Genomic DNA, 115343 nt, shown 5'->3' with positions numbered 1-115343 from the left:
GGGTATTGTTCTAGGCTCTGATGAATAATATTAAACGTTAGCATAATTTAAAGCGGAGCAATGAACCATGTGGAAATAACCCCACCAAAAATTTCCGGAAAGAGCAAAGAACTGCTTGAAGGAGGAGAGTCATAAAATGCCGAGGATGGTTTACATTATGACCAATAGGGAAGCAATGAATGAAGTCATTGCTTTTTACCGGGACACGAAGGGAATACTCACCTTTATGGGTTCCTACCCAACATATGGAAGAGGTACGGGTACAAGGATAGTGACACCTGTAGCACCAAATGATGGCATCGCTCCCCTTTCATCACAAGGCTCACTAACTTTGTCACGTGATGGACGTTTCCTTTTTGCAGTTAATGCAGGCAGCAATAGTATCAGTAGTTTCGTCATAACCGACAGCGGAGCACCCATTCTCGCCGATGTGAAGCCATCGGAAGGTGCTCAGCCAAATAGCATAGATGTGTTCGGTGATATTCTCTATGTTTCCAATGTAGGTAATGCCGCTAACAATTTTGCATCCAATATCACTGGTTTTCGCATAGATAATAACGGACGTCTTACTCATATTCCGTGCTCCAACCATTCTTTTAGTATAATCAATGCTCAGCCAGCCCAGGTTTTATTCACTCCTGATGGTAGTAAAATCGTCGTATCTGAGTTTACTACAAACCGTCTCAGTGTATTCCATATTAATGAAAATGGTACAGTTACAGGACCAATCATTAACGATTCTAATGGTATGAGACCGTTGGGCTCTTGTTTCTTATCCTCAGGACTCCTTTTAGTTACGGAGGTACAATCTAGCGCGCTGTCATCATATTCAGTGAGCGACAACGGGATTCTTAATGTTATCAGTGGCTCAGTGCCGAACGGCCAGAAGACAGCTTGCTGGGTTACAACAACGAGGAATGAACGTTTTGCATATACCACCAATACCCTTAGTGGCACAATATCCACTTACCTTATAGATGGCAGCGGAGCGCTGACAATTGTCGGGCATATTACCAGTACACCAGAAGGCACACCTACTGGCCTGCCAATAGATGCTGGAGTGAGTAAAGATGGATACAATTTTTACACCCTTAACGGTAATCAGGGCACAGTCTCAGTATTTAATATCAAAGATGATGGTAGTCTAGTCAGATTGCAGGTTGCCGCTTCGACCCACTACCCGTATTTTGGATCGCAAGGTTTAGCTGTTCTTTGATACTAATTGGTCCATCAGCTTCTTTTTAATCATGTCCAAGGGATTGTATAGATAGAAAAGATTGAATGATTATTATTAATTACATTCGCTCTAATTGGAATGTTTAAACCCAGATTAGCCTGGTTTCTTAAAGGGTTTGAGAATATAAAAATGTTGAACCGAGTGAACTAGGTGTGTTTTCCTGGGTCTGCTTTAATTTGCCCTTTTTTAAGAACCAGAGCTTTTTAATAGTTTTTTAACCGGTTTCTCCAAAATTAATTTATATTTTAGAAAAATAAACTCTAATTCAGTCTACAAATTCCTTAAATGGTACTCTAAATGACCCTTTAAACGATATCCAATTTATTTCATGAGAGGACGTAACGTGAAGATAAATTTATTGTCGAAACTTCTAAATTTATTCTGCTTGTACTTTCCCTTCACCTGGCATGTGCCTTCATACTTCATAGCTGCCTGCTGGTGCGAATTTACCTTCGAGTAATATGCGCCCCTATCGTAGGTTAGCGAACGCGGTATTCGTCGAAAAACTTTGAAATAATCTCCGTGGATGCACCGGGCATTTCGGGAAGGATGTAGTGGCCGTTCCGGACAGTCGCCGGCTCTACGAAGATGTCCCGAATCCACGGAATGTATTCCAGCATGATCGATCCCTGGGTTGCCGCGACCAGATGCTGATGAATCTGCCCCATATCCCCTACATGCGGACAAATCGGAATGTCGTAAGAAGCGGCCAGTCCCGCTACCTGAAGCCATTCGGTGATACCAGCCACTCGTGTAACATCGACCTGGCAATATTCAATCGCGCCGGAATGAATGTAATCCCGGAAAGCGTATTTGTTATAAACATGTTCGCCAAGCGCTATGGGCACGTTCAACGCGTCCGCCAATTTTTTATGCCCCATGATATCATCCGGATTCAACGGCTCCTCCAACCAAAACAAATCGAACTCCTCGAGCTTTTTGCCCCATGTCATTGCCGTGTTGATATTCCATTGCTGGTTCACGTCGATCATGAAAATGACCTCGTCGCCGATCGCCTTCCGGACCGCCTTGACCCGGTCGTAATCCTCATGCGGATCCGTTTTGCCTACTTTGATCTTGACGCCGGTGAAGCCCTGTTCCACAATGTCTGTAACATCTTTCAGCAACCGTTCCTTTGACCAGTTGAGCCATCCGCCGTTCGTGTTATACGCCTTAATGCCCTTCTCCTTATGGCCGCCCAAATACTGCCACAGCGGTTTATTGGATGCCTTCGCCATAATGTCCCAAAGCGCGATATCGACCGCAGCCAGGGCCATATGGGTTATGCCGGAGCGGCCGATCCAATGCATCTTTCCAAAACGAAGCGAATCCCAGATCGCTTTCACCATAAATGGGTCCTTGCCGATCAATTCGGGCGCATAATACCTTTCGATTGTTTCTACGATCATGTCGTCCCCATGCGCGCAAGTACCCGTATATCCGTAACCGACAAACCCCTCGTCCGTAAAAATCCTCACGCCGGCCAGACCCCAATGTGTTGCCACGTTGATGGCATCAGTAATCGGCGGATTTATTGGAACGTGCAGCACAAACGGTTCAACTTTTGTTATTTTCATTGTCATCTCTCCAATGTAGCGAATTTAATAACCTAGGGAAGCGCCTCCGTCCACGGGAAGCGCCGTTCCGGTAATAAATGCCGATTGACTGCTTGCCAAATACAATACCACCTGCGCCACTTCTTCCGGTTTTGCGGGACGTCCTAACGGATGCATGTCATTTAAAGCCTGAACCGTCATCGCCGGATCGTCTTGCATTTGCGTCCATTCCTGTAACAGAGGCGTCATAACTCCAGCAGGGCATACGCAGTTGACACGGACACCATCGGCCGCATAATCCAAAGCGAGCGATTTGGTCATGGCGATAACCCCGCCTTTGGTTGCGGCATATACGGGATTTTGCCGCTGTCCTACAAGGCCATTTAACGATGCCATGTTCACAATTGTTCCTTGGTTGCGCTTAATGAACGGGATTGCATGTTTGGTGACGAGAAATACGCCTTTCAAATTGACAGCGACGACTTTGTCGAATTCCGCTTCATCAATTTCTTCCAAATGCTTCGGCAAAATTACCGCGGCGTTATTGAGCAAAACGTCTATGCCGCCGTAAGTTTCCAATGTCTTCGCCACCAATAGCTCCACATCTTTCACTTTCGAAACGTCTGTTCGGACAGCGATCGCCCGCGGAGACCTGTTTAGCGATGCATGTTGATTATTAATTTCTTCGGCGACTCGATTCGCTTCCGCTTCATTCCAATCCGCAATAACGACATTTGCTCCCGACTCGGCGAACAAGCGGACGCATTCCTTGCCGATTCCAGAACCACCGCCTGTAACGATTGCTGTATGATTCGCTAATACCACTGATGCTCCTCCTTTCCACAACATGAAATCACTTGAATATTTGCATCTACTATCCGATAGTCTGTCTATAAACAAAGCATATAACGATCCCCGGACTGTGTACGCAGATCATCAAATCAGTCTCGATATCCGTCGAACGACTCGGTCACTAGTTACGGCTTCCGGTAACGAGACACAAGCCTGCTAATCTCATCATAGGCCGCCCGCAGGCTGTTCTTCACAGATAGTTCCCCTGTAATGCCCTTCTGCATGAACTGCCACAACTTCTCCTCCACATCAGGATATTCTTGAAATTTCGGCGGAATGATGACGAAATCCCGCAGAGTTTTTTCCAAGGCGTCCCACCGCTTCATTTCAATCGTGCCGGAGGAGGACGATTGCTTCATGCTCTGAAGAAGCTTAGGGCGGACTGGAATATGTCCATGTTCGGCATCGACCGACTGTACTTCCTCCGAGACGAGAAACCGCAGAAGTTCGGCTGCCGCTTCCTTTTCCTTGCAATCACAGGGAATCCCGAACGAATGACTTCCGCCGTAAACCGCGGTTTTTCCAGTCGGTCCGGCAGGCAACGGAGCCAAATCGAACCTTTCTGCTATTTTAGATTCCGCCCCTGCATATAAGCTGTAATACCCCGGCCAGTCCGTCACCATCGCGCAGTGTCCATCTCGAAAGAAAGACGAAGCCTCATCGTAATGAAAAGATGGTAGTTCTTTCGGTACCAACCCTTCTTCAAACAACTGCCTAAGCAGACTCAAGCCCCATTCGCCGGCATTAGAATCGAAAGCAGGCTGCAACTGTTCATCGAACAGCTCCCCCCCAGCACTAGTCAACAACTCGTAGAAGGTTCCGAATAGGCCCGATTCCCTGCCGGTAAACACGAATCCAAATCGACCGGCTTTGCGAAGCTTCTGGCTAACTTGTACTAATTGCTCCCAGGTAAAGGGATACTGGAGTCCAAGTTCTTCAAACCAATCGCTCCTGTAATATAACAATCGAACATCCACGTTTCGAGGAAACGACATCAGTTGTCCTCCGATCGTTGCCAATTCCCTCAGCATTGGATTCAATTCATCAAGCTCGAATTTGGAAAACAAGGAATCAAGAGGCATCAGAAACGATTGCGACGGAGCATATTTCGTATGCGTAGATACAAGATCATAGCCGACACTGCCAGATTCATGCCTATTTCTCAGGTGTTGGTTCAACTCCGGATGAGAGCCCTTAAATCCGATGTTCACTTTGATTCCAGTCTGTTGCTGAAATTTATCAAGCTCCCGATATAAGGGATCGTACGCCGGACCTCCGATCACAGCGATGGAGAGCATTTTACCCATAATGAATCTTCCTCTTCCTTTTTATGCCTTCAAAACCTTAAGACACTCACCATTCGCAGATTCCATTCAGCGAATGTTAATTCACTTCCGATATAGCCACTTATTGGGCAAAGTCTGTAAATCCGCAGGTGGGTGGAATCTCTCTCCGATCTCTTTGAAGCGATCCAAAACATTGGCATCTAGCAATCCGTGTTGATTAGGCGCACCGTTTAACAAAAAACTACAGTTATGCTTATTCGCATTCACGATTTTATCAAGTGCCCAGTCAGCAGACTTCTGTTCCATCGTCGGATGATATGTTCTCCAGAACCAGGTGTCCGTCAAAATATTGCAACTCGCGCCCGGGCCGGCAAAGAAGTCGGCGATCTCCTGACCGGCGGCATTTTCGTAAAAAACGATGTCAGTACCGTCCAGATCGGATTCTCCACTGATATTCATCAACAAACAATCGGGCTGAAGCTTTTTCACCAATTCGTCGATTTCATTAAACGGAAGATCCGCAAAATAAGGACCTCCCCAAGGGGCGTTCCAACCGTCAATGATCAGGAACGGTAGGTCGCCGTAGCCCGTCAGCAGTTCTTCGATCTGGTTTTTGATAAATTGATTATCTTCCGGGGAGCATTTTTTCCTGCCAATCTGATGATGGAGGTCCAGCATGGAGAAATAAAGTCCGGCCGATATTCCTTCCTGTCTAAAAGCATCGAGATATTCTTTTACGATATCTGTTTTGCAAGGGGAATTTTTTACGCAATGATCGCTGTAACGGGTTGGCCACAGGCTGAAGCCTTCATGATGCTTCGCCGTCAATGCGGCAAACTTCATACCTGCGGATTTAGCGGCTCGTGCCCATTGGCTGCAATCCAACTGGTCTGGATTCCAGTCTTTGGGATCGAATGGGAATCTTCTAGGCTCATCGTTATTCTCATGCGCGAATTCCCAATCTTTGATTTCCGTATCGGCAAACTGGAAGGTAGCGCTATTAAAATGAATGAACATCCCGAATCTTTGATTGACAAACCATTGTTGCCTTTTTACCAATTGTTGATGAGCCATACAAAACATCCTCCAAAAAAGTGAAATGAAATCAGCCATAACGGAATTGCGATGACAGCATGGCTTGCTCAGCAGAGCATCCTGAAAGAGTAAGGTCAGCTATTCGCTCGTCCATACTCTCTCAGGACTGCCTGATCTACTTATTTTAACGACGATAAAAATTCAACCGTCTTCAAATCTGACTGATATGCAGAAGTATCGAACGGCGTAATCATAGCATCTTGCGAAATCTTCAAATATTCGTCCAAACCGAGCTTCTTAAAGCCTTCAATATACTCTTGCCAGTCTTTGTCCACCGATTTGTTGCCAAGGATGAACTGAGCCGTCCACTGTTTCATGTACTGCTCAATGTTCGTCTTGAGTAAAGCGAACTTCTGGTTCTGCTTATCTTCCATATAGACCGCACCAGGGTATACTTGCTTCGGCTGATGACCTGCGTAGTTCTTCATCGTTTCCAAAAGCAGCAGCGATTCCAGACCTTCAGCTGTGAATGGCGAAGCTGCTTTAACAAAGCCATTTCTCCACGTCATGTCCTGGAAGACAGGACCCATTTGGTTCCAGCCTTCGTTCTGCTTCGCACCGGCAGAATAGAACTTATCGGACTGTGTAATAAACAATGCTTGCTCACCGCTCAGACCTTTAACGCCATTCTCTGCTTTCGTCCAGTACTTGCCTTCCGGACCGTAGTTCAGCATTTGCGTGCCTTCCGGCGAATAAATGAAATTAATGAGCTTCATCAGACGAACGATTTTCTCTTCGGTTGCTTTGTTTGTCACAGCGAAGGTGAGTGTTTTGGGGCTGTTACCGCTGAAAGCCGCATATTGCACTCCATTCGGCCCTTTAAGCGGCGGAATCGTAACCCAGTTCTTGTACTTTGGGCTACCCATATCGATGAATGATCCGCTGTAGAGGAACGGAACGATACCGACTTTGCCTTGTGACGCCATTTGATTAACAATATCGCTCTTCTGGCTTAGCGCTTGCTTATCAATCAAGCCTTTCTTATACAAGTTGTTCAGGTAGGAAAGTCCTTGCTTCCAGCCATCAAGCGTAGGTGCATACTGTACTTTACCATCCTGAACGTCAAAGTAATCTGATGCATTATCGTACGTGAATGCATTCATTAAGTAAGGAATTGGATCGTAGCTATCTGAAGATCCTGTGTACGGTGTAATGCCGTTGTCCTTGAACACTTGCAGCACATGCTCGAATTCATCGGTTGTTGTAGGCATTTGCAGATTGTATTTCTCTAGCAGACTCTTGTCGATCCATGCTTTGTTCCACCAAAAACAGTGCCAGCATGTGTTGTAGCTTGGCAAGCCATATATATTGCCATCTGGAGCTGTAATGGCAGACTTCAGACCAGGAGCGCTTTTGATCGCCTTCGCCAAGTTCGGGGCGTATTGGTCAATATATTTGTTGAGTGGAACGATAATGCCCTGCTTCGAGTACTTCAGAATGTCAGATGGCGAGAAGTTCCCGCTCCAGAATACATCTGGATAGTCGCCACTCGAGAGCAGAAGCGATTGCTTCGTCGCTGCATCGCTAGAAGGCGCGATGTTGAACGATATATTCAGCTTATAGTTTTCTTTGACATAGTTAGTGAACCAGTTCATTTTCAAGTCAATAATATCGCTACCTGGTACGGCGAAGAAGGACACGTCGATGACTTTATTTTGATCGACAGCACTTGCATTGCCGGATGCCGAACTATTCGCCGCATTGCTTCCCCCATTATTGCTTTCGTTGTTCGACGAGCATGCCGAAATGACCAATAGTACGCTAATTAGTGCTGCTACGAAAACCATTTTGTTAATGCGAAGCATGTACACCCCTCCTAATTGTCTTTGAAACGACCTACGATTGGGACTGTTCTATTCCTTGATAGCCCCTACCATCACCCCCTTCACGAAATACTTTTGAATAAACGGATAAAGAATGAGAACCGGGATGCTCGAGATGACGATGACTGAGTACTTTAGCAGCGTTTTCATATCTTCAAAGTGTTTCAGCTGCTCTGCGCTTAGCGACATCGAGCTCGTGTTCACATTGTTGTTGACCAAAATCTCTCGAAGTACGAGCTGAAGTGGATACAAGCTTGCGTCATTCAGGAAGATCAGCGCATTAAAATATGAGTTCCAGTTGCCGACCGCCGACCACAGAAACAGCACCGCGATAACCGGCTTCGATAGAAACAGCACGACTCTGATGAGAAATCCGGTATCTGAGCAACCGTCGATTTGTGCCGCTTCATACAAATCGTTCGGAATCGAGGATTGGAAGAACGACTTCGCCACTATAACCGAGAAGATGCTTAACGCACCAGGCAGGATCATCGCCCAAACCGTATTCAGCAAATGCAAATTGCGTATGACCAGATAGTATGGAATGAGTCCGCCACTAAACAACATCGCAAACAACAGCAGCCAGACGAGTATATTTCTGCCAACGAACGTTTTTCTCGAGATTGGATACGCCATCATAATGGTGAGCATGACGCTAAGTGTAGAGCCTGCGCCAGTATATAAAATAGAATTCAGGTATCCTTTCCAAATTTGCTGATATTGGAACACTGCTGCATAGCCGTACAACGTTGGTTCTACTGGCAGGAGCCAGACTTTACCTCCCAAAACAGCGAACGATGAGCTGAATGAGGAGCTGATGATATAAATAATCGGGTAAGCAACGGCTATCGTAATTATGCCGAGCGCAATGTAAATGAACGTAAGGAGTAGTCGGTCTTCCCATGTTTCTCGAATGCGTATTGCTTGGTTCAAGTATGTTCCCCCTTAATCAGAACAAGCTGGAGTCAGAATATTTTTTGGCAAGCAGGTTGGTCGTAAAGATAAGAATGAAGCCAACGATGGAATTGAACAGACCCACCGCAACAGCAAAGCTGTAATTTGTATTCACAAGTCCGATCTTATACACATAAGTAGAAATGACTTCCGAAGCATCCAAATTCAGCATATTTTGCAGCAGGAACACCTTCTCGAATCCAACACTGAGCAGGCCGCCGACGGAAAGAATGAGAAGCACGATAATCGTCGGGCGAATGGCAGGCAAATCGATGTTGATGATCCGCTGCAGTCTTGAAGCGCCATCAATCTTGGAAGCTTCATGCATCTCCGGATTGATGTTCGCAAGCGAGGCTAAATAGATAACAGCGCCGTAGCCCGTTTCCTGCCACACGCCTGACCATACATACAAAGACGGGAATGCCTTCGGTTGACCCAAAATATCATAAGCTTGTTCGATGCCAAATAGGTGAGCGAATTGCCCGTAGATGCCGGTGCTAGGTGAAAGAACGATGTTGATAATGCCGACAAGTACAACGGTAGAGATAAAGTAAGGAGCGTACGTTATCATTTGAACGACTTTCTTGAATCGCTGGCTTGGTACCTCGTTCATAGCGAGGGCAAGAAAGATGGCTGCAGGCGTACCAATGAGTAAGGAGTAAACACTGAGCAGCAATGTATTACGGATTACCGGCCAGAAGAACGGTGAGGTGAAGAACATGTTGAACTGTTTGCCACCTACCCACGGACTGCCCCAAATACCTTTGACGGGACTGAACTCCTTAAAGGCAAGCTGGATACCAAGCATTGGTACATAGTTAAAGGTGATGAGAAAAATCGTCGGAAGTAGAACGATCAAATACAACTGCCAATGTCTTAGCGTTCTTTTCTTCAAACTAGCTAAATCTGGATTTACCATTCCGGAATGTCCTCCCTCTTGTTGTAAGCGCTCTTATTTTGTTTTTTATAATATATCATACACGATTTATCGTGTAAATGACTTTTTGTGACTTGATGTTAGCTGGTTTTGCGTTATTTGATGTTTGCGTTTAGCGATGAATCCGTTCGATGAATTAATTGGAATGTACTCGCTTTATGCATATCCGTACACCAGCGCGCGGCGCGATATTGTTTAATGAGCACTTCCACCGCTCGATTCGTGTGAATCATCGTCAGTGATTCGAAAGCGCAGGCTCTCGCAAATGGTTGTGTTGCAAATAATAAAACTGACAAGTATACCCTACTTTATTGGATAAACTATGCAGCCAATCCAAACAATTTATTGATCCATTCAACAACGGAAATAGCAGGTGATATTTCAACCTGCTGTTTCCTTAGCATATGAAAGGCTTCAATTCCCGCTAATGTTTCTTCGGCTGTCTGGAATGACTTAAATCCCATCATAGGATTTGTTATTTTCTTTATGAACCGATGGTCTTGTTCGACAACGTTGTTAAGGTACTTTGTTTGTCTGATTATGATTTCTTTCGACAGATCTTTCTCATCCTTTAACTGATCTATTGCGGGTGGGTATGCAGGGTTTTTATCCACCGTGATCACACGTGGAGATTGATTGTGTGGCGATGACAACGCCTTCTTGAAAAAGCGTTTCGCCGCATGAATATCACGATTTTCAGACAACATGAAATCTATCGAGCTTCCCTCAGAATCGACTGCCCGGAATAAATACTTCCACTTCCCTTTGACTTTGATGTAAGTTTCATCGACCCTCTATGAATCGTTGGTCGGTTTCAAGTAGGGGCGAATTCGTTTGTCTATTTCAGGTCCGAACTCATGGACCCATCTCATGATCGTAGTATGAGAGATATTCAATCCTCGCTCTTTCATCATTTCTGCGACATCTCTATAACTCAAACAATATTTTATATACCATCTAACGGTTAATAGAATCATACCAGCCTCGTAATGTTTCCATTTGAATACATTATCTTTCGATTCCATACTGATTCGTCCCATCCCATGATTTCATTTTTCTCTATGTTATCACGCTTTGGAATCTTTGCACCACAACCCTTTTGCACATATTCTATTGTATTGGATAGAATTAGATTTTTGGTACACATTAATGATTGAGTAAAAAATTATGTTAACTTTTAGGGAGGATCTAGGATGAAGGGGTACATTTGGCTTCGAATCGCAGGCATTTATTTGATTATCGGCATGCTGTTAGGCATTTACATGGACATCAAGCTGAATTTTCAAATGTCCACCATCCATGCACACATCAATTTGCTCGGTTTTTCGACGCTAGCCATCAGCGGCCTCATCTACTGCGTTTTTCCAAAAGCGGCAAAAAGCCGGCTGGGCGTCGGCCATTTTTGGCTGCATAATATCGGTCTTCCGGTCATGATCATCGGGTTGTACGTGGAAATTAGCGGGTTAGCCAAATTGCCTCTCATCAGGATCGGCGGAAGCATGGCGCTTCTAAGCATAATCTTGTTGGTCATTAACTTGTTTGTAAACGTTAATGAAGCAACAAAAAATGGGAGGTAAAAAATATGAAAAAAATGGGGTTTTGGCTAATTGGTTTTTATTTGCTTCTTGCACTTACGGGATGCGGAACTACAAGGCCTTCACCTGCTACAGAAGAAACGACAACTCCATCCACTGGAGGAGCAACGGTTCCTAACGCTGGCACGACAACCCCTGCTGCTGGCACAGTTGATGCGCAAGCTGTCTTTAACCGAAATTGTATTGCTTGTCATGGTACAGACTTGGCAGGAAGAATGGGGCCGAACACTAACTTACGGAAAATAGGTTCAATCAAAACAAAGGATCAGATTGCAACACAGATTGCGAACGGCGGAAATGGGATGCCGCCTTTTAAAGGCACCCTCAAACCTGAAGAAATTACTGTGTTAACTGACTGGCTCTCGGCTAAAAAGTAAATTAATTTGATTCTAATGCTTTAAGTGGCTTGCTTTTTAAAATTTTATCCACTTCTTCGTAACCAGGCGGGAAGGAATAGTTGTAACGTGCGGGAAGTGCAAAAACATAGGTATCGTTTCGCCCCAATTCGCATGGTCCGATAGGTGCTGCGCCAATGTGAAATACTCCTCGCTGAAGAGCGTCCCATTGACTTAGTGTAAATACCATAATGGGTATATCCTGCCTTGGCGTTTGTGCAGTCCATTGTGGATCTCGAATATAAATCAATGGGCCGGTTGCTACAACTTTTTCACCAGTTTCTCCGTCTATAGCAAGGCCTTCCCATTTACTGTTTATAATCGAATACCCTTTCCACCTTTCGGGTAAAGAAACTGAAAACTGTATTGTGTATTCGTATTTTTTCACTTTTTTCTTTTCTATTGTTGCCGCCGGCATTGTCCAGAACAATCGTAATGTTGAAGTAACGGCAAGCCTGAGGGCTGCCGTTAATTGGTGTTCTTATATCTTAAAGTTTGTTATATTCCTCATCTGAGACTAGCTCCAGCCGTTCCGGTATACCTGCAGTGATTGCAATATGTTCAAACCAGCTATCCTTCGTAGCGCCATGCCAGTGTTTTACACCGTCGTGGGTTACAATAACATCACCTGCTTGTAAGAATTGCGCAGGTTTCCCTTCTTCTTGGTACCAGCCTTCGCCGCCAGTTACTAATAAAAGTTGAAACCCATTTCGATGGATATGCCAGTTATTTCTGCAACCCGGTTCAAAGGTCACGTTCCCAACTCCAACATTAACTTTAGGACCGGTAACCAACGTTTTTAGGTAACTTTGTCCCACGAAATATTTTGCATATGCTTCATTCTTCTCTCCCACGCTCCGCCCGTCCCCTCCATAATCTTGACGTTGTGGACACAAAGCAACATAATGTTTTGTTTCAGTGACAGGCTCCCCTGATGACATAACCGGATAAATTAGTAAAGGTAAACCCGTCAGAAGTGTACTCGTAGGCCAGTTGAAAAAGCGATTGCTGCAATTCAATGCTTCTATTTTTTATCCTTTGAGTCACCTCCAATGGTTGCCTCAGACTACAGTTGTTATCGTGCAGGTTTGACCCGACTGGACTGAGAGCAAAACATACGAGCGAACCAATCCATCAGCACCTATTTCCTGCTGCGGTATGAGATGATCTCCTTGATATACCAAGGCATCATGTTCGTTTGCAAAAGAAGCTTTCCATGTAAGTGATTCTCCGCTTATATTCGTGAATTGCGTTTCTATCAGCCCCCGATGCACGACACTAATGTTGCGATCAAGGATGGGCACATTCTCCACTTTCGCCCAGCTCACCTCATCAGTTAAATTGGAAAAAGTGGATACGAGTCCTTGACCATCGCCCGCAATGCCCATCATGCCCGTAATAATTGCTCCGATGACAGCATAAGACACTTCCGGATATTCTCTCCTGTGAAGTCCAGGATCCATCAGTTCGCTTAGCTCTTTGTAGGCTTGTTCCTTCAAGCCATTTAGATAATAGATGTCGGGCAGATAGGTTTTACCTTCCACGTTCGCTACACCGTTTTTCATCAGATCAGCCAGCGCCAATCTTCGCTGGTTATCATTTTTAATAATACCAAATAAAAGAGGAAGGAAATTACCTTCCGCATAATAATTTTCAAGGTATCTGCGATCCTGCAGAAACGCGCCATAAAACCGTCTGTTGCTTTCGTCCCACCAAGAAGATTCATACAATTCTCTTAGATCATGAGCCTTCCGGAGTAGTCCAATCGCCGTATCTTTATCGCCTCTAAGCTGCAATATGCGGGCATAGGCCGTATACCCTGCAAATTGCGCTGCAATCTGATCTCCGCCGATGGCTGGTTTCAGTCCTACCTCATTATAGGAAGCGATACCCCTGCGGCCGTATTCGGGGCGATGCTCGATAATACCGTCCCCGTCCTTATCCCAGACACGAACGTAATCATCAACAGATCGCCTATAGAAATGGTCAAATACAGGGTGATTTAGATAATCACTGTCGCCCGTCCATAAGTATTGTGCATAGCACACCCTGATCACGTCGAAGTTAGCAGGAAGGTTATACCAGAAGTCATGATCGTTTTTATAATCCACAGGCGTTGGCTTGTCATCTCTATGAATCTCCCAATAAGAACACCAGTCCCGTGATTCAGCTATATTTTCGGCAAACTTGTAAAGCATGTTTTTCGTGTGGGGATGCAGGCCCAGACCCGATGCTCCCACACTTTGGTGAGCAATGTCACGCATACAGAACGATTGCCGCCTTGGCAGCGCCGCTTCGTACCAAAGCCCGACGCGATCCTCGCCATGATGGACATAATAAAGCGCTTGTTTCTTCGCCCATTCAAAACCATCGTTCAAATACGTAACCGAGGAATCAAAAGATAGTGGCGATTCACATTTTGTTTTTTTATTTGTTTTCAGCAGATTCTTCAATCCTTTCCACCCTCTCTATCTATACTTTCAATCCTAACTTTTCTTTAGAGCCCGATAAGATTACGTTGCGACATGAAATATTGGAAAATGAGTGGAGTCAGGAATTAATTCCATTCCACATGTATTAAATTTAGTTTTATTTGACGGATCCTAACGTTAGTCCACCGATAAAATATTTCTGCAGGAATGGATATACGCACAAAATTGGCATCGTTACCAGAATTGTTGTAGCAGCTCGCAACGTCTGAGGAGATAATCCTTGAAACTTGTGCAAAAGCAATTGCTCATCGCGAATTTGCTGAGTTGCTTCCACTTCAAGAAGAAGCCGTTGCAAATAAACCTGCAGCGTATCATATTTTCCATTAAAGTTATAAAGAACGACGTCGAACCAAGAATTCCAGTGTCCGACAGCCGAATAGATGGAAACCGCCGCGAAAACCGGTATAGCTACTGGAATAACGATGCGTGTGTAAATTTTGAGCTCGTTCGCTCCGTCGATTCGGGCCGATTCGAATAAAGCTTCCGGCAAATCAGAAATATATGAATTCATGAGTAGCATAAAGTAGGTGTTTATCAAACTCGGAATCCAATATACCTGAAACGTATTCGTCAAATGTAACTGTTGCATTAGAATATAGGTCGGAATTAATCCGCCGCTAAAATACATCGTTACAAAAAACAAGAGGCGCATGAATTTTCGGCCCGAGAACGTCCGAATGCTAATAATATAGGCAAGTAGCCCGGTCGCAAACAAACATGTACCCGTGCCTACAAACACCCTGAGAACGGACCATCCTAAACCTTTGAGCAGCTTTCCGTTCTGAAACAGCATGTTGTATGCGGTAAGCGAAAATTTCCTTGGAAAAAAGTAGATTCCGCCGCGTGCCGCATCCATACCGTCATTAAAAGAAAGCGCCAAAAGATTTAGAAATGGATAAACCACTATACTAGCTAGCAAAAGCAGCAGAACTACAACTAGAATATCCACCATTCGATTAGGAATGGAAGCACGAAGGTGCTGATCCATCTGAATACCTCCTTTAATTATAAAATAGATGACTGCATATACTTTCTGGACAAACGATTAGCGATGACAACCAAAGTCAAACCGATGAAACTTTTCATTAGACCGACGGCGGTACCGTAAGAATAATTGCCCAACTGTACGCCGAATCGATACACGTAAGTGTCAATAACTTCGTAATGATCACGGGTAAGTGGATTACCGATTAACAATTGCTGTTCGAATCCGGCGTTCAATATATTACCGATAGCCAGAATGAACAGAAGCACTGCGGTCGAACGAATGCCCGGTAGCGTAATATGGCGGATAAGACCGAAACGTCCAAGACCGTCCACTCTGCCGGCTTCATAAAGTTCTTTATCAATGCCCGCAATTGCAGACAAATAAATAATGGCTGAGAAGCCCATATCTTTCCATATATTACTAGAAATTAAAATTGTCCAGAAATATTTCCCATTAGTTAAAAATTCCATCGGCTCTTTAATAAGGCCAATTTTCATCAATATATCATTCAATATCCCGTCGTTCCCGAGAAGCATGAAGAGAATATTCGCCACGACGACCCAGGAAATAAAGTAGGGGACATAGGATAGGGATTGAATTGTCTTCTTGAATGCGCTATTTTTAACTTCGTTGAGCAATAAAGCTAAAATAAGTGGAGCGGGGAAACCAAAAATCAAGTTTAAACCACTGATCGCTAGCGTGTTGCGAAGGATTTGCAAAAAGTCTGGTTCATGAAAGAAACGAACGAAATTATCGAATCCTACCCAATTTCCGAACATGGATTTCCCTGGAATGTATTTCTCGAACGAAATAATCAAACCGTACATCGGAAAATAAGAAAATATCAGCACCCAGATGATCATAGGTATGCATAGCAGCCAAATTTGCCGCTCTCTGCGCATCCGTTTCCATACAGCAACCATAAGCTTACACCTCGTTCCACTAATGTTAGAAAGCAAGAGGGGGACGCGAATTAAAGCGTCCCCACTCTCCTACATTTACTTCAACAATGCAAGATTTTTTTGGTACTCTTGGTTGCGGAAAGCTTCGATGTCTTTCAAACCGAGCTTGTTTGCTTTATCGCGCATGTCGTTAAAGGCATTAACAGCGTCTTGTTCCATTTTGCTCATTACCACTTTGGCGAAACCGGTTTTGATCAAATCTTCAACCTGTTGATTTTTGATCGTCACCGGATTGTCGGCAGCGAACACGATTTTTCTAGCCGTGTTGTCATAAACCGTATCTTTCAGGTTTTTATTCATGAGGGCTTTCCATTTGTCTTCTTGGTTGAAGTTCTGGTCGTACCAAGCCGTACTCTTATTATCGTCTCTCATCAGGCCTTGAGGATGGTCAAGCCAAATTTGGTTGTCGCCGGTAATTTCATCTTCTTTGTCGTATTCGAATTTACCCGACAACATGAGCTGCTTTTGGGAATCGTTGAAAGACCAAGTGCCGTCCGCATTGTGGTTCCAGAGAGAATTCGGCATATTTGGAATGCCCCAACCTAACAAACGGGTACCCATCGGGCTGATTTCGAAATCCAGGAATTTGATAATGTCTTCCGGATTTTTCACTTTATCCGTTAAAACGGTGAAGTTCCAGCCGGTCGTATCTTTAGCTGATAAATACGCTTTATCCGCACCTGGCGCTTTCAATCCGATTTGCACGTAACGTTGGTTCTCGTTTAGGTTCGGAATCGTCGTTTTCCATACTTCGTGGCCGGCGTTCCAAGATTGCCACCAAGGTCCGATGTGACCAAGAATTTGTTGGTCGGAGAACTTTTGCTTCCAGTCGTCGAATTTGTTCAGGAAACTGTCCGGATCCATAAGACCCTCGCGGTAGAAGCGGTTGAAATACTTCGCTGCCTCAAGGCCCTCGGAGGTGTTCAGCCAGTGCGTCAAATTATGATTTGCATCTTCTTTGTAACCATCTTTTAGACCCCAAATGCCTAGTACGTTATTAATCTTAAGTTGATCGTTCCAGGAGATCGCATACGCTTTCTTACCGGATGTGCTTGTTGGATGGTCTTTCACCATTTGTTTAAGCACGTTATAATAATCATCCGGCGTTTCTATTTTTGGAGATCCCATAGCCGTATACCAATCCCAACGGATGTGAGCACTGAAGTCCGGAATCGGCAAGTATCCCCAGCCTCTTGGCAGTCCCCAAAGCTTACCATCCTTATCCAAGTATGATTTGTATGTTACTCCCAGCTCTTTCTTAATGTTAGGGCCGTATTTATCCACCAGCGGAGCCAAATCGATAAGCTTGCCTTGAGCTTTCCATTTGTCCATCGTATCGAGGTCCATTGCCGAGATGACACCTTTATAGTCGTTGGAAGCTAGCATCAAGTTCATCTTTTCCTTTCCATCGACGTCGTACTGTGTTTTCTGAACATCTACGTTAAAGTTTTTAAGCAAATAATCGTGAATGGCCTTAAATTTCTTAGCGACTTTGTCAGGATTGTCTTTGTCAGCGGAATAATAATCGATAGTGATCGTCTTATCCGGGGCCGTCCACCCAAATTCGTTAACTTTTGCCGCAGTCGCCGATGGAGAAGCTTGCTGAGATGTAGATGTAGATACGGCCGGACTGGCCGAGCTAGCATCCGATCCTCCCTTGAAGGAGCATGCTGCCAACATGCTGCCGGTCAAGAGAACAGAACTCATAAGGATGGCCGTACTTTTCAATCGTCTCATGTTTGTTACTCCCTCCTAACGAATTTTCGTCAAAATTTGATGAGAATGCTTACATGTATATCGTAGGAAATTATCCTCTTCTTGAGAATGTACATTTCCTCGCTCAATTGTGTATTTCATCATCGTTGTAAGCGATTTCAAATTGTTGATGGGAAATTATGTTTTTTCGATATTCGCTTGGAGTTACACCGACGATCTTTTTGAACACTTTGGTAAAATGGGGATAGTCAGGGTAGCCCACCCTCTCTCCGACCTCATACGTCTTCAGTTCCTTTCGGACCAGCAACTGCTTTGCCTGCTCCATCCGATATTCAATTAAATATGTCATGAACGATTTCCCTGTCTCCTGTTTGAACAAGTTATAAAAATGTGTCACCGACAGATTCAATTGGTGCAACAATTCGTCCAACTTAAATGCAGGATCGGAGAACCGCGAATGAATGACCTCTATTCCTTTCTTAATGACGGAATATTTCCCCCAATTGCGGCCGTTTCGGACTTGTTCAACCGACGTCAACAGCATCTCGCGAAATTCGCGAAACAGGTCGCCCAGATGCTCTCTCCAAACCAAGTCGAAGACGAGTGCAGTTCCCCGTTCTTCGGCTTGACGTCGCATGACAGCCGTTAAATCTAGAAGAATGTCTTTTCTCAACTCATCCGGAAGTTCATAGCTAACTATGAGATCTAGGACTTCATCAGTCGCTTTCTTTACCCCCGCTGTATCTACTTTCCAAATTTCCTCGAAAAGAACATTCGCATGATTCAAGCAATGACTCATAAGATTGCTTTTTGTTGCAGATGCCTCCAATTTCTCCAAATGCTTGCGATACATTTCCAATAACAACTCTTTCACTGCAGAGGCACGCATCGGCTTAAGAATGTAATCCGCTACTCCAAATCGCAGTGCTTGACGGGCATAATCAAATTCACTATAGCCGGACAATATAATGATTTTCGGATTCCATCCTTTTTCATGCACAGCGCGAATAAACTCCAGACCATCCATGACGGGCATGCTGATGTCCGTAATAATCACATGCGGCTGTTCACGTTCCGCTATCTCGAGCGCTTCTTGACCATCCATGGCTTCTCCGACGATAACGAAAGCTGGATGAGTTTCGGTCAATATTTTACGCATGCTCAGCTTAATCATCTCTTCGTCGTCAACTAACAAAATCCGATAGCTCATTATAGTTCTCCTTCCGCGATTCCGAGCGAATCGGCAATGACAATTGGATGGTCGTTCCCGTTTCATTCGAAACGGAAATGAATAAGCCGTAGGGCTCCCCAAATAACATCCTTATACGCGTATGAACGTTAAACAAACCAATGGAACGTCGGCTCTCATCCTGCCGATTGTCCCTCAGATCCTCCGGACTGCCATGCGAGAAAGCTTTATTGTAAAACTCCATCGTCTCAAGAGACATCCCTTTGCCGGTATCGGTAATTTCCAATATGTAGCGATTGTCGTCCTTGACGCTATCTCGTATGCTAATATACCCTGGCCGTAATTTGTGTTTCTCATAACCATGCTTAAAACAATTTTCGATGATCGGCTGCAATGTCGACCGAACAGCGGGAATACCGGCAGCGACGGTTCGATCTACCTCTATCTCATAAGCTAATGACGAATGCCGCTCCGATTGAATAGCCAGATAAGACTCGATATGTCGGATCTCGTCGGATAAAAATACGGGCCCGTTTGGGCTTTGAACATTATATCGGAACATATCCCCCAATGAGACGATCATGTTGCTGATTTTCTCGTTGCCCTCTATAATCGCATTGGAATTGATAAATTCCAGCGTATTGTACAAGAAGTGCGGATTGATTTGGGCTTGCATCGCATGGAGCAGAGACTCCTTCTTCTTCACCTCAAGCTCTTTCTCGCGAAGTTCTGCAACGTGCACAATTTCGATCAACCGCTTGATTTCCTCGACCATTTTGTTAAACCCCCGGAATAAGCTATCGATTTCTCGCCCCCTGCCAGACGGCGCCCGAATAGTAAAATCGCCCAACTCAGCTCTCTTCATCAGCTTGAGCAGCTTAACGAGGGATTTGGTAAGCGAATAAACAACTCCACTCGCAGCGAGCATCGACAGCAAGAAGAGAAAGACCAGGATTGCGACCGATATCCGACTGACCGTTACGATCTTCTGGTTAAGCTCGGAAAGCAGCACTTCCGAGAAGAGAGTCAAGTCGTTTCTGTCGGAGCGGATAAACACGACCAACTTCTTCCCTTGGGGCGTATTTATCATGAAGGTACCGCTTTGTTTCCGGCCCATTCCCTTCAAATAATCTTCGGGAACCATAGTCGAAGGCGTGTCCGTCTGCGGGTGATAAATGACTTGGTTAGCGGAATCGGCGAGCCAAATGAATCCCGTCTTGCCAACGTGCACGTTCTGGATGATCCGCACCATCTCGTCTCTCTTTAGGTCGACGATAAGCATGCCTTGCTTCAATCCGCTTTGTGGTGGCGAAAATCTCATTGCCATTCCGATGACTTGCGAGCTGGGCGTTGTCTCCAACCCCATGATCGTAAAACGGTCCGAATATTTAATCCGCTTTAAATAAGAGGGGTAGCGTTCCTCCGCCAACATAAAACTAGAGCTCGAAGTGGCTTTGATCCGATCTGAAATAAGAGAGATCCCGTAGATGTCCGAACGATTCAGCATGATTTTAGACAATAATTCTTTTTCGATGCGATACGAAAGCTCATATCGAGTGATCGGATCAATCGGATCGTCATTTAGGTGATTAAGAAAGGTCGCGGTGTCATCGCTTGCGAGAATTGGAAGCATTGTCCGTTCAACCTCAGAGAAATAAGTTTCCAAATGCGCGTTTACTTGATTAATCATTTCAATGCTGGAATCGATGGCGTTGCTTTCAATCGCGTAGTATGTTTTTTCGTACCATATCCACCCAATAACCGGAAGCGGAAAATATAAAAACAGCATCATGATTAGGAGCTTCTTTTGGAGGGATATTTGCTGAAGTTTGAACATCGTGAGCCCCCTCATTCTGAAAGAGAGTGAAATATTTCATAATTAATTGAAACCATTGATCCGTATGGATTTTCAAGTATACAAAAGGGACTACACCACAACTTATATTCTCCAAGTTCCCCTACCGCTTCTCCTTATAAAACTCATGATAAAGCTTCATAAGCGCCCGCTTCTCCATAGCTGCGGCTAATCCCCAGCTCCTTCGCAATCTCCCGCTGCGTCCGCTCCTCGCCGCCCTAGCGTAATACCTTCGTATTTCAAACGATTTTAAAGTCCTTTATATAATGATTTTTAAAAACCACGTTAGGTTCTACTGCATCTTTGATTCTTTCAATTGTGAAATTTTCCATTGGGGACGGTAAATCATTAATATAGAAATATCTGATTTCATCAATTTCTTTACCATCTGGTGTAGCAGTGCCTGACCAACCTGATGCCTTGAAAATAAAAACATAAGCATTACGGTGTTGTAAAAAATACATTCCACTTAAGGAGCATTGAGAAGGGTCAATATCAATGTTGATTTCCTCTTTGGCTTCTCGAATTGCAGTTTCCCAAGCAGATTCCCCATCTTCCTGAACTCCACCTGGGATATGCCATTTCTTTTCACCATATGTTTGATGAACCAATAGCACCCTGCCAAACTCATCAAATAACACGAAGCCTGCGGCATCTTTAGTACGTTCAAATTGACGCTTCTCCATAAAGCACCTCCAAAGATATACAACGATTACTACCTGTTATATTCTACGAGAATAATAAGTAGACTCGCTCTAAATCCAGTAATTGTAACTATTGTCGAATATTTATGATAATGATATTTTAACTCTTGTACCATTTGAGATCCCCACAAAAATGTAGGAAAAGATAAAAAAATCAGAAGATAATTATTAGGGTAAATTACGTACTTAATATAGACAATAGAAATTAAGGTAAAAATTCCAATCCCTAGCAGAATGACCCTAAATTCATCATAAGAAATAGGCTACGCCGTCCAAATCGGACGAGTGCGTTTATCAAGAAATATAGCGGACTTATCGTGTAAAACATATAATCCTTATTTTTGTACAAAAAACCTCCAATTCAACGATAACATTGAATTGAAGGTAGTTATTTCTTAGGCTCATCTTACCTCTTGCTAATCAACCCTCGTAAGGATGATATTGTCGTGAGCCAAAGTAAAGCTCGCGCTTTCAGGGTCCTTACCCACGATCTGGAATGTAAATTGCTTGCTCCCAGCCGTTGTGAAGGTCTTTTCCCCCAAGCCCACAATCGTGTATCCTGTCGTAGCGTCATGCTGATCTATTGGGCTTCCTTGGATCACACCGTCAATAAGCAGTTGTTCCGTTCCACGGTCTGGGTGCTTCTTGACTCTGGCACTGATTGCGTAGGTACCAGCTGTCGGTACATTCACTGTGTACTGTACCCAATCACCTACACCATTCAAATTGGCGAAATTTACGTTTCCGTTGCTTGCAGCACTATCCGCGGAATTCACAAAAGTGGCGCCAGTAGAAACTGCCGTAGTTAAACTCTCATTCTCCAAAATCAATGGCTGTTTCGTCAGTGAAATATAATCCGTTGCCAAGGTGTAGGAAGCGCTGCTTGCATTTTTTCCAGTCACTTGGAATTTGAATTGTTTGTTCCCCGGTGAATCAAAGCTGATATCGCCTAAATCAACAACCACATACGCCTGCGCGCTTTGATATTCATCGATCGGCGCTCCCTGCGCTGCCCCGTCAATGTATAGCTGCGCTATACCCCGACTCGGATGCATCTTGACCTGCGCTCTGACACGATACGTACCAGAAGAAGGTACGTTCACCGTGTACTGAATCCAGTTGCCAACCGCAGTTGCATTTCCATAGCTCAAAGATCCATTGCTGGCAGCCGTGTCTGCCGATGTCGCAGATGTCACGCCAGAAGAAACGGTTGTCGTCAAGTTCTCCGCTTCGTATTTAACGGCTTCAGCGATAGCGGGCGGGAGCAGAATATCTGGTGACTGATACGTTAATCTGATGTAATCCGTTGCTAGTCCATAGCCGCTGCTACTGCTATTTTGACCCGTCACCTGGAATTTAAACATCTTGTTCCCAGCCGTATTGAAGGTGACATTTCCAAGATCCACTTCCACGTACCCCTGTGCACTTCGATACTCATCGATGGGAGAACCCTGTGCAGTTCCATCGATGTACAACTGACCAATGCCTCGGCTTGGATGCTTCTTCACTTGTGTCTTCACGCGATACGTGCCCGGGCTTGGTACATTCACCGTATATTGAATCCAATCCCCTACACCGGTGAAATTGCCATAATTCAATGAGCCATTGCTGGCAGCCGCATCCGTACCGTTCGCTGTCGAGTCACCGGTAGAGACAAGCGTGACAAGACTTTCTGCTTCATATTTGGTGCCGGAGCTAATCGTTACACTGCCTGTTCCACCCGCACCAATACTCACATTGCTGATAATCGTTTTATTAGCGTTACGATCAAATACAATGACTGTCCCTGTAGCATTCGCTGTCCCGTTCACAGTCACCGTCAAGCTTGACGGACCTGCGCTTTGTGTAAAGGAGGTAATCTTCTCATCCGCATAGAGAACTTGCATATTAGATGACGCATTGTCCTCCTGCAGCCAGAAAGCCTTGCCTTTGGACGTATTTTCAGCGAGATTCACAGGAAGACCCGTAGCTATTAATTCCGCACCCGTAAATTTCCCCTTGTACGCATAAGAGCTATTCCCGCTGTCATCCATCGTGATATCCTCGACCAGATACGTTTTGTTGCTATCCAACCAACGCAAATTGAGCGTTACGTCTGTTGCACCACCGGTATTCGCTGCTGTTGCAATAACAAGCGCTTGCGTTTTATCCTCCGTTGTATACATCCAGGCATAAGAGCCAGATGTATCGAAGTCCGGTCCCGCATACAAAGGTCTTGTCGTTTGGTCGGTTAATGCCTTAATTCTTGGACTTTTGCGCCAATCATTGAATTTCCGTAAGGAATTGATCCCTGCTGTCGACCAACTGGTCGGATCGGTATTGAATTTGATGACCCTAGCGAGCATATAGGAATAGTAATCTTCCATTTTTCCTGACGGATTACCACCGTAATACACAGAATTCATTGGCAGGTAGCCAAAACTGTCCATTCCTATCTTCATACTGGTACCCACACCGCCATTGGCAGATATGAAGCCGTTATCCGAAATGTGAAGTAAGCCATTATTACGGTCGCCTTGTGTCGGGTAAATATCGACTTCACTGGTCAGCTTCCCAATGAAATCGGGATGTCTGGATACAAGATCGTTCATGTAGTCTCTGACCAAAACATTTTTACGATATACACTATCATTTGGATGCGACGTAGAAGTCGCTGCTGTATTTGGCCAGAATTCCGTCAAATCAATCATCTGATGGGATAGATGGTATTGCGGAATCATGATATCCTCAACCTGACTGCGTTTAAATTCAATATTTGCAGGATCTGCCAAATCCCTGCCAAGATCATGGTTATCCCCCGTCATGCTGAACCATAACCCGAATTTTAAGCCCTGTGAAGCAATAAAATCGGTTAGAGATGCCAAATTAGTTGTAAAACTGCTTGCTGCCGTCGTCGTATCTCTAGTTGTATTCCAGAGATCATCGACCATGACCATGTCCAATCCAGCTTGTGCCGCTTTAGGTACTACCGTATTACGGAAGAAGGCATCCGAACGGCTCGCGATATAATCCCAATCATTTGTCGTGAACAAGGAGGTCGCATCATGATATTTAAATCTTTTTCTAAAGTGCTCTTCGACCGCCATCTTCCCATCAAGGATATCTCCCTTGAACACGATCATATTAACAGAAATGTATTCAAATTTCTCATTCGGGAAAAGGACTAATTGCAAGGCTTCACTATTCGTGGACAGCTTGACATTGGAGATTCCACTCCAAGCATTAATACTGGCAAAAGGCAGCCTGTTCGGTGCTCCTTCGGTTTTCCAGTTCATTTCAGGCTGCAAGCCCCAGCCATCACCTGTATTGTAGACGGTGATGGCATTGCGACCCGCATTCGGAGCCAATGCTCCCGTCGTGCTGAACCATGCCATATTAGGAACATAGTGCAACGTGTGGGGATCATTCGGCAAGTTAAGCACAAGCAGATCCGAATCGGTAATTGTTTTATTGAAGCCGGCATTGTTTTGGATTGAATTGCTGTATTTGATGCCGGCATTCCCATTGTAGATCTCAAAATTCAAATAAATGGTGACGTTCTGTGGTGTGCTTCGGGTTACCGGAATCGTAAGCAACTCCCCCCAATTCGTCCCAAACTTGGTGATATCGGTGACCGTTGCTGTACCAAGCGTCCATCCGCCGTCATTCGCGTAGAGGTCACTTCCGTCGTATTTATAATAGAATAAATACTGACTTCCAGTGCCCGTCAAATATTCCTTGCCAGCCGCTTTATTGTAGAAGCTCGTCATTTGAATACTACCACTAGCAAAAGAAACAACAGACCTCATGACATCATTTTCAATTGTCCATACATTCCCGCTTCTAGTCACCAACGAATTGGCTGCAAGTGCAGTCGGAATTCCCCCTTGTGAAGCGAAGGGGACACCCGTGAGATATATCGCGAACACAAGTACCAAGCACATGAATGTGCGCAATGATTTACCGTACATCAATTTTTCATTCCTCCCTAGGCATTGGACTTTTGACTACCTATTTACCTTGAAGGGCACGCTGTTGTTTGAAAATATCATAGATATCCTTTGTCAGAATAATCTTATCTCGATCTTTCTCGTAGAAATTCTTATACCAGTCGTCAACTTGTTTCCCGCCTGCTTTTTCCCAAGCAGCAATCGCATCTTGCTTCGCTTGTTCAGGGGTGTAGTTAGCTGTAAGAATTGCTTTCACCCAAATATCGCCTTCACCGACACCGACCTGTTTGGTTGTGTTCGTTAGAATAAGCTGCAGATCCTTCGGCAACTGCGGCATTTGCTCCGCATGCGTCGGCCCTGCTACTGGCAAATCGAAATTGACGAAGGTCGAGTTCAGCTCGAACATCTTCTTCACTTGATTTTGAGCCGCATCATTCGCATCTAGTTTCTCTGTCCCAAAATAACATTTACCTGACAACGTCGGAGATGCCAACATCGCGAAATCGCCTGCACCGTAATTGAATTCGGTTTTCCATTTGTCCATGTCCGTAATTTGCGGACATTTATTCGCTTCTTGTTTGCTGTGCACACCATCAAATCCATAATACATCGTCTTCATAAATTTCTCAGACGAAGCAAAATCAACATATTTCATAACTGCTTCTGGGTCTTTCGTTTGGGCATTGACCACAGCCGTCATTTGAACCGGATTCACGAAAATCGAGTTGAATTGTCCGACTGGTGTTTTCGGATACGGTATGACCGTTATCTCGGCATCAGGTACATTCTTTTTCAAATTCAAGTAGAAATCAGTATAGAAAACGATCGGGACGTTGAACTGTTCCATGTAAATCCCGATTTTGCCATTTAAGAAATCTTGCTTCGCTTTGGATCCATTTTTATCATTCAGATAGTCTTTGTCGACTAAGCCTTCGCTATATAACTTCTTCTTAAACTCCGTCACCGCCATAATATTGTCCCAACCATGGACCAGTTCATTATTTTTGACAATGAAGCCTGGATAAGTCACACCAAACATTTCATCCAAAACAGCTCCTGAATTATACGACATGGCAATACCATACGTATCCTTCTTGCCATTGCCATCTGGATCTTGTTCCGTAAACGCTTTCGCAATCTGATACAGCTCTTCCGTCGTCTTCGGCGCCTGAAGGTTCAATTTCTTTAACCAATCCGTTCGGATGAACAAGCCGCGTTGCGGAATCGTCTCATTGATGCGGCCGAATTGATACAGCTTTCCGTCAGACCCAGTTCCAGCCTTTTTCAAAGACGGATACTTCTGCAGAAGCGCTTTGTATTCAACACTGTATTTCTCAATCATATCGTCAATCGGACGCAGCTGCTTTTGGTCGATCAAGGGATTCTTAATTTGCGGCGCATACTCCAAAATAAGATCCGGTGCTCCTCCGCTGGCGAACAATGTATTAAGCTTCTGCTCGGACTGTGACCGTGGCACAGGAACGAACTTCACATCGATGGGGCCAGCTTCATTAATCCATTTGGTGATTTTATTATTTTCAATGGTTCCTTCACTCGAAGGAATATTACCACGGTCATAAATGGTTGCCGTAATCGCACCACGTTTTGCAGGTTTCTGTGTTTCAGTTGCTTTTGATGTTGATGTTGATGTTGTTTCTTTAGTTTCCTTTGCACAACCTGCCACTAGCGCCGTAACTGCCAATGTAGCCGCCACAGAAAGAACAATTCGTTTTTTGTTGGACATCTTGCTTTCCCCTCTCTTCATAACAAGCTTATCATACATTTCCCTTACCCTACGAGCCCCTTGCTAACCTCTTACGATTTCACGATTTCACAATTTCGCTGGCCTCCGATCCACCTCCCCAATGTCATGTACAAACTACCCCTTCACAGCGCCGAGCATGACACCTTTGACAAAGAATTTCTGTACGAACGGATAGACAACCAGCATGGGAATCATCATGAGCACAATCGCCGCCGCTTTGACCCCTTCAGCAACGAGCTGCACCGTATCTTCCGGCGAACGGAGCTCATTCAGGAGCTGCTGATTTTGCACCATTTGCTGCACAAGAACGGTCATATTGTACTTATCCGTTGAATTGATGTAGAGCAGAACGCTCATGAAGTAATTCCAGTAGGATACGCCATAAAACAACGTCAACGTAGCCAACACTGGCATCGAAAGCGGAAGTACAATTTGCGCCAACAGCCGCCATTCACTGCAGCCATCTATTCTGGCCGCCTCTTCCAGTTCTGCAGGAATCCCCTCGAAATAGGTGCGCATAATGAGCATATTGTAGGTACTCACCAAAGCCGGAAGCCAGAGCGCACCGTAGGAATCGATGAGCCCCAAACCTTTAACCACTAAGAAAGTGGGGATAATGCCACCGTTAAACAACATCGTGAACACCATAGCCAGCGTGAAAAATCGACGTGCATAAAAGGAGTTTTTGGACAGCGGATATGCGGCCAAAATCGTTGTCAGCATACTAAGCACAATGCCAACACTGGTAATAACAACGCTGTTAAAGAACGATTGCACGATCTTGGTCCCTTTAAACACCTCTCGATACGTATCTAACGTGATATCTATGGGCCACATCCCCACTTCACCAGAAGCGATCGCTCTTGCACCGCTAAGTGACATCGCGAATACATGAATTAACGGCAACAAGCAAGATAGCGCTAGAAGCATTAATACCAGATAATTAACCATATTAAAGATTTTCTCGCCACGCGTAGATTTCATACCCCTAACCCCCTACCACAGTCCCTGTTTAAATTTCCGGGCAATCCCATTCGCCGACAGCACCAGAAGAAATGAAACGACGGATTCGAACAATCCCATTGCCGAAGTCAAGCTAAACTGACCCTGCTGCACACCAACCCGGTACACATAGGTACTAATAACCTCCGATACAGAGCTAACAACGTTATTCTGTAGGTTAAACACCGGATCGAATCCGACATCCATGACCTTTCCTATGGCCAAAATAACAAGCAGCACAATGGTCGTCTGTATACCCGGCAGGGTAACATGCCAAATCTGCTTCATCTTACCTGCACCATCCATGGCTGCTGATTCATACAAGCTCGGATCAATGGCACTCAAGGCTGCCAAGTAAATGATGGCGTTGTAGCCCATCTCTTTCCATACACCCGATGCCACAAATATAGCAATCCATGAACCCGGGTTATATAGGAAGGGATACGGCTCACCAAAGTGATTCTCAATCCAATGGTTAATGGCACTCGACTCCATAGAGAATATTGTGAGTACAAGTCCTCCCAATACGACCCAAGACAGAAAATGAGGTAAATAAACAACCGTCTGAACGAACTTTTTGAACCAAAGCCTACGCACTTCATTCAGTAATATGGCGAGGACAATCGGTACAGGGAATCCGAATATGAGACTTAGTAAACTGAGCACTAGCGTATTGCGAATAATATTAAGCGTTTGCGACTGGTGAAATAGTGTAATGAAATTGTCGAGGCCCACCCAAGGGCTGTGCAGCACGCCGTCCGTAAAGTTATAATCCTTAAATGCGATCATCAGCCCGAACATCGGAAGGTATTTAAAAATAAGAAAAAATAGCACTACAGGAATAAACATCACTAACAAAGGCTTATTTTGATGTAACCTTTTCTTATTGATCATCCTAGAATCCATCCACCACACCATCCTGACTCGTTGTTCTTGTACCCTTATTGTAAGAAAATCGGCAAGCTGCAACATCTACGAATGTTGGGGAAATAGAGACGATTTTTAGATCTTTTTTTGTTTTATCACATGACAAAAAGCCCTCATTGTCAGTTTCTGACAATAAGGGCTTCCTGGATATATGTCGGCATTGCTGCCTTATTTCTGATGTGATTTCCGATAATCTTTCGGCGATAAGCCTGTCGTTTGCTTAAATAACTTAGCAAAATAATTCGGCAAATCATACCCGATCATGCCGGATATTTCCGTTATTTTCAAATCCGTATTAGACAACAGCTGCTTCGCTTTCTCCATCCGCAATTCGATTAAACAATCGATGAAGCTCCGCCCTGTTTCCTTTTTGAACAGATGACTGAAGTACGTTGCATTCAAATGAACCTGAGAAGCTACGAGCTGCAAAGGCAGCGCCTCCGCATAATGCTCCTCCATGTACCGAGTCGCCTTCAAAATGGCGTTGCCGTTGTATTTGTCCTGCCATTTCTCATAGCTACCCAAAAAGCGGTCTATCTCCGCCTGCATCCAAACCTCGATCTCATGGATGTTGGCGCACGCTTGCAGCTTGCTCATGCGTTCCGTCAAATAGGAGGACTCCTGCTCCAATTCCAACTGCTTACGTGATGTTTCCTGCAAAGCAAAGCTCAGCGTCAAAGCCTCAATCTGCCGACTTTTAGGCGGCATCCCGCGAACCTCATCCATCCATTGCGACAAGTATTGCTTGAGCAGATCGACTTGCCCCGCTACCATATAGGCCACGAGTTGGGCGCTGATCAAATGCTGACGCGTACTGCTTATCGGTGAATCCGCTGCAGAACGGTCATCTCGCTCTCGCTCGACTTGCTTCGCATCCAATCCAGCTTCATAGAGATCTGCTAAGTGCGTTATATCTGAAACCTCAGCTACGATGTGAGATCTAACAGATAGCCCCAGAAGACGCTGAATCGTCTCGCTTGCTGTTTCACAAACATGTTCCCCTCCCTCAGTCTCTCTCATCAAAAGAACAACTCGTCCATATTCAATGAGCAGCAACTTACCTGTGACCGCATTTTGCTCCATCAATTCACTGATAATGTTCAAGACAGCGAACTGCAACAAGGGCACGTCACTCTTGGCATATTGCTTATGTGCGGGATGATAATCCATGATTTGAAATAGTAGGAGCTTAGAGCCCGTTAGTTGCTGAACTAGTTCCGCAATAACTTCTTGGCGATAAGGGAACCGTAGGAAGATGCCTCTTAACGTGCCTTCCAGTAATAATTGGTGTTCATTCTGCTCTTTGCGTAGCCTCGCCTGCTTCTCGAGCAGGAGGACCTCTACTTTGGCTAATGCCTCAAAGATATCCTGCCCACTGCATGGCTTGATCAGCAAATCCAACGCACCGTATCGCAGCGCCGTTTGGGCATACTGGAAATCTTGATAGCCCGTTATCACGATAAACTCAATCCCTGGGAATCTGCTCTTCATTCGCTTCAGCAACTCTAAGCCGTCCATCAGTGGCATACGTATGTCCGTCATAACAAGATCCGGCTGCAATTGCTCAATCAAGCGCTCCGCCTCTTGTCCGTTCTCTGCTTCTCCGCATACATGCCAATCCGTTCCAGAGCCGCTGATCATTTTGGCAAGCCCTTTGCGAAACAAGGGCTCATCTTCAACCAGAAGGATTCGATTCATCTAATGTCCCTCCTTGGGCAGAATGCTGATCTTCACAGGGTAACGTCAATCGCAGGCGCGTTCCTCGCTCCAAGCTTTCGATTTCTAACTTGTACGGGTCGCCGCCATGTACCAAATATATACGCCTCATCACATTGCGAACACCAATGCTCTCTCTTTCTCGCCCAGGATCATAGATCGATTGATCTTCATTTAAAATGCGAATGGTATCCGGATGAATCCCGCAGCCGTTATCTTCGATTTCGATCTGCATGTCTGCCCCCTGACGGAAAGCTCGAATCGACAATCGCTTGTCGTCCGTTTGGTCACGGAAAGCATGCACAAACACATTTTCCACAAGCGGCTGAAGCAGCAGTCGCTGCATGCGGCAATGTGTTAACGACTCGTGAGCCTCGATATGAACGTGAAGCCCCTCCCCATGTCTTGCTTCCTGAATCGTAATATAATTACGAACTTGGGCCAGTTCATCCTGTAGCGTACTAGGTGTGGATATCGATGCCAGTGAGTATCTTAGCAGCTCCGATAGACTGGTAACCAGTGAGGCCGTTTCGGCATCATCGTACAACAGCATGATTTTCCAATAAATCGAATTCAATGCATTATGCAAAAAATGAGGATTCAGCTGCGCTTGGAGCGCCTTGAGCTCGGCCTCTTTTTCACTCAGTTTACTCACGTACACTTCCTGAATTAAAGCTTGGATATTCGCGACCATCGTATTGAAGCTATCCGCCAAAAAGGCAAACTCATCTTTCGATGTGGTCACAATCTCCACCTGTAAATTCCCCTTGCGTATCTGCTGCATCGCCTTCACGAGCATATGCAGAGGCTTCAGAAGCCTGCCGCTGAAGAACGACACACTTACCGCCATGAGCAGCACACTGACGAGGCCAGAGAGAATGGCAACCTGATACACCCGTTGCCCCTTCTCTTTGATGTCAGCGAGCGATATGCCGCTTACGAGTGTGAATGATCTCGGCTCATATTTGCTTTTCACAAATAGATATTCATTCCCGTGATTCTTCTGAATAAATGTGCCTTCTCGATTCTGCCACTCTGGAATAAAAGCTTCCTTACTATCCGGCTCACGGCTGTAGAGTAATTGATTATATTGATCGTATAAGTAGGCGCCTGTCGTTCGACCTGCCATTAGCGGCTTCATTGGATCTTCAAGGAAAGAATCATCAATAATCATGATCAGCATGCCGTAAGCGGTTTGCTGCTTCGTTGATTTAAGCAATCGTGCAGCGACCAAGCTGTTTTTTTCACCAGATCGCTCCGAAGAATCAGGGATCATTAAACGCTGCCAGACAATTTCCGCCTGGGTGCTTTTGAGCCCGCTTTTCACCTTCGTATAGAAGTCAGGGAACGTAATTTGAAAAGACGGGTTCGCATGACTGAAATAATAATTGTTCCCCTCTAAATCAACGATATATAACGCCTTTATTTGAGAGGTTTCATTTTTCAGGGGAAGCAAAATATCAGCTAAATCCCGCTCGAGCAGATACGTTTTGAATTCCTTGCTCTCTCCAGCAGTAGGTGCTGCTTGCATGTTTTGGACGATTTGCTCGACGAGTGGATGAAAAAAAATAAAATCCGTGATCCGGTACATATCTTGGATTTTCGAGCCGATTTGACTAATCGATTGTTCACTCGTATTCAAATATTGCTTGCTAATCTCGGTCTCAAACAGATTCAAATAAATCCTATATGAAACGTATCCTGTAACCAGGGAGCATACGATGATAATCACAGACAGGGTCGCTATTAATTTCACTTTGAAATGCTGATGAATATATTGGAGAACATGCCGTGGTTTCAAAGGTTACCCTCCTGAGGGTGTACGTGAGAGCTTAATAAGATCGATATCTATTTTGAAAAACACAGTCTGATCAAGTCATCCACGTGGGCTGTTGCTAGACACTCAACTGTGTCTGCTGCACCATAATAAATCTTGACCTCACCATTCTCCTCCAGAATCATTCCGCCAGGAAAGATGACATCGTTGCGGAACCCGCCATCCGTCTCATAGCTAACCTCTGGTGCGAGTAAAGGCTCTGGGCATACACCGATAATTTTGTACGGATTATCCAAATCCAACAGCATAATACCCGCTGAATACCGCTTCTTCCAATATGGCTCCCAGCCGTTTTTGCCCCGAGATGCATCGATATCCACCGCGTGGAACGTAGTCAGCCAACCTTTGGTGGTTTTAACAGGCGGCGCTCCGGGGCCAATCTTGTCATTGGCAAAAGGAACCCTCTCGAGGCCCATTAGCAGTTCCGTATTCCCCCAGTATTTCAAATCAGGAGAATCCGACATCCAGATATCAAAGCTATCCTTGCCACCTTTCCCGTAGACGGGGAAGGGGCGCTCCAGTCGTATGTACTTGCCTCCGATACGTTCAGGAAATAGGACCATATTGCGATTGTCCGGCGCCGATAAGCTGAGAATTTCGAAGTTAGCGAAATCGTCGGTCACAGCGACACCGCCTCTTACACCATGCTTCGTATCGACAGCAAAGCAAAGATAACAGCGCCCGTCAATGACCGTCAGACGCGGGTCATACGTTCTCATAATTTCTTCGTTCTCGATGCCAAAGACCGGCTTATCTTGCACATTCCAATAGACGCCGTCGCTACTGTAGGCAAGCCCGAGATTCGTCGTGCTGATCGGAAGCAGGGTTTCCTGCTCTGTATTTCCGTAATCGTTACGGAACATCATGACATACTGCCCTTGGAATTTCGTAACGCCAGCATTGAAAACAAGAGCAGGTTTATAAGGGACATCGTGAGCTGTCAGAATCGGGTTATTGGAATGTCGCATGATACACGGGCTTGATATTAGTGAGCTGCTACCTAGCATAGATGATTTCCTCCGTACTATATAATATTTCGATAATTTACGCACGCATTTTCATCGGCGGGGACCTGCTGCGCAATTCTCTATGCCAGTGTACACGTTCTAACTAGTTGTAACATTCAATAACTATCGAAAAATGGATACAATATTTAGATGATGCCTGACCCTTTTACTACAACTTATCCGTTACGCTCTACTGCCAGTTAGCTTAGTAATTACTAACCCCAAAATAAAGTTCCCCGCAGCAAGCTGCGGGGAATTAGACCCTTAGAGATTAAAAAAGCCGCTTTCTACGCGACATTTTCAGACATTAACCTATTTATATGCCAAGAGTCCATTTTGACTATATAAGTTTGCCAAGAGTATAAAAATAACAACCGATTTACGGGAATATAAGAATAAAACATCACGGAATTTCCGGATTTATTGACAATCTAGACGATCGAAAATGTTACAAACCCAGCAATCACAAGCCATCTGAGAAACACGGTAAAGTTATGACCATTCACGTTGCAACTTTTTGGGTTAAGTCGCACAAGTTATATATACCAGTCAATATTCAAAATGATACCCCAAAATAAAGAAGAAACGCAGACTATCTACAGATAGCTGCGTATAACCGACTCTATTTCTTTGCTTTGCTTATTAACTCGACGCACAACTTCAAACGATCCATTATCTCTTGCAAGATAATGTTATACCTTTAAGCCCTGCTCTTTCAGCCAAACCTTCAGAGGCACATCGCCGTCTGTGGGCGTATAATATCCGTTGCAGTTTATACCGTCCCCCAGCATCTGGCGCCGAATAGGGTCTGACTTCTCCAAAAGCTCCTCCACCATAGTCATATCGTCCTTTCTGCGGATCCATCGATAGCCGTATCCGTAGAAAAGTACTTTCCGTGTTATATCAGACCAGTTCGTGCTTGCAGCATGCCACAACCGGCGGTCGAAGAAAACGGCTGTCCCCGGTTTCACGCAAACGGGGATGGCACCGATCGGCTGGCCTATACCGTTCTCGGGAAGCTCCATAATATCATGCAGATGACTATTTGGCACAATCCAAAAGTTCCCCCTGCCCGGTACGGAAAGATCCGACAAAAAGTAAGCTACCTTTAGTGAAAGTCTAGGTCGCGGATGAGTTTCTATTTCCATATTGACCCGCCCACTATCCTGATGCCAACTAAACGTCTTCTCGCTTTTTTCCTGACCTGATGGGGGGGTGACGATCATATGAGTATGATACATGTAAATATTCCAGCCTAATAGATCCCATACCTTCGGAAGTACTTTGTCGTAATCGACAAGATCCAGAAAGAGCTGATGATCCTTCACGAAATCGGTATACATCAGCGCTTTGGTTGTATCATGACCTTCATTGATTTTACGTTCCCAAATCCGGTCCACTTCCACCGTTAATGCCTCCACCTGTTCTGAAGAAAGAATATTTTCCAAGACTAGGTATCCCGTCTCATTAAATATATTGCGTTCTTCCTCAGTCAAGCCGTACTACAAGCATGTCTTTTCCATATAAGCCTCCTTTAGATTTTTATTTATAGTAGCTATACGCTTTAGCAAATTCTTTATAAGCCTGTTTGAATTCCGGGAGATTGTTTAACTTATTGACATAGGATTTGTAATCATCCATAGAAATTTGCCCGACAATTGCTTGTGTCATCATAGTTTTCCATTCGTTTGAATATTTCGGCCAAGTCTTAACCCAAGTATCAGAAATCAGCCAAGTGAATATGTTGTACACGCCGACCTTTTCATAGTCTGCCACTTGTTTTCTTTTTTCTTCTAAGTACTCTTTAGGAGCGGCAGTATTATCAACGAATCCCAATTTCACGTAAGCCATTGTCCCTGCCCCGAGACTCATCGTATTGATTTCTTTCAAGGAAAGCTCGGTCGGCACCTTTTGGCCGTTTATGATATTGTAATGAACTCCCTCAATTCCGTTGTAAGCAAAGTCTGTAATTTCCGGAGAAGTTGTTGAGTCAAAATATTTCAGAATTTGCTTTACTTTTGCCTCTGGCACCTTCTTAGAGATGAATATTCCACCGTTAACTCCTGACGATAATTCAACCGAATATCCTCTTGGTCCCTTTAACGGAGGAAGGGCGATAATTTGCGCTTCAGGCTTAATCTTTTTGGCCTGCACTTCATAGTTGTAGTGATACTTGATGCTTCGCATGTAAGTAGCCGCTCTCCCCGTCGAAATCGCTTCCTCCATCTGCGTCCTTTTCATAACCATGAATTCCTTCGGTATGGAACCGTCCTGATAAAGCTGTCTGTACCATTCGATTAAAGAGGTATACTCGTTCGTCAGCTCATGCCAGACAAGACCTCCCTCGTTATCATAATGCGGCGCGAATCCGCCGAAAGCCGCTTCAAACGGCCCAACACCTTCGCCAGTGGATTCATTAATACCAACTAATCCCATCGTGTCTTTTTTACCATTTCCGTCCGGATCTCCATTGACAATCTGTTTAAGGGCATTGCGATATTCATCCAAGGTAGTCGGCACAGGAATTCCAAGCTTATTCAGCCAATCTTTTCGGATATTTACAGCGTTATTAATAAGGGATCTGGAACGCGGCAAACCGTATATTTTGCCATCTACAGAAAGAAATTTAGTCCAGTTCGGAGAGGCACTGTTTTTGAGGTTTGGATACTGGCTCATGTCTCCCAAGAAGGGGGTCAAATCCCAAAACGCTCCGTTCCTAATTGCATTAATCATGTTTATGCTTAGTCCCGGATTCGGATATGCAATGACTTCAGGAAGATCTCCAGACGCGAGAATCAGATCCAACTTCGCCATCACTTCCCCCGAAGGGACCCAATTGGCATCAAGTTTTACATTTAATCGTTTCTGATACTCTTTCCAGTACGCGTTATTCATGTCGGGCATCTCATTATAAAGCCCGCCGAAGATCTGGAGTTGAAGCGGTACTCCAACGTTGGAAGAATCTTTTGTTTTATCATTAGACGGACTGAAACCTTCTTTTGCTACATTGCCATTTGAAGAACAGCCACTTGCAAGAACAACCAACATACAGCAAACGGCCACAGAAAAGCTTGTACTCTTTTGCCACTTCCCTTTTGATAACAAGTCGTTTCCCCCTATCAAAGTTTTAATGTGTGGATGTGCTGCGCTCCCGTAAGAACTTTTGCCTAGATGAATACGCCTAATCTGCATTCACATCCTCCGTTACTCGAATGCAGCGACAAAAGGCGGCTAACGGGCCTCGCAGGCCGAACCGTCAACATCGTAACCGATTATGCATCTGTTTCCATGCACTCTCATTTGCGACATTCGGTTCACCTCATTTGTACGAACTGGTATACTCGTCATCCAGCCGCAGAATGACAACGGGCAACCAGGAGACGTTCCCCTTGACCGTCATTACTTTAAATTCGGAAACCATTCGATTCCTCTTTCCGGTAGAAAACGTATCAATTGTGCCTGGAAGCCCAATGAGCGCCAGTTATGCCATACCCTCAGAGCGTCGAATATTCGAATGTCAGGGTATTGTCATCAGTATCGTCCTCTTCCGTTATACAGCACAACTTTTGTTCATTATAATGAACACCGTTCATATAATTGCTTAAAAAATTCCTCTGCTACCTGTGTATGTCAATAGCAATTTTGCAACTTAAGAATGATATTATCCTTTGACAGAACCCAGCATAACCCCTTTTGCGAAATACTTTTGCAAGAACGGGTAAACCACAAGAATGGGCGCCATCGACAAGATTATGGAAGCCATGCGGATCGTTTCCTGCGGTAGCATCCGATCGTCACCGCCTGCTCCGGATTGACCGACGCCGGTAGAATCCGAATCAATGATAAGCGTTTTGACAAGCACCTGTAGCGTCCACTTCTTAGAGTCCGAGATGTAAATAAGCGCGTTGAAATAGGTGTTCCAATGAGTGACGGCGAAGAACAGTGTGAATGCCGCTATGGCCGGCATCGATAACGGAATGACAATGCGCAGGAACACCCCGATATCGGAACATCCGTCGATCTTACTCGAATCTTCAAGCTCAGGTGGGAGCGACTCCAGAAAGCTTTTAATCACGATCAAGCTCCATGCATTCGTTAGCCCCGTTAAAATCAAGGACCAATAGGAGTTAAGCAGCCCCAGTCCTTTGATTAATAGATAGCTCGGAACGAGCCCCGCATTAAACATCAGTGTAAAAATAACAAGGTACATGATTAAACCGTGTCCGGGCATCGTTTTCTTAGTCAAGGCATAGGCCATAGAGAAGGTTACGATCACGTTAAGGACCGTACCGACAAATGTAACAAAAACGGTGCTTTTCAGCGCGTTGAGAAAGCTGTCGGTAGATAATATATACTTGTAGGAAGCCAGAGACAATTTTTCAGGAACTAAATAAAATTGGAGAGGGATGTAGGTCTGGGGATCCGTAAAGGAAACACTGAATACATAAATGAAAGGAAAGATACAAATTAGCGATATTATGGAAAGAACCGAATAATTTACCCAATCGAACAACGTCATCCGTTTATGAGCAACAAAACTCATATTACATTCCCTCCCTTTAGTAAATGCCTTCGTGGCCTAACTTCTTGACAATGTAATTAGCCGTTAAGACGAATACGAGACCGACTACGCCTTTAAACATCCCCACGGTGACCCCAATGCTGATTTGTCCATTCAAAATGCCGTACGTGTACGAATACGTATCGAACACTTCTGAGACGGACCGAACAAGCGGATTTTGCATCAGCAATAGCTGTTCAAAGCCAACATCGGCAATATGGCCAAGCCTTAAAATCAGCAAAATAATGATGGTCGAGCGAATGGCCGGTAGCGTGATGTGCCAAATTTGACGCCAACGGCTAGCCCCGTCCACAACAGCTGCTTCATAGCGTTGCGGATCTACACCTGCCATTGCAGCAAGAAATATGATGGTCCCCCAGCCCGCTTCCTTCCACATACTTTGTACGGTGATGAGCCCCCAAAAATAATTGGGGTTAGACAGAAACGCCACACTCTCGTGACCGGCACCAGTAATAAGCTTGTTCACGATACCCACATCGGAAGAAAGAACAAAGAAGGTCATACTTGCGACAACGACCCATGATAGGAAGTGAGGCAAATACACAATTGACTGGTTGATGCGCTTAAATGCCTCATGTCTGATTTCATTCAGCATAAGAGCCAGGACGATCGGTACCGGAAACATAAAGATGAGTCCGATCAGGTTGATGCCAAGCGTATTTCGCAGCATGATATAAAAAAAGTTATCCGTGAACAATTTCTCAAAATTCTTTGTTCCAACCCACGTACTGCCCAGAAAGCCATCAAAGGGATTATAGTCCTTGAATGCAAGCAGTAATCCCCACATCGGCACGAATTTAAATAGGATAAAATACACTATACCTGGCAATGCGAGCAAATACATATACTTATACTGCAACATACGGGCCCCAAGGCGGGACCAATAGCCGGTTATTGGTCGATACATTGTTTTGAACTTCGTGTCATCCGTTGCTGCGGGCTCCAGCATAACATGCACCTCTTTTCTATCACTGTCATTTGTCCCATACGTTCTAACACTGTCACTAACCATTTAGTCGTAAAGCAACAAAGCTTATAAAAATTATAAGCTCTTTGATATCAGCATAAACCGCCGCTTACACAACTTCAGAGCGTACCCTACAGTTACAGGTTTTCACGCCCCCTTTTTAGATTACTAAAAGTACCAAGTCAGTATTCTACTATAATATAGAAAACATATAAAAAAAGATTAACCTAATCACATCTTAAAGCGGATCAATTTTCGCGTCAATTAATATATCAAATCCATGTTATATATTGTTTCATTTCACAAAATAAGTGATAATGGATTGTTTTTTACGACAACTTAATGTAATTTTATCTTACATAAAGTCTCCGAAAACACATGTTTTGTTTTTGATGGTAATTGTATACTTGAGCTTGATCACTTTGTTCTGAGATTCCTTCAATAATTTTTGGAATATTCTCCATAACGATTTTAGTCATTGCTGCTGGGCATATGAACGTTAATAATGAAACATTTTGCTTTATAAGAACCTCTTAATCTACAGTTTTTCCCATCATTAAAACGCATAATTCTCACGATAAGTTTCGTTATCCATATGTAAATAACAAACCGGCACTCCATCGGAGTACCGGTCCTTATCCACCTATCCAACCTCACTCAACCGCCTATCCCGAAAATACACAACCCGCTTCGCCTGATGAGCAATTGCCAAATCATGCGTAATCAAAACAATCGTCCTGCCCTGCTCATTCAATCTCTTGAAAATGTTCAAAATCTCCGGCCAGCGTCCTGAGAATCGCAACTCGCTGCTGCTGCCCTCCGGAAAGCTCCGAAGGCAGATGCCGCCTGCGATCCGCTACATCCACCGCTTCCAACGCTTGCATAACAAGCGGCTCCCGTTCACGCTTACTCATGCCCCGATAAATAAGCGGCAGTTCCACATTCTCATATGCATTAAGCCGTGGCAGCAAATTAAAGCTCTGGAAAACGAATCCGATCTTCCGATTCCGAATCTCAGCAAGCTGAGCATCCTTCATCTGATTGATCGCCTTCCCATCCAGCACATACGCCCCATGATCCGCAACGTCCAAGCAGCCTAAGATGTTAATCAGTGTCGACTTCCCTGACCCCGACGGGCCCATAATCGCCACAAACTCGCCATGATCGATTTCCAGGGAAATATCATCCAACGCCCGAATCGTTTCCCCGCCCATCACAAAGTTCTTGCTCACATGCTCCAACTGGATTAAGGTCATACTCTTGGCCTCCATTTTCTGAAACCAAATAAATGAAGTAAGCGACACATACGAACGCGAAATCCCCAGCTCCTTCGCAATCTCCCGCTGCGTCCGCTCCTCCCCAACCGAGCTCCAGCCCGAACCGCCCGACAACGACTTCCTCTCGCGGTCATCCAATATATCCAATATATCCAAGTTCCGATATATCTTGCTCTTCTCTATCTTCAGCTGAACCTTATCCACGACATCGTCGGCCTCCGTACCGAGAATGTCGATGAGCGTAATTTCATTCCCCTCTTTGTAGCGAGCTTCGTGCCTTTGTTCGGCGAGAACGACTCGATCGCTTTGATCAATCCGATCGTTCCAATCGAGATCAAATCTTCTAAATCTTCGCCTGTGTTATCGAATTTTTTGAGATTGTGAATACGAAACAACGTTAAATGTCTTGCTGCCGTGATGGGCCACCGTAATGCATTAATAAATTTACAGGAGAACTGAGTATAAGCAACTGAATTCAAAAGGAGCCTAAATTCAAAATGTTAAGTTCTACAACAACACTTGCTTTCTCAATGTATTCTTCCCCTGGAATCTATGCTGTTTTGCTTGGATCAGGTGTATCTAGGGCTGCTGGGATACCGACTGGATGGGAAATCGTCCTCGATTTGTGCAGGAAGATTGCCCAAGCTGAAAGTGAAGATCCTGGACAACACCCGGACCAGTGGTATCAGCAGAAATATGGCAGCGAGCCAAGGTATGATGAGCTCAAAGAGCAGATAAGCAGGACACCGGATGAGAGACAAGCGCTCCTCAATCAGTATTTCGTTCCAACCGAAGAGGATCAAGCGGAAGGGAAGAAAAAAAACAACTTGCAGAATATCCAAGTGACGTGGAAGTATTGCTTGCTGGCATAATGTCGGTTAGTTATTACAACGATAATGGTGAGCTTAAAGAAAGGGAATATACAGCCTGTCAGAACCATATTTATGATGTCTTGCGTCCATATTTTCAGTCTATTTTACCGACAGAAAATGAATATAGCGAAGCGTTTGATCAATTTGATTTTTTGCTTGGATTAGCTCTCTCTGAATTGAAAAACGGATGTGGCCCCATTGGACGATTTGGCTGGGGTCATGCAAGTCACCAACATATTACTGAGTTTTTCCAAAATGGTAGCAGATTAGGGGAAGATTGGGGTGTTGTTCGAGATCTTTTTAATGGAGATAGAGTAAAATTTGTTAAGGTCTTAACTGGATATGAACAATTTATCAACCAATACGGATGGGGTAGTCCTTATAATATTACACAATTTTTTCAAGAATAGATTGTATAGTAGCCGAGAGTGATATCCATAAATCGATAATATAAAAATGTCCAATAAAATAAAGGAGCCAACAAGGCATTCGACTGGATCGATGACATGTTGGCTTATTTGAATAACTTTTCGTATACATTCTATTTTTTTTAAGAGCGTCTTTCTAACATGACGGCAAGTTCTTTGCGAGTTTTGATCTTAGTCACACAATTAGCTCTTCTTCCGATCACTACTATCAGTTATTCCAGGATTAAACTCATTTTCATGACAACGGAAACAATAATAGCTTGTACCTACTCTATGGGCACCCAATATATCGATGTCATCACCTAAGCAACTTACACATGTCACAAATACCGTAAGCTCCGGGTTCTCCTGCCTCTTGTTTAACGCCTGAATATTTTTTATCATAACTGATTTCAGACTCACTACCACGGGAAGAAGCAGTACTAATTAATTCGTCAAATGGGTGTTCCAAATTTTCTGTACCTCATTTAAAGCCTGTTCTTTCTTTATTTGACCACTTACGTATTTTTGGAGCGCCTTCGCAAACTCTTGGTTCGCGCCGGACGGCCACAAGGTGTGAGCCCAAGGTAGTGTTTGGTTTTTCTCCACGTAGGCGGTCAGATCGGCCGCCAAAGGTCCCAGATCTGACGTCGTCTTCATATCGGTGAATGCTGGAATCAGCTTGAAGGAATCCACAAGATACTTCTGGCCATTTTGATGCAGCCAGATCAGGAAATTCTTGGCCTCATCCAAGTGCTTGGAATTTTTGTTGAGTACATAATAGCCTGGTACTCCGACTGGCATTTTCGTTTCAGCAGCGTTATCGTTGAGCGGGATGGCGAACATTCCCATCTTGATATTCGGGTTGATTTTCATAATGGAATCGATCGTCCATACTCCCTGCTGCATCATGGCCGTTTTGCCGGTCGAGAAGTCGGATACCTGGTTATCGTAGCTCACGCCGACGGACTCCGCTCCTTTGCCGTATTTCATGGTCATGTCCAGAACATCGAAAAAACCGTTCATGTTGGCGATATCGCTAACTTTCATTTGTCCATGGATGAGTTTCTCGGTGGAAACTGCTGGATCTTTCTCCATGGCGAACGGCAGATTAAACAGGTGCTGTCCGAGAATCCACCATTCTTTGTAGCCCTCGGTGAAGGACGGTATGCCCGACGCCTTCAGTTTTTCGTTTAACTGCTTAAACTCCGTCAGCGTTGTCGGTACCTTCTCGATGCCAGCTTTGGCGAAGAGATCTTTATTATAAATGAAACCGTAGCCCTCAATAGCAATCGGGAAGCCAAGCTTCTTGCCGCCGACTGTCATACCCGGTACCGCGACAGGGGATACCTTGCACATCCAGGGCTCACCAGACAGGTCGGCCAGCCTGCCGGACCAAGCGGTAATGTGGGTGAAGGCTTTCCCCATGAAGATGTCCGGTTCATCTTTGGAAGCGAAACGGGCTATGAGAATCGTATCGTAGTCCATGGTTACATGCGTTTCGATGACGACGTTCGGATATTGCTTCATGTAGTCGTCCGCCATCGCCTTCACTTTATCGCTGATTTCCGCTTTGAACTGCAGAAGCTTAAGGGTCACCTTCTCCCTACTGCCTGCTTTAGCCGTGCTATTCGGAGAAACGGCGGCGTTCTTCGGCGCTTCATGTCCCCCTGCACAGCCAACTACAAGGTTCAGAAGCAATAAGGTAGCACTGATCGTGAAAAGCAACTTTTTCATATGTGATTATCACCATAGGATCGGAATGGATTTTATTTTCTATGAATTACGATGCTGCCTCCTGTACTGTAGAGGGGGAACGTTTTGTTGTTTCTTGAATACTTTACCAAAGTAATTTTCGTCGTCATAGCCGATTGAATTCGCGATTTCAGAAACCGACTTGTCCGTAAACCGGAGAAGAGATTTGGCCTTATCCAACCGAATCTCAGTTAAATAAGTCATCACTGTGGTATTGTAAAGCTCCTTGAACTTCTTGGCGATATACTGCGGGCTGAAATGGAATCGTTCTGACAGACTCGATAGAGACAGATCATCTTGAAAATGCTGTTCGATATACTCTCGGATCGCTTCCATGCCGCGGTTCCCAGAGCCTTCTCGCCCTTGTTCCTCCATGAGTGCCCACCAATGACGGATAAGGATCCTTTCCCATTCGTTCAAATCGCTGATCCACAGCGGCATCCAAAGATCGGACGCCTCCTTGTCGGAATGGTGAAGCCGGATGGCCCGCTCTAAGAGGAGATTGGCCTCGATCGTATATGCTTGCAAATCTTTCAGTCGAAGTTCGCCTCTTGACCGGAGGCTTTGAACAAAGGAACGGATAATCTCGGCCGCATAAGTCTTGTTGCCGTTATCAAGCGCGGTTTGGAGCAGAAACTGCTGATCCGTCAACCGTGGAAGCTGTACTGAGGTAGGTTGCCTTTGGGAAGCCTTCAATATGTCGGATTTCAACAACGCGGAACGAGCTTCTGTAATGGCAAGGGGCATTCCCTCGATATCGGTCTCTGTTTGGCTTAACCCGACCAACGTTTCAAGGCCCAATGTCTCCAGCCATGCTTTGGCCATCTTCTCTATGCTCTTGCGGTGTTCCACGGCGGTTTGTAAATCTCCGGACAAGGACGCAAGCAGAATCCACTGATAGTCGTCAAGCCTGCATAAGTAGTGAGCCCCATCGCTACTTAGCGTTTCATGAGTAATATTATTGATGGCAAAAATGAATAGCTCCCCATCGCCCCGAAAACGCCGGCACACGAGATCCAAACGGTTACATGGTAAGATGAGCGCAATCCAGAATCGTTCCGCAGGAAGCCCGATCTTATACTGCAGTCCGCGTAACCCCACATGAAATGCGGATTCTCCCTTAAAATAAGCAGACAGCTTTTGCTCATCAACCAAAGCATCGGCCCGTTGGATTCGGTAGGCGGTTTCCCGTCCTTCCACTAGGTTCACTTCCCGGTCTTTCCAAGCCTTTACCGCCTGCTCAAGAACTTGTTCAAGATTCCTTTTGGAAAAGGGTTTGAGCAAATAATCAAGCCCGTTCGCCCGAATCACCGCCCGCGTATATTGATAATCGTCATACCCGCTGACTACAATGACCTGTGTATCCCAGCCTTCCTCCCGAAGCAGCCGCAAGAGCTCTGTACCATCCATCCCGGGCATGCTCATGTCACAGAACATGACCGCTGGCTTATGAATCCGTATTAACTCAAGAGCTTGTCGTCCGTCCTCCGCCTGTAGACGCACAGTTATTCCGAACTTGTTCCAATCGATGGCTAAATCAATTCCTTCTCGAACATGCTCTTCATCATCCACAATTAAAACTTTCAAGTCAGATCTCCTCCTTCATCGTCAGTTTTAATCGGAATACGCAGTGTAATGACTGTGATCTCATAAGGGCTGCTGGTGATGTCCCATTTGAAATCCGTTCCGTAATATAAATTTAAACGATACAGCACATTGAGGAGACCGATTCCTCCTTCGTCCGATCCATGAAACTGGCGGTTCTCGTAACTCTTTTGAATCCACGCCAGTATCTCCGGCTCGACACCTTTACCGTTATCCATAACCCGAATATAAAGGCTTCGGTCGAGCTCAATGCTGATGTGCAGCGTTCCCGTTCCCCGACCCTTTTCTATGCCGTGGATGATGCTGTTTTCCACCAATGGCTGCAGGATCATCTTCGGCACACGGATATACAGAGCCTCACCCGGGCAGGAAAGGGTGTAAGAGAGTTTGTGTTTGAATCTACCCGTTTGAAGGGACAAATAATGCTCGATATGCTCAATTTCGTTTTTCAGGGGTACGATTTCCGACTTCAAATCCATGCTGTATCTCATGATTGCACCAAGTTCGGCGATTTTGTCAGATATCTCGTCGGCGCGGTGACGTAGGGCCATGGTTCCAATTGATTGCAGGGTATTGAATAAAAAATGTGGATTGATTTGCGCCTGCAGCATCTTGAGACGTGCAGTCGAAAGCTCCAGCCTGCTCCGATATTCACGGTTAATCAAGTCGTCCAGTTTGCCAACCATGGTTTGGAAACGCTGTTCCAATACACCGATTTCGTCTAAACGCCCGGAAGTTTGACTCACGCGGAAGTTCCCGTTCTCCAACTGCACGATGCTTTGCAACAATCTCTTGATCGGAAAGATGGTCCGATAGGATAAGATGGAGGCGAATATGATAACAAAAAAGAGGGCGATAAACTGAAAAACCACCATAAAGTTCAATGTACGGTTAGCGGCCTCGTTTATGGATAAAGAGGGCACAAATTTCACAAGAGTCAACGGCAAATCCTGATACCGGTCCTTTACGTATACGAACACTCCTTTCCGTCCGTCAAGTTTCCCATGGACGTAACCGCGGCCATCCCAATGTTCCGGTTCCGACTCCGGTCCGTCAAACTCCACGGCTAGTTCCGGGCGGGATACATACAGCAGATTGAATTGCTTTTGAATATGTAGAAACACCGCTTCACCCGCCTCGGTATCGGACAACGGGCGAATTAATTTCGAGATTTCAGATGGTTCCACAAAAAGGGAAACGAGTCCGAGAACGTCAGTACTCGGATAATCAACAAGAGGTTTATGCAAGGCCAACATTCGTTCTTTCCCAAGCATCAATACTTCATACTCTCGGGTTACATCCCAATCCTTTCCCTCTTGCTTGGGAATTCCCGGAAGCGGCTTTTGTAGCGAAATCTCCAACAACGCTGAATGCGATTTCATATATATTTGGCCGCTTGCAGTGCAAACGTAACGGACCGCTTTTAATTCGGAATAGTTGTTATATAAGGTAGAAATTTGATGAGTAATATAAAGCATTTGGTAAGGAGCCGTTTCCGGGGCCCGCAAATAACTCATAAGCGTTTGGTCGTAATAAAACGCATTCGAAAGTCGGTTAAGGTTCTCCAAGTAGCGTTTTATATTGTCCATACCGATATCCATTGTATTCTGATTGAGCGCGATGACATGACCTTCAACCGAATCCGAGGTGGTTTTGTATGAGATCAGATTCGAGAGTATAAAAGGAATAACTACAGCAATCAGCATGCCGACCAATAATTTGGCAAACAAACTCTTTTTTAATTTTTTAAAAACATCCGCGCCCCTCTCCAGGTGTTGTAACTCACTGAAATTTAATAACAAGACAAAAGATGTACCTCCTAAGTGTTCACCAAGAAAGTCTGTTTTCCTTCTAAGAATTAATAGAAATGAGGTTCACCGGAAGCTGCGACAAGAAAAATAGTGCATAAAGAATCCGTATTTATACGAGTTTTTTATGCACTCATCTATGTGTTGTAACCAGGGACATTCAGTTCCACGATTAGCCTTTTACTGCTCCTGACGTCAAACCTGAAATGATCCTTCTTTGAAATATGAGTACCATCACGATCAACGGCACCGTAACGATGACCGAGGCCGCAGAAAGATCCCCCCACGGAAGGTCGTGTTCCCCCGGAAACATAGCAATACCGACAGGAACCGTTCTCATAATGTCTTTGGACATGAACGAAAACGCAAACAAAAACTCGTTCCATGCACCGATAAAGACGAGAATTGCGGTTGTGAATACACCGGGAGCGGCTAAAGGAACGATAATCCTCCAAAACGCACCGAGACGAGAGGTACCGTCGATTCGAGCAGATTCCTCCAGTTCGGATGGGATATCTTTAAAGAAACTCGCCAGTATCCAGATGGTTAGCGGCAATCCATGCGTAGTATAAGGAAGTATCAAACCTTCGAATGTGTTGAGCAACCTGAAATCCCTTAACAAAATATAAAGCGGGCTAAGAATAGATATGGCTGGAAACATGGATACCGTCAACACAAGCATCAAGATGAAGTTTTTTCCTTTGAAATGAAGCCGCGCTACCGCATACGCACAAAGGGAACCGATTACGATGCTATACAGCGTGGTGGCTGTCGCCACAATCAAACTGTTTTCTAAATAAATGGTAAACGGGTGTTTAGTAAAGGTAGCGATATAACTACCGAAATAGATAGGTGAAGGAAACCAATCCGGCGGCATCTTATAAATCTGCTCCGGCGGTTTGAACGATGTGATGATTTGCCAGAAAAACGGAAACATGACTACGAGTACAAAAATCCAAACGGCAGCATAGAACAATGTAGTTTTAGTACGTTCAATAACCAATGGTCTTCCCCCTACATCTTTTTATCCATCTTGACTCCGAGAAATTTGATGTAAAAGAAGCTGATCAACAGCACACATAGAAACGTGATCACCGACAAGGCAGACCCTTTGCCAAAATCCAGATAACGCATAAGCGTGGTCTGCGCGTACATCGATAGTGTCTCCGTAGAGTTGGCGGGTCCTCCACCTGTCATGACAAACACAATGTCGAATACGCGGAATGCATCAAGAGTCCTGAACAACAGAGCCACAAGTACGGCCGGCTTGACCAACGGTATCGTAATTTTCACAAGTTGTTGAAAACGGGTTGCGCCGTCCACTTTGGCCGATTCGTAAATATCCGCCGGGATCACCTGCAATCCCGCTAATATCAATAAAGCCATAAAAGGCGTTGTTTTCCATACGTCCGTCACTATAATGGCCCAAAGAGCAGTTTCCTTGCTGCCAAGCCACGCAATGTAATGGTTGAGAATGCCGGCTTTCACAAAGAGATCGTTGATAACCCCCAACTGGTCATTAAACATAAATTTCCACATTAAGGCCGATACAACGGTTGGAATCGCCCACGGGACCAGAACGGACGCCCTGACGATTCCCCGACCGCGAAAGTTTCTGTTAATCAAAATAGCTATGGCAAATCCGAAAATCAATTCCATCAAAACCGAGAAAAATGTAAAGTAAAACGTGTTCCAAAGAGAAGCCCAAAATCTTGTATCGGTACTCAAAGTAACGTAATGCTGTAATCCGATAAACGGCTTTCCCAAATTTGGCATATTCAGTATTATTTCATGTAAACTGAGCCAAACGGTGCTCAAAATAGGATACAACGCAAACAAGCTAATGGTCATAATAGCGGGTGCCACCAGAGCGTAAGCCAATAATGACTCTTGCCTCTGACTGTTGAAAAACCGCTTTTTCTTCTTTAAAACAGTCGATTCCTCCATTGCGAGTGAAGCTTGAGCCTTCATGTCAAATACCTCCTACCGTAAAGCCGTTTGTTTTTTAATCCATTTTTAGTAGAAGGCGGCCCTGGGAAGGGGACCGCCCCAGTTACGAGTGCTATTTTTTGTACTTCGCCAATAAGTCGGAAATGTCTTTCTGCATATTTTTTATGGATTGCTCCGCCGGTTGGCCGCCTGTAATCGCTTTATGAGTTTGAATTTGAATCACGTCGGAAATTTGCGGATAAATCGGCGAAACTGGACGCGGTTTGGCGTTGATGAACACATCGTAAAGAGACTCGAAGTGCGGATTGGCCTTCAGCACATCGGCGTTTTTGAACGAATCTTTCCGAATCGGAATGCGTCCGCCGTTAATAGCCAAGAAATTTTGGGCTTCGTCCGAAGTCAGGTACTTCACTAATTTCACCGCAGCATCTTTCTTTTCTTTCGAAATATTGACGTTGATACCAAGGTTCCAGCCACCTAACGTCGCAGCCGGATTTTTCCCCGATGGCCCTACCGGCATTGGAACGACTCCGACCTTCCCTTTGACCTTGGAACCCTCATCTTGCGATTTTGCCCAAGCGTACGGCCAGTTTCTCATGAAAACGGCCTTGCCTTCCGTAAAGACGGTGCGTGCATCTTCTTCTATGTAAGTCGCGATTCCTTTAGGCACGAGATCGGATTGCGTCATGTTGGCAAAAAATTTCAATGCCTCCACGTTATTGGGCGAATCAATGACCGCTTTATTGTCCGCACCAAGAACGTCACCGCCATTCCCCCAGAAGTATTCCAAGATATTGCACACAAGCCCCTCGTACTGGTTGGCCTGATAGACGAACCCATACTCCGTTCCGCCTTTGCCTTTCAGCGATTTGGCAAGATTGTTCAGCTCATCGAACGTTTTCGGAGGTTTCAAACCGGCTTCGTCAAGAATATCTTTTCTGTAAAAGAGCATTCCCGCATCGGTATAGTATGGAATCCCGTAAATTTTTCCGTTCAGGGTGTTGCCTTGAACCGGACCCGGAAGGTATTTATCAAGTTCTTCCTTCGAAAAATACCCGTTCAGCGGCTCCAACCATTCGGAAGCCCCGAATTCTGGAGGCCAAATAATGTCGATGTTCATGACGTCGATGCTTGTATCCTTCGAAGAGAGTTTGGTCACGTAATCGTTGTGCTGAGCATCCGATTTTTGGGGCATCTCCATGATGTTGATTTTGATCCCCGGATTTTTCTCCTCGAACATTTTCACCAGCTTTGCATTAACCCCGGAGGCATCTTTACCGAACGACCAGGTCAGCGAAACTTCTTTTTGTTGCTGTGTCGGTTTGCCCGGATCATTGGTTTTGGCGCTGGGAACGGGCGTTACATCTGCTCTGGAACAAGCAGCCAATGATGTGGAAAACATGGATACAGCGAGAACAATTGAAAATGGTTTCAGTACTCTTTTCATATTTGACCTCCTGATTCATTTTTCATAGAATAAAACCTATGCGTTTAACAAATTGCTGGTTTTACTACTTCAGATAAACATCACCCCCTTATTAAATCCACTCCATTGAAAGCCTTTTCAAAAAAAACATACTGCTTGTCCTAGACCTTTACATGAAGTTTCCGGTTCACTTTTGGGGCGTCGTGTAATTAGCATCTTCTTCATTCCCGATCCCCTAAAATAAGTAATGCGCTTTCATGGTTCTATTGTATAGGTTTATAATTGAAACTTGCAGGTAATATAATCGCCTAAAGGAGGAATATTTAACCGAAATATACACAACCACGGCATCGGGCCGTTCCAAAGCTGGTAGCAACATTTGTAAAAAATTAAGCTTATGTCTGCTTATTTCAGACATAAGCTTATTCTTCTTGTTTTGACTTCATTGATTGTACTGCATATGGGAAAAGGTACGATGAGCAACACCGAGTTTCATAAAAATGTGTCTGCTTTATTGACTGAAGTACAACTTGCGTAACTTATTATTTAATGAGCAAAAACCGACTTATAAAAATATCCTTGCCCGTCAAACGTTATTTCCGTCGGTTCATCAACTAACTCAATATGAGTCAATTGCATTACTTCTGGCAACAGCACTTCTGAAACATAGAGGTATTCCAATTGAAGTGTATTAGGGATACGGATAATTCTCGCTTGGTTGGAAGCTACTCCCCAAGTTGCCCTTAAAGCAGCGGATAAAGCTTCTTTGTCGCTCTCCATAACAATCGGGATCATCGCACGATGAAGAAAAGTGCTCGTCACTACATTTTCGTTCATGATATGAAAATCGATTTTGTTAAAAAGTCGCGTGGTGGTTAGATCGGCAAGTCCGATCCCCAGCGCATTACCATGGGATTCCTCACTTAAATCGCTAGCTATTACGTATTTAATCCTCGGGCCTTTCGGTTCTTCGGTACCCAAAATTCGGATTCTTCCGATAATATTGGTATCCATTCCAGTACCACTGTAATTTTTCCCGATTTCATCCACAATCAGAACGTCAAGATCATCTACGGGAAGCTTTGGCATCAAAGAAGCCGAAACCTCAAGAAGTTCTCTTTCCCTGTAAGGGATGTTTTCGGTAGGTATTGCTTCAATGATTGCTGTTTGTTCAAAAGCGTTTTCCACGATAGCAACCCCACAAAGGATATTCACATTCTTCAGTACGACCCTTGCTACCTCAGGCATGATATCCCGAATCCCGTGAACTCCATAAGTATGGATAAGCAAGGCTTGCTTATGTTTACCCATCCCGATTGCCGCCATCTTCATCAAGCCACTCTCAATGCCGATCGGTGATTTAAAATCGGTATGCACCTTTACACGTCCTACCAATAGGACGGCATCTGCTTCCAGTGCGTTTTTATCTACATAAACAGGCATTCCCTGAGGCGTTTCCCCTATCTGACTAACTTCCATCGAAGAAACAATAGAAGCTTCACAAAACTTTTCAGTGATTCCCAAGCTGTGAAGCACGTCAATCTGTCCCTCTGCGGTTGCGCCCCCATGGCTACCCATGGTTGGAATAATAAAGGGGTCTGCCCCCCATTTCTTCAATGCTCGAACAACAGAGCGTATGATCAATGGAATATTGGCGATCCCCCGGCTTCCTGCAGTAATCGCGATTCTCATACCGGGAGTAATCCGTTCCTGTATCCCTAAAAGCATTAATTGCTCGAACACTTTTTTTTCAACATCCTCTACAACGGGACCCATAAATTTTTGTCTGACTTTTATTAACTTAGGAAATATCATTGTTACCTATCCTCCATGATCATTGTTATGTTTGCAATAGAATAAAATTAAACTGTAAAGACAGTATCCTAGGAGGATACCGTCTTTACAGGAAGATCTGACGCGTCATTTTTTGAGTTTGAAGCGATTTCTTGTTTCTTTAAGCGCAATCCGATGATGAAAGTAAACAGCGCAGCCATAACTAGTGATGATGCCAGGAAATAGAAACCTGCATGAAAACTGCCAGTGGAATCTTTCAAAACGCCAACCACTTTCGGACCGTAATACCCTCCTAAGTTTCCAATGGCATTCTGCAATCCAAGAGCAGCACCAACAATTCCAGCTGGCACAACTGCCGTCGGAATGGTCCACAACGGACCGTATGGTGCATAGACCCCTATAGCAGTAATCGAAAGAAGGATCATTTGTAGATACGGATCGCTTACAAATTGTCCTATTACCATGCTTACTGCCGCGATTAGCAAAGGGACGATAACGTGCTGCGTCCGGTTCATGCGACGATCCGACCAGAACGAATTCACAATCATGCCTACCAATGCAAAGGTAAACGGTATAGCTGTCAACCAACCCATTGTGCCTGGATCTTTTGTAAAGGTTTTCACGACGCTGGGTACCCAGAGCGTGTACCCGTAAAAACCAGTCATCCAGAAAAAGTACATCATCACTAGACCCCAAACGGTCTTATTTTTAAATGCAGCTCCGTATCCTTTAGATTTAACGCCTTTCTTTTGTTCTTCTATTAATTGAGTTTCTAAGTTCTTGCGCTCGGTTTCATCCATCCATTTAGCATCAGACGGCTTATCTTTGACCACAAACCACCATACAAAAGCCCAGATTAATGGAGGAATACCTTCAATTACAAGGACTGCATGCCAGCTGTAGTGGGCCAGCAGCACCCCCGATAACGGGGCCATCAACATGGCGGATACCGGAAGGCAAGCCATCCAGAAGGCATTCGCACGGGCTCTTTCCTTTAGCGTAAACCAGGAAGCCAGCATGACGAGAACGGCTGGCCAAACACCGCCTTCTGCAATACCAAGTATAAAACGGGCTAATTTCAGCTGCTGTTCGGTTTGCACAAAACCGCATGCGATCGCAGCAAGCCCCCATAAAATCATCAAGATGAAAATGACCTTACGCGCCGACCATTTGCTTGCCAATAACCCTCCTGGAATTTGAAGTAGCATATAACCAAAGAAGAAAATCCCGGCAATTTCTCCGGCGGCAGACGAAGATAAACTTAAATCCTTTTGAATGTACGGAAGTAATATACCCACATTAATACGATCCATATAAGCAAGCATATACATGATGAACGCAACCGGAATTATTCTAAGCCACTTTGAAGCACTCATAAATCAGTCACTCCTCTTATGATTTCAATTTTATTTCTGTAGTTTTATTGTTTCGTTTTTTTGATTTTTTTCTGTAACTGTTTTGTATGGAAAAAAAGTTCTAATAACTTGTTCAGCGCTTTGCGCCAGTAACTCCGGTGCTCTTTCTATCGCTTCTTGTAACGACATGGGGGCATTTATAATGCTATGAATACTTTGAATTCCATATTCATAGAGTACTTCTATTCCTCTCCCGATAGATCCACAAAGAACAAAAGTGGGGATTCCAAGCTTTTGAGCCTCTTGCGCGACTCCCATAGGTGTTTTCCCCGATGCAGTTTGGAAATCAATTTGTCCTTCCCCAGTAAAGACTACATCGGCTCCTTGCAAATGATCACGCAGCCTTGTATATTCAATGACGACATCAATCCCCCGTTTCATAGTTACTGGGAAGAACGCTTGGAACGCTCCACATGTTCCTCCTGCCGCACCCGCACCCGGCATGTCATGAAGTTGAATCCCCGTCTTAGCTTGAACCAGATCGGCCCAATGATGCATTTTTTTATCTAATATATCAATCATTTGTGGTGTTGCTCCTTTTTGAGGGCCAAAAACATGGGATGCGCCATTTGGACCAATTAAAGGATTTTGAACATCTGAAGCGATTAAAAAGATGGAATCGGCAATTCTTTTATCCCAATTGTTGTTATCAATGACAACGATTCGATCTAGTTCTCCTCCACCGAAACCAACTAATTCTCCCGAGGAATCATACAGCCGCATTCCAAGCGCTTGTAACATCCCAATTCCGCCATCATTTGTAGCGCTTCCACCAATTGCTAAAATAAAATTTCGATATCCATCATCCAGCGCTTTTTTGATGAGCTGCCCCGTTCCATATGTTGTTGTGACCATAGGATTTTTTAGATCTTGTGGAACTAAGCATAAGCCTGATGCACTAGCCATCTCAATGACACATGTTTTCCCATCGCCAAGCAAGCCATATTCAGCATCAATAGGGTTACTTAATGGGCCTTTTACTGTCACATTGACTTTCTTTCCTCCTGTCGTAGCTACGAGGCTATCCATTGTTCCTTCTCCCCCGTCTGCGATCGGTACCAAAACGGTTTCTGCATGAGGAATGTATTTTTTTATTCCTTTCTCTATGGAAAGTGCCGCCACCATGGCTGAGACGCTTCCTTTAAATGAATCCGGTGCGATTACAATTTTAATCACAACCACCGCCTTACTTTTTATTAAAAAGAAGATTTTAAGTTGTTCATCATGACCTCAATGGACTGAATACTTAATGTAATCGAACAAAGAGCTTGTAATTGTTCATTATAGATCTCTTTTCCCTCTTTAACCTTTTAGTAATAGCATTAAATATTTTATTAAACTCGTCAAGAATATTTCAGCGATATATCGCAGAAGCCACTTGTTTCGATCCAGCCGTAACGTTCAAAGGGACCTACTTCTTCAGGATCTCCGCTTATACCTAAAACACCGATCCGTTCTCCTTTGTATTCAATAGGTACATTATATCCTGCACGAACGCCTTCCATTTGCGATTACGGTTCATCATGTTTACATTTTGACCTGTTTCACCGGAAAGTATTTCGACAATTTGTCTTGCAATTTCTTCTGTTAGTACGTTTTTCTTTTGCTCATTCTTCATCTCATCATTTGTCCCCTACATAAGATATCAGCCTTCATTTCAAGAAATCGCTTTCAATCAACTTACAACTTATTATACATAGTGCATCATTATATATCTTCGTGTACAATAAATAAAAAATATTGTTTATATCCGAATTTTTATATGCAAAATAACCAACTTTATCTATGTTGTGAAAAAAGGAAGATAAGGATATGTTAACCCGTGAAATTGCTGAAGCTATAGTTAAAGAAACAATGACCCGTTTGAATCGAAATATTAATATCATGGACGATTCAGGAACCATTATTGCTTCCGGTGACTCTTCTCGAATCAAACAAGTACATGAAGGTGCCCTTGAAGTTATTAGAGAAGGCAAACCATTAATCATAACTAATAAGAATAAAAATCAATGGATAGGGAGTCTCCCCGGAATCAATCTGCCGATTGAATTCCAAAATAAAATCGTTGGTGTCATTGGCATAACAGGAGAGTCAAAAGAAGTTGAAGAATTTGGCGACCTTGTGAAGATGTTGACAGAATTGATGATTAAACAATCTTACCTTGCTTCACAATCGGAGTGGCAGCAACGGACAAAAGAGTTGATTATTGAAGAGTTAATTAAATCTGATCCTAAATTTGCAATTATCGATCAACGGCTGAATTTGCTTCATATCCAACTTCATCCTCCTTTTAGCGTATCTATCATTGAGATAAAGGAAAGAATGATTCAAAATCAAGTACTCGTAAAAAAAATAGAAGATATGATTAGTGAAGGCCAGTATCTTGTTGGCTTTCTTAATGTAAATAGACTGTTTATTCTCATATCCGGCCTTTCTGAAAATAAAACAAAAAAGAAAATAATATTCGTGAATGAAACGCTTCAAAGAATGGGAATCCAGTTTAAAATCGGATATGCTGCACAAGTTCATGAACAAAAAAACATCTCCATTGCCTACCAGGAATCAGATCTTGCTCTTTTAATTGGAGATGATGAGCAGCAGCTTATTCCCTACTCCGATATCGAAACCAAAGCGCTCGTCTTTCAATTGGATGAAGCCTTAAAACAAAGATATTTAAAGCGAATCTTCCCAAAAGCATCCGTTAAAGTTATACAGACATTGCAAACCTTTTTTGAATGTAATTTAAACATAACGGAAACTGCCAAAGCGTTATTTATTCATCGAAATACGCTTATCTATCGCTTAAAGAAAATTAAAGAAGAATCAGGATATGATCCACAAATTTTTAAAGATGCAGTTCCTTTACAGTTAGCGATTTGGATGAATCAAAAAGCGGAAAAAAAGCCATCAGTCCAAATCCAAAATAACTTTGATGATTTAAAGTAAATGAGGAGGATATAGATGAAAATTAAAGTACTGGCCATTGTCCCTTATCCGGGTTTGAAAGATTTATTAAAAGATATTGCCAAAGAAGATGTTAGGTTTGAGATAGATATTGAAATAGCAGATCTCCAAAATGCACTACCTATTATCAAAGGTGCAAAAGGACAGCCCTACGACATCATCATTAGCCGAGGAGGAACCGCATCTTTTATCCGAGAACATGTCTCCACCCCAGTAGTTGATGTCCCTGTTTCAGGTTATGATATTTTGCGGGTCCTTACATTGGTTAAACATTCCAATAGCAAGTTTGCTATCATTGGATTCCCCAATATATGCCAAGGTGCGGAGGTAGTATCAAGTCTCCTTGATATGGAAATCCCAATCTATACAATTAATAAAAAAACCGATGTAAAGGTTGCTCTGCAAGAGGCCTTCAACATCGGTGTAAATATGATCCTCGGTGATGTTGTAACGGTACGTATCGCTGAGGAGTTGGGGTATAACGGTATCCTGATTACATCAGGACGGGAATCGGTAAAGGAAGCGCTATCTGAAGCAAAACGCAGCTTTGATATCGTATTGAAAGCTAAGGAGAATGAAAGATTTTATAAGCATATCTTAGAAAATCATCGAACAGGCGTGCTAGCGGCAGACAGCCGAGGTGTTATCCGATATGCAAACCATGCTGCCTCCGAGTTACTGGGCTACGATAAAATGGATATGAAAGGAATGAATCTTATCGGTATTGCCCCGGAATGGGAACGTTATTTAGAAGAAGCTGCAAAGAATGATGTCTTTCCTTTACGAAAAAAGATTAAATCGTCCCAAGACCGACAAATGAATATCGATATTGTTGTTCCTACAAATACACAAGCCCCCGGCTATCTGATCTATATGTATCCCGTAGAGGGAAATGCGGAAAAAAATACATATTCTGCCTTCGAGGTAACGGAGCGTATTGCTAGTTTTGCACAAATCATTGGATCCAGTCACATAATCCAGCAGACAACCACTCGCGCAAAAATGTTAGCTCAATCCGACAAACCGATTTGGATATCGGGAGAACGAGGCAGCGGCAAGCATTTGTTTACTCAAGCGATTCATTCTGCCAGTGAACGTAAACGTAAGGGGTTATATGTCCTTCCTTGCGACAGTTTATCGGTAACAGAACTAGAGTCTATCTTATTTGGCAACTCTTTCGAACTTGGACTGTTGAATCTTGAATCTGTCGGAACGATTTATCTCAAACAAATTCAGCATGTTAGCTCATCCTTTCAGCAAAAGTTGATTACGGCTATACAGGCAAAAGCCTGCGCTAGAATTATTATTTCTTCCATGATCCCGATAAAAAATTTGTTAAAAATAGGACAAATAAATAAAGAATTTGCCGAATTGTTCGTTAAATCCAATTTACAGTTGCCACCCCTTAGGGATAGGTTGGAGGATATTAAAGAGATAACCCGTGTACAAATTGCAGCTTATAATTCCCAATATGGTAAGCAAATTGTCGCAATTCGTCCAGAAGTATTGGAGGATCTCATGCAACGGCAATGGCCAGGCAATATAAATCAGTTAAAATATGTCGTAAAAGCGATGCTAATGTCTACGAACGATCATTATATTGGCGTCAAAGAAGCTGAAGAAGGATGGCGGAAAGTTAAAAGCATCATACAAATAGAGTCCTCAGCTCCCCACCCCGCTCTTTTGAACTTATCGGGTAACTGGGAGGATATCGAACAAAGAGTATTATCGAAAATTCTTCAAGAAGAGGGCATGAACCAATCCAAGGCTGCTAAAAGATTAGGTATTACTCGATCGACGTTATGGAGAAAAATTAAAAAAATGAATTAAAATTAAACAATTTTTCAATTGTTATTCTGAATTCACTCTTCTATAATAAGTTTTATAAGCGGTTTCACAATAATTGTTTGATATTAAAACACTTATTTTGAATAACGCAAATATTACTTATGAGGGTCATTATGAAAATCAAGGAAACTATTGAACGTATTCCCGGGGGGATGATGATTGTACCGCTGATCGTGGGGGCTATTATAAACACATTATTCCCAAATGCAGGGAAAACATTTGGATCGTTTACAGGAGCACTAATGACAGGTTCCCTACCGATTTTGGCTGTCTTTTACGTATGTATGGGGGCGACGATCAATTTTAAGGCTCCTTATATTCTGAAAAAGGGAGGTGCATTGCTCTCCACCAAAGTTGGTATCGCTATGATACGAACGGCGGATTGTATATGGCTCTGATGGGTCAGTTTGGAAAAAAAGAAGATGTCGGAGCGTACTCAATTATGAGTTTGGAATCGGGTCCATTCTTGACCATGATTACTTTAGGTGTGGTAACAGCTATTCTTGTGCCTATCTAACAGCATGGTGGGCAAAGAGAATCGGCTTTTAAAATCATTTTGTATAGTTTGACTAATAATCCATCCCGGAACTAACTTCCGGGACATTTGTACGCCACACAGTAACACAGATTGGTAGGAGGAATTAAAATATGCGAGAAATCGCCATTATTGCAGATGACTTGACAGGTGCATCCGATTCTGGAGTACAATTTGCAAGAAAAAGCCTTGAAACACGTGTTATCTTTGATCTAAAGCATTTTGCTATCGATTCCAAGGATATTGATGCTGCAGTCATCGATACAGACAGCCGTTCGGTTTCTAGAGATGAGGCTTATGCAAGAGTGAAAAAGGTCTCTGCCGAAGTAAATCGGATTGGTTTTAAGCATGTCTATAAAAAACTGGATTCTACACTACGAGGTAATTTAGGGGCAGAGATAGATGCCGTAATGGATGAAATTGTTGTGGATTTTGCAGTTGTGGCTCCAGCCTTTCCGAAAATAGGTAGGATGACATATAATGGCATTCATTCTCTGAATGGAGTGCCGATGGATCAAACAGAACATGCCCGTGATCCCAAAACCCCTGTAAAGGAGTCGAATTTAGTCAAACTTTTCTCCTCACAATCGACAAGAAAAGTTGGCCTTATTTCATTAGAAACTCTTCATGCTGGGAAAGAAATGGTATATGGCCAAATAAAAGCTTTGCTTCATGACAATTGTAAGATTATTGTATTCGACGCCCTTACGGAGGAAGATATGCAGCAGATCGCTGAATGGATGGCCGTCAGCGGTTACCAAATCCTATGGGTTGGATCGGCAGGACTTGCGGATTACCTTCCTAAAGCTTTATCTTTACCCATTAGCGATAGTGCATCATTCACTTTACCTATCTCTAGTAAATCCGTGCTCTTAGTTGCGGGCAGCATTTCGCAAGTGACTCGTAATCAGGTTGCCGCTTACAATTCGGACCCTCGTGTAACAGCAGTGGAGTTGGATACAGTCCTAGTTGTGACTTCTGATGTTGAAAGAATGCAAGAGATTGATCGATGCCGTTCTAAACTGCTCGCTGCATTGTCTGCTGGTTCGGATGTTTCACTTTATGCCAGTTCCTCCCCTGAGCATGTCAAAGCATCCAAAGAAGCAGGGGCTCTCAGAGGCTTTGATAACACGAAAGTATCCAATCTGATTGCTAATACCCTAGGCGTAATAGCTTCCAAAATCATTGAAGAAGTGGCGCTGCAAGGAGTGATTCTGACTGGTGGGGATACATCTAAGGCTGTATGTAAACATTTGGGTGTATCCGGAGTCCAACTAATCAAAGAGATTGAACCTGGTATACCGTTAGGCATACTTCTTGGTAAAAAGCCGCTATGGGTTGTAACGAAGGCAGGAGCTTTCGGACAAGAGAACAGCTTAACTCACGTACAAAAGGTTTTGAAAGGGGAACAATCCAATGAATAGACCAATTATAGGCATTACAATGGGAGACGCAGCAGGTGTAGGCCCAGAAATCATTATGAAGTCGTTACATGATGCTGACGTTTATGCATCATGTAGACCTTTTGTTATTGGAGATTCAAAAATCCTGGAAAGAGCAGGTCGTATCGTTCAAACCGAGCTCCAGATTCGCAACATTCAATCCGTATCGGAAGCCCAATTTCAACAAGGTACTGTGGATTGCCTGGATTTGGATTTGCTTCCGAACAATCTACCGTTAGGACAAATATCCGCCGAGGCTGGTCATGCTTCCTTTAGTTTTTTGAAAAAAGCGATTGAGCTTGCCAATGCTGGCGAAATTGATGCAATCTGTACAGCTCCATTAAACAAAGAAGCCCTTCACAAAGGTGGACATTTGTACCCAGGGCATACCGAGATTTTGGCTGATTTGACCGGCACGAAGGATTTTTCGATGATGCTGTCATCTCCAAAGTTAAAGGTGATTCACGTAACAACACACGTAGGCATTATTGATGCGGTAAAGATGATCAATCCGGACCGTGTTTATAAAGTCATTCGTATGGCGCATGACACATTGCAAAAGGCCGGCTACGCTACTCCGAAAATTGCTGTGTGCGGCATTAATCCACATGCGGGAGAGAACGGTCTTTTTGGCTATGGAGAAGAGGCGGAAAAAATTGTTCCTGGGGTGAAAATTGCGCAGGATGAAGGCATCGAGGTAGTTGGTCCTCTACCAGCCGATACACTTTTTTTCCGTGCAACACGCGGCGATTTTGATATCGTAGTGGCAATGTATCATGATCAAGGACACGGACCTATCAAAGTACTTGGGCTAGAGGCAGGTGTCAATATTACAGTAGGGCTGCCGATCATTCGAACGAGCGTGGATCACGGAACAGCATTTGATATTGCTGGCAAAGGGATTGCGGATGAGCAGAGCATGAAGGAAGCTATTCGCCAAGCAGTGGAGCTCGCGCCGAAACGTGAAGAGTAATAAGCATTGACAATTCGAATTAGATAATATCACAAAATATTTGATTGCCTAACGAAAAACAAAGTAACTGCGGTCAATTTGGACAGCAGTTACTTTGTTTTACCATATGCTTAAAGGTTTTGCTCTACAATCAAAAGCTAACCATCAGCCAATCCGACTTTATATATGAAATACTCAACATTTATATAAAATCGTTAATGAGTGTTTGTGTACTTACCGCCCCGCAGGATTCTTTAACAGATAACGAAGTCAACCCAATCCTAGATCGGCCAATTCACTTTATTCTTTCCACGCTTGCAGATGATTATCGCTGGCCAGTTCGGCCGCGCTGGCGTTGGATTCAGCCAAGCGTGTTTGCAGGCTCCGTTTTTGTTGTTCCATAATTCATAAGAATATAAAGACCTCCACGGCGGAAAAGCCGATTTGTTGCAGAAATCGTTAGAAAAAAATATTTGCCCAATCGTATAATACTACTCACCTTTCAAGAATTTTGGCTGATCGCAGTATGGCAACCTCGACGTAGCCCGATCCCGAGCGATGAATCCGAGAACAACTGCTCGTAGATTGCTTCCTGGCTTCAAATTGGCCATACTCATTTGGACAATCATACAATCCCTTCCAAAGCGTTTTCCATATACTATCGTATATTCGATCTGGAGGTGTAGTTATGCTTCAACTAAATGGAATTGTCGGTGGGACGGCGCCGATTAAGTTAAGTCCCGGAAAAAGTGTTGATGTGCAAACCATTGTGATTGACGTGCCTAACGGGAAAAAGCTCGTGTTGAAAAGTTTGAATTTCCTGCTGTCCAACGATGCATTCACCTTCAAGGTGGAGGCATTGCCTTCGACAGGAACGTTCATTGTCCGCGGCGGTTCCGGCGATTTGCAGCCGAACAAAGTACTTTTCAACAACCGAACCGGAGACGAAGTCCGGATCTTTCTAAACATTTCCGTTATCAACAGAGCGCGAAACACCCGCACGCTAGACCGCAACTCCTGTTGGCTGCTGAAGCTTGCGCGCGTTTGAAGACATTCGAATTCAAGCGTGAATGATCCGTTTTCGGGCGGGGCCTAAATTCAATATCGTTGCAAGGCTACTGAGATAAGGTCCTAATGGAAATGAGGCAGGCAATTGTCATTTTTGCCTACCTCATTACATTTTTTATTCAGTATCCTGCATAAAAAGTTGATTCTATTGAATTATGAAACAAATTGTCTAACGATTTTTGAAACAATTCTAATTAATTCTGGAATTTCACAAAAAATGTGATATTCCAGTATTAATTAGAAAACGGAGCCCGCAAACCCGCGGTACTCCGTTTTTGTTGTTTCAGAATTCGTTGGAATATAAAGTACACAGCAGCGAGAATGATTGATTTGTTGCAGAATTCACTAGAAAAAATATTTTCGCTCTTCAACCACGCATGCATAAATATTCATTGCAAATTTTTGATCAGTAAAAGCTTATCTTACTGCAAATCAACAGTTCAGCATCAGTACTGGTTCTCTTTATTTTGTTGGTTATTATTACTATGACTTTTGCAATATAATACGCAGCGCAATTCGCAATATATTAATCGAAAAAACAAACAAGCAAACGCCGCGGCGTTTGCTTGTTTGTTTTGGGGTAACGGTAGTAGTGCGGAATAGTTTTGCTACCATAATAGGAACATATTAACACAGCTTAGACGCCTGGTTCTCCTTCAAAGCCTCATCTGAGGTCTCCTGTCTACGGGAATTTTCATTTGTATCCATAACTTTTAACAACAAAGAAAAACCCAGGCCTCATCCAACGATAGCCTGGGATTCTCTTTAATCTTTTTAAAATTAGGATAAAGTCCGCTTATCCTCTACCATACGGCTACTTGACCGTCGGTGCGAGGCTCCGTTCCTCCGATCAACACGCCATTTTCATCATCTCTCCATATGATTTGGCCTCAAATGTATATTTATACACAAAAATGAAAACCTTCTGTATTAACAATATTTGTAGTACTAACAGCAAAACAAAACACCGCGGTAACTTATTAATAAATAAGTTTACCGCGGTGTTTTGTTTTGTATTCAAACTCTAATCTATTATTTTTAAATCTAGCTAAACTAGTATGTAAACTGAAGAATAGGTTATGCCTCTTATTTTAATAGATTGTATAATTCTTAACAGAGGGTAAAAATTGATAATAATGACTTATCAATAATCGTTACTTGGAGCTGTTTCAAAACTTATATTTAAACCAACTATGACTCACGTAGCAATATCTAATACACACCTTATATTTGGTAGTTGTGAATTTCCATTATAGGAATCTATTAAAAAAACCTCAGTTAAAATATTTTGTTTTATACCCATCTGATCCCACTCCTAACAAATTATAAATTATAATTTTATTATGATCAGAATTTAATAATTTTATACATATGTAACTGCATAATTTGTTACAAAGTGCATATCTCAGATGATTAGTCACTAACCTCTTATGCTTTTTCTACTAATGTAATATATTTCCTAAAGTGTGATATTTCTTTAAACTCAATGACATTAGACGATTCTATAATAAATTCATGCACAAATGAAGCCTCTGGCCGCTAGTTCTTCTACTTAGGATATATCAACAACAACCACGTTAAACAACTCATCCATTCCAAATATGCTTAGAAAATGCTCGACTAGGACAGTTGGCCTCGCCTCTAAGAGAGAGATTGTCCCATAATCGAAGACGACCTTTTTCTCCTGATATTCCTTCCATACCTTCAATTGATCTTGAATACACATATCAGCCCACCAAACGGTGTCATTAATTTTCATTTTTTTATTTGGGCTGAAACGGACAAACTTCTCTTCCCGAATCATATTATTACTAGTTAAGGTAGTAAGTTGATCCCCTCTTAGTTTTTCATTACAAATAGAACATGCATGCACCAAAATTCCTAGATCATAAAACATCTCCTTAAGTGCATCCTTGTCCCAACCGTATTCTGAGGAGGTTTCAAAATCTTTAGGACATTTACATTGGGTAATTAGGGATATGGGCAGGACGGACAGCATATAAAAATACGCCGTGTCCATCCAACTTATGGCGCCGCTCGAAACTCAGGCAAAAAGAAGCCGCCCCCTATCATTTCCATGATCTTGGGGACGGCCTTCTTTACATTACTTTAGATTTTGTGAAGCAGATTGAATCTCTTTGAATGCCCAATGGCTGGCAGGTACGTCTGCCCATGTAGGGCTTGTAGCCGTAGTAGTCAGCGTACGACCTAGATAGTGGTTAATCATCGTTACTGCTTCTGCGCGAGTCAAAGAATTGGAAGGTTTGAATATTCCATCCTCGTAGCCGTTGACAATTCCTGCCGCAGCCATAATCACCTGTATGACATTTCTACATGGTGAGATATCCGGATAGCCCCAGCTCCGAAGTTCATCGCTCCCATCACCCAGACAAAAATCGTTCCAATCCCGTTCCGAATACCGAGGAGCATACGAGCCGGGGTTACTCATAATGACGGCCCCTTCCAACTTAGCACTTCCCTCCAAGATAACCACAGTATTTTCAGTCCAAAATAGGGCCAATCTTGCACAGCACCGGGGGTTCATTTCTTTTCTTGTATCATTCAGCCTTCCGGGGACTAGAACTGGAATTAGTCGGGTTTGCCCTTTATCGAAAATATCATCCAAACTGGATAGATTGGCATGCCACTGGGCGACAACCTGGTCAATCGCACAGCCCTCCGCGACCTGATATTTGATTTCTCCTAACTCCTCATTCCAATAAGCTTTAACCGTCTTTTCATCAAATCGATCAACAGCGAATTATATCGCAAGTCCACATGCTGCATGTAGTACTCACCATTGAATAGATGCTCATCCACCCACCGCTTGCCCGATTGAAATATACCGAGGTGAAGCCGCCTAGTTGTACATGGACATGTTGTGGTTACTCCGATTATATCATAGTGCCAGAATAATCGGGGACTTTGTGGGGGTTTACTGATCACAAACCCGCTTGTGAATTTGGGGTTGGCATACCCGAGAGATGCCATTTTTTCTAAATCTTTCGGCAACGCAATTAATTCTGCGAAAACAGGATCTACACTAATACTTATCATACTGCCTGTCGAACGCTCTCGTTTCGTATCTTCTGCCGATTGTTGAGCAAGCAGTCCTTCTGTTACTTGTCGGATTTTATGAAGCATGGACGGATCGAGTACATCTGGGATAATACAATACCCTTGTGTTAGTAATTGTTCACGTTGTTCCTTCAAAATAATTGCTGTCATGATTCCTCTTCCTCCCCTAGATTGTCTTTCACTTGCTAGAGCAAGTATACGAACATATCCAAGGTAAGTCAGTTTACTTTTTCATGAATTTATTCACATTTTTACTCATTTGCTTCCGTGCTTTTCAGAGAAATAATCTTACGGTACTGTTGGGGATAGTAGCCCGTATGCCGATTGAAAAAATTGCAAAAAGCTTGCGTGGAGCCAAATTGCAATTTATCTGCTATTGATGTAATGGTGCCCTCATTTTGTCGTAATTCATGCTTGGCCTTATCAAGTCGAATAAGCGTCCTGTACTCACCCATATTCACACCCATCGCGGATTTAAACAACCGATCAAGGTGAGATCGGCTTACATTCACTTGTTTGGCCAGATCAGTAACACTTTGTTCGTTGAAATCACCTGAATGTATCACTGTTAGCACTTGTTTAATTATGGGGTGTATTCCTTCCTGGTCAGAAGCGCTACTCTTTGCTTGGCTTTCATACAAACGCAGCACGTTCACCAATAGCTCCATTAAACGGATTCTGACCATTACTAACGTATAGGATAAATCCAATTCCATTTCATTGATCATCTGCTCGCAGGCTGTTTTGAAAATTCTGTTGAAATCAGTAACTACACGTATTGCTATCTGTATTTCCGTTTTTCCAAACTCAATGAAGGACTACAAAAGCGTCTTTTCATATTACAATTTTAAAACTACCTAATCACCTGTAATTACGTTGAAATCCAAGTATTACATTTAACTCAAAATAACAACTTACATAGGAAAAAGCCCGTAGCAACAAGGCTCGGGCCAACGTCATTTATATTCCAATTCAACGACATTTCATCTTCCAATCACCGACATTTCAAGTTACAACTCACAAAAAATGTTGATTTATGACTTAAAATGATCCGTTATGTCATATACGACATACAGTTGAAATGCTAATGAATAATTTTCTTCAGCCTCTTCACCTACATAAAATGATAAAAGGGCTGACACATGGCAACCCTTTTATGGCATATGTCTAATCGGCTTGAGAAGCGTTTTCGCTCGATTTAAAGCTATTGTGTTTCTTTTAAAAATTGGCTCTGTTAAAGTTCATTGTTGATTTTTCACCCAAAGAAAAAGCCACTCAATGAGTGGCTTAAAGTGTTATGTTCATTAAACTAACGTTACCCGTTTGTTGAACAACATATCCACTTAAAAATTAATTAGGAAATCATCAATAATTTTTGCAACTTCAATCTTTCCATTAACTAATAATTCAGGAAGCTCGTTGTTAGCATTCCTGTTCCAAGATAAACAAAGAATTGGTTTTCTCCCATAATTAATGCAAGTAACGTTCTCAGTTTATAAATGCGTAGTATCGTTATATTATGTAGCAAAAGATCCAGTTATAAATGAAAGCTTTCTTTTAAATTTCAATTTGCTCATCAACCAATTGACCCTGACGTATGTACGTTACTAAATCCTTTACTTGTTTTATAGCAAGCTTCTTGACTTCTATATTATCCCACCAATGATCTCGATCAATCATTTTTAACTTTACTGGACTGATCGCATACTCTATCCAATTTGGCATATATGTTCGTAAAGTCAGTAAACATCTGCGAAGATGTCCTTCATGACTAACAACAAGAATCCTTTTTAGTTTATGAAGTCCCAGTTTCCGCTCTAACACAAAAAGCGAAGCAATAACATTTTCCTTTGTATGATATGATTCGGTTTCGATGAGAATTGCGGATTCTGGCACTCCCAGTTCCATAGCTCGTTCTTTTGCACGAACAGCCTCGATAAAGTCGTGTTTCCCCCACGCATTTCCCCCAGAAAAAAGGATATAAGGAGCTTTGCCCGCTTTATATAAATTAATTGCTTTATCCACTCGCTCTTGTAAAAACTCTTGTAAATCGTTACAAAAAACAAAGACGCAGTCTGCTGTTGCTTCCTCGTCTTCTTCCCAATGAATTCCAAGTACGATTTCAATTTGCTCAGGCGTTAACTTATCGGGCTCTATAGTTGATATTAACTTTGTTTCTTTAGCTGCCGACAATTATTTCGCCTCCTCGTATATTTTTTCAATTCTTCTGCCCGTTACTTTAACGAGGCTGCCAATTCATTTGAACAAACGTTATCCGTTAGCGGAATATACTATGCTAAACTTCAAACACAAAAGATTGGATTTTCTCAACATTTATATCTTTAGGTATAACAGTATCCAAAATTAATTCTCCCTCAAAAAACTCTGGGCCCAGATCCTTATAGTGTTCTTTCAGCTCTGATAAATTAGTTATTATTTGGTTAGGTAATGGATTGATGCTTCGTTTAGCAAGTCGTTTTGACCAGGTTGTCTCATCACCGCAGACACAATGTATTGTTTTTAATTCCCCACCTCTTTCTGTAATCCACCTTTCCAATTTCTTTACATCCTCATTATTATTTAGTCCGTAATCGAGTATAATGATGGCATTTGAATTGATTACGTTCTCTAAGAAGCGATAAAGAAATTCGAAGCAAATCTTGTTTCTTGAGCCGTGCTCTGGAACGAAACCAGCAACAGAATCATAAATATCATCCTTATGCAACACGGGTACATTGAGTCTCTTAGCTAGTTCGTTGGATAATGTCGATTTACCAGTGCCAGCTCTTCCTCTAAATAAAATGATTTTAGGCATATAATCCCTCCATAGTTTGCAATCTTCTGCTAAGGTTCAGGCAACTCAGAGGTAATAAAAAGTTCCAATGAACGCTAGCTTAGAGCGAACATCTCTTCTCTAGCTTCGATAAGCCACGGGTGTACTAATTTTAGCTTATCCCTCTGTTCCCATACATGATTTAAGTAAATAAGTACGGCTCCATTCAAATCTAATAACTCAATTTTTTCTCTCATTTTTTCTTGGTATGGATGATCTCCAGGGAGATTCCATGAAATCTTATCAGAAACAAATAAAACCTTGTCCAATAGACTTGATCTTGCTTTTAAGGTTGTATGGCATTCAATAGCATTTAGTACAATATCATTCGTGCATCCAAATATCTTTTTTGCCATGTCTTTAGAAAGTTTCTGATGAATAATCCGATGATAGCTGTACTCTTCCTCCAATATATCAATACCTGAACTCTCAGCTATACTCATCATGCTGTTTTTAGGAATCACGTTACTTATATCATGAAGAAAAGCCGCTTGGGATGCGAGATCGTTATCTAAGTTGAACATATTTGCTATTCGAACTGCTTCATCAGCTACAGAAATAGTATGTTGGTATGTATCATACTCATTAAGATTAACAAGAAATCGTTCAATATCTTTCTTAATCTCTCCTGTAAAAGATATGCCTTCGGTGTACCTTTCATATAATATGCTCATTCAAGTCCCCCCAAGTTCTTAATCATATGATTATTTTAGTTATCTTCAAAAAGACTCCAGAAAGTGGAAAAAAGTTGAAACTGATTATAACTAAACTGCCCGTTAGCGCAACAGGCTACCGAGTTTAATCTGCGATAGCCTGTTGCGGTATTTTATATATAGTGATTATGAGGCTTGCTTCGACTTTTGCTTCTTTGCTTCATTTTTTTGAAAGCGTACCATCTGGGCGGAACCTAGCCATGAAGAATACGTCAACATACTGTCCACAACTACGGAAAGCAGCAATCTTCTTTCCCTCCACTACAAAACCGAGCCGTTCATACTATGCATGTGCTCGTGGGTTGGTCTCCAGTACCTCAAGCTCTACTCGTTCGAGGAAGAGCCAATTATCAGCCAATTCCAAAGCCTTTGAAATCAGAGCGGTTCCGATTCCTTTGCCATGATATTCACTGTCCACTCCAACATACAATTCACCAACATGCGATTTCCGTCCCGCTCTGCTTTGAGTACCCAACTACTATGCCATCCAAATCCGCAACGAAATGATGATCATTGGGTCCTAAATTTTTGAGCATTAAATCAATTTGTTCGATTCTAAGACTAGGAAGCCATACCATGTACGGGAGAACGGAATCCTGTGTGCTAATGTGATGAATTGATTTGGCATCGTTTGCCTCAACAGAACGAACTACAAGTCCCAATACTACACCTCCAAAATACTTTTTGGTTTTCTACTCTTTCGAGAGCAAATCTCTAGTTTCCTTTTTATGTAATTAATAATGTTTAAATAATAACGTTTTACTCCCCGTTCAATGAAAATCGATAAAAGGAGCTGCTTCGAAGCAGCCCCTCCACTATAGGTTTGCAATAGGTAAGCATTTGAAGTTATCTTCAGCTTTTCCCCTGCTCCACACGGAGCGTGCCAGTTTCCTGGCACTCCGCGTTCCATCTAACTAAATGTACTTGATCATAAGTTCCTCGTTACTCGTTGATTCGGGATATGTTAAACTGGGCCTAGAGCATATTTTTCACGGTATTGGTTGATCTTGCTCATCATCAATTCCGTTAGACCTAGTCTATTCTTGAGTACGCCAATCGTCTCGTTTTGTGTTAGGTGAATAAGTTGTTGGACTTCTTTATGGAGAATACGCAAATTATTAAATTTGTCGGTTCCTCCTAAGTGCAACGGGATATAGTGGTGGCAATAAACATCGGATGCGAAGAGATACATCTCATTGAATTCTTTTTCTAATACCCGAATTTCAGTGTTTTTAAATAAATCCAGATTTGTATCGTTTTCATCCAACATGCCCTCGCCGCTCAAGGAAATGCTTACTTTAATGGTTTCTCCGATTATCGTCGATTCAACACGACGCCGTAGATGATGAAGGTCAATGGTAACAAGACCGCCACCTTTACTTAAATATTCCGTCATCATCTGTTTCTCAAGATACCCAGCCGCCCACAGAGCTGCAATCGCTTCCTCTTCTTGCAAAAAACCAAACAGACTGTACAGACTTGTTAAATAACGCGATTTCACGGGTGGGTCTGATGAATTCCTTTGCTTCCGAATTTTGAATATCCTTGGTAACTGTTTTGGAGCTGGAAGGATCCGTATATAACCTGCAAAATGGGTCTCATTCCATCTGTTGAATGACCTCCTTGAACTAAGCATCGTGGTCATTCTGTAGAAATGAAGGAAAAAATATTGGAGTGTCATAGACGATTAAAAGGAATCAATGGTTATTTACGGGTTCGTGTATGGCTGCAAAGAACCTATGATCTGAACGTAAACCATAAGCGGGTGTATCGCTTGATGAAGGCGCTGGGGATCCGTTCAACTATAGGCGTAAGAAACCTTATTTCGGGTCCAAAGAAGCCATGGTGGTGTCAGACAACGTATTGAATCGTGAGTTTAATGCTTCCAGTCCAAACCAAAAGTGGGTTACGGATATTACCTTCTTACCCTACAATCAAAAAAACCTTTATTTATCCGCCGTGCTCGACATCTATAACAATGAAGTTATTGCCTATCGTATTGGTAACCGTAATGATCTTAACCTTGTGCTAGAAACCGTTCAGGAGGCCACCTACAAACGCAAAGTAAAGAAAACCCTGCTTCATAGCGATCAAGGATTTCAGTACACTCACAAAGCTTACAATCGCTTTCTGAAACAAAGGAAAATGGTCGTGAGTATGTCTCGTAGAGGGAACTGTTGGGATAATGTTTGCATAGAAAGCTTTTTCGGCCATCTCAAAACCGAGTGCTTTCATCTCCACACCTTTGAATCCGAGGAACAACTTATTCAAGTAATTGAAGAATACATACATTTCTATAACCATGAACGTTTTCAGAAGAAATTAAAAAACCTCAGTCCTGTAGAATTTCGGACCAAGGCTGCTTAATGACGGGTTCTTATTTAATGTCTACTTGACAGGGGGAACTTCATAATCGCAAGGCGGTTATTTTCAAGTTCTGTAAAATGAAAGCATTTCTCCTAAATTAATGTAATAGGACGTCCAATTAAGGATGTAAAGAAACAACAGGCTCTACAAATTGTAGGAGTTCACCATTCGGTCCATTAAAAAATATCGTTTTCGCCCCATCAAATGCGTTGTTGGGTTCAACGGAATGAAAAACAATTCCTTTACCTCTATAATATTGAATTGCTTCTTGAATATTGTCCACTGTAAAAGCGAGATGGTTTACAATGCCTTTGTCTGCATAATCACCCTGTGGAATAATATCGAGAATGAGTTCGATTTCAAATCCAGGATGATTATCAAGCTTAAGAAAAGCCATTTCTCTTCTTGAATTTTTTCCGGTTTTCCTTAGCGTAAATCCAAACATGTCCGAGTAATACTGTATTGACTTTTCAATATTTTTAACTATGATAGCAACATGTTCAACCTTTTTTATCATAAAGAGACTCCCGCCTTTATAAGCTTTTTACCATTCCGCCATCGATCAACATAGAACTGCCGGTAATATAGGATGAAGCACTCGAAGCTAAGAACGCAACCACTTTTCCAAATTCTTCAACCTTGCCGTATCGACCCAAAGGTATGGTCTTTTCTGAATCTTCTCTGACTTGTTCAATTGAGACTCCTAACTGCTTTGCTTTAATGGCGTCTAATTCGTGAATCCGATCCGTTGCGACTCTTCCCGGTGATACAGTATTGACAAGAATATTAAATGGAGCAAGCTCTATCGATAATGTTTTCGCCAATCCTACAATGCCGGTTCTAAAGGTGTTCGATAACAAAAGTCCGGGTATCGGCTGCTTTACCGAAGAGGATGCAAGATTAATTATTCTACCGCTTTTTTGCTCTTTCATATACGGTACGACTTCTCGAATAAATCGCACATAGCTGAGAAGGTTTAAATCAAACGCGTTATACCAGTCTTCATCCGTCAGTTTGTCTATACTTCCCGTTGGAGGCCCCCCAGCGTTATTTATTAGGATATCAATTGTACCGAATTTATTGACGGTAGTTTGGATAGCTTGTTTAATATTTTCGCTTTTTGAAATATCACAAACCACATAATCTATTTTTCCCGCCGCAATTTCCTGAATTTCTTGCTTTACTTTTTGCAGCTCGGCTTCATTTCGACCAGAGAGCATCACATTAGTACCTTCACGTGCGAGCTCTATCGCGCAAGCTTTGCCCAAACCTTTACTTGAGGCAGCAACAAAAGCGCATTTACCATTTAACCCCATATCCATTTGCATTTACCTCCATTTAAGTATTAATTATAATATCAAACTGAGATTCACTCCGTCTGTGTGGCTTGCTCTAGATTTTGGAGCAGCTCTTCAATATCTGGCATTTGAGTCACGGCTCTTTCAACAGCTGATAGGGTTGCATGGAAGCAGTGTTCGTATACAAGCTGTCCATCACTAGCATCGGGATGAATCCAAATTGAGGCAATAATCACCAGATTTTCGACCTCATACTTAGGGATGAACCCCGCCTTCACCGCATGTAAAATTCCTTGAGCAATTCCGGCTTGACCAGATCCCCATGAAATAATGCCATGTTGTTCATTCCTAATTTCTGCTTTGTTTACGAATAAAGTAAATGGTTTTACGGGAAAGTTAGGTCTCTTAACGATAAAGAATGGAATATATCCCGCTCTTGGAGCAGATAATGACGAAAGAACAGCTTGTTCCACACTGCTCCCTTTCCGGCCAATGACTAGATTTATATGTGCTGCGTTGACGCCTTCTCCCGATTTCGCTTCAGCATAGAGGTTGTTTTCAAATACATTCAATATACTTTACCTTCCCTTCACACGCTGCAATTCCATAATTGCTGTCAAATCCTGAGAGGCTGTATGAATAAGTCGTTCCGGCAAAATGGAGTACGCTGCTGGCGTAGCTATCAGATATCCATCGTAATTAACCTCATGCAAGGTGCGAATGACCGCAGGCCAGTCGACATCACCGTTAAATAACGGAACGACCCCATAATCATTTTTAGTACTTCTCCGAATATCCTTAACATGCACGGAAGCCAGCCGTTTTTCAAGCAGACGAATCCATTGATCGGGAAAACCGGCAATCCTTGCGTTCCCTATATCCAGATAGGCTTTTATGGAGGGGTGATTCATTTCATCCAGGAATCTAACAAATTCAAGTGGACTTAGTAAAAATTTATTCCATACATTCTCTATCCCGATTGTAATGCCGGCAGAAAGCGCACTTGGAACTAGCCGAATCAATGTTTCTTGTGAGACAGCATAAGCTTGGTCATAAGGGACGTCGGCCGAAACATGGCCCGGAACTACTAGTATTGTCTTAGCGCCAAGTTGGCTTGCCATTTCAATCATGCGCAATACAATTTCTTCGCCTTGCTTACGAATATTTTTGTCCGCTGAGGTTAAGGAATACTGATTATGCAAGACCGTTGAAAGTGAGGGCAATTCAATTCCATAATCTGCAGCATGCGCAGCCAATTCCTTGACCATCGCAGGAGAACTATGGAGGTTGATAGGACCGTCACTTTCATATATATTAAATTCAATTCCGTTAAATTTCATTTTACTCGCGTTTTCTATGATTTCTTTGCCGGTCCAAACATGTCGAAACGGCCAGTCGCCAATTCCCTTCAACATGGACATCTTATCACCGTCCTTGTGCTTCTCACTCACTCGTGAACTCTTTATGGTGTTCTAACCACCAATTCGCAATATCAATCCTTCTCATAAAAATGACCCCAGGCTTGTTCAAGGCATGCTCCATAAAATCTCGCAAGGCGGCGGCACGCGCAGGTTGACCCATAATTCTGGCATGAAGCCCAATGGACATCATTTTCGGATGCGTTTCGCCCTCTTCATACAACAAATCCAATCCAGCCATGCAGGTGTTTACGAAATCGTCCGGCTGGCTAAAGCCCTGGGCGATGATAAAACGAGTGTCATTATACGTCTTGGTATACGGTAAGATCAGTTGCTGCTTTCCGTTTACATCGACAAAATATGGTAAGTCGTCGTTATACGCATCCGAATCATAGACAAACCCGCCATCCTCTACAAGCAATTCACGCGTATGCACGCTCGGACCGTATCGGCTATTCCAGCCCACCGGACGCTGCCCAGTCATTTGTTCAATATCCGCAACGGCACGTCTAATTTCTTCCTTTTCCTCCTCGCGGGACATAAGCCAAAGCTCCGACCATCTCCAGCCATGCGCCATCGTTTCATGCCCCGCTTCAACAATCCAACTCGCCACTTCGGGATTACGCTTCAGGGCAACGGCACAAGCAGAAACCGTGATTTTAATTCCGTATCGATCGAACAATCTTGCCAGTCTCCAAACCCCGGCACGACTTCCATATTCATATACGGATTCAGCCGCAAGATCTCGATATCGAGGGTCCATAGCGGGATAATCGTATTCTGTAAAGCCTTCCTGCCGGTTATCGCCCGATGGTAACGAAAACTCGGATCCTTCCTCATAGTTAAGAACAAGATTGATCACAACTTTGGCGCCATCAGGCCATTTTACCTTAGGTACGCTACGTCCGTATCCGATAAAATTGCGGTTTCCTCCCGGAAGCTCCATATCCTTGAAATCCATAAACATTCACTCCTATTGCACCATTATTTCATCATTGTTCTAATCGCATCTTGATTGGCAGCGCGAAGTGATTTTAATAAATAACCGCCTTTTAACGCTTGTGGCTCCGTTCGAACGACAAAAGCATGAGAGTCAGTTTCTTCAATTTTTTGTGCAATTTGTCCTGCCCATCTTCTGCGTACGACTGAAACGATAAGTATTTTTGCGCTATCATTCCCTTTTGCTTCGCATACCGTAACGCCTACACCAGCATTTCTGAGAATTTCCGGGATTTTTGATTCGGGAGAAGCGATAATTTGAAACATAATATAACCGATTGCAAGCTTCTCCTCCATCCAACTTCCGGAAAGAGATCCAACTGCATAGCCCAATCCGAATGCAAGAATTCGGATTGGACTGTCTAAATGAGATACGACCATACCTAAAGCTAGCACATTGAGCATTTGCTCAAAAAAACTGGCGAATGCAGCAAACATGCGGTTTCCTTTCACTAGAATAATCCATCTACAAGTCATCACAGTGACAAATAGCGCTTCAGCGAAAAATATACCTGCGATCTCAAGACTCATCGGAAAATCAATTCCTTTCCAGAACGATCATTTAATTAAGCCTTTTTTCTTGAGAAAGTCTTTCGCAACTTGAACTTCGGATATCTTCTTATCATCTACTTGGTAATTCATATCTTGCATATCCTGGTCAGTAATTTGTCCCCCCAAAGTATTGAGAACCTCTTCAAGCTTCGGATATTTTTTTAGCGTATCCATTCTTACAATCGGCGCGGCATTATATGGCGGGAAAAATGATTGATCGTCCTTGAGGATGGACATATCATTTGACTTCAGCTGACCATCGGTTGCAAAAGCATTCGTAACTTGAATTTGATTCGATTGAACTGCTTTATAACGGAGACCGCTATCCAGAGATACCACATTCTTGAAGCTGAAACCGTATTTTTTTTGAAGCCCTTTCCAACCATCCGGTTCTCGATTCATGAATTCAGGGTCTATGCCCAGAACCAATTGATTAGAAACCTTTACAAGATCCGAATACGATTTTAATTGCATTTTTTGAGTCAGGTTAGTAGGAACAGCAAGAGTAAAGGTGTTGTTAAAGCCAAGCGGCTTCGTTAACTTCAAGTTCATTTCTTTTTGAATCCTATCGTTTACAAGCGGATATACCTTCTGTGGATCGGTAACGGGATCTTTTATTTTCAAGTAGCTGCTGTACACGGTTCCGTCATACTCGGCATATAGATCGATATCTCCATTCGTTATAGCCTTAAGCGTAATATCAGTAGCGCCCAAATTTTGTTTTCTTACTACTTTGATATCAGTGTTCGACTCGACTATTTGAGCGACCAACTCGCCAAGAATAATACTTTCCGTAAAATTCTTCGATCCTACGACAATTTGTTTACTGCCGCTGCCATTCCCACAACCTGTAAGCATGCCTACCAAAGCCAAAGAAGCCATAATTACCGTAAACTTTTTCACTTCTTCATTCCTCCTGTTTGTGTGTTATTTATTTAATGATTTTTAAACCTTTTGAAGTGAACCTTACTTCAAACCATTGAATAAGCTTCTGAACGACATAGGCAAGCAATGCCGCAAGTAAAGCACCGATAATGACCATTTGATTATTCATCCGATTAATGCCTGTAAATATCTCATATCCCAATCCTCCAGCGCCAACCAAAGACATAATCGTTGTCGTTCCTATGGATACTACGGCAGCTATTCGTATGCCAACAAACAAAATGGATAACGACATAGGGATTTCGATCTTCCAAAAAATTTGATTCTGCGACATGCCCATTCCCTTTGCCGCCTCAATAATGCTTGGTTCAATAGCATTCAATCCCGTATAAGTGGACTGAATGATGGGGAGAAGCGTATAAAAATATAAAGCGGTAATGGCCGTTCCTTTTCCTAAACCCAAAAAAATCATCAAAAACCCTACCAAAGCAAGAACAGGAATCGTTTGAAACGCATTTGCAATCCATAGAACAGTACCAGTTAGCCAACGTTTTCTAGCGATCAACACCCCTAAAGGAATTCCAGTTAAGATGCCAATAAGCACTGCAGCTAAAGCCATAAAAAGGTGCTCAATGGTAAGCTGAATTAATCGGTCGAAATTGTATTCCATATATTGAAAAATATGGATCATCGAAATGCCGACCTCCTTTTCCCAGAAAAAGTCATTCTTTTTTCAAACGAGCCCAGTATTCCATCGGTCAATAAGGCTAATAGCGTAACAGGAACCGCCCCAGCAATAATATGACCATTCGATAAAGTGGCAAAACCCGCCATAATCAGGTCCCCAAGTCCTCCGGCACCAATATAAGCCCCAAGGGTAGCCCATCCGATGATCATGACAGAAGACATCCTGATTCCATTCATAATAATGGGAACACTCATAGGAATCTCCACTTTGATCAATATCTGTATGGTTGTCATTCCCATCGCTTTAGCTGCTTCAACGGTTGAAGGATTTACTTGGCGAATCGCAGTATAAGTGCTTCTCATTATGGGCAGTAAGGCGTATAGGAACAAAGCGACTACAGTCGGAAGAGTGCCAATGCCTAATATCGGTATCATAAAAGCCAGTAATGCTAAGCTAGGAATGGTTTGCAGCATACTTACTGCATTCATGATGGTCTCCGCTCCCCATTTGCACCTTGTTAAAAAGATGCCACTCGGAACAGCGAAGCATATAGCAATAAACTCAGAGATAAACGAAAGATAGATATGCTGAAAAGACTTCACTGCAATCTCTACTTGAACTTCATGCCTCATCAATACATCCAATATGTCATGAAACATTCATTTCACCACCCGAAGAATTGTTTGACTGTTCTCCAAAATTGAAATATTCAGATAATTTATCTCGAGTTAAATAACCTACTTTCACTTGCTCTTCATTTATGACGTAAAGCTTGTCTACTCTTTTGAAAAACATGATCTGGAGCGCTTTTTCTATTGAAGTGCCCAAAGATACAACAGGAAGTGGCAAGTGAATCTCTTCTCCTAAAGGTTCCATACAGGCATCGACTAATGTTGCATCCAGAATCTTATTTTTGAAGCTTCTCATAAATTCTTTAACAAACTCGTTTGCAGGATGATGAACGAATTCATAAGGAGTTCCTAATTGTAAGATCCGGCCTTCTTTCATTAGCACAATGCGATCGGCCAATTTAACGGCTTCATCCATATCGTGGGTAACAAAGACAATCGTTTTGTTTAGTTGTTTTTGGAGTCGCTTCAATTCGTCCTGCAAAGATTCCCTAGTAATAGGATCAAGTGCTCCAAACGGTTCATCCATGAGCACTAGCTCTTGCTGAGCAGCCAAGGCTCTTAGAACGCCAACCCGCTGTTGCTGCCCGCCGGAAAGCTCCATCGGATACCTTTTGCTAAAGTTCTTAGGGTCCAAGCCTACAAGCGTTAGTAGCTCCTCCGCTCTTTCTTTCCACCGTTCAGGGGGCCATCCCAATAATTTAGGTACAACACCGATATTCTCGGCAATGGTCATATGCGGAAACAAGCCGATTTGCTGAACCACGTATCCGATTCCACGTCTCAGCATTACTGGGTCTTGTTCCATAATATTTTTGTTGTTAATGAAAATTTGTCCAGACGTAGGGTCCTGTAATCGATTGATCATCTTGAGAGTACTCGTTTTCCCGCAACCGCTCGGCCCGATCAAACAAATAAACTCCCCTTGTTTAATATGCAAATTAATATCGATTACCGCATTACCGCCATTGGCATAAGTTTTACACACATTCTCGAAACGAATCATGGGTTCACGTCCTTTGTTAGCAAAGATTGCATATCTTTTGCAATAATTTGTCGGCTGATGAATTTCCCGCTACCAGGCTTTCCAACAAAAGTACCCTCATGAAATATAGTTTGACCGCGAACCATAACTTGCACTGCAATTCCAGTCACCTCTATACCTTCAAAGATACTGTAATCTACATTCATGTGATGAGATCCCGCAGATATAGTCCGCTTCAAATTTGGATTCCAAATCACAAGATCAGCGTCGCTTCCTTCTGCGATTACCCCTTTATTCGGAAACAGGCCGAAAGTTTTAGCTGCGTTTGTTGAGGTTAGATGAACAAATTGATTTAGGTTCAACTTCCCCTGAACTACTCCAAAATGATAGAGCAACGACATTCTATCCTCGATGGAGGGTCCGCCATTCGGTATTTTGGTAAAATCATCTTTCCCAATATCCTTCTGTCCCACAAAATTATAGGAACTATGATCGGATCCAATCGTTTGAATATCACCATTTTTGATACTTTCCCACAAGTAAGACTGATGCCATGTCTTGCGTGGAGGCGGTGACCACACATATTTAGCCGCTTCAAAATCGGGTTGCAGCAAATAATCCTGATCGATAAATAAATATTGCGGACAAGTTTCTGCCACGACTAACTGTCCACGCGCATGCGCGTTTTGTATTTCAAGCATGGACTGTTTACAAGTTACATGAGGAATGTAGATTGGCGTTTCGGTTATTTGAGCAAGTCGAATGATTCTTCCGGTAGCTTCACCTTCCAGCTCTGGAGGACGGGTTAATGCGTGATAAATGGGGGCAGTGTTTCCGGCAGCGATTGCTTGCTCAATTAACACCTCGATGACATCTCCATTTTCACAGTGAACTAAAGCAATACCATCCAATTCACGGATACGCTGAAGAATTTGAAATAATTCTCTATCACTAAGCTGGAGCGAGTCTTTATAGGCCATAAACAACTTAAAGCTTGGAAGACCATGTTGCACGGCAACTTCCATTTCCTGCAATCTGGATTCTCCAGCGTCTCTAATGACAAGATGAAAACTATAATCGACAACAGATTTATGTTGCGCACGAGCCTTCCAATCGTCTACCGCCTCCATAAGAGGCTGATCTTTCTCTGGTCTGCAGAAATCGATAATTGTCGTGGTTCCTCCCGCAGCTGCCGCAATTGTCCCTGACAACCAATCATCCGCAGTAACCAATCCCTCCCATCTTGAATCCAGATGAGTATGCGGGTCGATCCCGCCAGGAAAAATAACATGACCCACAGCATTAATTACATTCCATTCCTCCTGAGGCTCAATATGTTTATCTAATTTGATGATCTTCTCCCCTTGAATCAATACGTCTAGCGGAACAGCTTCTATATCAGTTACTACTAATCCGCCGTATATCAGCGTTGTGTCTCCACCAGTTAGCATTTTGATCTCTCCTTCATCAACTAAATAACAAACTTTCTCCTAAATAAACATTTATTAGTGACATCATTGTTTCTTTGTTTGAACGAATATGCTTCTCGATCAGTTGCTCTGCCTGAACCGTATTTCTTTGAAGAATCGAATCCAGAATTTCCACATGATCATTCACAATGTTTCGCGCCCAATCTTTGTTGTTATAATCAATTCTTCGAATAATATGGATTTTCTCATTGATTTTCTTAATAGACGAATGCAACTCATTATTATCACTAGCAAAAGCGATCTCTTCGTGAAATTCCTCATCATCAGCAATCAACTGCAGTCCTACCGTATCTTCCCATGCTCTTGGTTTTTCATTCCATTTCTTATGAAGCTTTTTAATAACGCTTTGATCTTTATTAGAAGTCACTAAGCTTATAGCCATTTTTTCAAGTGTAATCAGCAACTCATACAGATCTTCCAATTCTTTGGGGCGAATCCCTCTCACATAATAGCCTTGATTAGGAACCATTACTATCCAACCTTCTTGCGTTAATTTCATTAATGCTTCTCTAACTGGCGTTCTGCTACATCCAAACTCCTGCGATAACTTTATTTCAGTTAATCTCTGATAAGGGAGCAGCTTTAAATGTACAATCCAGTGCTTCAGAGTTTCGAATATACGTACCTTCTGTTGGTCATTCGGCATTTGTTTCACCTCTATTTTGGAGTTAACCTTCTTCTTCCCCCTGTGCAGTGATGAGAAAAATCCCTTTCAATGGGCTACCACCACTACTCATTAAAAAATACATTATTGTATACAATTTTGTTCATTTTTATTATGTGAAATATACTTAACACTCCAGAAACTCTTAATCGTTTCTTCAGAGATCCTTCCTATGGTTAAAAGCATACATCATTGTATACAATGATATTATCATTTATAATTTATGTCAATATATATTACATTGAAATAAAAAAAGCTTTATTATCTAACTATATCCCCTGCTTTATGGAAAAAATCCTAATTTCATTGACGTTTAATGTCATTATACGTGACATATTGTCAAAAATATACTAGTTAACAACCAGAGCTTATACTTCAGCCCCCAATTGAAATCCAATTGTTCTGAGAAAATAAAGTTTTAGACTGACAAGTCAGCATATAAGGAAAATTCTGGTTGTGGTGCAAGAATTGGAAAAGATAGCAATTTCCCAATAAATTATTAACTATGCCATAAACCAAATATTTTACTAAGCCATTCAACTGCAGAGAGGACAGATAAATTATTTCCATCCTGCCTTTCCTAATCATATGCATGACCTCGATTCCCTTTAACGTCTGTTCTTCAGTTAGAAATGATTTGAAACCAAGCATCATTGGAGCTTAATTCATCTCTTTATTTTCAAGCCTGATATTCCCCCGTTCTCCGACGTGGCAGCCGTTTTAGCTTCCCTGGAACAATGGCAAAAGAACGGCTCTGTTCGAATCAAAAGCGAAAGAGCAATTATCTGTTTTTCAAAGGATTTCTCGAAGTAGAACCCCAACCTAACTAAAACAGGGCTTGGATATATTCACAAAATATTTTCTAGATCGCGACTGGGCCTGCGCCATTAATTGGGCTTTTCATCTAGGGCAATAGCACATGAATCCGAATAGGGTTATGGTGCAAGTCTCTAATACATGATAATATGATTGAAATGAATTCATGGGATGAAGCAAATTACGTTGGAAACAGAATTAGATTTATTTAAATGGAAGCAGTATCAATCGGAGGTTATCTTGCTAACAGTACGATGGTATTTGAAATATAGCCTAAGTTATCGAGATCTAGTGGAAATGATGGAAGAACGAGGACTTGCTATGGCTCATACCGTTGGCTGTCCGCCACATAACCTCATCTTGTATATCAGACTGTTTACCGAATCGCGCGCGAAATTTACTCTTTAGTACAGCAAGTGGGGTTCTGGTGCAAGGAATTAAAAAAGTTCGCAGTTACCCGACAAAGTATAGTTTGTCTATGCCACTAAATCAAATATCTTATTTAGCCATTCAACAGCAGTGAGGACAGTCGAATTATCATCGGCCTGCCCTTTCCTTATCATATGTAAAGCCTCAATTCCCTTTAGCGTCTGATCCGCTGTAAGAAACGATTTGAAACCAAGCATTGGTTTTGTGATTTTCTTTATGAACCGGTGATCTTGCTCCACAATGTTGTTTAGATACTTTGTCTGTCTAATCAAGGTTTCTTTTGGTAAGGATTTCTCATTTATTAATTCTTGTATTGCTGGTGGATATGCTGGATTTTTATCCAAGGTGATTACACGTGGGATTTGAGTATGTGGAGAGGTCAAAGCCTTTGTAAAGAAGCGCTTAGCTGCCGGCATATCCCGATTTTCAGATAACATGAAATCAATGGTTTTCCCCATAGAATCAACGGCTCTGTATAAATACTTCCACTGACCTTTAACTTTGATGTAGGTTTCGTCAGTCCTCCACGAGTCGTTTGTAGGTTTCAAAAAGGGGCGGATTCGTTTGTCGATTTCAGGTCCAAATTCATGGACCCATCTCATGATCGTCGTATGGGATATCCTTAATCCTCGATCACTCATCATTTCAACTATATCTCGATAGCTTAAACTATATTTCAAATACCATCTCACCGTAAGTAAAATGATTGCCGATTCATATTGCTTCCATTTAAATAAATCCAATTTCGTTTGTGAAATCAGCTTTGTTAATATAGGTTGTATCATGAAAAAAAATACATCATAAAAAAGTAAGAAAGGTTTACCTCACCTTAAATTTTTTGGCTTCTACATTAAACGTGGTGATCATTACTTTATTATTCCTTGGGTGGAAATTCGGCTTTTAATTCCTTAAGAGATTCGCATTTAGGTATCTCAAACATAAGTTTAGCTGGAACGAATGTTAGTAGGCTTAGTTGAACTAATCTCCGATAGTTGAAAAAGGCTGCCAACTGGGGCTTACCCCCATCAAGTAGACAATAAAATAAGTCGGATTATGCAACGGCCGTTTCGCGGTACTCAACCGTGGGACGGTTATTTAGTTTTTCTGAAATCTGTTATGGTTAAAACTTTATGTATTCTTCAATCGCTATGTAAAGCGATTCAGCTGTTTTGGGGAGAGTAAGATAGATTTGATTTTTTCTGTCTTCAGATGTGAAGATCGTGAATCTGATTGAAGTGTGCTACCTTTTGCAGATACGTTGCTCCCTTCGGAATCTGATCGGCTTTCAACAGCGCTGCTTTCGTTTGATTCAGCGCATTTTCCACCGACTCCTGAACTTGGAGCAGCACTAGAGTCAGCTATCCGATTTTCTCCATGTCTCTGTACATCTGCATTTTTTTCCTCAGATTCAATTTTGCCATAAGACCGTACAGATTGAGCATCAGGGTCAGCTGTTTCAATAATACTCTTATTGATTCATTTCATGATTCATCTGGTATACCTCTTCTTATTTCTTACCAACTCTTTTAGGTAAGTCATACCTTTTTTGTCGATGCTTTCTGTCCCATTTATAACTCCAATAATGATAAAGGAAAAACCTAACATCTGCAATACAGTCACAACCTCCCCTAAAAACAAATAATTACCAAGCAATGCAAAAAAGGGACTCAGATTAATAAAAATAGCTGTTTGGGCCGCTCCCAGCCGTTGAATTGCGTTATTGTAAAACATGTGGCCTAGACCAGATGCAAAAACCGCTGAGGTAAGGAAAATACTCCATACCTCAAATGTCCCCTTAGAAAAGCTGTTAAATCCATGGGGTTCTATGATCAAGCTGATGCCTAATAATATTAACGATCCAACGATCAGCATCCAGCCAGTCAGAACCCTAGGATCTAGGGTAGTAGCCGCTTTTTTAATAAAAATAAAGCTAACAGCTTGGGACAACACAGATAGAAAAATGTAAAAATCGCCTATTGAGATAGCTGCCGTATCTAGAGAACCGTTAAGAACAATAAAAACAACCCCGATAAAGCCGCAAATAATTCCCACGACGCGATAGCTGGTGAAGCGATCACCTAAAATAAGCACAGCTAATATCGCAGTGAGCAGCGGAGAAAGTCCCAAGATCAGCCCGGTATTAGAAGCCGAAGTTTTCGTTAATCCTACAGCTAAGAATAGTTGGTGTCCAACTACGTTAAACAGAGCGGCAACGCAGATCAATCGAACTTCTTTCCAGGTCATACTGCGGAGTAGTTTCATAAACTTTAGAACAAGAAGTACCACAACTCCAGCTATAAATATACGAAATGCAGTCATAGTGATAGGCTGAAAAAAACTCACTAATATTTTTGTGGCAACGACATTAAAGCCCCAGCACATGACGACTGCAATCAATCCGATATAGATGAATAGTTTAGACATGCTGTTTACACCCTTTCACATGGAAAGGGAAGCAACCCGACCATCCTGCAAAAACCAAGGACTGTGGTTGCTTCCCATTTAAGCAGAAGACTTTACTTTATCATCATAGCTTCCATTGCCCGATCATAGGGCTCGGAACACGAGCAACTCTTTTTTTCGATTATGTTCGATAATGTTGCAGTCATCAGGTTTTTGATCGTTTCTTGTTTACTTTCTCCTACAGCTTTGTGCGCTTTCAAAGAAGGATTAACATCTGTAATACCAGCTGCCATATTGGTCGTCAATGTTACAACGCTATAGCACATTCCCAATTCTCTTGCCAGCGTTGCTTCTGTAGCTGTTGTCATCCCTACTACATCCATCCCCCAATTAGCAAATAGTTGGATCTCAGCTTTCGTTTCATACCGAGGTCCTTCAAAACAAATCAGTGTTGTATGTTCCCGCAGCGGCTCACCGATTAATCGGGCGGCTTCCTTAAATGATGCACTCAACTCGGGACAAAACGGATGGGTCATTTCAACGGAATATTTGCCATAAGATTGATCACGAGTCGTATAATCGACAAACTGATTCAGCAAACTCAAACTCCCAACCGCAATTTCCTTATTAATTGCTCCGACTGCAGAAACAGTAATCACACGGGCAACACCCAACATGTGAAGTGCCATCATATTTGCTTTGTAATTCACATAAGGTGCTAGTATACTATGCCCTATTCCATGGCGAGGCAAAAAGAATATCTCCTTATCTTCGTGCTTCCCAATAAAAACCACGGCATCACCGTATTCCGTTGTAATGGTTTGTTCTTTCATATCCGAAAATAAATCCTGAAAACCTGTCCCGCCAATAATTCCGATCTTCATCCTAATCCCTCTCCTGTCCTATGATGATTTATGCGTGTACAGCCAATTCTTTAGCTTTGGTGACGATAATAAACTGTTTTTCCTGATGAAAACTGACCATCGGCACAATGGTCGATCCATTCTCTTTAGCACAAGTGATTATATCTTCCGGACATTGAATTCTCCGCATAGTCTCGCCACTTCCAGAATGGTTAAAGGCATCAATCGTATCGGAGTAGACCGATAACATATGAGAAGCAATCTTAGCGGAATCCATGAAGACAGGCTCTATACCTCGAGCTTTAGCCAGGTTTTGCCCGTATTTAACCAGTATCCCGGCACAATACGCGTCATCCAATGCAGCAATTTGTGTGTTGTCTCTCCCGGCGCAAACAACCATAATACTCGTGTTCAACTCGTCAGCCATATCGAGCGCTTTCTCCATGACAGCTTGGGCGTTATTCATGCATCCAATCAAAATATGCTTTACTCCAAGCTCATGAAGGGTCTGTACGGCGACAGTCCCGTTCGTTGTTCTCAATACAACCCGCTTCCGGTTTACATCCATTTTCTCCAACGATTTCAGAGAAGGACTAAAATGCGCCCCTTCTGCCACATTTCCTGAGTATTCCTCCGCACAAATTAACGTCCCATCATGCCAATAATCAGGATTATTATTCATGAACTGTTTTTCATCACTGGTCAAAATAATTTGTGGACATCCTTTCTCCAGCAAGTTAACCATCGTCGTACTTGCACGGATAACGTCAATAACTATACAGACTGCTGCAGAATTCGGCTTAACTTCTTTAGGCATAAATGCCACTTCAAATCTGATTTCTTTCACTCACACGACTCCTTTTCTCCACAACTAAATCTGTTTATTTCCCCGAACCCGCCGCCATGCCGGAAATGAATTGCCGTTGGAAGAGCAAATAAACGATAATGCTCGGAACCATACTAATTAACGTCCCACCGAAAACAAGTCCGTAATTCGTTGAATTCTCTACATTCAATGAATGCAATCCTAACGCAACCGTAAACTTGGAATTGTCGATAAGCAGCACCAGCGGAAGCAAGAAGTCGTTCCAGATCTGCATAAAAGTAAAAACCATTAAAGCAACAATCCCGGGTTTCGCCATTGGGAGCATGACGCAGAAAAAAGTTGTCCATTCCTCAGCCCCATCGATAAGCGCCGCTTCTCGCATTTCCGGAGGAACGTCTTTAAACGTATTGCGAATCAAAAATACGGAGAAAGGCACCGCCAATCCAGCTGAAACCAAAGTAACTCCAGTTAATGTATTGATCAACCCGATTGATTTTAATTGGTAAAATAGTGGGATGATGATCGCCTGCACCGGTATGGCCATACCAAATAAAAATAAGTAAAACATCCACTTGCTGCCTCTAAACGGAATTTGCGCCAGTACGTAACCGGCAGGACAGGCAACGAGAAGTACAATCAGCATCCCTAATACCGTAATGACTGTACTGTTCATAAAATACATTTTAAAATTTCCTAGAACCCACGCACTCGCCATGTTATCGAAATTCCATGATTTCGGCAGTGAAAAGGGACTCCCGAATATTTCCGTATTCGTCTTGAAGCTGCCAAGGATGACCCAAAAAATAGGCGCAATAACAATAAGAAGCGCAATAATCAGCAAAATCCAAAGCAGTTCTTGCAAATAACGGCTCTGTTGCTGCATGCTCAATTGCTCCTTTCGCGCATAGCGTTGAATAAGATTGTTAATACAACAACAATGACAGCAAGAATAACACTTCCCGCCGCTGCGAAACTTACCTTGAACATTGCGAACCCAGCTTTATAGACGTAAGTGGCGACCAACTCACTTTTATAGAACGGTCCTCCTTGCGTCATAATCCAAATAAGTGCAAAGCTTTTGAACCCATAAACGATAACCATAGTAGTGACAATGTTTATCGTGTTTTTCAAGGAGGGAACCGTAATATACCAAAACTTGCGGATCGGTCCGGCACCATCCATATCTGCAGCCTCGTACATGGAATAATCGATACTTTGCAATCCAGACAGATATATGATCATGTAAATACCATAAAAGGCCCAAGCTCCCGCAATAATAATTGCCGGCAGGACCGCCCACGGGTGGCCCAACCAGTTTATAGCGAGTCCATTCAATCCGATTGACTTTAATATGACATTGATTGGCCCGATCATTGGATCATAAATTTTCCCCCACAGAACGCTAACGACGGGGAGAGACAGCACGGCAGGTAAATAAAACCCGGTCCGGAAGAACAACCTCCCTCTCTTCACCTTGCTGATCATCACGGCTAGAAGAAGAACGGGAATGACCAATAGAACTAAATCCAAAACCAACCATACTATGTTATGCTTCAGTGATAGAATGAAAACTTTGTCATTTAAAATATCGATATAATTGTTCAACCCGACAAAGTTCATAATCGGTGCACTCCCGTTCCAATCAAAGAAGCTGAGTCTAACGGCTTCGAACATCGGATAGAGCATAAATACACCATAGAGCAATACTGCCGGTGATAAGAAGGAGATGATCGTGATCCATTTCCTAATATTGCTTGTCAATCTTATCCTTTTGTTGATCTGGTTATATTTGATTACCGCCTCCACGGTTTGAGGAGGCCCATGCAATGAGTCCATCTTCTTTCCACCTCGGTTTAGGGTTGATTCATGATGTCCTTACTTCAGTTTGAAGCCCTCAGCCCGGTCTTTTTTGTTACCTGCTTCAATATTGTTCATTGCTTCTTGAGGTGATATGAGCCCGCCAATTACACCTTGCAGATTTTGCAAATAAGCTTCCTTGGTGGAATTCCCTATAAATACAGTCGGATTATAAGCGGGATTATAAGCGGAACCATCGCTTATATTTTTCACAGCCTCGGCTAATATAGATCCTGCAGGTTTCAAAGTGAAGGCAGTTTTAGTAGCAGGTATTAAGTAAAAGGACGGGTCTTTATAAGCAATTTCGGTGAAATCCGTTAATATGAAATTGATCCATTTTTCTACTAGATCCACATTTTTCGTATTTTTAGGTACGACCCATGAATATCCGAGTCCACCCGTGGGATTTGTCTTCTGTCCCTCGATAAAAGAAGGGAACGTCATATGTCCGATTGAATCTTCTAGTTTCATGCTGGCAATGTCTGTGATCGTAGGTGTACCGCTTGCATACATCGCTGCCTTTTTGTCCAGAAACTGTGCTTTAGCGTCCGGAAAAGTTAGGGATACTGCTTCTTTGACGATAAATCCTTTATTGACCCAATCATTTAACGTTTCTGTAGCCTTTACCATTTCCGGATCGTTCCATTTACCTTTGCCATAGAGCACTTCTTCAACTTTTTTTCTGCCAGCGACTGCATCAAGGATGTTCCCATACAACCAGCCACCGCCATTGCCACCGCGTGTACCAAGTGCAATCGGCTGAATACCTGCATCTTTCAATTTTTGCATCGCTGTAACTAACTCATCCTTCGTGGCAGGTACCTTAACCCCCGCCTTCGCAAACAAATCTTTATTGTAAAATACTCCGATGGCATCTAGCCCATGCGGAACCTCGTATATTTTCCCAGAAAGAGTTGCCATAGAATACGCAAAAGGCGTTAGTTTCTCCTTCCAGTTATTTTTGGTATACAGCTCCTCCAACGGCATAATCAAATTCCCTTGGGATAACACACTCACCCGTGCAGGTCCTGCATAAATTAATATCGCATCAGGAGGAGTGACACCGGAGTTCAGCATCGTTGTCAATTTTCCGGACTCTACCGCCACGTCGCCTGTTTTCAACTCAACCTTAATCCCCTGATTTTTATCTTCAAAAGCTTTGACTATTTTCTCCCATAGTTTTTTCTCTACATCGTTGGGAAAAGGAGCAACCATGATTGTAAGGGTTTTTGGTTCACGGCTTTCTTCAACTTTTCCCGATCCAACGGTCGAACCTCCAGCACCTTCTTTTGGGCTCGACGGGGACGAACAACCCGCAACAATTAACACTAGAGCCAAAACTAAAACAATAAACAAGTTAACTTTTCTCATACGAACCCTCCCTATTAGATAAAATTTAATATTTTAATTAATTACAAGGTTATTATAATCACCAACAACAAACAACGGGACAAATGAAGGAAAAAGGTGGTCAAACAGTTGTATGTTATATTTTCTAACATACAATAGTTAAGTTTTTACAATATTTCGACATTATACAAACAACTTTCGTTGATAGTAGGAATATCCTTGTTAGATACCGAATTAATTATTATAATACTTGTATGGATTAGCAAAAATACATTACATGATGTGTATATATTATTTTACATTAACATTTGCATATATAAGTGATTGGCATCATGGTCTGCCCGCCAAAGGAGTCCGATAGCAATGAATTTCACTCATAAACTATTTTTCAAACTTCTTGTGTTTTTAATTTTAATATCCATCCTTCCTCTGCTTCTCGCAGGTTGGTTAAGCTACAATCATTCCAGCAAAACATTAAATAACGAAATCGATAAAGAGGCCGCCAATGTTCTGGAAGAAAAGCTAACAACATTGAATTTATTAATGAATGACTTGCAGCGTATGGCAGAAATCCTAGCAAAAAATAACATTGTCTCCACATTTCTTAATAATCAAGATGGCAAAGATAAATATTATCAATTATTTACACAATTAGACCCGTTTCTGGACAGTTTGCAGCCCATCCGTCCGGAGACCATTGGAATTACGTTAATCAGTGATAAGCAATTGATTTATTTTTACGGGTATTCGTTCCATCCTGACAAGGACCCTTTCCTTGCTAATAGCTGGATGCCTGATTTATCCCAGATCGGCAATGCACCTTATATCACATCTCTCCATGCTCGCCCCTATGACCAAAGAAACTCTGATCAGCAAGTATTTTCGTTCGTACAGCAAATTTGGAGCCAGACATTTAGCTCACAAGGCGTTCTTGTTGTCGACTTTCCAGTCGAAGTATTGGAACAATGGTTCGGCGGAAAAACAGCTCAAAGCGCCTCCGGAACTTTTATCATTGACCCAAAGGGTAATATCCTATATCCGCAAATGCCTTCCGCGCTTTCTCGAGAGTACGTAAAAATTCATAACCAACAAGTGAATTCGATCACACTACCGAATGGGGATCATTACCGGGTGTTCCGAAAGACAGTTACACAGATCGGATGGACGATCGTTTCATATTTCCCTGAAAAAGATCTCTATGCCGCCATCTACAATTACCGTGATGTTATTATTACAATTCTAGGGATTAGCGTACTCTTCTGTTTGCTTGCTTCACTGTATATTTCGCACCGTACAGCACGTCCGATCACAAAACTTGCGGAACTAATGAAAAAAGTCGAGGGTGGCGATCTAAACCAACGTTTTCCCATCAATCAGAGAGACGAAATCGGGCAGCTCGGGATCAGTTTCAACCAGATGATTCAGCGGATTCAAGAGTTAATTGAAGATGTTTACATCGAACAGCGGGAGAAAAGATCGGCTGAAATTACCGCTTTACAGGCACAAATCAATCCGCATTTCCTATACAACGCGTTAGAATCCATTAACTCGCTCGCAAGAAGAAACAAACAGCACCAAATCAGCAAACAAATCGCGCTCCTAGGTAAGCTGTTCCGCTTTAGCATTTCGACATTTACAGAAATTGTTCCATTGAAACAAGAAATCGCTTATGTTAAACACTACTTGCTCATTCATCAATTAAGAATGCAAGGAACTGAAGAATTCCATTACCATATTCAGATTCCTTACCCTCATCACGAGCTGTATACAATTAAGTGGATCTTACAACCGATTGTTGAAAATGCCATTATTCACGGCTTGGAACCGCAAAGAAACGGGACCATACTCATAAAAGGAGAAGTGCATGGAGAAGACTTGATGATTTCGGTTAAAGATAATGGGGCAGGCATAGCTAAAAACACTCTTGAGAAAATCCTTTTTCAATTGGAAAATAACGCAGAGACGTTAACCAAATACGAGAAAAAAGTCGGCTTATATAACGTCCAATCTCGGATCCGCCTGCACTTCGGAAGCAAGTACGGCATAACGATAGACAGTTCGCCTGGAGAAGGAACTACAGTAAGTTTATTACTACCACGGAGGATAACCACCGATGAAAAATATGTTAATCGTCGATGATGAATGGCTAATTGCCAGCACTTTAAGTGAAATGGATGAATGGGCAGAAAAATCAATCCACGTAATCGGTATTGCATCAAACGGCAAAGAAGCGCTCGATTGGATCGAACGCCACCCCATAGATATAATAATCACTGATATTCAAATGCCCGATATGGACGGTCTAGAACTTCTTCAAATGATTTATGCCCGCAGACCCGATATTTCTGTCATCATTATTAGCGGGTACGAGGAATTCCAGTATGCCCATACCGCCATGAAATACAAAGCAAAGGGCTATGTACTAAAGCCAATTGACACCGACGAACTACTCCATATTATTGACGAAATCTTGCTTGAAACAACCAACAAAACGGGAATCGTTGACTTAGCGAAGCCCTTCAAACAAGTACCTGAACCATTTGAATCCACAGATCGACCTAAAACCTATCATGAAACTTTGGTCATTCGAGCGATGGACTATATTAAACAGCATTTAGATCAGCCTATTACTTTAAATGAGGTGTCCAACCAGTTTTACTTGACCGCACATTATTTCGGGCAAATTTTCAAAACCGTGCTTGGTGAAAATTTCAACTCCTATTTAACAAGACTGAGGATGGAAAAAGCCTGTGAGCTGCTGAAAAGTCCAGAACTGAGAAATTACGATATATGCAACCACATCGGTTTTAGTGATGTAAAATATTTTTCAAAGCTATTCTACCGCTGCTATAAAATAACACCAAAGGAATACAGAGAACGCAGCCTTAAAGAGAGGACCGAAGCATTTGTTATAAAGAAGTAACTATATGGTATATTCCTGTCCTTCCTTTCTTGATATACTATTTTATTAATAGAATAAGTACTGAGTCGGTCGATTCCTACTAAAGCTCAGGAATCTGATCGCTTTTTAATCTATATGTTGCTGTTAAAAGCTGCGTTAAGCTGAAACAAAACTCGATTCTGTTTACTTTATACATCTACCAAATTTTCTTATTTTTATTGGTTAATTACTCAACTTTCGCACCTAATAAATCAGTCTAATCGCTTGCTACTGTAAGAGTACAGAAGAAAAGTTTCCACACTTGACAGAAAAACACCCTTCTTGTTCGGTATCATGGAAGTGTCGAGCAACCATGCAAACAAAGAAAGGTGTTGTAATTCATATGTTACACCAAAAATCCTTGTCTGAAAAGGCAAAAAGTCGCTTTTCCATCTTGTTTTCAACCTTACAAATTGGTCAACTCTTACGAAAAGCCGGTATTATCAAGTCGTTTGGTCCTTCCAGTTTTGCTGTGTTCCAGATCCTGTTCTCTCTAGTTTTTGAAGGCCGAAACTGGTTCCGTCTCCTGGAGAGCGAGCGTGGTACGTCGCTACCTGGAAAAGACGTTATTTATCGTTTTCTAAATCAAGGCACTTTCGCTTGGCGGAAGTTTCTCCATAGCTTTGCTTTAAAAATCATCCAGCATTTTGAATCGCTCATTGCTTCTTCACGTTCACGTGTTTTCATTATCGACGATTCAGTCTTAAACCGTAATCGTAGTAAAAAAGCCGAACTACTAGCTCGTGTATTCGACCATACGACTGGCCGGTTCACCAAGGGTTTTACCATGCTAACGCTCGGTTGGTCAGATGGATTTAGCTTTGCTCCGATTGACTTTGTCATGCTCTCGTCAGCTAAACTGGTGAATCGGATTTGCGAAATGAAGGAAAATCTGTACAAGCGCAGCCATGGGTATAAGCGTCGGCTGGAGGCTCTTAACCGCAAACCAGATGCCGTTGTAGACTTGTTACAGCGAGCACTGTCTACCGGATTTACAGCTGACTTTGTGCTGATGGACAGTTGGTTTACTCAAGCACCGTTACTTCGTCAGCTGGGTGCAATGGGACTTCCGGTTATTGGTATGATCAAAGAGATGAAACAGCGCTACCGCTTGAATGGCAAGTTGATGACCTTGAAAGAACTGTACGCCACTCTTCCAAAGAACAAGAGTAACGAAATCTTAGGTTCTGTCATCGCCGAGACATCTTGTGGGTTACCCGTTAAGTTAGTTTTTGTTCAAAACCGTAACAAACGCCGGGAATGGCTGGCGATTCTCAGTACCGACCTAACGGTAATTGCAGACGAGGTCGTTCGAGTCTACGGGATGCGTTGGAGCATCGAGACCTTTTTCAAATTTACCAAGAGCTATCTTAAGCTGGGCACTGAGTTTCAGGGCCGCTCTTTTGACATGCTCATTTGCCATACGACTGTGGTATTCAGCCGTTATTTAGTCATGGAGTTTGAGCGTCGCCAAGAGAACGATGCCAAGTCGCTGGGCGGTCTTTTCTTCCTTTTTGCTGATGAGGTAAGGGACTTGGATTACCAAACCGCGTTGCAGCAACTGATGACATTGTTCCTGCAAATGGCCGGAGCCAAGACAAAACAGGAGAAGTCCAATGTATTTTGTCAGCTCCGCGAGTGGATCGTCGGTTTACCTTGCTACATCAAGGGTTTGTTCATAGATTTAAGCTGCGAAAGTTGAGTTAATTAATTCCATTAGCAACACGCGGAGTTGTGGTGCAAAGTTCTAAAATACATGATAAAGAAGTGGATTTGTTGTTTTAAAAAAGAGCAAACCGCTTCGACAGTCTGCTCCATGCTATTTCTTTCGCACTTGATCGTTTAATATAACATGCTTATTCTTTAATTCCTCACCTCTTCGCCTTATAAAACTCATGATAAAGCTTCATTAGTGCCCTTTTCTCAATCCTCGACACATACGAACGCGAAATCCCCCAACTCCTTCGCAATCTCCCTCTGCGTCCGCTCTTCGCCACCAAGCTCCAAACCAAAACGGCCAACTACGACCTCTTTTTCCCGCTCATCCAATATATCAAATTCTTATAGATTTTGCTCTTCTCACTCTTGAGCTGGACCTTATCCACGACATCGTCGGCCTCCGTACCTATCGTTCCTCGTTAGCTCAATCGTGTGTGGAATCAGTCACATCTCGATTAAAGGATACTTTAATTAAGGGAGAAGCGAACGACAACTTGAATGAACAAAAATAGGAGCTGCCGCGAGTGTAGAACATAATCATCAAATAGTTATAAGGGCGTGGGGATGGACAGCGAAGTTACAAAAGCATATTGGATTTACTCCAGCTTACATGATTCGGAAGTAGTTCACGGAAAACATCCTTACGTATTCCTTCCGACTCCCCCAGAAGGAACGATAGAGTCAATATTATCTTATCAAACCACTCGCCTTTTCTTTTTTAGAAAGTCTTTATGGGAGGTGTTGCATGGATAACCGTTATCGACCGATTATTGATGTAGTTGTGCAAAGGTTTTTATCCCATCTTGGCTCCCGACTGATCTCGGTATATATAAAGGGGTCGGTTGCGCGAGGAGACGCTGTTTGGGGCGTTTCAGATTTAGACTTAGTGCTTGCATTTGATACCCCTACTCATAAGGATACTTTATTAAAACGTTTAACATGGATGACCATAAAGATATGTATGACTGTCCTCTGTTAAGATTGAAGAATTGACCGCTTTACCATTCGTTCAGTCACAGCGTTAGTTGAAAAAGGTATTACGCTAACGGGCAGGATTACGTAGTGAGGATATCGATCAATGTAATCTCATTGCCCTCTTTGTCCGCGCAAAAAAGAGCTTGTCTCTCGCGGGTTCCTCCATCAAAATATTTGATCAGTTCGTTTATATCAGTCAAAACACGGGGGTTGGAATACAAATCAATGTACTCGATAATGTCATCAAAATTAAATCAAGCCTCAAATTTTTACCATCAATCACTGGAATTAGTATCAGATGATTGAGGAACGGTCCGATCCATACCAGGTGGGGATGCTCTGGTTTCTCGTTCTGCGCTAGTTTAATCTTCTCTTCAGAATCTTACCATCAAAATTAAAAACAGCAGGTGTACCTTTTACTTTTGGAGTCCACCCCTGATCGAGCGCGTGACAAATAAAAATTTCTAAAATCTGAATGCCATCTTGATAAAAAGGTCGGGTCTAAGTCTTGCTTCTGCTTCAATTCATATGGGTAATAGATATACTCCATCCATACGTTATCGGAAATTAAATGTATCAAATATCCTAATTAGTAATCATCCTTTACATCTGATAAGTATGTATCAATGTATCTTTGATAGTTTACCTGCCTAGTTCTCTTGTCTACATCTCCTTCGAAATAATGAGTAATAACTTTCCTTTCAAACGAGAAAGCAGCATCAGGAGCAATTGAACCAATTAAAAAATCTCTCTTGTTTTTTACATCAAGGCTAGAAGCGACCATCTCACCAATTATTAAATGCATTAACCGAGAACCCATAAAATCCCTCCTTATACCACATTTTACCACGCAATTTAAGTTATAACTATCCTGCCCGTTAGCTTAACGCCCATATCCAGTCTAATACTTTATTTTCACAGTCTAATACTTTATTTTTCAGTCTAAAACTTTATTTTCCTCGAACAATAAGAGGAATGTGCGCCGTACAGCAGCCCTAACGCTCTGCCCAGATTGAACGGAAAAGTTTTAAAGCCAGTTACTCTTCTTCCATTTCAAACCACTTTGGTCGTTTGACAGCGATTTTCTTATTCTCCCTTTGCAATTGTTTCGCAATGGTATACCCAATCAGATAAGTAGCGGCAGACGTGTTGCCGTCAACCGTGTAGGGAATGAGGGAAGCGTCGGCCACGATTAAGTTTTTCACCCCGTGCACGTTGCCGCGGAGATCGACAACCCCACCTTTTCTCAAAGGTGCCATGCGAAGAGCACTTTGCTGATGATGATTATGACCGAAGTTTTGCTTGATAAAATCTTCCAGTTGGGAGTCATCCTCAATAATTCTCGGCATCGGCGATATGAGACGATAAGACGGATCGATGGATGCCAGTTCTGCCGCTATATTTTTGACATAAATTTTGTAGATGTTTTTTTACAGCTTCCATATCTTCCGGATTGTCCAGGAATCCTTCATTCCCAAGTACAATTTTAAGCGGATCGTTGAGCCGCGGCTTTTGGGCCGTAGGGTAAATCAACACTAATGTTAACGTATCGTCGGAACCAATGCCCAGCATTTGCACCGCTCGCCGCTCGGGATCCGCCCCTGTAGGGTCATGTAAATATGCGCCTCCGGTGTAAAGGGCATTCCCAGAATTTCCATCCTTGTTTGATTGCCTCTTTTATGATGGTGTTTACTTAAGTTTTTTAGCCAATCTCCCCTTCAACTGACCTCGAATTCCGAGAGACTATTAATATTTCATTTCATGCCTAGTCTATTCATTCATTCATCAATTTCCCATTCTTCTCCATGTCGAGTTTCACAATTCGTAAATAAGCAAATAGCATCCTGTAGTTGTCCAGTGCAAAAATCTCTGATTCTGAATTAATTATAGGAGAACAATCATATTTTTCTAGGAGGCATTCTTATGGGTAGATGGACAGCTAGGCTCAAATTTTTCAATTTCAAAGAGTTGAATCATGGCGTGGGTCTTTCACTTCCTCCAACCACACCAATCCCTTTGGCATTGAACACGCCGGTTCAGCTTGCTTCAATCGTTTTAAAAGGTATAAATAAAAATGATAGAGAATTGCTCGAAGCCACAGTGGGCCACTCTCTCATTATTGGGACAAATCTCGGCGGAAACATCGCCGCAGGTACCAATTTTAATTACACGATTTTGTTTAGTATTACAAGAGACAACTCCCCGGTATATGCTACCAGTGACACTTACACATTTACGACAGGTACTGTAATTACTACTCCTGTTGTCACACCTTTTATTTTACCCGGCGGTGTTACGACGTCTATGATTCACACGGAAACTGGAATTAGCGGCAAACATACGTATGCGCTCTTTGCTACGTTAACTGCTGTTACAACTGCCGGCGTAGCGGCTCCTGCTGCAACATTGCCAACCGGCGTAGTGCCCAATATTATTGGTCCTATCAATCTTTCAGGCTTTGTCATCGATGAAAACGAACACCATGATTAGGTTACGGAAATGGCCGCAACCCGTGCTCCGTAAAAGAAAGAGGGAAACAGAATGAAAAAAAAACATGGTTGCGGATCGCCGGATTGCAGATGGGTCGAAAATCCGAATAACCCGGTTTACATGCCGCAGACACCTGCTTATTATCAAACGGTTCGCTTCGATGCGAAGAAATTCAAGCCCTTCGGACCGTCCGCCTATTATTTAATGTGGTACGATGATTTTAGTGATTTTGAGAATGGCGGCGGAATTGCTCTTGCTGCTTCTGGCAACGGGATTAAATGGAAGTTTGTCAGCGATCTATTCGGGCTGGCTCCGGCAGCCCGCCATTCAAGAGTGCTGTTTGACCGTCATGGCTTCGGCATCAACGTCCCTTACCGAATCTGGTATTGGGATTCCATGTTCTTATCGACAGCTCCGAACTCCCCCATTTTACCGATGTTGAGAACGGCAAAGTCCATGGACGGCATCAACTGGTTTGATGATCAAACTTTAATGCAGGACACAACGAGCCCCGATACGTTCTTAATGAACTCTCCATCCTTGCCTGGACCCAACAACTATTCGCAATGTTATGGTCCGGCCGATGTATTGTTTTTTCCGGAAAATCAGGCTGTACTGGATGTCGTCAGTCCATTCAATAACCGATATGTCATGTACTACAACGTAAGTGACGGCTTCAACGAAGAATTAGCGCTGGCGGTATCTGCGGACGGCATATTTTGGAGGAGAGAAGGACCGCTTCCTGTCCTGGTCAGAGGTGGACCGGGCGCATGGGATGAGCACAAATCGACAGAAGGCGCAGTGATTCTGCGGCTTGCTCCCGATAAATTTAAGATGTGGTACAGCGGCGGGATTGATCATAGCAACGAGGGGATCGGCTGCGCTTTTTCAACGGACGGGTTATTTTGGACCAAATTCCCCAATAACCCGGTATTCAGTATTTACGACGGCGTCGTATGGAGGGGAGGGCGCTCGCATAACCCTTGGGTCTTATTTGACCGTAAAAAATTCAGCGGTCATGGCGATTCCGTATGCTTCAAAATGTGGTTGACGGGGGGGCCATTTTTTTCGGATTACAATTTTGGCTTTGGCGATCATCCGGATATCGGATATGCAACAAACTTAGCTGATCATTGCAAATGCTGCGAGAGCGACTAAATCCTCCGCATAAAAGGAAACACGAAAAGACTGTTTACCATCTCACAGGCTAAAACTACGGCAGTCGGCTCCGAACTGCTAACGAACTCGGGAAACGATACAGTGTCGGCGGGAAATTTTGGTCAGATGCAGGCGATATCATCGAAAAAGTTGAAGATATCCATAAGTCCAGTAGCTTTTAGAGAGGACTTGTGCCCAAAACATGTGTACAGTCTTAATTAGAAGGGAACTGAGCATCCACAGCATGACAGGCAACAGAACACGTTAAAGATGACTCCAAAAGAAAGTCCGCTTGCCAAATCGCTATATAGCATTAAGAGTAAGGCAGCAACGGTAATTAGCCCGTGACCGACAATGGAAACGCATCAAGGCAGCCGCTGTTTATTGAACTAACGTTCTCCGTTAGTTTAATCAATTACTGTAGTTGAATGAAATGCAACATACAGGGGCTCTCTGTAAAAAACTTACTTGAACCATGATGTGTAGAAATATGTACCAATCCAATGAGTTTGTACTTGAAAGGAGCTTTGTACGCAGCTCCTTTTCTGTTTTAAAATGGTTTTCTATAAACCTTGATGATACGTGTACCGTTTCGGATAAGCCTTTGCGCCTGCGCTAGGTTGATCCGGACTAAGACGGAAATGTCGCTCGTCGCGTTTTCCACGTCGAATACCTTGAAAATCCGTCCGTTGGCAAACAATACGCCTTTCAACTCGACTTTCGTTGTGCTAGTAGGTTTCGGATCTACTTTTGCAAATGTCGTACGCTTTACACCTGCACGAAGGAGTGCTGCTGCTTGTTGTGCGGTCGTCCGCACTCCAAATACTGGATCAATTTCAACTCCGGTTGTTATCGCCTCCACCTCAACAATCATAAAAAAACGATCGCCGATCTTAGCTATGCTATTTGCTCCGATATTTATCGGTTGCGCCATGTTTCATCACCCCCTCGCACTACAATATGAGGGGATGCAACCGGGGGGCATGATATAATCGTCTATTTATCCGTTCATACCGATAAATGTGCAAAATGCTCGTATTTGATTTACTCCATTCTTCTGCCCGTTACTTGAACTAGAGTAAAGGGCTGAATATTCAGCCCCTCCTCATCAAACCGTACATGAAGTTTTCCCTCATACGGCTTTCCGATGTTCTTCAATCATGAGCATGCGGATTACAACAATGTTTTAAGCCCCATTTGTCTGGCAATATATTTAACTTCTTGAAATGAACCCATCCATCTATTTCTTTGTCTTTTCTTAGCATACCAACGGGTTAACCTTTGCAGTATGTACCAGTCCAACTTCGCTAATTTCCTATGGCTGTAGGTCGTGTGGTAGTAATTTCTCCATCCTTGAATTTTAGGATTGAGCCATCCTACCTGTTCCTCAAAAGAGCGTGAACGTGAACTCGGTGGTGCAAGTCTTTCTTTAACCACTTCTCGTATGCGTTCTTCTGCCTTTTTCGTTAACCACTGTTGCGTTGTGACATACACGTTGCCTCGGGATGTTTCTGCTTTTGTTTTCTGATGGTGTATGCCTAGAAAGTCGAATCCTTCGTCTCCTATCCACAAGCCTACTATGCGTGTTTTGGTGGGGTGTAAGGTGAGTTCTAAACGCTCCATAATCGTAACGATGAGTTTGTACGCATGGTCCGCTTCTTTCTTCGTCTTGCAAACTACAACCATATCGTCTGCGTACCGTGTCAACTCACCTACTCCTTTTCCATGTTTCTCCCACATTTGGTCGAAGTAGTTGAGGTAGATATTCGCCAATAACGGCGAGATGACGCCACCTTGTGGTATGCCTAAGTCTGAGCGTCTTACCGATCCCTCTTCCATAACTCCCGCTTGTAACCACTTCCTAATTAACTTCAATATCCGCCTGTCATTGATGCGCATTTGCACCAGTTTCATTAGCTTGTCTTGGTTAATGTTGTCGAAGTAGCCTTGGATATCGACGTCGACTACCCAATTCCCTTTACGGTTGCAGGCTTTACGGATTCGGTCTAGTGCTCTTTTGCACCACGTTTCGGGCGAAATCCGAAGGATGTTTCATGAAAATCCGCTTCAAAGATGGGTTCAATCATTAGTTTTGTTGCCATTTGTACGACTCGGTCTCGAACCGTCGGTATTCCGAGCGGTCTTTGTTTTCCATCCTTTTTAGGAATGTATTGACGTCTCACTGGATCAGGATGGTAGGTGCCTTCTTGTAGTTCACGCTGACATTCCTTGATGAACGAAATCTCCCCGTGCTTTTCGATGTCTGCAAGAGTAACGGCATCAATACCAGCCGCACCTTTGTTAGCACGCACTCTTTTCCATGCTTCGCATAGAACGTCCCATCTGTGAACCTTGTCGTACAAGGCGTGGAACTTACGTTTCTTGTTTTCCTCGGCTGCATGACCTAGCTTTTCTTGGAGTTGTTGAACTTTTTCCTTTGGTGTCGTTAGCCGATTGGCATTCACTCACTCGTACCTCCTTAAAAAGCATAAACAAAGCAGGGCTCCTTCCCTCCCGAAGGTTATGTTGTCCTTCGGTTCTTTGGTACTATGAGCCCCTCGGACTCCCTTCCTACAGACGGCTCACTTCGCTTTTCGAGCTTATAGAGTGTCTCTTTACGGTTTCTAAAAAAAAATCCGTGCAGGGGAGGGTCTCCCCAGTTCACTGCATTATCTTTCATACCATGCCGATCCCTTTACACCGGAGGATTCTTCACTGCTGTTCCAAGATCTACGCAGCTTCCTTGGCCTTCGTCTATGTTCACGAGACTCAGCTTCCTCTTGCCCCTCTTGCGAGGCCTCTTTGACGATGCGGCAGGATTCACTTGATGTTACGGCCTGGTATGTCGCTCGCCCTGCCTCTGACAAGTACTTTTGTCGATGCGCTTTTACGCACAGATTTCGCCATACGCAAGCATCCTAGCTACAAGGGTGGCTTGGTCCCTCCCGTGGTTGGACTTGCACCAACTAGATAATGCGTGCCTCTGGGCACGCTGAACAAAAAGAGGAGCTACCTCGAGGTAAGCTCCTACATTATCGTTCAGCGTTAGCGGAATCTCTTAACAATTACAAATCTGAATTAATGAAGCAGTTAAACTACCGTGTAAATTTGTACTGAAGGAGATGCAAGTAATATGCAAGGTCTCGTATTTTGCTTTTGGGCTTCAGTTATTAGGAAATTAAACATTGCTGAACCGAAGCCTCTACCTCTGAATTCTGGTTTTGTTGCAATATCATAGATGCCGACGCTATCCTAGGTGATAATCATAGAACCAGTTGATACAACTTCATTTTGACAAGCTCCGATATAGTTTCTTTGTTGCAGTAATACAAGAGGTGGACGCTTAAAAGGGCTGCGTGTAGTGCACTAAACATTAAATTTACCTTGATACGTCACCACCCCACCTGCACAATGTGCAGGATTTTTTTATTTAGGGTGCCTCTTTTAAAAACAATTACAGCGATTCTGTAAAATAATTAAATGTTTTTTTGAAGCCATTCTGAACTTTTACGACATTAGTCCAGTCCTTTTACTTTGTATTTAGAAAACAAGAAAGTAGGTCACAAAATTGGATTATCAGATATTTCAGTTCATCAATCATATGGCACTAACATATCCGTTTTTAAATCCTATCATGCGTTTCTTGGCGCAAGACGCTGAATACCTGTTTTACCTTGGCGTTTTTGTATATTGGTTCACAAGGACCCAAAACAATCGGCAGATGGTTGCTGAAGCCATTTTATCGGTTTGCGCAGCACTTGGTGTTGGTGGTATCATCTCACATTTCTTTTATAGAGACAGACCATTTGTTCATCATTCGGTCATTCAATTAATACAGCATCCAGCAAATGCGTCATTTCCAAGTGATCATGCAACAGGCGCTTTTGTTATTGCAACAGCTTTTTGGATGTTCCGAAAAAAGGATGGTATCGCTTGGTTAATGCTCGCTGCTTTAATAGCTTTGTCGCGTATTTGGACTGGCGTGCATTATCCACTTGACGTGATAGCAGGCGCAATGATTGGTATGACAAGTGCAATATTAATTCATCGATTATTCATCAAGTCTGAAATCACTCAAAAATGTTTAGAAGCTTGCATCGGCGTATATGAAAAAGTCGAACAAAAGCTATGGGTTACCATACTTCGGTTTATAAAATACAAAAACAAAGAGGGAGATGTAAAATGAAAAAAATAATTGAAGGCTCAATGCAAAGGGCGATTTTGGTTTTTGTGTGTATGTTGCTTATTTTAGCGTGGGGAGGCATTTCAGCTTTTCAAATGCAGCGCGATTATCTGCCGGGTATTAATAATACGACGCTACTTGTTTCGGTACGAGCATCCTCTTACCAAGCGGATCAAGTCAAACAAAATGTAACACCTAAACTTGAAGATGCCATTCGATCGTCTGATGGTTTAATGGATGTTGAAACAAATTCATATGACGGCGGGCTTTTAATGAATTTGTACTATCCGATGGATTTTAATATGAAACAAGCAGAGAGCGAAATTAAACAAGCTCTAACAAGTGCCGCTTTACCGTCTGATGTTGGGGCACCGGTTGTGACTCGTGTTACAACAAGTTCATTTCCGATTTTGAGCTACAGCTTAACAGCAAACAATACTAATATAGAAGACGCTGCACTTCGTTCAACGGTTGAAGCCGATATTGCTAAGCAACTGAAATCCGTTCCAGGTGTTGCAGATGTGCGTGTTACTGGCGCAGCGAACAACGGATACGTATTAAATGTTAGAATGCAAGATTTAACAAAGAGCGGATTAACAATGGATGATCTAAATCAATCATTAGCTACCGCGCTGCCGAATTGGTCTACGGGAAAAGTATCTAACAACAAAGATTCATTTCCATTAACAGTGAATGGTTGGAACTTAACTGACCAAGAATTAGGCAATATTTTGATTAAAAACAAACAAGGCATAAGCGTCCCACTCTCAAATGTGGCTGATCTTTCTCACTCACTGACAGACGTTAAAACCGTATCACGTACAAACGGAAAGGCAAGCATCCTCTTGGATGTATTAAAAACGCCTTCAGCAAACATTACTGACGTAGCTAAACACGTAAAAGAACGCGTTACGCAAATTTCGCCCATTAAGAATGGCGATCTTTCTTTAACAACTATGCTCGACCGCGAACATGAATTAAATGCTTCTCTTTTGGGACTTGTTCGTGAAGGGCTCTTAGGTTGTGTCTTCTCGATGCTGTGCGTTTTCTTCTTTTTCCGCAATGTGCGTTCAACGCTTCTAATTGCTGTTTCGCTGCCGATTTCGCTACTTGCTACGACTGCTGTTTTGAAATCGATGGGGATAACCCTTAACATCTTGACCGTATCAGGTCTCATTGTTGCGATGGGTAGAATTGTAGATGATTCCATTGTAGTTCTTGACAATATGTATCGAAGATATCAGGAAAATAAGGACCAATCTACCTTACATGTCCTTTCGACTGCTGTAAAAGAAATGCTACCTGCAATTTTTGCCTCAACAGCAACAACGATCGCTGTTTATATACCTATTGCTATGGTTGGCGGTGTCATCAGCGCATCTTACTCCGGCTTTGCATGGTCTGTTGTGATTGCGCTAATTGTATCTTTCTTTGTCGCCATGCTTGTCGTTCCAACTTTTGCTTTTATGGGCTGGAGAAATGACACGTCGAAAGCCGTGACACTTGAACCGATGATGAAACCGATTCTGCGTTTTGCGTTTAGTCATAAAAAATGGATTACTTCGATTTCACTACTTATTTTCATCGTTGCTGCGATATTTGCAAGCACGCTTCCTGTAAGCCTGCTGCCTACGGCAAATTCGGGAGATATAGCGATTCAAATTGAGCTTCCGAAAGGCAGCGCGCTTCCTGAGGTTGATGGAGAAGTACAAAAGGTCGAAAACGTACTGAAATCAAATCCGAATGTTGCCTCCTTTTCTGCAAATTTCGGTTCGACCATGACACCACAAGCAGACGATGTATTTGATGCTGGAGGTGGTTTTATTCAGCAGCCAAATATAGCGAACATGTCTGTTGCATTAAAGGATAAAAATAAAGTAGATTCTGTAATTTCCGACTTACAAAGATCGTTGCCTGCATTAAATCAAAAAGTGGTATATACCGTATCAAATCAAAGTATTGCTGGCGATGATAAGCAGATGAAAATCATGCTTTCTGGAGCAGATCAAAAAACACTTGACGACGCGGCGCAGCTCGTCAGAAAAAAGTTGGTTGAAGTACAAGGTCTTAGCGTGCAAGGCGCAACCGATTTAACAAATGGAACGCCTAAATATGCAATCACACTTGATCGGGCTAAGATAGAGCAAGCTGGAGTCAAAGTTGAAGATATTAAAAAAGTAATCGGGCAGTATATGACAGGCGGGAAAGACTTTGATATTCAGGCAGATCATAAGCTAATTCCAGTTGATATGTATATCACTCGGGTATCAAAAGAAAACGCAACTTCAACCGATGTGCTTGCTGCTCTTGCTGCTGAAACGGTAAGTGGAATAGATGGACAAAAAATTAGGATCGACCAATTGGCTACTATCGCGCCTAGCAAGGCTCCATCATCTATTCAGGAACGCGATGGTCAGCCTTACTCTACTGTTACCGTACAAATCACTTCAAAGGATATCAGCAAAGTTTCAAGCGATGTGGACCAGAAATTTAAAAACATCGCTCTACCAAGTGGAGTAACGTATTCCATGGGTGGTATTACACAGCAGGTTAAACAAATGATTATGGATATGTCCATTGCCGTTGCTTTCTCCATCTTGCTAGTCTTGCTTATCACCAGTGCAGTCTTCAAAGGCTGGAGAGCTCCGATGGCGGTACTCTTAAGCATCCCGCTTGCCTTAAGTGGTGTTGTGCTTGCTCTTATGCTCTTTGGTGGAGAATGGAACTTAGCCGCGTTAATCGGCGTCTTGATGCTTACCGGTATTGTCGTCACCAACGGCATTGTATTGATTGATAAAATCGAGAGAAACCGTAAAGAAGGTCTTGCTTTCAAAGATGCGATTATGCAAGGTAGTCTGTCTCGTGTAAGACCTATCTTCATGACCGCTGGGACCACCATTTTAACGCTTTTGCCACTGGCATTAACGCATAGTTCAGATACGGTTATTTCACAGACACTCGGTATTGTGGTGATTGGCGGTATGATTACGTCGACTTTAAACAGTTTCCTTGTCATTCCGACGTTTTACGAGTGGCTGGTAAAGAAAAGCACCAAATCTTAATCCAAATACCCTTGAGCTTCTAGCTCAAGGGTATTTTTTATCTAGGGAAAGTAAAAAATAACTAGGTATGATCTGAACTTTTTTAAACAATAATAAGTCTTTTTTAGTTATTATGTTTTCATGGAGGTAAAAGTGGCACATTTTATGCAAAATTTAATCGATCAATACGGGTATTATGTCTTAGGTATTTCCCTAATGCTTGAACTTTTAGCTTTGCCTTTACCGGGTGAAGTTCTCATGACATATGCAGGACTTATGGTGTTTCAAGGGCATTTAAATTGGATTCTAAGCATTCTGACGGCGGGAGTTGGGGCTTCTATCGGGATGACGATTTCCTATTGGATTGGGTACCAATTAGGAATGCCGTTTTTTAAAAAACATGGTTCGAAATTTCATTTCGGACCGGATAAGTTAAAGAACACATCGCTATGGTTTGAGCGCTATGGAAATAAACTCTTAATTATTGCATTTTTTATTCCTGGTGTTCGACATTTCACGGGGTATTTCTCGGGAGTTACACGTATGCCCTTTCGAACGTATATAGTTTATGCTTATACGGGAGCGTTTATTTGGACAGGCACGTTTATATCTCTCGGTAAAATCCTCGGTCCCAAATGGGATCAGTTCCATCATACAATCACGAAATATTTGCTCATAGCTGGAATCATTGCAGCAGTGGCTTTCATTGTGGTGTATGTGTTTCGAAAGTACAGAAATCAGCTATACGATGGAACCGTACTTGGGCTGAACAAAGGGGTCAAAAATTTTCATTCCTTGGGTAAAGTTAAATTTCTGGTTCTCATGTCATTTGGAGCGTTTCTCACGCTTTTCATTTTAATGGCGGGCTTGATTCAAGACTTTTTAGCGAATGAATTTGCTGATTTTGATGCGCTCACATCGTATATCGTTCACGCCATATTCGATGAAAACTGGGATGCATGGATGAATCGTTTTGCGTATTTGGCATCGTTTCAGGTACTCCTAACGATTGCTGCCCTATCGCATATTTGGATTCTTATAAAAGGAAAAGACCGCATGCTTGAAGCTGGATTTTTATTGTTTGTCTTAATAGGTGGCGAGATTTGGGATGAGGGATTGCGGCGACTATTCCATCGTACAGGACCTAAAAGCCTCTTAGACACATTTCCAAGCGAACAGACATTAATTACAATCATTTTCTTAGGTTTTGCCGCGTACCAAATGGTTCGACATGTGAACGCTACGTGGGCTCGATCTGGCGCTTTTTTACTCGTCCTTGCTGTTTCATTTTTCGTTGGCGTTAGCCGTATTTATTTCGACATTCAATATCCAAGTGATGTGGTTGCGGGATACGTGTTTGGCGGGGTTTGGCTGAGTCTCAATATTTTATTACTAGAAATTTATCGGTTTATACGAAACAACAAGGCGAACTTTTCGACTTAATCTGAAGTCTTTTTATTTTAGGTATTGCGGGGGGGAAGAGTATGTGTGGATCAAGAACTATATGAGCTCATTAGTAAGGCGAAAAATGGAGACAAAGAAGCGTTCGCTTTACTTGTAAAACGTTATAAAGATACCGTTTTTCGTTATTCCTATGGGATGCTCGCAGATCGTATGGAAGCGGAGGATGTTTCGCAGGAAGCATTTATTAAAGCCTTTTATTCACTTGCCAAGTTAGATAATATTTATGCCTTTACTTCATGGTTAAAACGAATCGTATCCAATTTATGCTATGACCGAATTCAAAAACAAAAGAAAACGAATTCCGTATCCGGTGAATTCATTGAAACACGGATTTCAAGTAGCGATATGGAACGAACAGATCTCCATATGACGATAGAAGAAGCGATGGACAAATTAAGTCCTGAACACAGAGAAGCCATTGTCCTAAGAGAAGTTGAAGGTTATTCGTATGATGAGATTGCGGAGTTGTTAAACATTCCGCTCGGAACTGTAAAATCACGTATTAGTGCAGCCCGACTGTTGTTGCGTAAAGAAATGATTCGTGAAATGGAGGATTAAGATGTCAAACCATATTGAGGATCAGTTATCTGCTTATATGGATAACGAGTTGTCTGAGACTGAACGACAACAAGTCGAAGAACATTTGAATACATGTACGGAATGCAGTGAGTTGCTCAAAGATTTATCGGAAATTAGAAATCAAGTTTTTAACGTCTTTCATTCGGTTGAAGCACCAGAAGGATTTGAAGATAAAGTGATCCACACAATTGGCTTGAATGTTTCTAAAGGGAGCAAATGGCTGTTGGTTCCTCTTATAAGTGCATTGTGTTTTATTACGCTTACTTTCGTTCTAGCGGGTTCATTCCTATTTAAATTGGGTTCGATTATGCTTAGAGTTATTTATAATTTAATAAATGTATTCGGAAATATCTTAGGCTCGAACACATATATAGTTGTTGGTTCGGTCGTGTTTTCGATCCTTCTCATCATTGCCTCGAGTATTTCAATAAAACATCTAATTAAAACAGAGGAGTTTAGGAGGGCAAATTGGTGAAAAAGAAAAGCTTCATTTTCATAGCGTTAGTATTTTGCGCTCTTATGTTTACGATACCGACTAATGCTATGGCAAAAGGGATTTTTGAACATCAAGATACGGTTGTGCCTGCAAATCAGGTGGTTGATGATGTAGTGGTGGTCGGTGCAGATACGACCATTTGGGGAACCGTGAATGATTCTGTTATTATTTTTAACGGAAACTTAAATTTAAAAGCATCTGCAAAGGTAAACGGTTTTGTTTTAGTTGTAGGTGGAAAGATACAGCAAGAGCAAGGAGCGTTAATTTCGGATGAAATTATCAATCTATCCTTTGATAAGGCTACTCAAAATAGTTTGTTAATTGGCGGAGGACTTGTCATCGGATCCTGGTTGTTGCAATTAACGGTTAGTATCATTTTGATTTTACTACCTGTCTTAACCATTTTGATGCTCAAGCAGCATATACAACCATTTGTAGTTCATGCTCGGCAGTCACCTGGTCGCTTATTGTATATTGGTTTTTTCAGCAGTCTCATCCTCATCGCACTTAATGTGCTTCTACTTGTTACGATCATCGGAATCCCAGTTGCAATTTTAATACTCGTTTTAACTTTGTTGACTTTCGTAATTGGGCTGGCTGCATTAAGCATGTTAGTTGGTGAAAGAATTCAAGGAACGTTTGGGCGTTCTAACTGGGTTATTTCATTAACAGGTTCGATTTTATTGGTTTCACTCATGAACATTCCACTTGTCGGGGTAATACTTTTTTTAGGCATATTACTTTTTTCTATAGGTATCATGACTTTGTGGATGTTGGAAAAAACAAAAAGAAAACCATCCACTAAGTTATAAAAAAGTAATTACTGATATTGGGAAACTCAACTATAATATTAGGGGCAAACCGTTACCGCATTTATCCAATATAGAGGTGAACAAATGGAACCATTGTCTCAACCTAAAAAAAGAAATCTTTTCGCTATGAGCCCGGTCATTATTGTACTTGGGCTTGTTAGTTTATTTACCGATCTTTCTAGTAATATGATTGTGCCCATCTTACCTTTGTATCTCACTTCCGTATTACACGTACAGGTTGGATCCATCGGCATTATCGAAGGAATCGCTGAAAGCACGGCAAGTATTTTAAAATTATTCTCAGGTTGGATTACAGACCGCGTTGGCAAGTATAAACTTTTGATGCTAATTGGTTACGGGCTGTCTAATTTGACAAAACCCTTCTTTGCATTAAGCGCATCATGGAACCAGGTTTTAATGATTCGCTTTTCAGACCGCTTGGGTAAAGGAATACGAACATCTCCGAGAGATGCATTGATCGCCGATTCCACTACAAAAGAAGAACGGGGAAAAGCATTTGGGTTTCGTCGAGCTATGGATACTCTAGGAGCAGCATTAGGACCGTTAGTTGCTTTTGGAGTGCTTGCTATGTTTACAAACAACTACCTTCTCGTATTTTGGCTATCTGTTATTCCTGGGCTTATAGCAGTTGCTCTTATCGTTTTTTTCTTAAAGGAAAAAACGTATAATGCTACCGAGAAACAATCAAAACTTCCCCAAATTGGTTTTAAAAATTTAAATCGGCGGTTTATGTGGTTTTCCTTGATTTCAACGCTATTTACGGTCGGTAATTTTTCCGATGCATTTCTAGTTTTACGGGCACAAGACGCGGGGATGTATCCCGCCCTAATTCCACTAGCTTTTTTCGCTTTTAATATAAGCTGTAGTATCCTTTCCATGCCTATAGGTATTTTGTCTGATCGCATAGGTCGCCGCCCTGTACTTATTTCTGGATTTTTCATTTTTGCAGCCGTTTACTTTGGTTTTGGTATGGCTAAAAGCGTTGCATGGATCTGGGTATTATTCTTTTTATATGGGTTCTACTACGCATTTACCGATGGTATACAAAAGGCTTATATTGCCGATATCGTTCCCGAAGGACAAAGAGGAACTGCTATGGGTACATATAACGCTTTGACGGGGTTAGCGGCATTGCCTGCAAGTATCATAGCGGGCTTTTTATGGCAATCGTTTGGTCCCATGGTTGCTTTTAGTTCCAGCAGCATCATTGCGATATTGGCAGCGATATTGATGATTATTTTTCGAATTTAAGGAGGCTTTTAAATATAAACAATTTTCTCACGTCCGTTACTGGAGCTAGGTGAAATGATGTAAAATGACACTTAAACGGTGCAGGTGCTTTGGCAGCCCGCTTGTTTTATTTAAGAAAAGAAATCTGTTTGGGCTTTGACAGTAATCAAATGGGTGGTGTTTGTCGAAGCAGCCACCCTCTTTGTTACGGATCCGCCAGTAATTGTTAGTGCGGCGGTATGCAATTATGCTTCAGATGCAGAGTCTCAAACGGATTATTCCATTGTGATGATTTCAAAAAGAGAAGCCTCCTAACAAGGCTTCTCTTTTACTATTCAATAAATTATTCGGCAGTATCTTCTTTTGAACTATAGTTTGCCGTTAGTTTAACGAAGGATGAGACCGATAGTCATTTAATTCATTTTTGCACCATGCGAAAGTGTAAACAACACTGCTTGCTCTGTATCCATTCGTAACCCCTTGAGTGTGAGGGATTTGAAATCCACACCATCCATTTTAGCTCCCCTTACATCGGCTCCCTGTAATTTCGCTCTAGCTAGCATTGTTCTCGTAAGATCACAATTTCTTAAGTCAGCTTTTTCTAAATTTGCTTCGGTTAAGTCAGATTCATAAAATTTAATTCCTCGCAAATCTTGCTTAACCAGTCTGGCATTTCTCAAATTCGTATAAGACCAATCCCCTTGGAATATGGTGATTCCATCCATATTGGCACTGGAAAAATCTGAACCCGTCATTTTGCAGTTTTCAAACTTCGAAACAAATAGATTGGCTTCGGCAAAGTTACAATTCTCAAACGCAGATTCTTTATGAACGGAGCTATTTAACGAGGCACCCCGAAAATTACATTCAACGAAACGACAGTTCCTCGTTGTAATCTCCTCTAACGATCCGTTAGCAAATGTGCAACGATGAAAAGTGCAACTTATTAGCTCGCCATACCTCAAATCTTGATTACAAAAGTCTATTCCTTCATAATTTTGATTGATATGCTCAAACATGATACTCCTCCTTTTCCAATAGTTGATATATCAACTATTGGGTGTACGCAAATCATTTTCTCATATTATCTCGCATCTTAATTAGAAGCCTGCGTAATTCATTCATTTCTTCAAGTGAAAAACCTGTTTCAAGTACATCAATAGTTCCTGAAATACAAGGTATTACATTTGTAGCTAAGCTCTTACCTTTATCTGTTAATGATACTTTAAAGTAACGACGATCATAACTATTAGTAATTCTGTGCATTATACCTTTGGTTTCAAGACTCACTATCATCCGAGTGATGCTTGATTTATCTTTTCTTAAAGCGAAAGCAATCTCACCTTGAGACAACCCATCCCGTTCATTGAGCAAAACAATTATAAAAGCTTGTTCAGGCGTAATATCATACGGAGCTAAACTTTTAGTCATGTGCATAGCTATATCTAATTTGGCATCATGAATTAAGACAGCAATATTATCGAGTAAATCCATTTTGTAATCACATCCCATGAAAGAATATACCAAAGTAGTTGATAAGTCAACTAAAACAGTGGTTATTTCCATATATGTAGTGTGAATTATTGAGCATAACTGCCCGTTAGTTCAACAGGCTACTGACCTGTCATCAACCTACACAGATTAATTTGCTGAGAAGTGTAAAGGTTAACAAATCACTTCTTGTTAATCCAATTCACGCTATGGCAATATGACTTTGTTCTTGTCCAAAAAATCAGCTAAGAATATAAGTTCTTGTCTGTATTTACGGTAATAGTTATATGTTCTTGTTGTACAATAGTTCGGCAAAAGATATAAGTTCATAGCACAAATATTAATTGTTTATTCCTTGTGAGACGTCCCTAAATAGTATTTAAAGTGGTTTTTTAACACTCTTTAAATGGTGAAATATTACTACTTGAACTCCACCATGGTAAAGGATATAAGTTCTTGTCCAGTATCGGTAAATGATGTAAGTTCTTGTCTTGCGAAAAAGACAAGAACTTACATCCTTAAAATAATAAAACCGCGCTGCGCGCGGATCTCTATAGATATATGTTCTTGTCCTCTTACATTATTTTAGTCCGATGGAGAATACTTTATTTGAGAAGGGTTAAAACTAAGCATGTTGTTAAAATTTGCTTAGTTTCGGAGACGTGAATTTCATGGCGAAAGAAGGAATTATAGAAGCTTCTGTATGGATCATTATGATAATTGCCCTACTAGTATTCGTTCCAAAAAAAAAAATGCGCGAAGCTTCGGCTGTGTATCTCTTTAAGTTGTTTCTTACCTGGGGCTTGGGACTTTTTGTCGTGCAGATGAAATGGATTGAATATCCTGATCGATTCATTTTCCCATACGCTCATAAGTCAAATTTTACGTTTGAATTTTTTGTCTACCCATCAATTTGTGTATTGTTCATGCTTTATTATCCTGAGAAAAAAAGATACATAACCCAATTAGGTTATTTTGCAGCATATTGTTCGATCATGACCTTGTTGGAGGTATTAATAGAGCACTATACCCAATTGATTCACTATATAAAATGGACTTGGTATTGGACTTGGATAAGCCTCTTCCTAACTTTCTCTTTATCCCGCATATATTACATTTGGTTCTTTAGAATTAAAAGTAAAACATGAATCATCTTTATTAGGATTTGTATAATCAGATCTAAAACGAGAGGCTCAAGATCTCCTGCAGCCGCTCGTTTTTTTACGTTTTGCTGTGTTTTTGCTTGAAAGCCCCAATCTGGTACTACGTTATAACTGCCCGTTAGTTCAGCAAAAGAAAAAGAAGTTGCCGCGCAGCATGTTCCAGACCGCTTGCCCTATTTTGATACACTTCATTGCATTATCCATAAAGGTAACTTCGAAAAAGCACTTTTCGTATTAATCATTGCTAATGAGGGCAGTATTACTCTATACAAGGAGGAAAACCACAATGTTAGGTTTACAGCACCTTCCGCTACCCGTTTTAAGTATTATTTTGATTATCGTCGGTACCTATTTTTTATACTACTTAATATTCCGTACTGAACCTCGTAATCGAATCGCCCTATCTGCTTTTGTAATAACTCCATATATTTTCGCTATTGCACCATCTCTAAACTTAGCTAAAGTTACCGAACTCCTCTTACTTAAAATTGGAATTGCTATTTTTGTTTTTCTTTTCATTTTTGGCACATACATTTCCTACAAGATGGCTTCCGATGAGCGAAAAGAAAAAGCTTTAATACCCCTCATTTCTATTATTACTACTTCATTTCCTTTCTCTTATCCACTGCCCTTTAGCTGAGAAGGCTGCCGTTCAAGTCGGCAGCCTTCTCCTGATTTCTATTGAGGTATCGTTCCTTAAGCTTAATAGGACCAATTTAAATTCCCATATTCAACTTTCTTCGCTTGATACATTTTGTCTTTATATTCATAAGCAATCACAATCGCACCGATGAAGACTCCAGGTGATATTTGTCCAGGAATAGAAACCAATAATTGATCGTCGATAACACCAAATTTAACAATATTACCGAAGAAAACATCAGAGAATAGGTTTTCTTGTTTAATATGATATTTCTCAATCTGTTCTATCGTTTTCGTGTCTCCAATGATTATTTCTGCTACATTAGCTGTCAATCTTGTTTTTACGTTCTTTAATATTATTGCTATTGGGTTGTCCACCAAAACTTCTTCGTAAACTCCATCAATGGTAGTCTCAGTTGATTGAAACACATGTACCTCTGTATTCAAGACACCTGTGCCATAGTCTTTTGTTAAAATGATAATGAGTTCCTTCTTACCATCATGATTTATGTCGTTGTAAAATAACCTTGGGGCATATGTGGGGTTATCTACGTTTTTCCAATCGTGAACGGATCGAGTGACTCCATTTATTTGTAATTCAAAGTTATCAAGATAACCTTCTCTTTTCGTTGCATAAAGAGTAGCTTTTGCTTCCGATAAAGTGGCAACAGCGTGTTGTTTCGACTCAGTCTTATTCGATATAGGTGTTACGGCAAATGCAACAGAAACAATTGAAATAAGCATAACAAATGTAGCGGTGAGTACGATGAACCATCTTTTCATCTAAGCAAATAACCCTCTTTCCAAGTTCTCCCGTATATTGTCTTACCTAGTTTGTCATCCGTGTTGTTCCGCTATACTGCCCGTTACTTGAATGAACAAAAATAGGAGCTGCGGCGAGCTGCTCCTTCACTATCGTTTTTCGTTAGTTCAGTAATTTCAGAAAATTATTTCCCTAGATAAATCAAATCATTGTAAAATGAATCCCATTCACCAGTCACATACTTAGCTTTTATTGCCTTCTCTAAACTTACAGGTGACCTTGACACAAGTGCCCTCAGATTTTCAACCTCTGTATCAGTTACAACTTCCTTAAGAATACTTCCTTGATGGTTCACTATCCTAAAACCATCTTTAGTTCGCTCTTTATATTTTGGAAAAATGATATTTTCGGGAATAGGTACATTCCCTATCACTTCCCAGATACCATCCTCAATTCTGGAATTAACCGTTTGTATAAAAAAGACAATTTTTTTTGACACAATTTCTACCAATGGTGGATGTTCTACACAAATAATATCATAGGCTA

Annotated in this window: 107 protein-coding genes and 9 pseudogenes; 32 read left to right on the top strand and 84 right to left on the bottom strand. The window is 42.4% G+C overall.

The genetic code is table 11. The features are described 5' to 3' along the window. The first annotated feature begins 136 nt into the window (after positions 1–136). Entirely contained in the window at positions 137–1216 is a 1080-nt protein-coding gene (locus tag BLT91_RS19360; RefSeq protein WP_090823896.1) for a lactonase family protein, read from the top strand. Positions 1217–1716: 500 nt separating this feature from the next. Here the strand turns inward: BLT91_RS19360 and BLT91_RS19355 are convergent, their stop codons facing one another. The 9 genes and pseudogenes from BLT91_RS19355 to BLT91_RS19320 form a co-directional block, all read right to left on the bottom strand. Further along, positions 1717–2814, bottom strand: a complete 1098-nt coding sequence (locus tag BLT91_RS19355) for a mandelate racemase/muconate lactonizing enzyme family protein (RefSeq protein ID WP_090823893.1) — start codon at positions 2812–2814, stop codon at positions 1717–1719. Positions 2815–2838: 24 nt separating this feature from the next. Continuing rightward, positions 2839–3618 (bottom strand): SDR family NAD(P)-dependent oxidoreductase, encoded by a 780-nt coding sequence (locus tag BLT91_RS19350; protein WP_090823891.1) that lies wholly within the window; start codon positions 3616–3618, stop codon positions 2839–2841. 152 nt (positions 3619–3770) lie between these two features. Beyond that, positions 3771–4952, bottom strand: a complete 1182-nt coding sequence (locus BLT91_RS19345; RefSeq protein ID WP_090823889.1) for an ABC transporter substrate-binding protein — start codon at positions 4950–4952, stop codon at positions 3771–3773. Between the two features lie 81 nt (positions 4953–5033). Then, positions 5034–6005, bottom strand: a complete 972-nt coding sequence (locus BLT91_RS19340) for an alpha-L-fucosidase (protein WP_090823885.1) — start codon at positions 6003–6005, stop codon at positions 5034–5036. A 140-nt stretch (positions 6006–6145) separates the two neighbouring features. After that, positions 6146–7831: a type 2 periplasmic-binding domain-containing protein gene (locus BLT91_RS19335; RefSeq protein WP_090823883.1), complete on the bottom strand. Its 1686-nt coding sequence runs from the start codon at positions 7829–7831 to the stop codon at positions 6146–6148. A 48-nt stretch (positions 7832–7879) separates the two neighbouring features. Beyond that, the gene (locus BLT91_RS19330) at positions 7880–8782 is read right to left on the bottom strand and encodes a carbohydrate ABC transporter permease (protein WP_090823881.1); all 903 of its coding nucleotides are present in this window, start codon (positions 8780–8782) and stop codon (positions 7880–7882) included. Between the two features lie 16 nt (positions 8783–8798). After that, positions 8799–9722 (bottom strand): ABC transporter permease, encoded by a 924-nt coding sequence (locus BLT91_RS19325; protein WP_090823879.1) that lies wholly within the window; start codon positions 9720–9722, stop codon positions 8799–8801. A 113-nt stretch (positions 9723–9835) separates the two neighbouring features. Next, positions 9836–10036: a hypothetical protein gene (locus tag BLT91_RS30815; protein ID WP_141225036.1), complete on the bottom strand. Its 201-nt coding sequence runs from the start codon at positions 10034–10036 to the stop codon at positions 9836–9838. Positions 10037–10060: 24 nt separating this feature from the next. Continuing rightward, a pseudogene (locus BLT91_RS19320) lies at positions 10061–10765 on the bottom strand (IS6 family transposase). Positions 10766–10933: 168 nt separating this feature from the next. Here BLT91_RS19320 and BLT91_RS19315 point away from each other — a divergent pair. Both BLT91_RS19315 and BLT91_RS19310 read left to right on the top strand, forming a co-directional pair. Continuing rightward, entirely contained in the window at positions 10934–11317 is a 384-nt protein-coding gene (locus BLT91_RS19315) for a hypothetical protein (protein WP_090823877.1), read from the top strand. Positions 11318–11322: 5 nt separating this feature from the next. After that, positions 11323–11712: a c-type cytochrome gene (locus tag BLT91_RS19310; RefSeq protein WP_090823875.1), complete on the top strand. Its 390-nt coding sequence runs from the start codon at positions 11323–11325 to the stop codon at positions 11710–11712. Between the two features lies 1 nt (position 11713). Here the strand turns inward: BLT91_RS19310 and BLT91_RS19305 are convergent, their stop codons facing one another. The 19 genes and pseudogenes from BLT91_RS19305 to BLT91_RS19220 all read right to left on the bottom strand — a co-directional run bounded on the left by BLT91_RS19305 (position 11714) and on the right by BLT91_RS19220 (position 36924). Next, positions 11714–12148, bottom strand: coding sequence for a hypothetical protein (locus BLT91_RS19305; protein WP_217635251.1), 435 nt, complete (start codon positions 12146–12148; stop codon positions 11714–11716). A gap of 70 nt (positions 12149–12218) precedes the next feature. Beyond that, a complete protein-coding gene (locus BLT91_RS19300; RefSeq protein ID WP_217635250.1) occupies positions 12219–12584 on the bottom strand; it encodes a cupin domain-containing protein in 366 nt (121 codons plus the stop codon). 207 nt (positions 12585–12791) lie between these two features. Continuing rightward, positions 12792–14183: a hypothetical protein gene (locus tag BLT91_RS19295; RefSeq protein ID WP_090823873.1), complete on the bottom strand. Its 1392-nt coding sequence runs from the start codon at positions 14181–14183 to the stop codon at positions 12792–12794. 136 nt (positions 14184–14319) lie between these two features. Beyond that, the gene (locus BLT91_RS19290) at positions 14320–15210 is read right to left on the bottom strand and encodes a carbohydrate ABC transporter permease (RefSeq protein WP_090823872.1); all 891 of its coding nucleotides are present in this window, start codon (positions 15208–15210) and stop codon (positions 14320–14322) included. 17 nt (positions 15211–15227) lie between these two features. Next, positions 15228–16133, bottom strand: coding sequence for an ABC transporter permease (locus BLT91_RS19285; RefSeq protein ID WP_254777026.1), 906 nt, complete (start codon positions 16131–16133; stop codon positions 15228–15230). A 75-nt stretch (positions 16134–16208) separates the two neighbouring features. Beyond that, the gene (locus BLT91_RS19280) at positions 16209–17909 is read right to left on the bottom strand and encodes a type 2 periplasmic-binding domain-containing protein (protein ID WP_090823870.1); all 1701 of its coding nucleotides are present in this window, start codon (positions 17907–17909) and stop codon (positions 16209–16211) included. Between the two features lie 103 nt (positions 17910–18012). Then, a complete protein-coding gene (locus BLT91_RS19275; RefSeq protein WP_175532401.1) occupies positions 18013–19098 on the bottom strand; it encodes a response regulator transcription factor in 1086 nt (361 codons plus the stop codon). Further along, complete coding sequence (locus BLT91_RS19270; RefSeq protein ID WP_175532400.1) at positions 19073–20914, bottom strand: cache domain-containing sensor histidine kinase; 1842 nt, start codon at positions 20912–20914, stop codon at positions 19073–19075. The genes BLT91_RS19275 and BLT91_RS19270 overlap by 26 nt, the downstream gene beginning before the upstream one ends. 121 nt (positions 20915–21035) lie before the next feature. Beyond that, positions 21036–21150, bottom strand: a pseudogene (locus tag BLT91_RS32990) (sigma factor-like helix-turn-helix DNA-binding protein); the annotation flags it as partial. Between the two features lie 21 nt (positions 21151–21171). Continuing rightward, on the bottom strand, positions 21172–21618 hold the full coding sequence (locus BLT91_RS19265; protein ID WP_090823864.1) for an NUDIX domain-containing protein: 447 nt from the start codon (positions 21616–21618) through the stop codon (positions 21172–21174). Positions 21619–22052: 434 nt separating this feature from the next. Then, positions 22053–25586 carry a GH36 C-terminal domain-containing protein gene (locus BLT91_RS19260; RefSeq protein WP_090823862.1) on the bottom strand — a complete coding sequence of 1178 codons (3534 nt, stop codon included), beginning with the start codon at positions 25584–25586 and terminating at the stop codon, positions 22053–22055. 40 nt (positions 25587–25626) lie between these two features. Continuing rightward, positions 25627–27309, bottom strand: a complete 1683-nt coding sequence (locus BLT91_RS19255; protein WP_090823935.1) for an extracellular solute-binding protein — start codon at positions 27307–27309, stop codon at positions 25627–25629. Between the two features lie 135 nt (positions 27310–27444). Continuing rightward, the gene (locus BLT91_RS19250) at positions 27445–28314 is read right to left on the bottom strand and encodes a carbohydrate ABC transporter permease (protein WP_090823860.1); all 870 of its coding nucleotides are present in this window, start codon (positions 28312–28314) and stop codon (positions 27445–27447) included. Positions 28315–28326: 12 nt separating this feature from the next. After that, complete coding sequence (locus BLT91_RS19245) at positions 28327–29238, bottom strand: ABC transporter permease (protein WP_254777025.1); 912 nt, start codon at positions 29236–29238, stop codon at positions 28327–28329. 189 nt (positions 29239–29427) lie between these two features. Next, complete coding sequence (locus BLT91_RS19240; protein ID WP_090823858.1) at positions 29428–30957, bottom strand: response regulator transcription factor; 1530 nt, start codon at positions 30955–30957, stop codon at positions 29428–29430. Further along, a complete protein-coding gene (locus BLT91_RS19235) occupies positions 30935–32776 on the bottom strand; it encodes a sensor histidine kinase (RefSeq protein ID WP_090823855.1) in 1842 nt (613 codons plus the stop codon). The genes BLT91_RS19240 and BLT91_RS19235 overlap by 23 nt, the downstream gene beginning before the upstream one ends. A gap of 47 nt (positions 32777–32823) precedes the next feature. Then, positions 32824–33819 carry a glycoside hydrolase family 130 protein gene (locus BLT91_RS19230; protein ID WP_090823853.1) on the bottom strand — a complete coding sequence of 332 codons (996 nt, stop codon included), beginning with the start codon at positions 33817–33819 and terminating at the stop codon, positions 32824–32826. A 692-nt stretch (positions 33820–34511) separates the two neighbouring features. Next, a complete protein-coding gene (locus BLT91_RS19225; protein ID WP_217635249.1) occupies positions 34512–35315 on the bottom strand; it encodes a phytanoyl-CoA dioxygenase family protein in 804 nt (267 codons plus the stop codon). A 46-nt stretch (positions 35316–35361) separates the two neighbouring features. Then, on the bottom strand, positions 35362–36924 hold the full coding sequence (locus BLT91_RS19220; RefSeq protein ID WP_175532399.1) for an extracellular solute-binding protein: 1563 nt from the start codon (positions 36922–36924) through the stop codon (positions 35362–35364). Positions 36925–37031: 107 nt separating this feature from the next. Between BLT91_RS19220 and BLT91_RS31765 the strand changes: the two genes are divergently transcribed. After that, positions 37032–37424, top strand: coding sequence for a hypothetical protein (locus BLT91_RS31765; protein ID WP_175532398.1), 393 nt, complete (start codon positions 37032–37034; stop codon positions 37422–37424). 56 nt (positions 37425–37480) lie between these two features. Here the strand turns inward: BLT91_RS31765 and BLT91_RS19215 are convergent, their stop codons facing one another. The 4 genes and pseudogenes from BLT91_RS19215 to BLT91_RS19200 all read right to left on the bottom strand — a co-directional run. Further along, entirely contained in the window at positions 37481–38362 is an 882-nt protein-coding gene (locus BLT91_RS19215; protein WP_090823849.1) for a carbohydrate ABC transporter permease, read from the bottom strand. A gap of 16 nt (positions 38363–38378) precedes the next feature. Further along, positions 38379–39350 carry an ABC transporter permease gene (locus BLT91_RS19210; RefSeq protein WP_254777023.1) on the bottom strand — a complete coding sequence of 324 codons (972 nt, stop codon included), beginning with the start codon at positions 39348–39350 and terminating at the stop codon, positions 38379–38381. A 661-nt stretch (positions 39351–40011) separates the two neighbouring features. Next, positions 40012–40624 (bottom strand): annotated as a pseudogene (locus BLT91_RS19205) (ABC transporter ATP-binding protein). 42 nt (positions 40625–40666) lie between these two features. Continuing rightward, positions 40667–41028, bottom strand: a pseudogene (locus BLT91_RS19200) (sigma factor); the annotation flags it as partial. A gap of 114 nt (positions 41029–41142) precedes the next feature. Here BLT91_RS19200 and BLT91_RS19195 point away from each other — a divergent pair. Continuing rightward, a complete protein-coding gene (locus tag BLT91_RS19195) occupies positions 41143–41517 on the top strand; it encodes a hypothetical protein (protein ID WP_090823847.1) in 375 nt (124 codons plus the stop codon). Beyond that, the gene (locus BLT91_RS19190) at positions 41493–41927 is read left to right on the top strand and encodes a hypothetical protein (protein ID WP_141225034.1); all 435 of its coding nucleotides are present in this window, start codon (positions 41493–41495) and stop codon (positions 41925–41927) included. The genes BLT91_RS19195 and BLT91_RS19190 overlap by 25 nt, the downstream gene beginning before the upstream one ends. 444 nt (positions 41928–42371) lie before the next feature. Here BLT91_RS19190 and BLT91_RS19185 read toward each other — a convergent pair whose 3' ends face one another. The 6 genes from BLT91_RS19185 to BLT91_RS19160 form a co-directional block, all read right to left on the bottom strand. Continuing rightward, positions 42372–43661, bottom strand: coding sequence for an ABC transporter substrate-binding protein (locus BLT91_RS19185; protein ID WP_090823843.1), 1290 nt, complete (start codon positions 43659–43661; stop codon positions 42372–42374). Positions 43662–43700: 39 nt separating this feature from the next. Further along, positions 43701–45266 (bottom strand): response regulator, encoded by a 1566-nt coding sequence (locus BLT91_RS19180; RefSeq protein WP_090823840.1) that lies wholly within the window; start codon positions 45264–45266, stop codon positions 43701–43703. Further along, a complete protein-coding gene (locus tag BLT91_RS19175) occupies positions 45263–47014 on the bottom strand; it encodes a sensor histidine kinase (protein ID WP_175532397.1) in 1752 nt (583 codons plus the stop codon). Before BLT91_RS19175 ends, BLT91_RS19180 begins: the two co-directional genes overlap by 4 nt. Before the next feature lie 250 nt (positions 47015–47264). Then, positions 47265–48029: a carbohydrate ABC transporter permease gene (locus tag BLT91_RS19170; RefSeq protein ID WP_090823929.1), complete on the bottom strand. Its 765-nt coding sequence runs from the start codon at positions 48027–48029 to the stop codon at positions 47265–47267. Between the two features lie 77 nt (positions 48030–48106). Next, on the bottom strand, positions 48107–49063 hold the full coding sequence (locus BLT91_RS19165) for a carbohydrate ABC transporter permease (protein WP_217635248.1): 957 nt from the start codon (positions 49061–49063) through the stop codon (positions 48107–48109). Positions 49064–49154: 91 nt separating this feature from the next. Continuing rightward, on the bottom strand, positions 49155–50489 hold the full coding sequence (locus BLT91_RS19160; RefSeq protein ID WP_090823835.1) for an ABC transporter substrate-binding protein: 1335 nt from the start codon (positions 50487–50489) through the stop codon (positions 49155–49157). Positions 50490–50865: 376 nt separating this feature from the next. Here BLT91_RS19160 and BLT91_RS32345 point away from each other — a divergent pair, with 376 nt between their 5' ends. Continuing rightward, positions 50866–51006 (top strand): hypothetical protein, encoded by a 141-nt coding sequence (locus BLT91_RS32345; RefSeq protein WP_217635247.1) that lies wholly within the window; start codon positions 50866–50868, stop codon positions 51004–51006. Positions 51007–51014: 8 nt separating this feature from the next. On the opposite strand, the gene BLT91_RS19155 is transcribed toward BLT91_RS32345, so the two are convergent. The 5 genes from BLT91_RS19155 to BLT91_RS31760 all read right to left on the bottom strand — a co-directional run bounded on the left by BLT91_RS19155 (position 51015) and on the right by BLT91_RS31760 (position 55295). Further along, positions 51015–52283, bottom strand: coding sequence for a nickel pincer cofactor-dependent isomerase, group 22 (locus BLT91_RS19155; RefSeq protein WP_090823833.1), 1269 nt, complete (start codon positions 52281–52283; stop codon positions 51015–51017). A gap of 68 nt (positions 52284–52351) precedes the next feature. After that, entirely contained in the window at positions 52352–53638 is a 1287-nt protein-coding gene (locus BLT91_RS19150) for an MFS transporter (protein WP_090823831.1), read from the bottom strand. 30 nt (positions 53639–53668) lie between these two features. Further along, entirely contained in the window at positions 53669–54850 is a 1182-nt protein-coding gene (locus tag BLT91_RS19145; protein WP_090823925.1) for a glycerate kinase, read from the bottom strand. Between the two features lie 170 nt (positions 54851–55020). Further along, positions 55021–55182, bottom strand: a complete 162-nt coding sequence (locus tag BLT91_RS19140; protein WP_090823829.1) for a sugar diacid recognition domain-containing protein — start codon at positions 55180–55182, stop codon at positions 55021–55023. Then, positions 55116–55295: a hypothetical protein gene (locus tag BLT91_RS31760; RefSeq protein ID WP_175532388.1), complete on the bottom strand. Its 180-nt coding sequence runs from the start codon at positions 55293–55295 to the stop codon at positions 55116–55118. The genes BLT91_RS19140 and BLT91_RS31760 overlap by 67 nt, the downstream gene beginning before the upstream one ends. 194 nt (positions 55296–55489) lie before the next feature. Here BLT91_RS31760 and BLT91_RS19135 point away from each other — a divergent pair, with 194 nt between their 5' ends. The 6 genes and pseudogenes from BLT91_RS19135 to BLT91_RS19110 all read left to right on the top strand — a co-directional run bounded on the left by BLT91_RS19135 (position 55490) and on the right by BLT91_RS19110 (position 62466). Beyond that, positions 55490–56623 (top strand): CdaR family transcriptional regulator, encoded by a 1134-nt coding sequence (locus tag BLT91_RS19135; RefSeq protein ID WP_090823827.1) that lies wholly within the window; start codon positions 55490–55492, stop codon positions 56621–56623. Between the two features lie 15 nt (positions 56624–56638). Further along, positions 56639–58471 (top strand): sigma-54-dependent Fis family transcriptional regulator, encoded by a 1833-nt coding sequence (locus tag BLT91_RS19130; protein WP_090823825.1) that lies wholly within the window; start codon positions 56639–56641, stop codon positions 58469–58471. Between the two features lie 131 nt (positions 58472–58602). After that, positions 58603–58979, top strand: a pseudogene (locus BLT91_RS19125) (2-keto-3-deoxygluconate permease); the annotation flags it as partial. 158 nt (positions 58980–59137) lie between these two features. Further along, a complete protein-coding gene (locus tag BLT91_RS19120; RefSeq protein ID WP_090823823.1) occupies positions 59138–60448 on the top strand; it encodes a four-carbon acid sugar kinase family protein in 1311 nt (436 codons plus the stop codon). After that, positions 60441–61439 carry a 4-hydroxythreonine-4-phosphate dehydrogenase PdxA gene (gene pdxA, locus BLT91_RS19115; RefSeq protein WP_090823821.1) on the top strand — a complete coding sequence of 333 codons (999 nt, stop codon included), beginning with the start codon at positions 60441–60443 and terminating at the stop codon, positions 61437–61439. Before BLT91_RS19120 ends, pdxA begins: the two co-directional genes overlap by 8 nt. Positions 61440–62106: 667 nt before the next feature. Beyond that, a complete protein-coding gene (locus BLT91_RS19110; RefSeq protein WP_090823819.1) occupies positions 62107–62466 on the top strand; it encodes a hypothetical protein in 360 nt (119 codons plus the stop codon). Between the two features lie 1572 nt (positions 62467–64038). Here BLT91_RS19110 and BLT91_RS31755 read toward each other — a convergent pair. From BLT91_RS31755 to BLT91_RS19060, 9 genes and pseudogenes are all read right to left on the bottom strand, one after another. Further along, complete coding sequence (locus BLT91_RS31755) at positions 64039–64245, bottom strand: hypothetical protein (RefSeq protein ID WP_175532396.1); 207 nt, start codon at positions 64243–64245, stop codon at positions 64039–64041. A gap of 345 nt (positions 64246–64590) precedes the next feature. Beyond that, a complete protein-coding gene (locus tag BLT91_RS19100; RefSeq protein ID WP_175532395.1) occupies positions 64591–64935 on the bottom strand; it encodes an S-layer homology domain-containing protein in 345 nt (114 codons plus the stop codon). Positions 64936–65189: 254 nt separating this feature from the next. Next, the gene (locus BLT91_RS19095; protein WP_090823813.1) at positions 65190–65714 is read right to left on the bottom strand and encodes a phytanoyl-CoA dioxygenase family protein; all 525 of its coding nucleotides are present in this window, start codon (positions 65712–65714) and stop codon (positions 65190–65192) included. A 101-nt stretch (positions 65715–65815) separates the two neighbouring features. Beyond that, the gene (locus BLT91_RS19090; protein WP_090823811.1) at positions 65816–66292 is read right to left on the bottom strand and encodes a helix-turn-helix transcriptional regulator; all 477 of its coding nucleotides are present in this window, start codon (positions 66290–66292) and stop codon (positions 65816–65818) included. An 829-nt stretch (positions 66293–67121) separates the two neighbouring features. Next, positions 67122–67757 (bottom strand): YdcF family protein, encoded by a 636-nt coding sequence (locus BLT91_RS19085; RefSeq protein ID WP_090823810.1) that lies wholly within the window; start codon positions 67755–67757, stop codon positions 67122–67124. Between the two features lie 103 nt (positions 67758–67860). Then, positions 67861–68379: a P-loop nucleotide/nucleoside kinase family protein gene (locus tag BLT91_RS19080; protein WP_090823807.1), complete on the bottom strand. Its 519-nt coding sequence runs from the start codon at positions 68377–68379 to the stop codon at positions 67861–67863. Between the two features lie 74 nt (positions 68380–68453). Next, the gene (gene yqeK, locus BLT91_RS19075) at positions 68454–69071 is read right to left on the bottom strand and encodes a bis(5'-nucleosyl)-tetraphosphatase (symmetrical) YqeK (RefSeq protein ID WP_090823805.1); all 618 of its coding nucleotides are present in this window, start codon (positions 69069–69071) and stop codon (positions 68454–68456) included. Between the two features lie 199 nt (positions 69072–69270). Beyond that, a pseudogene (locus BLT91_RS19070) lies at positions 69271–69772 on the bottom strand (GNAT family N-acetyltransferase). 302 nt (positions 69773–70074) lie between these two features. Beyond that, positions 70075–70611 (bottom strand): Ger(x)C family spore germination C-terminal domain-containing protein, encoded by a 537-nt coding sequence (locus BLT91_RS19060; RefSeq protein WP_090823801.1) that lies wholly within the window; start codon positions 70609–70611, stop codon positions 70075–70077. Positions 70612–70764: 153 nt separating this feature from the next. Here BLT91_RS19060 and BLT91_RS33950 point away from each other — a divergent pair, with 153 nt between their 5' ends. Both BLT91_RS33950 and BLT91_RS19050 read left to right on the top strand, forming a co-directional pair. Further along, the gene (locus BLT91_RS33950) at positions 70765–70977 is read left to right on the top strand and encodes a helix-turn-helix domain-containing protein (protein ID WP_090823799.1); all 213 of its coding nucleotides are present in this window, start codon (positions 70765–70767) and stop codon (positions 70975–70977) included. Further along, positions 70929–71477 (top strand): annotated as a pseudogene (locus tag BLT91_RS19050) (IS3 family transposase); the annotation flags it as partial. The gene BLT91_RS33950 and the pseudogene BLT91_RS19050, both read left to right, overlap by 49 nt. Before the next feature lie 118 nt (positions 71478–71595). Here BLT91_RS19050 and BLT91_RS19045 read toward each other — a convergent pair. From BLT91_RS19045 to BLT91_RS18990, 12 genes are read right to left on the bottom strand one after another with little or no spacing between them, the layout of a single operon-like run. Then, the gene (locus BLT91_RS19045) at positions 71596–71994 is read right to left on the bottom strand and encodes a VOC family protein (RefSeq protein ID WP_090823795.1); all 399 of its coding nucleotides are present in this window, start codon (positions 71992–71994) and stop codon (positions 71596–71598) included. A 16-nt stretch (positions 71995–72010) separates the two neighbouring features. Beyond that, complete coding sequence (locus BLT91_RS19040; protein WP_090823793.1) at positions 72011–72799, bottom strand: SDR family oxidoreductase; 789 nt, start codon at positions 72797–72799, stop codon at positions 72011–72013. A gap of 47 nt (positions 72800–72846) precedes the next feature. Further along, positions 72847–73347, bottom strand: coding sequence for a formaldehyde-activating enzyme (gene fae, locus BLT91_RS19035; RefSeq protein WP_175532394.1), 501 nt, complete (start codon positions 73345–73347; stop codon positions 72847–72849). A gap of 6 nt (positions 73348–73353) precedes the next feature. Then, positions 73354–74226 carry a sugar phosphate isomerase/epimerase family protein gene (locus BLT91_RS19030; protein WP_090823789.1) on the bottom strand — a complete coding sequence of 291 codons (873 nt, stop codon included), beginning with the start codon at positions 74224–74226 and terminating at the stop codon, positions 73354–73356. Next, on the bottom strand, positions 74219–75154 hold the full coding sequence (locus BLT91_RS19025; RefSeq protein WP_217635246.1) for a polysaccharide deacetylase family protein: 936 nt from the start codon (positions 75152–75154) through the stop codon (positions 74219–74221). Before BLT91_RS19025 ends, BLT91_RS19030 begins: the two co-directional genes overlap by 8 nt. 23 nt (positions 75155–75177) lie before the next feature. Further along, positions 75178–75723 carry a DUF2179 domain-containing protein gene (locus BLT91_RS19020; protein ID WP_090823785.1) on the bottom strand — a complete coding sequence of 182 codons (546 nt, stop codon included), beginning with the start codon at positions 75721–75723 and terminating at the stop codon, positions 75178–75180. A gap of 27 nt (positions 75724–75750) precedes the next feature. Next, on the bottom strand, positions 75751–76647 hold the full coding sequence (locus tag BLT91_RS19015) for an ABC transporter substrate-binding protein (protein ID WP_217635245.1): 897 nt from the start codon (positions 76645–76647) through the stop codon (positions 75751–75753). A gap of 28 nt (positions 76648–76675) precedes the next feature. Next, positions 76676–77320 carry an ABC transporter permease gene (locus tag BLT91_RS19010; RefSeq protein ID WP_090823783.1) on the bottom strand — a complete coding sequence of 215 codons (645 nt, stop codon included), beginning with the start codon at positions 77318–77320 and terminating at the stop codon, positions 76676–76678. After that, entirely contained in the window at positions 77317–77976 is a 660-nt protein-coding gene (locus BLT91_RS19005) for an ABC transporter permease (protein ID WP_254777021.1), read from the bottom strand. The genes BLT91_RS19010 and BLT91_RS19005 overlap by 4 nt, the downstream gene beginning before the upstream one ends. Beyond that, positions 77966–78952: an ABC transporter ATP-binding protein gene (locus tag BLT91_RS19000; RefSeq protein WP_090823781.1), complete on the bottom strand. Its 987-nt coding sequence runs from the start codon at positions 78950–78952 to the stop codon at positions 77966–77968. The genes BLT91_RS19005 and BLT91_RS19000 overlap by 11 nt, the downstream gene beginning before the upstream one ends. Next, a complete protein-coding gene (gene hydA, locus BLT91_RS18995; RefSeq protein WP_090823779.1) occupies positions 78949–80382 on the bottom strand; it encodes a dihydropyrimidinase in 1434 nt (477 codons plus the stop codon). Before hydA ends, BLT91_RS19000 begins: the two co-directional genes overlap by 4 nt. Positions 80383–80398: 16 nt before the next feature. Further along, positions 80399–81067, bottom strand: a complete 669-nt coding sequence (locus tag BLT91_RS18990) for a GntR family transcriptional regulator (RefSeq protein ID WP_090823776.1) — start codon at positions 81065–81067, stop codon at positions 80399–80401. Between the two features lie 1020 nt (positions 81068–82087). On the opposite strand from BLT91_RS18990, the pseudogene BLT91_RS18980 reads away from it, so the two are divergent. After that, a pseudogene (locus tag BLT91_RS18980) lies at positions 82088–82234 on the top strand (IS6 family transposase); the annotation flags it as partial. Between the two features lie 143 nt (positions 82235–82377). Here the strand turns inward: BLT91_RS18980 and BLT91_RS18975 are convergent. The 8 genes from BLT91_RS18975 to BLT91_RS18945 all read right to left on the bottom strand — a co-directional run bounded on the left by BLT91_RS18975 (position 82378) and on the right by BLT91_RS18945 (position 89650). Further along, complete coding sequence (locus BLT91_RS18975; RefSeq protein WP_090823771.1) at positions 82378–83115, bottom strand: IS6 family transposase; 738 nt, start codon at positions 83113–83115, stop codon at positions 82378–82380. 420 nt (positions 83116–83535) lie between these two features. After that, a complete protein-coding gene (locus BLT91_RS31750) occupies positions 83536–83679 on the bottom strand; it encodes a hypothetical protein (RefSeq protein WP_175532392.1) in 144 nt (47 codons plus the stop codon). 139 nt (positions 83680–83818) lie between these two features. After that, positions 83819–84754: a DMT family transporter gene (locus tag BLT91_RS18970; protein ID WP_090823769.1), complete on the bottom strand. Its 936-nt coding sequence runs from the start codon at positions 84752–84754 to the stop codon at positions 83819–83821. 92 nt (positions 84755–84846) lie between these two features. Further along, positions 84847–85617, bottom strand: coding sequence for an MTAP family purine nucleoside phosphorylase (locus tag BLT91_RS18965; RefSeq protein ID WP_090823767.1), 771 nt, complete (start codon positions 85615–85617; stop codon positions 84847–84849). 28 nt (positions 85618–85645) lie between these two features. After that, entirely contained in the window at positions 85646–86443 is a 798-nt protein-coding gene (locus BLT91_RS18960; RefSeq protein WP_090823765.1) for a 2-phosphosulfolactate phosphatase, read from the bottom strand. Between the two features lie 34 nt (positions 86444–86477). Next, positions 86478–87305: a carbohydrate ABC transporter permease gene (locus BLT91_RS18955; RefSeq protein ID WP_090823764.1), complete on the bottom strand. Its 828-nt coding sequence runs from the start codon at positions 87303–87305 to the stop codon at positions 86478–86480. Positions 87306–87307: 2 nt separating this feature from the next. Then, positions 87308–88258 (bottom strand): carbohydrate ABC transporter permease, encoded by a 951-nt coding sequence (locus BLT91_RS18950; RefSeq protein WP_090823761.1) that lies wholly within the window; start codon positions 88256–88258, stop codon positions 87308–87310. Positions 88259–88297: 39 nt separating this feature from the next. Further along, positions 88298–89650: an ABC transporter substrate-binding protein gene (locus tag BLT91_RS18945; RefSeq protein WP_090823759.1), complete on the bottom strand. Its 1353-nt coding sequence runs from the start codon at positions 89648–89650 to the stop codon at positions 88298–88300. A gap of 342 nt (positions 89651–89992) precedes the next feature. Here BLT91_RS18945 and BLT91_RS18940 point away from each other — a divergent pair, with 342 nt between their 5' ends. The 3 genes from BLT91_RS18940 to BLT91_RS18930 all read left to right on the top strand — a co-directional run bounded on the left by BLT91_RS18940 (position 89993) and on the right by BLT91_RS18930 (position 94272). Then, complete coding sequence (locus tag BLT91_RS18940) at positions 89993–91768, top strand: cache domain-containing sensor histidine kinase (protein WP_090823757.1); 1776 nt, start codon at positions 89993–89995, stop codon at positions 91766–91768. After that, a complete protein-coding gene (locus BLT91_RS18935) occupies positions 91743–92552 on the top strand; it encodes a response regulator transcription factor (protein ID WP_090823755.1) in 810 nt (269 codons plus the stop codon). Before BLT91_RS18940 ends, BLT91_RS18935 begins: the two co-directional genes overlap by 26 nt. 361 nt (positions 92553–92913) lie before the next feature. Next, on the top strand, positions 92914–94272 hold the full coding sequence (locus BLT91_RS18930; protein WP_090823919.1) for an IS4 family transposase: 1359 nt from the start codon (positions 92914–92916) through the stop codon (positions 94270–94272). Between the two features lie 169 nt (positions 94273–94441). Here the strand turns inward: BLT91_RS18930 and BLT91_RS18925 are convergent. Next, positions 94442–94699: pseudogene (locus BLT91_RS18925) on the bottom strand (sigma-70 family RNA polymerase sigma factor); the annotation flags it as partial. 335 nt (positions 94700–95034) lie between these two features. Between BLT91_RS18925 and BLT91_RS18920 the strand changes: the two are divergent. Then, a complete protein-coding gene (locus BLT91_RS18920; protein WP_090823753.1) occupies positions 95035–95268 on the top strand; it encodes a nucleotidyltransferase domain-containing protein in 234 nt (77 codons plus the stop codon). 585 nt (positions 95269–95853) lie between these two features. Here the strand turns inward: BLT91_RS18920 and BLT91_RS18915 are convergent. The 3 genes from BLT91_RS18915 to BLT91_RS33940 all read right to left on the bottom strand — a co-directional run bounded on the left by BLT91_RS18915 (position 95854) and on the right by BLT91_RS33940 (position 96836). Beyond that, positions 95854–96084, bottom strand: a complete 231-nt coding sequence (locus BLT91_RS18915; RefSeq protein ID WP_090823751.1) for a hypothetical protein — start codon at positions 96082–96084, stop codon at positions 95854–95856. 217 nt (positions 96085–96301) lie between these two features. Continuing rightward, a complete protein-coding gene (locus tag BLT91_RS33945) occupies positions 96302–96613 on the bottom strand; it encodes a GMC family oxidoreductase (RefSeq protein ID WP_368086829.1) in 312 nt (103 codons plus the stop codon). After that, positions 96597–96836, bottom strand: a complete 240-nt coding sequence (locus BLT91_RS33940) for a hypothetical protein (protein ID WP_368086828.1) — start codon at positions 96834–96836, stop codon at positions 96597–96599. The genes BLT91_RS33945 and BLT91_RS33940 overlap by 17 nt, the downstream gene beginning before the upstream one ends. 351 nt (positions 96837–97187) lie before the next feature. Between BLT91_RS33940 and BLT91_RS18905 the strand changes: the two genes are divergently transcribed. Then, complete coding sequence (locus BLT91_RS18905; RefSeq protein ID WP_090823749.1) at positions 97188–97754, top strand: hypothetical protein; 567 nt, start codon at positions 97188–97190, stop codon at positions 97752–97754. Positions 97755–97805: 51 nt separating this feature from the next. Beyond that, on the top strand, positions 97806–98912 hold the full coding sequence (locus BLT91_RS18900; RefSeq protein WP_090823747.1) for a glycoside hydrolase family protein: 1107 nt from the start codon (positions 97806–97808) through the stop codon (positions 98910–98912). Positions 98913–99462: 550 nt separating this feature from the next. Here BLT91_RS18900 and BLT91_RS18895 read toward each other — a convergent pair. The 4 genes from BLT91_RS18895 to BLT91_RS33925 form a co-directional block, all read right to left on the bottom strand. Then, on the bottom strand, positions 99463–99846 hold the full coding sequence (locus BLT91_RS18895) for a hypothetical protein (RefSeq protein WP_090823744.1): 384 nt from the start codon (positions 99844–99846) through the stop codon (positions 99463–99465). A gap of 239 nt (positions 99847–100085) precedes the next feature. Continuing rightward, positions 100086–100913, bottom strand: coding sequence for a reverse transcriptase domain-containing protein (locus tag BLT91_RS33935; RefSeq protein WP_368086833.1), 828 nt, complete (start codon positions 100911–100913; stop codon positions 100086–100088). 5 nt (positions 100914–100918) lie between these two features. Continuing rightward, positions 100919–101377, bottom strand: coding sequence for a reverse transcriptase domain-containing protein (locus BLT91_RS33930; protein ID WP_254777020.1), 459 nt, complete (start codon positions 101375–101377; stop codon positions 100919–100921). A 625-nt stretch (positions 101378–102002) separates the two neighbouring features. Then, complete coding sequence (locus BLT91_RS33925) at positions 102003–102143, bottom strand: GNAT family N-acetyltransferase (protein WP_368086832.1); 141 nt, start codon at positions 102141–102143, stop codon at positions 102003–102005. A gap of 370 nt (positions 102144–102513) precedes the next feature. On the opposite strand from BLT91_RS33925, the gene BLT91_RS18880 reads away from it, so the two are divergent. The 8 genes from BLT91_RS18880 (at position 102514) to BLT91_RS31745 (ending at position 111053) form a co-directional block, all read left to right on the top strand. Next, positions 102514–103098 (top strand): undecaprenyl-diphosphatase, encoded by a 585-nt coding sequence (locus BLT91_RS18880; protein ID WP_090823917.1) that lies wholly within the window; start codon positions 102514–102516, stop codon positions 103096–103098. Further along, the gene (locus BLT91_RS18875; RefSeq protein WP_090823740.1) at positions 103095–106157 is read left to right on the top strand and encodes an efflux RND transporter permease subunit; all 3063 of its coding nucleotides are present in this window, start codon (positions 103095–103097) and stop codon (positions 106155–106157) included. The genes BLT91_RS18880 and BLT91_RS18875 overlap by 4 nt, the downstream gene beginning before the upstream one ends. A gap of 132 nt (positions 106158–106289) precedes the next feature. Further along, positions 106290–107579: a VTT domain-containing protein gene (locus BLT91_RS18870; RefSeq protein WP_254777019.1), complete on the top strand. Its 1290-nt coding sequence runs from the start codon at positions 106290–106292 to the stop codon at positions 107577–107579. Positions 107580–107624: 45 nt separating this feature from the next. Beyond that, positions 107625–108158, top strand: a complete 534-nt coding sequence (locus BLT91_RS18865; protein WP_090823735.1) for an RNA polymerase sigma factor — start codon at positions 107625–107627, stop codon at positions 108156–108158. A gap of 1 nt (position 108159) precedes the next feature. Then, positions 108160–108654 carry an anti-sigma factor family protein gene (locus BLT91_RS18860; protein ID WP_090823733.1) on the top strand — a complete coding sequence of 165 codons (495 nt, stop codon included), beginning with the start codon at positions 108160–108162 and terminating at the stop codon, positions 108652–108654. Further along, a complete protein-coding gene (locus tag BLT91_RS18855; RefSeq protein ID WP_090823730.1) occupies positions 108651–109487 on the top strand; it encodes a hypothetical protein in 837 nt (278 codons plus the stop codon). Before BLT91_RS18860 ends, BLT91_RS18855 begins: the two co-directional genes overlap by 4 nt. Positions 109488–109571: 84 nt before the next feature. Then, the gene (locus BLT91_RS18850) at positions 109572–110759 is read left to right on the top strand and encodes an MFS transporter (protein WP_254777018.1); all 1188 of its coding nucleotides are present in this window, start codon (positions 109572–109574) and stop codon (positions 110757–110759) included. A 135-nt stretch (positions 110760–110894) separates the two neighbouring features. Next, on the top strand, positions 110895–111053 hold the full coding sequence (locus BLT91_RS31745) for a hypothetical protein (protein ID WP_175532391.1): 159 nt from the start codon (positions 110895–110897) through the stop codon (positions 111051–111053). Positions 111054–111151: 98 nt separating this feature from the next. On the opposite strand, the gene BLT91_RS18845 is transcribed toward BLT91_RS31745, so the two are convergent. Further along, positions 111152–111757: a pentapeptide repeat-containing protein gene (locus BLT91_RS18845; RefSeq protein ID WP_090823728.1), complete on the bottom strand. Its 606-nt coding sequence runs from the start codon at positions 111755–111757 to the stop codon at positions 111152–111154. A 52-nt stretch (positions 111758–111809) separates the two neighbouring features. After that, complete coding sequence (locus BLT91_RS18840; protein ID WP_175532390.1) at positions 111810–112232, bottom strand: MarR family winged helix-turn-helix transcriptional regulator; 423 nt, start codon at positions 112230–112232, stop codon at positions 111810–111812. Positions 112233–112900: 668 nt separating this feature from the next. On the opposite strand from BLT91_RS18840, the gene BLT91_RS18835 reads away from it, so the two are divergent. Together BLT91_RS18835 and BLT91_RS18830 are read left to right on the top strand one after the other, a co-directional pair. Next, positions 112901–113377, top strand: coding sequence for a CBO0543 family protein (locus tag BLT91_RS18835; RefSeq protein WP_090823724.1), 477 nt, complete (start codon positions 112901–112903; stop codon positions 113375–113377). A 301-nt stretch (positions 113378–113678) separates the two neighbouring features. Continuing rightward, on the top strand, positions 113679–114032 hold the full coding sequence (locus BLT91_RS18830) for a hypothetical protein (RefSeq protein ID WP_090823722.1): 354 nt from the start codon (positions 113679–113681) through the stop codon (positions 114030–114032). A gap of 62 nt (positions 114033–114094) precedes the next feature. Here BLT91_RS18830 and BLT91_RS18825 read toward each other — a convergent pair whose 3' ends face one another. After that, positions 114095–114817: a hypothetical protein gene (locus BLT91_RS18825; RefSeq protein WP_090823720.1), complete on the bottom strand. Its 723-nt coding sequence runs from the start codon at positions 114815–114817 to the stop codon at positions 114095–114097. Positions 114818–114981: 164 nt separating this feature from the next. Then, the coding region (locus tag BLT91_RS31740) for a hypothetical protein (protein ID WP_175532389.1) at positions 114982–115343 on the bottom strand (362 nt) is incomplete at its 5' end.

The sequence above is a fragment of the Paenibacillus sp. yr247 genome, from assembly GCF_900103825.1.
Lineage (GTDB): Bacteria > Bacillota > Bacilli > Paenibacillales > NBRC-103111 > Paenibacillus_E.
The sequence above is the reverse complement of the archived record's forward strand: the minus strand, read 5'-3'. Positions and strand labels throughout refer to the sequence as shown.

Excerpts from the sequence above, each read along its gene's own strand:
- BLT91_RS33940 (WP_368086828.1), bottom strand. The coding sequence starts at position 96,836 with ATGCTGGGCATTGGTTCCGACGATACGTTAACATTAGTGTTGATTTAC.
- BLT91_RS19325 (WP_090823879.1), bottom strand. The coding sequence starts at position 9,722 with ATGGTAAATCCAGATTTAGCTAGTTTGAAGAAAAGAACGCTAAGACAT.
- BLT91_RS19240 (WP_090823858.1), bottom strand. The coding sequence starts at position 30,957 with ATGAATCGAATCCTTCTGGTTGAAGATGAGCCCTTGTTTCGCAAAGGG.
- BLT91_RS31760 (WP_175532388.1), bottom strand. The coding sequence starts at position 55,295 with ATGAAGAATGAGCAAAAGAAAAACGTACTAACAGAAGAAATTGCAAGA.
- BLT91_RS18945 (WP_090823759.1), bottom strand. The coding sequence starts at position 89,650 with ATGAGAAAAGTTAACTTGTTTATTGTTTTAGTTTTGGCTCTAGTGTTA.
- BLT91_RS18905 (WP_090823749.1), top strand. The coding sequence starts at position 97,188 with ATGGGTAGATGGACAGCTAGGCTCAAATTTTTCAATTTCAAAGAGTTG.
- BLT91_RS18955 (WP_090823764.1), bottom strand. The coding sequence starts at position 87,305 with ATGCAGCAACAGAGCCGTTATTTGCAAGAACTGCTTTGGATTTTGCTG.
- BLT91_RS18915 (WP_090823751.1), bottom strand. The coding sequence starts at position 96,084 with ATGGGTTCTCGGTTAATGCATTTAATAATTGGTGAGATGGTCGCTTCT.
- BLT91_RS18880 (WP_090823917.1), top strand. The coding sequence starts at position 102,514 with ATGGCACTAACATATCCGTTTTTAAATCCTATCATGCGTTTCTTGGCG.
- BLT91_RS19110 (WP_090823819.1), top strand. The coding sequence starts at position 62,107 with ATGCTTCAACTAAATGGAATTGTCGGTGGGACGGCGCCGATTAAGTTA.
- BLT91_RS18835 (WP_090823724.1), top strand. The coding sequence starts at position 112,901 with ATGGCGAAAGAAGGAATTATAGAAGCTTCTGTATGGATCATTATGATA.
- BLT91_RS18970 (WP_090823769.1), bottom strand. The coding sequence starts at position 84,754 with ATGTCTAAACTATTCATCTATATCGGATTGATTGCAGTCGTCATGTGC.
- BLT91_RS18840 (WP_175532390.1), bottom strand. The coding sequence starts at position 112,232 with ATGGATTTACTCGATAATATTGCTGTCTTAATTCATGATGCCAAATTA.
- BLT91_RS31755 (WP_175532396.1), bottom strand. The coding sequence starts at position 64,245 with ATGAAAATTAATGACACCGTTTGGTGGGCTGATATGTGTATTCAAGAT.
- BLT91_RS19170 (WP_090823929.1), bottom strand. The coding sequence starts at position 48,029 with ATGTTTCCGTTTTTCTGGCAAATCATCACATCGTTCAAACCGCCGGAG.
- BLT91_RS19345 (WP_090823889.1), bottom strand. The coding sequence starts at position 4,952 with ATGGGTAAAATGCTCTCCATCGCTGTGATCGGAGGTCCGGCGTACGAT.
- yqeK (WP_090823805.1), bottom strand. The coding sequence starts at position 69,071 with ATGAGCATATTATATGAAAGGTACACCGAAGGCATATCTTTTACAGGA.
- BLT91_RS19090 (WP_090823811.1), bottom strand. The coding sequence starts at position 66,292 with ATGATCAATGAAATGGAATTGGATTTATCCTATACGTTAGTAATGGTC.
- BLT91_RS18975 (WP_090823771.1), bottom strand. The coding sequence starts at position 83,115 with ATGATACAACCTATATTAACAAAGCTGATTTCACAAACGAAATTGGAT.
- BLT91_RS19250 (WP_090823860.1), bottom strand. The coding sequence starts at position 28,314 with ATGAAATCTACGCGTGGCGAGAAAATCTTTAATATGGTTAATTATCTG.
- BLT91_RS19285 (WP_254777026.1), bottom strand. The coding sequence starts at position 16,133 with ATGGTTGCTGTATGGAAACGGATGCGCAGAGAGCGGCAAATTTGGCTG.
- BLT91_RS33950 (WP_090823799.1), top strand. The coding sequence starts at position 70,765 with ATGAAGGAAAAAATATTGGAGTGTCATAGACGATTAAAAGGAATCAAT.
- hydA (WP_090823779.1), bottom strand. The coding sequence starts at position 80,382 with ATGCTAACTGGTGGAGACACAACGCTGATATACGGCGGATTAGTAGTA.
- BLT91_RS19080 (WP_090823807.1), bottom strand. The coding sequence starts at position 68,379 with ATGCCTAAAATCATTTTATTTAGAGGAAGAGCTGGCACTGGTAAATCG.
- BLT91_RS19095 (WP_090823813.1), bottom strand. The coding sequence starts at position 65,714 with ATGACAGCAATTATTTTGAAGGAACAACGTGAACAATTACTAACACAA.
- BLT91_RS18845 (WP_090823728.1), bottom strand. The coding sequence starts at position 111,757 with ATGTTTGAGCATATCAATCAAAATTATGAAGGAATAGACTTTTGTAAT.
- BLT91_RS19315 (WP_090823877.1), top strand. The coding sequence starts at position 10,934 with ATGAAGGGGTACATTTGGCTTCGAATCGCAGGCATTTATTTGATTATC.
- BLT91_RS19340 (WP_090823885.1), bottom strand. The coding sequence starts at position 6,005 with ATGGCTCATCAACAATTGGTAAAAAGGCAACAATGGTTTGTCAATCAA.
- BLT91_RS31765 (WP_175532398.1), top strand. The coding sequence starts at position 37,032 with ATGCAGCGACAAAAGGCGGCTAACGGGCCTCGCAGGCCGAACCGTCAA.
- BLT91_RS19010 (WP_090823783.1), bottom strand. The coding sequence starts at position 77,320 with ATGATCCATATTTTTCAATATATGGAATACAATTTCGACCGATTAATT.
- BLT91_RS18900 (WP_090823747.1), top strand. The coding sequence starts at position 97,806 with ATGAAAAAAAAACATGGTTGCGGATCGCCGGATTGCAGATGGGTCGAA.
- BLT91_RS19215 (WP_090823849.1), bottom strand. The coding sequence starts at position 38,362 with ATGAGTTTTGTTGCTCATAAACGGATGACGTTGTTCGATTGGGTAAAT.
- BLT91_RS18920 (WP_090823753.1), top strand. The coding sequence starts at position 95,035 with ATGGATAACCGTTATCGACCGATTATTGATGTAGTTGTGCAAAGGTTT.
- pdxA (WP_090823821.1), top strand. The coding sequence starts at position 60,441 with ATGAATAGACCAATTATAGGCATTACAATGGGAGACGCAGCAGGTGTA.
- BLT91_RS19160 (WP_090823835.1), bottom strand. The coding sequence starts at position 50,489 with ATGAAAAGAGTACTGAAACCATTTTCAATTGTTCTCGCTGTATCCATG.
- BLT91_RS19195 (WP_090823847.1), top strand. The coding sequence starts at position 41,143 with ATGTTAAGTTCTACAACAACACTTGCTTTCTCAATGTATTCTTCCCCT.
- BLT91_RS19255 (WP_090823935.1), bottom strand. The coding sequence starts at position 27,309 with ATGTCCAACAAAAAACGAATTGTTCTTTCTGTGGCGGCTACATTGGCA.
- BLT91_RS33945 (WP_368086829.1), bottom strand. The coding sequence starts at position 96,613 with ATGCCGAGAATTATTGAGGATGACTCCCAACTGGAAGATTTTATCAAG.
- BLT91_RS19040 (WP_090823793.1), bottom strand. The coding sequence starts at position 72,799 with ATGGATATGGGGTTAAATGGTAAATGCGCTTTTGTTGCTGCCTCAAGT.
- BLT91_RS19155 (WP_090823833.1), bottom strand. The coding sequence starts at position 52,283 with ATGATATTTCCTAAGTTAATAAAAGTCAGACAAAAATTTATGGGTCCC.
- BLT91_RS19260 (WP_090823862.1), bottom strand. The coding sequence starts at position 25,586 with ATGTACGGTAAATCATTGCGCACATTCATGTGCTTGGTACTTGTGTTC.
- BLT91_RS18930 (WP_090823919.1), top strand. The coding sequence starts at position 92,914 with ATGTTACACCAAAAATCCTTGTCTGAAAAGGCAAAAAGTCGCTTTTCC.
- BLT91_RS19245 (WP_254777025.1), bottom strand. The coding sequence starts at position 29,238 with ATGGATTCTAGGATGATCAATAAGAAAAGGTTACATCAAAATAAGCCT.
- BLT91_RS19360 (WP_090823896.1), top strand. The coding sequence starts at position 137 with ATGCCGAGGATGGTTTACATTATGACCAATAGGGAAGCAATGAATGAA.
- BLT91_RS18940 (WP_090823757.1), top strand. The coding sequence starts at position 89,993 with ATGAATTTCACTCATAAACTATTTTTCAAACTTCTTGTGTTTTTAATT.
- BLT91_RS18825 (WP_090823720.1), bottom strand. The coding sequence starts at position 114,817 with ATGAAAAGATGGTTCATCGTACTCACCGCTACATTTGTTATGCTTATT.
- BLT91_RS19335 (WP_090823883.1), bottom strand. The coding sequence starts at position 7,831 with ATGCTTCGCATTAACAAAATGGTTTTCGTAGCAGCACTAATTAGCGTA.
- BLT91_RS19305 (WP_217635251.1), bottom strand. The coding sequence starts at position 12,148 with ATGCCGGCGGCAACAATAGAAAAGAAAAAAGTGAAAAAATACGAATAC.
- BLT91_RS19185 (WP_090823843.1), bottom strand. The coding sequence starts at position 43,661 with ATGAAAAAGTTGCTTTTCACGATCAGTGCTACCTTATTGCTTCTGAAC.
- BLT91_RS19165 (WP_217635248.1), bottom strand. The coding sequence starts at position 49,063 with ATGAAGGCTCAAGCTTCACTCGCAATGGAGGAATCGACTGTTTTAAAG.
- BLT91_RS19265 (WP_090823864.1), bottom strand. The coding sequence starts at position 21,618 with ATGGAGAAGCGTCAATTTGAACGTACTAAAGATGCCGCAGGCTTCGTG.
- BLT91_RS19290 (WP_090823872.1), bottom strand. The coding sequence starts at position 15,210 with ATGGATCAGCACCTTCGTGCTTCCATTCCTAATCGAATGGTGGATATT.
- BLT91_RS19275 (WP_175532401.1), bottom strand. The coding sequence starts at position 19,098 with ATGAGCTATCGGATTTTGTTAGTTGACGACGAAGAGATGATTAAGCTG.
- BLT91_RS19210 (WP_254777023.1), bottom strand. The coding sequence starts at position 39,350 with ATGCTGGAGCCCGCAGCAACGGATGACACGAAGTTCAAAACAATGTAT.
- BLT91_RS19150 (WP_090823831.1), bottom strand. The coding sequence starts at position 53,638 with ATGAGTGCTTCAAAGTGGCTTAGAATAATTCCGGTTGCGTTCATCATG.
- BLT91_RS19045 (WP_090823795.1), bottom strand. The coding sequence starts at position 71,994 with ATGATAAAAAAGGTTGAACATGTTGCTATCATAGTTAAAAATATTGAA.
- BLT91_RS18965 (WP_090823767.1), bottom strand. The coding sequence starts at position 85,617 with ATGAAGATCGGAATTATTGGCGGGACAGGTTTTCAGGATTTATTTTCG.
- BLT91_RS19000 (WP_090823781.1), bottom strand. The coding sequence starts at position 78,952 with ATGATTCGTTTCGAGAATGTGTGTAAAACTTATGCCAATGGCGGTAAT.
- BLT91_RS18895 (WP_090823744.1), bottom strand. The coding sequence starts at position 99,846 with ATGGCGCAACCGATAAATATCGGAGCAAATAGCATAGCTAAGATCGGC.
- BLT91_RS19310 (WP_090823875.1), top strand. The coding sequence starts at position 11,323 with ATGAAAAAAATGGGGTTTTGGCTAATTGGTTTTTATTTGCTTCTTGCA.
- BLT91_RS19355 (WP_090823893.1), bottom strand. The coding sequence starts at position 2,814 with ATGAAAATAACAAAAGTTGAACCGTTTGTGCTGCACGTTCCAATAAAT.
- BLT91_RS19025 (WP_217635246.1), bottom strand. The coding sequence starts at position 75,154 with ATGGATTTCAAGGATATGGAGCTTCCGGGAGGAAACCGCAATTTTATC.
- BLT91_RS19120 (WP_090823823.1), top strand. The coding sequence starts at position 59,138 with ATGCGAGAAATCGCCATTATTGCAGATGACTTGACAGGTGCATCCGAT.
- BLT91_RS18935 (WP_090823755.1), top strand. The coding sequence starts at position 91,743 with ATGAAAAATATGTTAATCGTCGATGATGAATGGCTAATTGCCAGCACT.
- BLT91_RS19130 (WP_090823825.1), top strand. The coding sequence starts at position 56,639 with ATGAAAATTAAAGTACTGGCCATTGTCCCTTATCCGGGTTTGAAAGAT.
- BLT91_RS19100 (WP_175532395.1), bottom strand. The coding sequence starts at position 64,935 with ATGAGTAACCCCGGCTCGTATGCTCCTCGGTATTCGGAACGGGATTGG.
- BLT91_RS19135 (WP_090823827.1), top strand. The coding sequence starts at position 55,490 with ATGTTAACCCGTGAAATTGCTGAAGCTATAGTTAAAGAAACAATGACC.
- BLT91_RS19005 (WP_254777021.1), bottom strand. The coding sequence starts at position 77,976 with ATGTTTCATGACATATTGGATGTATTGATGAGGCATGAAGTTCAAGTA.
- BLT91_RS18950 (WP_090823761.1), bottom strand. The coding sequence starts at position 88,258 with ATGGACTCATTGCATGGGCCTCCTCAAACCGTGGAGGCGGTAATCAAA.
- BLT91_RS18850 (WP_254777018.1), top strand. The coding sequence starts at position 109,572 with ATGGAACCATTGTCTCAACCTAAAAAAAGAAATCTTTTCGCTATGAGC.
- BLT91_RS19270 (WP_175532400.1), bottom strand. The coding sequence starts at position 20,914 with ATGTTCAAACTTCAGCAAATATCCCTCCAAAAGAAGCTCCTAATCATG.
- BLT91_RS19140 (WP_090823829.1), bottom strand. The coding sequence starts at position 55,182 with ATGGAAGGCGTTCGTGCAGGATATAATGTACCTATTGAATACAAAGGA.
- BLT91_RS18875 (WP_090823740.1), top strand. The coding sequence starts at position 103,095 with ATGAAAAAAATAATTGAAGGCTCAATGCAAAGGGCGATTTTGGTTTTT.
- BLT91_RS32345 (WP_217635247.1), top strand. The coding sequence starts at position 50,866 with ATGTCTGCTTATTTCAGACATAAGCTTATTCTTCTTGTTTTGACTTCA.
- BLT91_RS19020 (WP_090823785.1), bottom strand. The coding sequence starts at position 75,723 with ATGAGTCTTGAGATCGCAGGTATATTTTTCGCTGAAGCGCTATTTGTC.
- BLT91_RS18990 (WP_090823776.1), bottom strand. The coding sequence starts at position 81,067 with ATGCCGAATGACCAACAGAAGGTACGTATATTCGAAACTCTGAAGCAC.
- BLT91_RS18860 (WP_090823733.1), top strand. The coding sequence starts at position 108,160 with ATGTCAAACCATATTGAGGATCAGTTATCTGCTTATATGGATAACGAG.
- BLT91_RS19230 (WP_090823853.1), bottom strand. The coding sequence starts at position 33,819 with ATGCTAGGTAGCAGCTCACTAATATCAAGCCCGTGTATCATGCGACAT.
- BLT91_RS19280 (WP_090823870.1), bottom strand. The coding sequence starts at position 17,909 with ATGAGACGATTGAAAAGTACGGCCATCCTTATGAGTTCTGTTCTCTTG.
- BLT91_RS18830 (WP_090823722.1), top strand. The coding sequence starts at position 113,679 with ATGTTAGGTTTACAGCACCTTCCGCTACCCGTTTTAAGTATTATTTTG.